Origin of the sequence: Hahella sp. NBU794 (assembly GCF_050749805.1) — a bacterium.
In the GTDB taxonomy this organism is placed as follows: domain Bacteria; phylum Pseudomonadota; class Gammaproteobacteria; order Pseudomonadales; family Oleiphilaceae; genus Hahella.
Map to the genome: position 1 here is coordinate 746,199 of NZ_CP192738.1, position 114,507 is coordinate 860,705.

Genomic DNA, 114,507 nt, shown 5'->3' on the forward strand with positions numbered 1-114,507 from the left:
CGCGTCAGTAAATTATTACAACTTGTTTAAGCCGGTTTTTGTAATTAGCAATAGCTGATTGATTTCCATAATATACCTTTACTTTTCTGCAGTCTTGGCACTGCCCAAAACCAATCACGGAAAGAATTCCAATGCGTCAAATAACTTGTATCTTTACTTGCTTAGCCTGTTTCTCTGCGCCAGTTCTGGCGGAAACTTGGTATGTGGGAGCGGATGGGGGCGTAGGAATGGTGAAAGCCTCCTCCGAAAAATTTTACATCCCTGCAGCCAATGTTCGTTTGGGCGGACGTCTTGAAAACGGCGTTGGTCTGGAAGCTTTATTCTCTACAGGCGTTACTGATTCCGAGGAAGCGAACGTCAATATGGAGCTGAACAGCATGGCGGGCGGTTATTTGACTTACACCGGCGTACTGAGCGACACCACGTTGCTGACATTGGGAGTCGGTTACGTCGCCACTGAGCTGGAAACCGAAGTGGGAGGCAAAACTTCCGATCTCTCATTCGATGGAACCAGTCTGGCGATCAGGTTGGAAGAGCCGCTCAGAGCCTATCCCAGCGTGAAACTGTCCGCTGGCTACTATCATGTGTTTGAAGATGATGGCGTGAAGATCAGAAACTTTGGTCTGGGATTGCAATATGATTTCTAACCTCAGAAAAACCCGTGTTGTAGCCGGTTTTGCCGCGCTGGCGTTGTGCTCTGCGTTGCTGTCCGCCTGCGGCGGAGGCTCTGGCGATACGGATGCGTTGAATGACGCGGTCGATGCAGGAAAACTGGACGCTAAGAGTCTGACCCTGACTTCTACCTCTGACAAAGTGCTGTTTGAGCCTAATGAGAGCTGGCAGATGAAGGTGGTGGCGGAGCTGAATAACGGCTCGACCCAGGACATCACCAGTAAAGTGAAATGGAGCACTGACGATGGCGCTCTGGCGACAGTCGACAATGCCGGCAAAATGACGACCGGAACCCCGGTTGGCAATCAGGATGTGGTGATTACCGCATCACTGGTGAACCTCAACGCGCAACTGACGGTTACGGTTTCTGACGCCACCTTATCCACTATTGAGGCGAGCGCGAGCGATTCCGAAGTAGATGAGTGCCGCAGCCTGACCCTGAGCGCAACGGGAACCTACACCGACGGCTCTCAGCGTCCAATTGTTTCAGGGTTATCCTGGACTAGCAGTGATAGCGCCGTGGCGACGATTAACAGCGACAGTAGCATGCTGGTGACCCATAACAGCGGCAACGTAAATGTGTCTGTCAGCCGGGGTACAGTAAAATCTACGGACGTGCCTATCACGGTCAACGATACACTGGCGTCTTTGAAGATAAACGAAGGCAGTACGGTTTCTGTCAGCAAGTCCGGCAGCACGACTCTGACGGTCAGTGGCGACTACAGCGATGGAACCAACAACGTCGGCATCACCTCCAACGCTATCTGGACCAGCGGCAACACGGGCGTGGCCACGGTTGATGGCGGCAAGGTCACAGGCGTATCTACGTCTTCCACGACTGTCAAAGCAGAATGTGGTGGACTTTCCGCCGAGACGACGGTGAAAGTATTGGAGATTTCCGGTTATGAGCTATCCGATGTCAAAGGCGACACGGCTCTGGAAGAAGGTGAGGTGCGGCAGTTGAGCTTCTATGAGGTCTACACTGACAGCACTAAAAACAATATCTCTTCTAAGGCGGACTGGGAAATTACCACCGGCGACGAAATCGCGGATATCAATGGCGATGGTAAACTCACCATGAAGAATGACTTCAGCGGATATAGCGGTACTTCTATTACCGTTAGAGCTGAATATGACGACAAATCAAAATCGTTGACCATTAATATTGAGAAATAGTTGGTGATTATTCTCTAACTCTATGTAAAAGGGGCGATTTATCGCCCCTTTCTCTTTTCGGGTAGGGCAAGGATGTGGATAATGAGCGCCGGCGTTGTTAAGGAGGCTGCCTTGAATTATCTGATTAATGTCCTTGTACTTGCTGTCTTGGCGGGTCTTTCCTATTTTGGTTATCAGCAGTATCGCAAAGCGGTGCGCAATAGACGCGTCCGATTTATCGATAACTACCGTTTCCCTCCCACCATTGATCGGCGTATCGCCAGGAAATATCCGCATTTGACCCCTGCGCAGGTCGAAAGAGTTCTCACTGGTCTGCGTGAATACTTTCATATCTGCCGCATGGCGAATGGACGAATGGTGTCCATGCCGTCACAGGTAGTGGATGTCGCCTGGCACGAATTTATTTTGTTCACCCGTCGTTATGAAAAATTCTGCGACGAAGCTTTTGGGCGCTTTTTACATCACACGCCAGCGGAAGGTATGGGCAAAGCTACAAATGTACAGGATGGGGTGAAACTGGCCTGGCGCTTGAGCTGCTTAAGGGAGAACATTGATCCTCTGCGGCCCAAGGCGTTGCCCATTCTATTCGCCCTGGATGCGGAATTGAAAATTCCCGATGGCTTTTACTATTCGCTGGATTGTACAGGGCGTAATGACCACTGCGCGTCTAATATAGGGTGCTCTAGTTCCAGCTCCAGTTGTTCTAGCGACTGCGGTGGCGATTGGGGGAGCGGCTCCGGCCGTCGCTACAATGATAATGACAACGACAGCAGCTCAGACAACAGCAGCAGTTGTGGAAGCAGCTGCGGCGGAGGCTGTGGCGGCGGCGACTGATACAACGCGTCATCCCTGCTAATATTTCCCTAATAATCCAGCGGACAATTAGCGTTTTCCTATATGTCCGCAAACGGCAGGAGCTGCTACTTATGTCAGCCCCTGTCTTCAGAGGCTTGTCGTCGCGAAGCGTACCGCCTCATTGAATACGGGATCAGGGTATGAAGCTGTTGTGTGGCCTGTGGCTGACGTTGATGGCGGTTTCCGCCTGCGCGGATCAGCGTCCTCTCCGTTATTATCAAAAAGACAGTCGTTACGAATATCGCATTCAGTTGCTGCAACTGGCGTTGTTAAAGGCGGGGGTTGGTAATGAATTCATGCTGCGTCCCCTGCAGGACAATGTCACTGCGGCAAGAGGCCTGGCTTTACTGGAGCGGGGGCAGCTGGATGTGGCGTTCCTGCCCACCACCGTTGATCTGGAGCGGCGCTTTCGGGCGGTGAAAATTCCCATTCTACGGGGAATACTGGGCTATCGTGTGTTTTTGACGCATAAACACAGTCTCCCCGCATTGAGCCTGGTGAAGAATCTGGATGATCTGCGCGAGCATTTTGTCGCTGGCTTTGGCGCGCAATGGAGTGACATTGATATTTTGCGCGGCAACCATCTCAAGGTGGAGGACTCCCCGCAATACGGACTTTTATTCGATATGCTGATGGAGATGCGCTTCGATTACTTTCCCAGGGGGTTAAACGAAGCCTGGAAAGAGCTGGAAGAGCGTCAGGCGCAATATCCCGATCTGGCGGTGGAGCCCACGCTGGCGTTGTATTACCCCTATCCGGTGTACTTCTTTGTGGGCAAAGGGGATGAAACCCTGGCGCGATTGATTGAAAAAGGGCTAAACGTAGCGCTGCAGGACGGTTCGTTCAAACAGCTGTTCCTTGCCCATCACCAGCCGTTTTTAGACCGCGCGCAGTTACCGCGTCGACGTGTATTTCTATTGCAGAATCCCACTCTTCCTGCTGAGACGGAGGCGCCTGATACGCACTGGTGGTTGCCGGAATCGCCCCTGAATGAAAGCGCGCCGTCAGTCGAATAGTTGCAGTCCTTCGTAAGGTTCCTCGCGCAGTGAACGCAGTCTGGATTGTAGAGAGCCGACATGGATTTCGAGCTTGTGGCCGTCGGGATCGAGAACATACAGCGAATCGCCTTCGCTGCGGTTTTGCTTCCATTGCTTCACACCTGCCTGGTTGAGCGTTTCTCTCATTAGAGGGAAGTCTTTCTCGGCGATATCGAAGGCGATGTGTGAGTAATCGCCGCTGGGTCGGCTGGCGTCCAGAGAAAGACATAACCAGAGTTCGCCCGCCGACAAATAAGCGCCTTGTTTCCACTTGGCGTGAGGCGTCATTCCCAACAGAGAAACGTAGAACTCGAACGCGACGTCCAGGTCGCTGACCGCAATGGTGATATGGTTGAGACCATTCAACAATCCGCGCGGAGCGCCTTCGTTTTTCAACATGGCTATCTGACGTCAGATTTTGCTGTGGTCGATGAACAGGGCTTCCAGGCCGGGTGTTTTACTGCCTTTATTCGCCTGATACAGATGACAGCTGATGCGGGCGTAGTTATCGAGATCGCTCTGCACCAGACACGTGCTCTCATAGGCGATGCTGTTTTCTTGAAAGCGCATGCGCAAGACCGTGGCTTCGCCATGCACGGCGTCTTCAATCGCCGCCTCGCCGAATATCACGGCGCCGCCGATTTCCCGTTTGATCTTGAGTTGGTGATTCTCGGAATAGATTTGCAACGCGCCTTGATAGGTACTGGTGGAGTCAGGCGCCTTACCGATGAGTTGGTAAGCGCCGATGATGAAATCTCCGAGGAAATCTTTGGCGGTCTCGCCGCCGAAAGCGGAGGGGGATAACAGGCAGCACAACAGCGCTGCAGGTTTGAGGTTCATCCTGAAAATCTCCTTAGGATACTGTGTAAGTCGCCGTGCCCAGCGCGATCGTCTGCTCTCTATCATTGACCAGTTCCATGCGCGTCACCGCTATCGACTGGCCGTGACGAATGACGCTGGCGGAGGCGACGAAAAACGCGCCGCGCCCGGGGCGCAGATAATCCACCCGCATATCTATCGTGCCGAGCCTGCGCAGTTTGCGCTGCACTTCTTTTGGATCAATTTCCGTAAGCCGCTCGATGATGCTGATCGTCGCCACCAAGCCGCCAGCCACATCAAGCAGCGTTGCGGTGACGCCGCCGTGCAGGATGTTCTGAAACGTATTGCCGACCAGCTCCGGCTTCATTTCCAGTCCCAGCACGACTTTCTCCTTGCTGACCTCGCGGACTTTGATGCCGACCAGCCGGTTAAAGGGGATATGCTCGTTAAAATAAGCGGTAATTGTTTCTATCAGCTGTGCTTTGTCCATGCAATGCGCCTTTCACCTTGTTGGGCGGAATGTCTCATTAAAGCAGAGGCTCCATTACGCAGCCTATGAGACATAAAGGTTTGTTGACATTACGCTTTTATAGCCTGTTTCCGCCTCCAGGCGTAGCCCTGATTTTCCTCCAGAAACTGGATGAAGTCGGCGCCGAAGTTTTTATACCCCTTTGCGGAGAGGTGAATTTCATCCGCCCAGAATTCTTTGCCGGTCAGATTCAGACGACGTGTCTGCGCGTCGTAGAACAGCGTATTGTCGTATTGGGAGAGCGTTTCAGCGAGGGCGTCGGACAGACGTCCATGTATGATGCGGATGATGTCATGACGCAAGGGCGATGCTTCTGCGGGCGGGTATCCATGCAGTTCGAATACTGATGAGATCCAGGGACCCGAGCGTAGAAGCAGAAACAGTTTCCATCCCCGTTCACGGCTCAGCGGCGCACTGTAGCCATGGCTCACGACGATGGCGTTGGGGTGATAACGGTCGCGCATTTCCAGGCTGCTTTTGTAGAAATCCGTGATATTGCTCAACACAGTATCAAGAATATCCTGCCGCAGGCATTGCTGCGCCGTTAGGTCCGGTTCGTAGGGCGCAAGGATCGGCGCCAGATTGGCGAATATGTCGTTGCCGCCTGCGCTGATGAAGATATAGTCAAGCCGGACGTGGGCGTGCTTCAGCCTGCGATAGTGCTGTAAATGCGGTTGCATCTGTAAGGTGGTGGCGCCGGAAATGGCGAGGTCCAGCCAGTTGGCGCCCTGCGGTTCCAACATGGCGATCGCTTCAAAGATATTATTGGGAGCGTTTAAGGCGCCCCAGCCGCGGCCTGGGTAATCAAACCAGGAATCGCCTTCCAGCAGGATATTTGGATACTCGCGCCGCACGCCCTGTCTGACGCCGTCAATAAACTCGTTTAAATTTCCGCTGATGTAGTGTTGTCCTATCTGTCTCGCCATGACCTGTATTGCCTGTCCTTATGTTCCTGATGATTCAGCGCTTGTGTTGAAAGCGTCCCTCCCGCAGGAAATGCAGGGTTTGTTCCAGCGCAGTCTGGTTGCGCATGATAAACGGATGCGTTGCAGGGAGCACCAGAAAGTCTCTCATGCCCGTCAGCTTTGCCCGCTCAACCGACACTTTACCGTCATTGGGACCTTTGATCATGAGGGAGAGCAGAGGATTTACGGAGCGGTCGCCGGTGATGACGCCGCATTCAAAGTCGGGTGAGCCCAGATTTTGCAGTAACTGGTTGTCGACGGCGCCCAGTTGCCCGCCAGCCGGACCGTTAATCAACTTGAATAACCTCAGCTTGCCTAATTTGTCGACCACTTCGCTACCCTGACTAGGCGGGCTGAGCATAACGACCCGACCTATGGAAATGTCAGGCTTCGATGCCCGCAAAACCCTGACCAGGATACCGCCCATGGAGTGTGTGACGAAATGCAGTGGCAAGCTGTCGGCGCCGAAGCGAGCGAGTAAGGCGGGATAGAGATGCTGCGTCGCCAGTGCTTCCAGGGAGAGTCGCGTGGAAGGATAGTTCAGGTTGACCGTATCGAAACCCTGTGCGTCGAGATAGCGTTGCATACGGTTCAGACTGCGGGACGTACGCGCCAATCCGTGCAATAGCACAACCGGCTGCCGCGTCAGGGAAAGGGGATGATGATTCATGATCGGGCTCCGTTGAGAGACAGGTCTGTAGAGTCTAGATGCGTGGATGTATATAGGGGCGCCGCAGAGGATAGGGTTGCGCCAGATAAACCTTTAAGTTGCGTTTTTCAATACCAAACAAGGCGCTGGCGTTAGGCGTTAATTGATAAAGGACAAGCTAAAACAATTGAAAACACACTCGGTGCGGGCAATCATCTATACTAGACCAATGGCTAAGGTTAGCTAACGCGTTGGATGCTATCCAGAAGGAATTTTCGCTTAATAATTAAACAAATAAAGCGAATGTATGAATGAACTATCTCGTATGCAAGGGGCTTTAAGCAGGGGGCTGAGATGGATATGCGATTTTATGGTGTGGACTGGATCGCCATGTTGTTGACGTTTGTCGCAGTGTGGCAGATCGGCAATAAGAACAAAGCTGGGTTTTGGCTGATGATGCTGGCCAATGTGGGATGGATGATGGTAGGAATCATGGGCCAGAGCACCGCCATTTTTCTGGCGAATGCAGTTTTTCTCTCAATGAACTGGCGCGCCGCCAGTAAATGGGCGAAACAGGAAACGACCGCTCATGCGGATACCGCTTGAGGCGGGGTCGTTTACAGTAACGGGGACTCCTGCAGGCTTTGCCGGTAAGTCTCCGGCGAGCAGGAAAACCAGCGTTTAAAGGCGCGGCTGAAATTGCCGGCGTCGTTGAATCCCAGACTGTATGCGATTTGGGAGATGCTCATGGAAGAGGACTTCAGATAACGCTCCGCTATTTCCTGCCGCACTTCATCAACCAGCTCACGGAAGTTGGTTCCCTCCTGACTAAGATGACGTTGTAGCGAACGTTCACTTAAATGCAGCGTATGCGCCACTTTCTGTAAAGACGTTTCCTCAGTCGCCATGGTCTGGCGCAGCAGCGAGCGTACTCGCTGAGTCAGCTTTCTGTTGAACAGGCGGCCGAAGTAGATTTCGCAAAGTCGCTCGTTTTCATTCGCCAACAACACATCGGCGTTAGGCAGGCGGCAGTGAAAATAATTACGGCTGAAAACCAGGCGGTAGCGACTGTCGCCCCAACTGACCGGACTGCGGAAATAGCGCTCGTAGTTTTCATAATCCGCGGGTCTATCGCGCCCCATGGAAACACGCAACAAGTCCGTTCCCTGCGGGGTCAGAAAGCGGCAGATGCGCACCATCATACAGGCTGCGGCGTCCAGAATGGCGTCGTGCAGCAGCGCCTCGCCTTCGCGCACCACGCCCAACTCCACTTCATCGCCATTGGTTTGCAGATACAGTCGGGTGACGTTGGAAATGCCGTAGTTATAACGAATCACGCGAGAAAATCCCTCCCACAAAGACTGACTGGCGATAACCGCGTAGCCCAGGGCGTGGAAGGTGGTCAGACTGATATTTTTGCCAGCGTCGATGCCGATGCTTTGGCATTGGGTCGTTGCAATGACGGCGTCGAATAAGGCGTTGATTTTATCGGTGTGCACGGGGGCGAGGGGAGACTGCAATTCGGAAGCGCAGAGTTGCGCAGACTGCATTAAATCATAAGCGTCCAGCCCTTGTTTCTCAAAGGCGTCCAGACACATTTTCACCCAGTTGGCGATGATGAAGGGTTCGTCCAGTTGTGGCGTCATAAGAGTAGTTTCTCTTCCATAGACTTGGCGAAATAACTAGCCTGCCGCAGGGTCGCCGCCCATGCGTATTCGAATATAGCAAATCAAGGGCCAGGGAAAACTCGGCCAAATAACCTAACGAAATAGGCGTACTTCACACTGTTAAAAAAATGGCAGCAAGTGACAGGTGAATAGCGCGCAATGACATGTCGAATGGATTCTCAATAGCTAGGATGTTCCGCTCCGATAAAACCAAAATGATAGAAACAAGAGAGGGGAACTACTCGTGAAATTAAAGCTTTTAGTAGCTGTCATGGCCGCCATGACAGGCAGCTACGCCTTATACCACCAGTTAGGCGATGGATCGTCGGACGCCACTTCGGCGTCGGTGGAAAACGCTCAATCATCCGCTCAGACTGTCGCAGCCGCGACGGCGATGACGCCTGGCGCCGCGCCAGCGGGTGCGCCCGCCTCTGCGAAATCGGCAGGCGATGCGCCCAGCATGGCGGATGTTGAGGACTTTGTAGCCAATCTAGATGATCAGGCGGATACGGGTTATCAGTCCCCCAATGCACAGTTTTCGCCCCCCGCGGCTGGCGCTGACCTATTTCAGGGCGAGCGCACCGCTGGGGTTGGCGCGCCTTTCCATCTAAAACCGAATGGCGATCAGCCGTTGGTGGCCAGCGACGCCAATATGGCCAAGCAGGCGATTATGATGGGCGGCAAGCAATTGCTGAATATCAGCGAAAACGACGACCTGGAGTTGAAAACCTCCAAGCGTGATGATGAAGGCAACGTCTATTACAAATTCGCCCAGGAATATAACGGCGTGCCTGTGCACGGCCGTGAAACGGTGGTGCAGGCGTCCGGCCAGGACGAAATCAGTCTGGTGACCGGCGAATTCGAGCCGGGCATCCAATTGGACGTTAATCCTGGTTTGAACGGTCAGGTGGCGTTCAACAAAGCGGTCGACAGTATGCGCGACACCCTCAAGGGCGAGCCAAGATTCCGCGAAGATCCCAGCCTGCAGATTTATGTGTCCGAAGCGGATGGTCCGGTCCTGACCTGGCGCTCCGTGGTGGAATACACCACCACCGACGAAGGCTATCGCGTAGATGAAATCTTCGTTGACGCCAACAGCGGCAAGATCGTGGATAAACTGCCGCGCTTCTACTCGGCGTTGTCGCGCAGCGTACACTCGATCGACCGTCAGTGTTTCGACCCTAACTGGGGCAGCAACATCCTGCCGGGCCGTGAAGTGTCGCCTAATGCAGATGAGCACGCCAAATCCGCTTACGACAACTCCGGTTACACCTACTGGTTCTACGACAACATGTTCAACCGCGACTCCTTTGACGGCCGCGGTAAGAAGATGGTCAGCACCGTACACGCCATGTTCTCTTCTCCGAATGGCGGCTGTTCCGGCGATAACGCTTACTTCAACGGCGAGCAGATGATCTATGGCGAAGGCGGCAGCATGTTGCAGAACCCCGCTGGCGCGCTGGATATCGTCGCTCACGAGCTGACTCACGGCGTGACGTTCTCTGAAAGTAACCTGACCTATCGCAATGAGTCCGGTGCGATCAACGAAGCGTTGTCTGATATCTTCGGCGCTGGCGCTGAAACTTACATGATGTCCGGCGGCAGCTCCAGCGGTAAGCCTTCTGGTGGCCTGAAACCTCAGCGCAGCAACTGGACGCTGGGTGAGAAGGCTTCTCCGAACGGCAGCATGATGCGCGATATGACCGACCCTGTGGCCGACGGGCAGAGCCGCGACAGCTACGACTCCCGTTACACTGGCTCGGAAGACAACGGCGGCGTTCACCTTAACAGCGGCATCATGAACCTGGCGTTCTATCTGCTGTCTGAAGGCGGCGTTCACCCTCGCGGTAAAACCACCAACCGGGTGACCGGCATCGGAATGGAAAAAGCGCTGGCGATCTACTATCACGCCAACACCAATCTGTTCACCGCCTCCACCAACTTTGCTTCCGCGCGGACGCGTCTGGCGCAATCAGCGGAAACGCTGTACGGCGAATGCTCCCAGGAATGGCACTCCATTCATGAGTCTTTCGACGCTGTAAAAGTGCAGGGCAGCTGGACGCCTTGTGACGATGGCGGCGATGACGGTGGAGACGACGGCGGCGACAATGGCGGAGATGACGGCGGTGATAACGGAGGGGACGACGGTGGAGATAACGGCGGCGATACTGGCTCCGTTTCAGTTTCCAGCGCGAAAGCCTCCAGCACCTACAGCAGCAGATATCAGGCTTCGAATCTGCATGACGGTTCTCTGTCTACGCCTTGGGTGTCTTCCACTATCTACAACAGCTATCAGCAACAGTGGGTGATGTTGGATCTGGGCAGCGCCAGAAGCATGTCCGGTATGACCATCAACTGGGATGGCGGCAACTTCGCTGGTTCTTATGACATCTATGTCTGGCAGAACGGCCAGTGGGTGCGTGCGCAACGCATCAGACAGTACCGCTCCGGCGCGGCGGATATCCCGCTGCAAGCCAACTCTCAGTACGTACTGGTCACCATGCGCTACGGCAACTACGGCCGTTGGTACGCTATTGACGAAATCACGCTGAGATAATCTGCGTTGAGGGGCGCTTGTCGCCCCTTTTGTTTCCGGCGCCGTTGGGACGTTGATGCGGCGTCGGGCCTTCAGCCCGGAGGAGACTGCCTCCCTCAAAAATAACAACGCGGCAGTAAGAGACAAAATCAAAATGAATATCAGAAATGAACTTGCTCCCATTCTTCTGCAAGCCGTATCGGATGCGATTCAATTCAATCGCGCGATTATGGACGGCGGCTTCTTAAACGATTCGGAAAGTCACTTCGAGTATTTGGTGAGTTTGAATCACCTTCTTCATTATCTGGAGGAGGAGTACAAAAAAATAGAAGCAGAGGTGGGCATGCCTCTGAATCTATTAGCGTTGGAGAGCGCCTGAGGCAGGCGCGTAATGAGTCAGTGGCCGCCCGGATTGCGTTATGGTCGCCGGCTCAATAAATGGACCAGTTCTCTCATGTCATGAAAGCATAAGGCCGCACCCGCGGCCTTTTGTTTTTCCGCATCCATGTCCGCACTATAGGCGTACACCGTCATACCTGCGGCCACAGCGGCGGTGATGCCCGCTGTGGAGTCTTCCACCACCACACAGTGTTCAGGCGCTACTTCCAGTGCGGAGGCGGCGTGCAGATAGATATCCGGCGCAGGCTTGGGGTTCTCAACATCTTCGACGCAGAAACAGTGATCGAAATACGCATGCAGGCCGGTCCGATTGAGTTTGAAGTCCATATCTTCACGCAGGGCGTTGGTCGCCATGGCCTTGGGTAGATGGATCGCCTGTAGTGTTTCTTCTACGTAAGGGACCGTTTTCAGACCAGTGTGCATGGCTTCCCAGAAGCCGGTGCGCAGGCGATGGTGGGTGTCCTCCGGTAACGCCCGCCCCAGTAGGCCGGCGGCGGTGATCAGGTTGGCTTCCGTGGTTTGTCCAGTGAAGTGGGTATGCATTTCCATATGGGACAAATGCAGTCCCTGTTCCGCCAGCAGGCTCATGAATACTTCATTGGTCAGGCGCTCGGTATCCACCAGCACGCCATCGCAGTCAAAAATAACAGCGTCGTACATATACTTCTGCATGCATTGATCCAGGGTGAGTGAGAGGTAGGGTGTTCGGACAGTATACCGGGCGGATGGCCCTAACGGCATTTATACGTGCGTATAGGCGCGCCCAAGAAAAGGTTTCTCCAGCGCGGAGAAACCTTTTGATCAAGAGATGTAGAAATCAGTAACTGGAAACGTCCGAGTGGTCCACCTTACAGCTGGCGGTATTCCAGGCTTCGCCTTTTTTCTCGGACTTGCCGTCGCCTTTGTTCACGCCTTTATATTCCACGCAGATTTTTGGCTTGCCGGATTTGTAGTTTTTGACTTTCAGGTTGCGAATGGTGGCGGTGTCCTTGTAATTGCTGTTGACGCCTGCGAGTCCACTGGACAGCGAGCCTTCAACGATGACGTTGTCCACGATCAAATGCCGGGGGCCGCCATTGTTTTTGCAGTCGCCGCAGGACCGCCATAACTTGCCGTTATCGCCTTTGATGGTGAAGCCGCCAGTGATAATGGTTGTGCTGTTCTTGGAGTTATGCTGGAAGATCTTGTCCGGCTTGCCGCCAGGACCGCCATTCCTGTTGTAAGCCCAGCCGCCAATGATGGTCATGGTCCCGCCTTCCGCCGAGTGAGTGGCGGCGTCTTCACAGATGTCTTCCCAGACTACATTTTCCAGCGTGCAATTGCCGCTGTCGCAGTGAATGCCGTCGGAACCGCCATCAGCGGCGATGCGCAGGTTCTTCACGCTGGCGTTGATCAGAGTAAGCACCGGCGGCTGGTGTTCATCATCGCTGTTGCAGGACAGTCCGATAGTCTTGCCGCCGCAATCCACGCTTTTGTTTTTAATCGTGGCGCCGGCGAAACATTCATCAGCATTGCCGGAACCGCCGGATGGCGTGGCGGACTGTGCGGCGGTGCTGGCGACGGCGCCGTTAGTGTCTGTGTACTTGATCCAGTACCAGTAGGTGGCGCCATTGTTGACCTTGGTGTCGGTGAATGTGCGGTCGGAGCGGGCCAGTCTGGCGATGCGCTGACGGCCAATAGGGTTAGCGTCGGTGTCGCGCATCACCTGCACATTACGCAGGGCGCCGCTGGCGCTCCACGACAACTTCACCCTGCCGTCGTCGCCGTTGGCTTGCAAGGTGACGGTGATTGCGGCTCCTGCGCCGTCACCGGGGCTGGCGACGTTTTCACGAATGGAGCACTCCTTCACCGACTTGGCCGGGTTTGGGTCGACTCCGAAAGTGGCGACGTCACAGGAGAATGCGCCGTTTAGCGATTTATAGACGAATTTACCGGCGGCTCCAAAAGCTACCTGAGTTTGACTGCTGACCATACAGGTTTGACCGCTTTTACAAAGCGTGGCGAAGCCGTCTGGTCTATTGGCGGCGGCCTGAAGACTTGTTGCTGAGGCAAGCAGAGTCAGGCCTAAAGCGAATTTACGAAACATCATGTTCTCCGAATTTATGGTTTTTGTTGACCCTGAAAACGAATGCGCTTGTGTTGTTATTGGCTTATTGGTTTTTATGTGCGGTGCTGGCCTTAACCAGTTCAACTTTGTTTGGCGTAGATTCCCTCCTGTGTAGACTGCCTTTATGAAGCCGACCCGCTCATTGCGTTTGCAGTGAGGCGAGCAGGCTGTCTTCCATTTCTTCAAAGCTCAGCGCTTCAAAATCCGTTAACGCCGCCATTTGCTCTTCGTCGAGATAGGCGGAAGCTTCCTGCAGATAGTCATCCCGATAACGGGTTAGCGCTTTGACTGCTTCATCCGCCATAGCGCGTTTATTGCTCTGGGCGACGGCGTAATCGCGCATGGCGATATTGAATGCTTCTTTGTGGCGGAGTTTGGCGAGGAGCAGCGTGCGCTCCTGCTCGTGACTAAGCGGATTGACTGAGCTTAGACTGTCAGTGACTTCTTTCAGTTGATGTTGTTCAAACTCTGAATTGCGGGTGAGTTCGAACAGGCGTGAACTGTTTGCATCCAGCAGATCGACAATGCGTTGGTCCACCTCGTCCAGCGCCTGGGTGCGCAGCTGGGCGTGCTCTTCAATACTTTCTGGGGCGGAGAAATAGTTCACTGTGGGCAGCGTGGCGAGGCGCTCTCGCTCCAGCAACAGACTTTGCAATTGTTTCTCTGTTGTGGCGTCGAGGGATATTTCGGAAAACAGGACGCGGTATTTTTCGCTGACCGCTTGTTGCAAGCTTGATTCTTCCGCCTCCAGTAGTGGTTGTGCGGCGCTGTGCGTTAGAGATGAGCGTGCGGTTATAGCTGACCCAGAGGTAATGCGTGACGCTGGGTTCTCCGGGGATGCTTGCTGGTTCCGCCGTTCTACGGGATGTTCCAGGTAGGCGTTGAACGCAGCTACGGCCTCCAGGTAGCGAGCGTCTTGCTGCTGTGTATGTTCTTGAAAACGTTTTCTTTCCTGGTCAAATTTTAATTCTAGATTTTTATTTTCAACCCACAGGTAAGTGGCTGCCGCAGCACAGGCGAGCGCGCATGCCGACATGCCTGCTGAGAACCTAGTCATATCCGTGACTCCTGTTTGTCTTGAGGTTGTCGTGATTGTTTATTAATCAGTGGGCGTTAAGCGCATTAAATGTTAGTTAATCTACCTGCGGCGTGAAAACCGGTTAAACGGCATAGACTGGTTGAGTGCTCAGCTGTCTAGCCATGGCAATTGCGAGGTTTTATCTTGAGGAATGGAGCGATTAATGCTCCAGGGACGTGCGAAGAAATCTGGTTACCCGCTCCTCGTACTCTTGTGCCGAGAAGTCATAGAAATCCTGATGATGGGCGCCCACCGCCAGCCAGAGAGATTTGGGCTCTGGGGCATTGGCGAAAAGGCGTTTTGATTCTGGCAATGTTGTGTGTTCATCCTCCGTACCGGCAATGATCAGGACGGGCGCCCGCACACGTTTGATGGCTTCTTCCGGCTTCAACTCATCCAGGCTGACGCCTAAACGCAAAGGAATTTGTGCGGTTAACAATGGCGTCAGCCATTCTCCCAGCACGCCGAGTCGCATAGACAAACGATTGCTGACGGCTTGTTCGATGTTTGGGTAAACGGCTTCCAGAACATAAGCGTCTACAGGCGCGGGCGACTGTCCCAGCAGGCTTGCGGCGCCGCCGAGAGAGACGCCAATAATCGCCACTTTGGCGCACTGGCGTTGCGTGCGCAAATAGGCGACAGCGGATCTGACGTTGTCCGACTCACGGTAGCCAAACGTGATGTGCTCCCCAGGCGTTTCACCATGGGCTTGAAGGTCTATCAGCAATGAGGAGTACCCTGACTTCTGCAGGAACAGGGCGCGCCTGATCATACTGGTGCGGTCTGAGCGTACGCCGTGTAGAAGCAATACGCATTGCTGGCCGATGGCGGGGGCATACCAACCGCTGACGCCGTCAAACTGCACTGCTTGCGCGTTTAGGGAGGCGGGCGGTGAGGGAAGGGGATGATTGACGGAGGCGGATAGCGCGCCACCAGCGGTCCATACCGCCGCGAGACCTAAAACCAGTGCGCCCGTGGCGAAAGCGATACGTTTTTTAAGTTTTTTCATGGGGTTGGAGGACTTCATCATCGCGATAGATATCTACATCGGCGCCGAAACACATATAGCGGGACGGGGACAAGTATGTCGATTTGCGGCCCTTTCGGAAACTGGTTATTTCAGAGTTAGACAATGAGGCGGGGTGAGACGACGCAGCATTGAGCTGCGCCGAGAGAAGGGACGAAGTAAGGAGTTAGCTTTGCAGATTCTCGTAAAGGCCCGTAATTCTCTCCATATTCTTCAGCATGCCTTCCGTCGTGGTGGCGATGATGAAAGGCACAAAGTTCTGGCCTTGCATCAACTGAAACCCTGAGCGAGAGAAGCTCCACTGGGAAATCACTTTGTCCAGGGCGGCGTTGATGTCCTGATTGTTGATTTTCGCCTGACGCAGCTCATGTAACGCCTGATCATATTCCTGCACGGCCTGGGTGAAACTGTCTTGTAGATCCGCCTGCTCCAGATTCCAGCTCAACGCGGAGTAATATAGCGCGATGCGCTGGGACAGCATCCGTTGTCGGCCGGAGAGGTTGATCATTTTGTTCTTGGGACTGCCCGACTGTTGCTCCAGTGACTGTACGATTTTATTGCTGAGCGCGAGAACACGCTCTCCAGCGTTGATCAGCTCAATGGCCTTGTCCTTCGCGGGCTTAGCCGTCGCCAATTGACGAAACCCAGTCCATTCCTTGCGCACGGACTTGAGCTGCCCCGAGATTTGCGGCGACTTGGAATAGGCTTCCAGTTCTCCCAATTGTTGTTCGAATAAGGCGACGCTCTCTGTGAGCTGGCTTGAAGACTTATCTGGTTGAATATCCTGACCCATCAGCAAATATGACTTCACAATTCGCTGACTCAACATACGTTGGCGCCCAGCCTTGTTGATGGCTTCGTCCAGGTCGGTAATGTCTGCGATAACAATGTGGCTCCAGGAGAGTGCAAGCAGGGAGAGAACAAGCAGACTAAAGTTCCTTATATGGCGCATATGCGTTTACCTCATGTGATTCAATCTGGTGCAGTCTAAGTTAAAGCCTATAAATATCAGATGCTTACAGCGCGATAACTGGGTAGGTAGTTAACGCATCGCTGATCTGGCGCAAGTTAGGCGCCAAATGAACCGGAAATTTGTGGGTATGGACAAAGAGCAGTTTTTGAGAATGGCGAAAAGGCTTTTAGAAACAACAAGAAAGAGAGGAGTGGTCGCGTATTTGGATGAGGCGGAAAACTTTTACGCGATGAGCGACGCCTGCTGAATGCGAGAGGGAAAAGAGGCTGGGTAAGTGGGAAAAAAAGAGTGCGGCTTGCGCCGCACTAAACGAAGAAGACGAATAAAACAGGAACTCGGTTTAATAGTTCAATCCTTGCGGATTAGCTTTTCAGACCTGCGTACATGTCGGAAATCTTGCGCATGCTTTTCAGCATGCTTTCAGTGGTCGTTGCGATGACGAAGGGGACGAAATCATGACCGTCCATTTTTTCGAAACCAGAGTGGGAGAATGACCACTGTGAAATAACTTTATCCAGCGCCTTGTTGATATCTTCGCTGTTGGCGTCCGCTTTACGCAGCTCGCTCAAGCCTGCATCGTACTTTTTGACCGCAGCTTTAAAATCGTTTTCCAGGTCGGAAACGCCCAGGTTCCAGCTCATGGCAGAGTAGTACATGGCGATTTTCTGGGACAACATGCCTTGTTCGTTGGAGATATTGATCAAGCGGCCTTTGGTGCTGGCGACTTGTTTTTCCAGATTGCTGGTGACGCCTTGAGTCAGGCTCAACAGTTCTTCACTTTGCTGGATCAGTTTCGTTGCGTTTTCCTGATTGGGCGCGGTGGTGGCCAGTTTACGGAAAGCGGTCCACTCTTTGCGGACGGATTTCAAATCGCGCGCCATTTCGCCTGCTTTCAAATAACCTTCCAAGTCGGACAGTTGAGATTCAAATTGCGCCACACTGTCATGTAATTGAATCGATGATTTGTCAGGAAGAATGTCCTGACCAATCAATAAATATGCTTTAACGATTCTTTGACTCAACATTCTTTGTTGACCCGCGATGTCCAGAGCCTGATCCATGCTCGATATTTCCGCGCGAGCCAGGCCGGCGCCGAATGCGGTAAGTGTGACAAGTAAGAAACAAATCTTTCTGAACGACTGCATTAAAGTTTACCTAGTGCTAAAAATGGCGTGCATATTGAAGGATTTAGATCAAAAATCAAGCGCCAAATGGCTTTTGACATATAAGTAATTTACGAAGTCAATAGATGTTGTTCGTTTCCTATCAAATATATGTGTCAATATGTTTTGTAACAGTGAGTTTAATGCACATTTATGTAACTAAAAGTTGCATTTCAATGAGGAAAAAGAGGCGGGTATATAATTCGTTATACTGTATTATTTTTAATAAATTTTACATTGTTTTTCTTTTACGAATTGTACGTCACGTTTTTATCGCCATGCGTATTCGTAGTTATGTTTGAAAAAACATCAATGGATGGCTGTTATTTTGATTAAAAAAGCGGCCGGACTTTCGCTGGCTTATTCCGCGTATTGGTCTTTAGATGAATAAAATTAGTCCTGATAACAAAACATTATAAAAAATATGAAGGGCGTTTGAGTCGGGTTGACGCTAGCTTCAGTATCCGGTCACGCGCGCGACGGGACGCCTTTTCCCAAAACGAGTAAGAACCAAGGCGAGGCTGCGGTGACTGTCGGCAATAACGAGTTTAAGGAGACGACAAGATGGCCCTGGCGGATATTTTTAAACAGAATGCGAACAAGTCAATTACCGTGACCGGCGCGGAATCCTCAAATATTTCTCACGCTACCTACAGCGTCAAATGCAACAACATCCAACGCAACTGCTATCTGGTGAACCAGCTTGAGCGGGCCAACCTGCAAGAAGGCGCACATGTGGCTGGCGGAAATACGGTCACAGTCGCCACTGCTCACAATGGTAACTGCTATTGGTTGCCATGGCGCGGGTGGCGGGCTGTAGCCGGACAGCTTCAGGGGGCGTGTAACTTCTTCGTCACCGCCAATCTGACCGGGTGCTGCTTTGTTGTATCTGGTAATCAGGTATCTCCCTTTGTCGTCCATATGAACTGCCAGCCAGCTAACGAAGGCTTGGTGAGCTTCCCCAACAGTGGAGATATCAAGGAATATAACTTTGATCTGCAAGCGGCGCAGGATCAGTTCTATGGGCAAGTCACCGAGCAATTGATCACTAACAATGTGATTGCACACGCTGGTCTGCAGATGTTGAAACCAAGTGATTACGGGGCCAAAGCGAGAGAAGGTTACGGGACGCCCACGAGCGTCTTTGGCGTCCGCACAGGGGGGCTGTGGACCTTCTATTACAACGTAGGTAAAGGCGGCGGACCTGGCATTACCCGTGAACTGTTCCCGAATTTCCAACCTCTCTGACAGCGCGCTTTCCTTTCACGTATTTGCACAGCCGGCGACTCAACGCCGGCCTGCCTCTGCGTTTTCCTTGATCCTTCATCTCAACCTATCTCCGCGCCTTACATTACAGTCATTGGCGTCCCGTTTATAAACCCATAGGTTAGTGGCATAATCCCGACGGCAATCAACAGGTTGCCGCCATGCAGGCATGGGAGCGCCATCTACGCGTTGCGCGATGAGATGGAAAATGGAAAACACGGAAAGCTTTTGTTATGAAGAATTTGCTGATTGTCGGTAATGGAGAGGCCTTCTCGGAAGAGTGCAACACCTCATTCCTGTTGCAGTCCGCCGATAGCTCCATTCTTATCGACTGCGGTTATCAGGTTCCACCCCGCTTATGGGCGGGCGATTTGCACCAGAATATTGATCTGGTTTTGCTGACCCACCACCATGCGGATCACTCCTTCGGAGTCGTACCTTTACTGGTCCGCTATCTGGAAGAAAAAAGAACCCGCCCCCTGAAGATCTGGGGACCGGCGGGCACGGAAAGTTTCATTAAAAGTCTCCTTGAGCACGGCTACCCTGGCGTGTCCAAGTATTTCAAGTACACGATTGAGTTCGCCGAGTTCGACACCCTGGACAGTAAAAAATACGGGGATGTTTCCATTCGCTGCGCGCCCACCGTACACTCTATCCCGAACTTATTGTATCGACTGGATTTTGACGGCCGCTCCTTCTCCATATCCGGAGATGGCAAGCTGACGCCGGAAGCCGTTGAGCTGATTCAAGGCGTCGAACTGCATTTGCAGGAAGTCTACGAGCTTAACAACAACATCCCCAGTCACTATTCATTCAGCGAAGTGCTGCAACTTGCTCAATCCGACGTGGCCGCCAGTGTTGGCGTTACCCATATGTGCCGGAATGAAATCAGCGTGATTACTGAGACCTACGATAAGTTAGTAAGGGAGAATGAGATTGAAAAGGACAGACTGTTTATCACCCGTTCGGGGCAAACTTTCGAATTTTAAAACCTGCGCGCTACTGACGGCCGGCGTTTGGGCGTTGTCGCTTAACGTCGCCGCCAAGGAAATCTTCGTCATCAATAAAAACGCCGCGGACTATCGCGTGGTGGAGACGAACAAAAGCGCCAAACGCATCGACGTATACTCCAATACGCCGCACCGATACCTGAACAGTGAGAAAAAGGAGCACGTTTTCACCGGGGTGCCGGTGAGCGAGCTGCCGCCCAAGGAGTGGCGTTACGATAACGTCTACTTCATTGGCGACGACGACTACATAACGTTCATGCCCGCGCAGATCGCCAACAATCCGCAAACCATCCTGGCGAGCGCCAAGGACGCCGCGCCGTTAAGCAAAAGAGACGGTGAGGTGCAGGTCATTCTTCCCACTCGCGCGGAGGCGAAGGTGGAAGATAAGTATCTGAAAAAGGCCGCTTTTTGGGCCTGGTATGTGAAGGCGGTGGTGTATGGCGAATTAGACAACCGGCTGCAATATGGCGGCGCTTCCATCGACATGACCAACGTTATTGGCGCGCCTGCGGAAGCCTATAAGGCCCCTTCCGTATTTTCCTATGATCCTATCGCTTGCCCGGATACCTATCAGGTGTCGGTAAAAGATCTGGACCCGGGATTTGATAAAGGCAAAGTCGAATTCCTGCAATTGAACGGCAATCAGCGGACGTATGGCGCGGGAGACGTCATGCTGATTTTCTCCAAGGAGGATACGGCGCTGCCTATTGAGTGCGGCGGCCCTTATGCGGTGCGCAAGGGCGAAGAGTATATCTACAGCGTATATTCTTTTAAGGGAATTTAATCAGCTAACAAAGTGCGTCTAACAATATGGATAGTTTTAGAAAGTACTCGTTTCAGCGTTGCATCAAGTTTACGGTTCTGGTCGCTTTGTTTGGATTTGCGGTGTCCTTTTTCGTACACCAGTATCAGGTGCTGGCGAACTCTATCAAGGTCTCCGATCAGACTTCCGGATTGATTAACCGACAGCATATTTCCGTGCTGCTTGGACGGGGCAACTTTGTCCATATTGAAGACGCCTTGGCGCAGCTGGTTAAGGAGAGCCCTCTGCTGTTTGCCTATGTGCTGGACGCCGACGGCAAGGTGGCGGCGACCAGTAACAAATCCGCAGCGGTGGACGTTCCCTGTTGTTATGACTGGGAGAACCCTGAGGATAGCGCGTTTAAGTTTGAGGGGACGCCTGCGGCGCCTTTCGAGGCGGTAGCGGATGGCGTTTCCTTCATTCGCAAAGTAACGCCAGTGCTTGAGCACTCCTCGGGGGAGGAAATCGGTTCACTGGTGACCTTCCTCGTACCGCGGATGATCAAGCGCGAGCATCTCGTGGATACTCTGATTATCAGCTCCATGGCGCTGATTTTTATCCTGTCGACCGGTGTGGCGCTTTCGCTGTTATTGTCGCGGGCGCTGACCGCCCCGGTGAGGGAGCTGACGCGCTTTGTCGACTCTGTGGACGACACTGACGCCAAAGAAGAATTAAACCGACTGGGATCGCATCAATTCGCCGGCAGCAACATTGTGGAGATACGGCAGTTGCTGCAGTCGTTTTTGGCCTACCGCGAAAAAATTCTTGATCACAAGAACATCCTCGAAGCGCAGGTGCGGGAGAGAACTCATGCGCTTGAAGTGGCGGTTGAGGAAAATCGCATGCTCGGTAAGACACTGCGCACTGCGTTGGAAGGCGAACGCAAACTGATCGCCCAGGAAATCCACGACAATTTCAACGCCACGCTGGTCGCTATCAAAATGTACTCCCAGAAAATTGAGCAGTTGGCTCGGGAGGGTGGCGAAGACGCGCAGATCGCCAGCATGGGAAGTAAAATTACGTCTATCGTCACGGATGCCTATAGCTCGGCCAGAAGTCTGGTTTCCCGGCTGCGACCCGAGATTATCGATACGCTGGGCTTGGGCGGCGCCCTGGAGGAACTGGTCAACAATTACAATCAGTCCTCAAATGGGTGTTCGTTTATGCTGTCGATTGGCGACCACTGCGACAATCTGGATGAAGAGCGCAATATCGGCATTTATCGCATTGTGCAGGAAGCCGTCACCAATGCGGTTAAGCATGCTTCGGCGAAAGAGGTGGCGATTTCCTTACATCGTCCCAAGGACTATGAATTGGTGATTCAGGACGATGGCGTGGGCTTCAAGCCCTCGCAGGATAAGGACGCAGGTATCGGCTTGATCTCCATGCGTGAACGCGCCATGAGCCTGGGCGGGCGCTTCGAGTCGGAAAACACCCAGGCGGGCGCCCGCATCAAAGTGTCTATTCCCGCCTAAATGCGTCCTTCCAGAGCAGGTATGCCGACTCGTGGCGGTGTTACATAACTGAAGCGTTTGCGGTATTGCTCCATCGTGCATCCGGTGGCTCGTTTAAAGAGTCGCCGGAACGAACTGATATCCTCGTACCCGACCTCCCAGATAATTTCATTCGATGACTTGAGCGTCGTCTCCAATTGGTGCTTCACCGCTTCCACCCTTAATTGTTGCAGGTAATTGATCGGATTCTCGCCGGTGGCTTCCTTGAAGCGGCGTTTGAATGTGCGTCCTCCCAGTCCGGCCAAGGCTGCTACATCGTCCACGGAAAAATGCTCGGCGTAGTGAGACTCCATCCATTCCTGCGCTTTTTTTACGGCGTTGTCTTTGTGGGACTTGTAGCCATAGAAGGTGATGTAAGGGGTTTGTTGTTGGCGTTTGCTGTCAAACAGGTGCAGTTTGGACACCGCTGACGCCAGCCCTTGGCCCGCGAAACGTTCGATCAGATGAAAGCTGAGATCGATATAGGCGGTGGCGCCGCCAGCGCAGATGATGTCGCCGCTATCGATGAGCAATCGATCTATGTCCAACCTGATTTCCGGGTAGCGCTGGCGGAAATGTTCTGCGGCGCGCCAGTGGGTGGTGACGGTTTTACCTTCCAGAAGTCCGGCTTCAGCCAGAACGAAACTGCCGGTGCAGGCGCTGGCGACGATGGCCCCGCGTTCGGTATGGCGGCGGAGCCATTCATAAGCGTCATGAAATTGCGCCAGATGTTCCGGCAGGGCGGCGCCGGCGGTGATGGCCTCAATTGCGGAGGCGACGATAATCAAATCCGGCTCTACTGACTCGAACGCCGCATTCGGCGCAATGGCCATGCCGTTGTAGGCAGTAACGGGCTGGTCATTCTGCGTCACGACTTTGATGTTGAAGTAGGGCTCCAAAGGGCGTTTGCCGGCGGCGCCGGACAGTCGGGCGTGACAGTAATTCGCTGTCGTGAATATATCCAGAATGCCATGCACAGAGGCGGCGGCGCAGTGGGGAAGGGCGAGTAAAACGATCTTCATGGGCGACTCCTTCATCCAATTCGGCAGTGAAAAAAGAAAAGATGAAATGTCATAAAAAGCAATTTAAGTGTCAAATATGACACTCCCGCTAATGCATTGCAAACCTTATCTTGTAGTCATAGCCGCTGCGACAAAGCCACGAAAAAAGGCGTGACGCAGGCGATTGTATCCAGCAAGTTGAGAGGAGAAGCCCCATGTCCGCGAACATTCCCCTGGTTGTCGCCCCATCCAAGCCTCTGCGGGAACCGCAGGTTCCCTTCGCCTTGAAAGCCATGCGCTGGGCGATTCGCGCCTATGCCCGTATTTCCTCTCAAGGCGCGGGCCGAATGCTGAATCGCCTGTGGTTCACACCGCAACGTTATGGTTTGGACTCGCGCTTTGACGCCCTGTTGGACAAGGCGGATGTGTTCATGAATCTGAAAGTGGGCGCGTTGACGATCCCTGTCTATAGCTGGGGAAGCGGCCCTGTGGTGTTGTGCGCCCATGGCTGGTCCGGGTCTGGCGTGCAGTTTGGCGCGATGGTGAAACCCCTGGTGGACAATGGGTATCGGGTTGTGGCGTTTGATGCGCCCGGTCATGGACGGGCGCAAGGCGTGCGCACTAATGTTCTGCAGATGCGGGATGCGATTCTGCAAGTGGCTGCGCAGACTCTGGGCGTGCACGCAGTGGTGGCTCACTCCCTGGGCTCTATCGCCGCCGCCATGGCGGTGCGGGAAGGGTTATTGACCAACAAAGTCATTATGCTGGCGCCGCCGGCGGACATGCAGGTGGTGCTGGATGTGTTTCAACAGCGTCTGCAGGTTCCGGACGCCGTCATGCTCGCTCATTGCAAACTGATGGAGCAGGAGTTTGGCGACGATATTTGGGACCGTTTGTCATTGATGAAAAATGTCCCACTCATCCAGGCGCAAGGGATGATCGTATCAGATACAGATGATGCGGAAGTTCCTGCTGCGTACGGTGAAGCCCTCGCCCTCAAATGGCGCGGCAGTCGTTTCTTGCAGACCGCGGGGCTGGGGCATTATCGGGTGCTTCGGGATGAACGCGTCATTGAGGAAGTAGTGAAGTTCATAAACCGACTCCCTGATTGACGCCGGTGAGGGGCATTGTGGTTAAGGGACGGTCTCCTCGGTCAGACCGGCGCAGCGACGATACGACGTAATCATGTTTTAGGTGAGTGCGTATCGTCGCCTTTTTTGCGGCGGCTGGGATTGCTGGTTAGACGTCAACGGCTTCCAGAGCAACCGGAACGTATTTGTGATAAGGCGTCTTGGCGATGGGATCGCAGTGTTGTGCGTCCGTCAGCAGGTTGATCGCCGGACCATTGCGCAACTGTCTTCCTTGATCATCCTGATAGAGCATGCCGAAACCGTGAGGCAACGTCAGTACTCCAGGCAAAACGCTCTCATCCGCTGAGGCGATGGCTTCTACTGCGCCACGTCGGGAACGGCAGCGCACTTTATCTCCGGAAACCAGTCCCAGCTTGGCCAGATCGGAAGGATGAATACGTAGCAGGCCCTCCTTGTCCGTCTTGCGCCACTCCGGTCCGCGGTAGATCTGGTTGGCGTTATAGGCGCGGCGTTCACCGGCAGCGAGGATGAACGGATAGTCCCTGTCTTCACTGAGAGCCTCTGTTTGCAAACGATCCAGCCACTCAGTCAGTTCGGGTATATACAGGTTTATTTTGCGATCCCTGGTTTTGATCAGGTTCCAGGTTTCCTCCACCTTGAAAGTGGCGATGGGCGCAGGTCTGGGACTCTCCAGAAAACGATTGAACAACGCCAGACCCAGTGTGTAGCCCTTGCCATGCAGCCCGGTGCGCCGAACCTGCGAGCCGAACTTGGCGGCGTACATCTGGCAGACGCCCCAGATCGCCGCAGCGGATTGCATGCCTTCCGGCAATGCCTTGCCAAGGGTGGCGTATAAAATGACTGGGACGTACTTGCGCCACTGCGGATGGCGTTTCAGCGCCGCCGCCAGCGCCAATGGAAAGGCGCGGCTGACCGGCAGGCGACGGTCCAGTTTGGCCGCTCTTTCCAGTAGTGGAAAACGGTCGGGAATCGCTCCCAGACCCACCAACAGGCGTCGGTAGATTTCCGGCTCGGGAAGCGTGTCGCCGCTGCGGGGCAGTGTGGGGCGACGCAGATGGTAATAGTTAGTGGGGAAACCGAATGTGAAATAGGTGGACTCCACTTTTTCAAACTGACTGTCCGCTGGCAATATGTAGTGCGCGTGGCGGGCGGTTTCCGTCATCGCCACATCAATCACCACCATCAGCTCCAGTTTGTCGAATGCTTTTCGATAGGCTTTCGTATCAGCGGCGGACAGGGCGGGATTGGCGCTGTCCACCACTAAGGCGCGGATGCGGTCAGGATGATCGCTATCGATTTCCTGAGGCAAAATGTTGGGCGGAAACAGCTTGGCGATGCCGTACATCCCAGTGACGGCGGTTTTCTTGTCATCGGTTTTGGAATGACCGATCAACGGGGCGAATTGCGCCATCAAATGATTGCCGCCCTGTTTATTGAAATTGCCGGTCACCAGAAACAGTAGCTTTTCCAGATAGGAATTCAGCGTGCTGTGTAAACTGTGTTGGATGCCAAGGTCGGCTCTGACTGTGGCGGATTTAGCGGTGGCGAAACCTCGGGCGACCTGCCGCGCTAACTCGGGATCGACGCCGGCGATGGTGGCGTACTGCTCCACTGGCAGATCGATGAAATGACGGCGCAATTCGTCATAGCCGTTAGTGTGTTGACGCAGGAATTCTGTATCTTCCAGCGCCTCCTGAAAAATGACGGCGATGATGGCGGCGAGCAGGTAAGCGTCCATACCGGGGCGCACCCGCAAATGAATGTCCGCGTCTTTGGCGGTTTCGCTGACGCGTGGGTCAACGACGACCAGGGTGCGGTTGGGATCTTTCTTGTAGGCTTTCAGCAGGTCCCGGGTTTTGCGCACGCCGTGGGCCATATAAGGGTTGGCGCCCAGCACGATGCAGTAATCAGAGTGTTCCATGCCTTCCAGCACAAAGCAGCTTTCGCGGCCGAACAGTTTTCCGTTTACCCAGAAATCCCCCGTCTTTTCCTGCGCCAGCGCGGTATATAAATAGGGCGTATCCAAAGCCGCCCGCAATGCGCCGGAATAACTGCCGCCCAGGTGATTGCCCTGGCCTCCGCCTCCATAGTAGGCGAATGCGCCGCCCCCATGTTGGGCCTTGATGTCGCGCATGCGCGCAGTGATCTCGGCGATGGCGGCGTCCCAGGAGACAGGCGCGTATTCGCCGTTTGGCTGACGTTTTAGAGGCTGCCGCAGACGGGCTGAGTGATTCTGGTAGTGATCAAGTTTGGCGGCTTTCTGGCAGATGTAGCCTTCTGAGTTCGGCGCCAGTTTATCCCCTCTGACCTTGACGATGCGTCCTTGGTCCACCTGCATCTCCAGGCCGCAATTGATGCTGCATAGAATGCATGCGGTAGGCCGCCACTTGTGCTGATCGGAGTGCTTTTCAGCCGTCTCGGTATCATGCATGATCACTCTCCTTTTCTTGTTAGTTCTATTTTGGAACTATCAAAATAGTAAATTCCAAACTGGAACCTGTAAAGCTATACTTCCCGTCATTCTCCATTCCTCTTCCGCTAACCCAGATAAGACGCTGTATTCGCCTATGCGCTGGAATGAAATCCAAGACATCCCTTGTTCAATCGCACGCACCCTATCGGTCATTGGCGACCGCTGGACTCTGTTGGTCATTCGCGAAGCGTTTCTGGGCGTGCGTCGTTTTGAGCAGTTTCAAAAGCGTCTGGAGATCACGCGTCATCGCCTGTCGGATCGTCTGAACAAGCTGGTGGAAAGCGGCGTGCTGCGCAAAGCGTTGTACCAGGAGAGTCCCGCCCGTTATGAGTATAGGCTTACCCGCAAAGGGATGGACTTATACCCCGTGATTCTCGCTATGGCGGGGTGGGGCGATAAATATATGGCTGGCGATGCGGGCCCACCGGTGGAGTATGTCCACCTGGGTTGCGGTAAGAAGATAACGGCCACGCTGGTTTGCTCTGAATGCGGCGAACCGATAGACGCCAAGTCTGTAAAACCCATGCTAGGTCCCGGGCTTAGTGGGCTAGCGACAAAGGCAGGCGAATAAAACCAGGGCGCGCCGCCTGACGCCTTTACCGCGCTGAGATAATTTCCGTTTCTCCGTTTCTCCTCTGTCGTGCACCCACTTCTTGTCAGCTTTTCTTTGAGAAATTGTTGCTACTCAAAGTAATTCCAGAAAATTCTTCTCCTTTCTAATTAGAGTGCTAAATATTGTGTGTTTACAAAAAATTACAATGAGCGAATGCTCTTCTTTTATGTGTGCTTAATTGTTTGTAATTAAAGTGATTTAATCTGTTTTTCGTTAGTCTTTCTGCTCGTCTCCTCTTGTTTTTCAAAATTGAAATATTGAGTTCAAACTATTAGGGTGTGTTTTTAATTGAACATTCAATCAATAAAAAATGCCCAAAATCGTCGTCGAAGCAGAGAAGAAAGAGCAGCTTATCGAAGCCACCCTGAAGTCGGTGGAAGCCTATGGCATTCAAGGCACGACTATTAATTCCATTAGCCGTTACGCGGGCGTTTCTACAGGAATTATCAGTCACTACTTCGGAGGCAAGCAGGCGCTGATGGAGGCGACTGTCCGCTACCTGCTGGAAGCCTTGAAAACCTCCCTGCTGAAAGAGCTGGCCAAATCCAAGGACGGTTCGCCCTACAGCCGCCTTCTTTCCATTGTCGAAGCCAACTTCAGCAAGCTGCAGGTGAGTGAACGGGCGGCGAAAACCTGGATGGCCTTTTGGGCTCAAGCGATGCATGACCCACAGCTGGCGCGATTGCAAAGGGTCAATGAACGGCGATTGTTCTCTAATTTGAAAGTAAGCCTGCGGGAAATTCTGCCGCCTTCCCAGGTAGAGGATCAGGCCCACGCGATCGCCGCTCTGATCGATGGCTTGTGGCTGCGCAGCGCGCTCAGCTCCGGCGGTTTGTCCGTGGTGCAGGCGGAACGTATTTGTAAGAACTACGTAAGTGAGTTGTTTGAAGGAAAACATAAAGCATGAGCATTCCTGTTTATCAGTCTTTTGTTGACGGCGCTTATCGGGCGTCCACATCGAACGAGACCTTCGATGTGGTGAATCCCGCTACAGGCGAACTGATCTATCGCGTTGAGCAGGCTTGTGAAAGTCTGGTGCAGGCGGCGGTGGAGTCCTCACAGCGCGGGTTCGCAGAGTGGTCTGCGATGACCGGCATGCAACGAGGGCGAGTGCTGCAGAAAGCCGTGGCATTGTTACGGGAAAGAAACGACGAGCTGGCGCGCATCGAAGTGCTGGATACCGGTAAGCCATGGCAGGAAGCAAGTGTCGTGGACGTAGTGACCGGCGCTGACAGTATTGAGTTTTTCGCTGGCCTGGCGGCGTCGATTGAAGGCAATCAGCAATCCCTGGGCGAAGATTTTTACTACACCCGTCGAGAACCTTTAGGCGTTTGCGCCGGCATTGGGGCCTGGAATTACCCCTTGCAGATCGCCTGCTGGAAATCCGCGCCAGCCTTGGCGGCGGGCAATGCGATGGTGTTCAAACCTTCTGAAGAAACCCCGTTGGGCGCTTTGAAGTTGGCGGAGATTTTCATTGATGCGGGCGTTCCCGCCGGCGTCTTCAATGTGGTGCAAGGCGATCATCGCGTCGGCCGCATGCTGACCGCCCATCCTGGCATCGCCAAAGTCTCCTTCACGGGGGAAGTGGGGACCGGCAAGAAAGTGATGGCGGACTCCGCCTCCACTCTGAAAGACGTGACCATGGAGCTGGGTGGTAAATCGCCGCTGGTGATCTTCAATGATTGCGATCTGGAAAACGCCGTCTCCGCCGCTTTGCTTGGAAACTTCTACACCCAGGGCGAAGTTTGCACCCACGGCACGCGGGTGTTTGTGCATAAAGAGATTTACGACCGTTTTCTGGCGCGAGTGAAAGAGCGCGTCGAAAGCAATGTGCGCATCGGCGATCCCATGCATCCCGACACCAATCTGGGGGCGCTGATCTCCGCTCCGCATCTGGAAAAAGTCATGGGCTACATCGAGTTGGGCAAGCAGGAAGGCGCAAGGCTGATCTGCGGTGGTGAACAGGTGCGCCCGCAAGGCGTGGAAAACGGCTACTTCGTCGCCCCCACGGTATTCGCCGACTGTCGCGATGACATGAGCATCGTGCGGGAAGAGATATTCGGGCCCGTCATGAGCGTACTCAGCTTTGAGGACGAAGAAGAGGTCATTACGCGCGCCAATGATACGGAATACGGATTGGCCGCTGCCGTGTTCACCAATGACATCCGTCGCGCCCATCGTGTGATCGGCAAGCTACAGGCGGGCATTTGCTGGATTAACAGCTTCGGCTATTCACCGGCGGAGATGCCGGTGGGCGGTTACAAGCAATCCGGCATCGGCCGCGAAAACGGCATGACCACCCTGAATCACTATACCCAAATCAAGGCCGTCTACGTCGGCATGACGGACCTGGAATCACCTTTTTGAGCGAGCGTTATGGCTGACAAGCAGTTTACCAATAGTTTTGATTACATCATCGTCGGGACCGGCTCCGCTGGATGCGTTCTGGCCAATCGCCTGTCCGAAAGCGGCAAGTTCAACGTGCTGGCGCTGGAAGCGGGTCGCAAAGACGATACCTGGAAGATTCACATGCCCGCCGCACTGACTTTCAATCTGGCGGACGACAAGTACAACTGGTACTACCACACCGAACCCCAGGCGTTCATGAATAACCGTCGCCTGTATTGGCCGCGGGGAAGAGTGTGGGGCGGCGGTTCCGCCCTCAACGCCATGGTGTATATCCGCGGTCACGCGCTGGATTATGACCGCTGGGAAGAAGAAGGCGCCAAGGGCTGGGCGTACAAAGACGTGTTGCCCTACTTTCGTAAGGCGGAGACCCGTGAACGCGGGGGCGACGCCTATCGCGGCAACGCCGGCCCCTTGAACGTGCATACCGGGGACGAAAAGAATCCGTTGTTCGACGCGTTCATCAAAGCGGGAATGGAAGCCGGCTATCCCTACACCGAGGACATGAACGGCTATCAGCAGGAAGGCGTGGGCGTGATGGACATGACTATCAAGCACGGCAAACGCTGGAGCGCCGCTCAGGCGTATCTGCGTCCGGCTTTGTCGCGTCCGAACCTGACGGCTGAGACCGGCGCCATGGTGACCCGTCTGTTATTCGACAAAGGTCGCTGCATTGGCGTTGAGTACGAACAAAACGGCGTGCTGATTAAGGTTAAAGCAGAGCGGGAAGTCATTTTATCCGGCGGCGCCATCAACTCGCCGCAGACCTTGATGCTCTCCGGCATTGGTGATGAAACGCAGTTGCAGTCTCTGGGTATTCCCGTTGTTGCGCATGTGCCCGGCGTAGGTCAGAACCTGCAGGATCACTTGGAGTTCTACGTTCAGCAAGCCTGTTCGCAGCCGCTGACCCTGTACACCTATACCAAGCAGCCCCGTAAGACGCTGGAAGGCGTGAAGTGGTTCCTTAATCACGACAGCGGCGCCTGCCGCACCGCGCACTTGGAAGCAGGCGGCTTTATCCGCACTGAAGCAGGCGTGAAGCACCCGGATATCCAATATCACTTCCTGCCGTCGCAGGTGATCGATCATGGTCGCGTGGACCCGCAGTTGCACGCCTATCAGGCGCATGTTGGTCCTATGCGGCCAACCTCCACTGGCTATCTCAAGATTCTGTCCCGCGACCCGCGTAAACATCCGCTGCTGGAGCCGAACTATCTGGCGACCGAGCGTGATCGCTGGGAAATGCGTCAGTGCGTGAAGCTGACCCGGGAAATATTCGAGCAACAAGCGTTTGACCCATTCCGTGGCGAAGAGCTGCGCCCTGGACCCGCGGTGACCAGCGACGAGCAAATAGACGCATTTATCCGTGACAAGGCGGATAGCGCTTACCACCCCTCCTGCACCTGCAAAATGGGTGCGGATGACGACCCGATGGCGGTGGTGAATTCCGAGGCGAAGGTCAGGGGCGTTGAAGGACTGAGGGTGGTGGACGCATCCATCATGCCCAGCATCGTTAGCGGCAACCTGAACGCGCCGACCATTATGATGGCCGAGAAGTGCGCAGATCACATTCTCGGCGTTTCGATGCTGCCGCCCAGCGACGCGCCAGTCTGGATTCATCCCGACTACGCGAACAAGCAGCGGTAGCCAAGGCCGTCCTGTTGACAGGGCGGACCCCAACCATTTCTGGAACGATTGAAGAGAGGAAAAATAATGAACCACTTCAAGCGACTGTTGATCAGCGGTCTGATGTTATTGACGAGTGTTAACGCCTATAGCGCGCAAAGCTGTAAAGAAGTCACTTTTGCGGATGTCGGCTGGACTGACATCACCGCCACGACTGCGTTGACCTCCGTCATTCTGCAGGGGCTGGGCTATTCCACGGAATCCCAGTTACTGTCTGTGCCGGTGACCTACAAGTCGCTGGAGAACGGCGACGTGGACGTGTTCCTGGGTAACTGGATGCCGACCATGGAAGCGGATATTCGCCCCTATGTGGAAAACAAGTCTGTGGAAGTCGTCGGCAAGAACCTGGAAGGCGCCAAGTATACGTTGGCGGTGCCTTCTTATGTGGCGGAAGCGGGCGTGAAAACATTCGCGGATATCGCCAAGCATGCGGATAAGTTCAAAGACCGTATTTACGGCATTGAGCCTGGCAACGACGGCAATCGTTTGATTCAGGATATGATCGATAAAGACGCCTTCGCTCTGAAAGATTTCAAAGTGGTGGAGTCTAGTGAAGCAGGCATGTTGTCGCAGCTGAAAAGAGCCGTTAAGCGTAAAGAGTGGATTGTGTTTCTGGCCTGGGAGCCGCATCCGATGAATGCTAATTTCGAGCTGACCTATCTCAGCGGCGGCGATGACTATTTCGGTCCTAACTTCGGTGGCGCGTCTGTATTCACTAACGTGCGTAAAGGCTTGATGAATGAGTGCGGCAACCTGGCGCAACTGCTGAACAACCTGGAGTTTTCCCTGCAAATGGAAAACGAAGTCATGGGCGCGATTCTGGATGACAAGAAAAAGCCTGAAGCGGCGGCCAAAGCCTGGCTGAAGGAAAACTTCGACAGCGTCGAAGCCTGGTTGCAGGGCGTGAAAACCATTGACGGCAAGCCAGCGGCGCCGGCAGTGAAAAAACACCTGGACCTGATGTAAGCAGGCGCAGGTATGGACTGGAGTAGTAATTTAAGCGCTCTCAGCAGCTACAAACTGCCAGTCGGCGATTGGATGGAAAGCCTGGTCGATGTGCTCATCGACCATGGCGGCGCCTTCTTCGACGGTGTCGCCGTTTGTCTGGAATACCTGATCCAGGGGCTCACCGAAGCGCTGCTGTTTGCGCCGCCCTGGTTATTTATCGCCGCCATCGTGGCCTTCGCTGCCTGGCGTCATCGCAACTGGTCATCGCCGTTATTCGCACTGTTCGCCCTGGGGCTCATTTGGAATATGGGGTACTGGGAGGAGACGATCGAAACACTGGCGCTGGTTCTGTTTGCGACCGGGTTCTGCGTGCTGTTCGGCGTTCCTATCGGCATCGCCGCCGCGCATCGTCCCTGGTTGTATCGTGGTATGCGGCCCTTGCTGGACCTGATGCAGACGATTCCGACCTTTGTTTATCTGATACCGACCCTGACCCTGTTTGGTCTGGGTGTCGTACCGGGCCTGATTTCAACCGTGATCTTCGCTATCGCCGCGCCGATCCGTTTGACCCATCTGGGCATCACGCAGGTGCCGGAAGAATTATTGGAGGCGGGCAAGGCGTTCGGCTGCAAACCCAGCGTATTGTTGCTCAAAGTCGAAATTCCCGCGGCGATGTCCAGCATTATGGCGGGCGTCACTCAGTGCATCATGTTGTCTCTGTCCATGGTGGTCATCGCGGCCCTGGTTGGCGCGGACGGACTGGGCAAGCCGGTGGTGCGCGCTTTGAATACCGTGGATATCGCCACCGGGTTTGAAGCTGGCCTGGCTATCGTACTGATCGCCATTTTATTGGACAGACTGTTTAAAAGAGCCTGAGCGCATTGCGCTTGGTCTCTGCTGAAAAAGTAGTGGGCAATTGCCATGATTGAGTTTAAAAACGTAGACGTGGTGTTCGGCGACCAGCCTCAGCAGGCCTTGGGCATGCTGGACGAAGGTCTGGACAGGGAAGCGATTCTCGACCGCACTGGACACACCGTCGCCGTCAATAACGCCAGCTTGCGAGTAGAAAAGGGCGAGATCTGTGTGCTGATGGGGCTGTCCGGCTCCGGTAAGTCCAGTTTGTTGCGCACAGCGAATGGCTTGAATGACGTGAGCCGGGGACAGGTCCTCATCACCACGGAAGAGGGCGAGCAGGACTTCTTTGCCTTGTCGGTGGAGCAGCAGCGCAAGCTGCGATTGGAGCGCATCACCATGGTGTTCCAGAAGTTTGCGCTGATGCCTTGGCTGACGGTGGGAGAGAATGTCGCTTTTGGTCTGGAAATGAAAGGCATGAGCCGCGCCCAGGTAAGAAAGCGTGTGGACGAGCAGTTGGAACTGGTGGGGTTAGCGCAATGGCGCGACACCAAACCCGGCGAACTGTCCGGCGGCATGCAGCAACGGGTCGGTCTGGCGCGGGCGCTGGCGATGGAGTCCGACATTATCCTGATGGACGAGCCGTTCTCGGCTTTGGACCCGCTGATCAGAAATCAGCTACAGGATGAATTGCTGCGCTTGCAGGAGAAACTGAACAAAACGGTGATCTTCGTCAGCCACGATCTGGATGAGGCGCTGAAGCTCGGCAACCATATCGCCATTATGAAAGACGGATGCATCGTGCAGCATGACACGCCGGAAAACATAGTGTTGAATCCCGCCAATGATTATGTGCGCAGTTTTGTATCGCACACCAATCCGGTTAATGTGCTGCTTGCGCAATCGCTGATGCGTCCGCTGACGATGGCGGAAAAGGTGGCGGATGAAATCTGCGTCAGCAAGCGCTACGACTACTGGCTGAAAACGGCGGACAAGCTGGAAGAGAGCCAGGTTCGGTACGCGGACGCCGTATTTCCTGTGCAACGCTGGAGTACGGAGCAAGACGTGGAAAGCCTGCAAAAGCTGCCCACGATTATCCCTGCAGATACGCTCATGCGAGACGTAGTGGCCATCCGCCACTTCACCGGCCACGCCATACTGGTTGGCGGAGAAAAGGAAATATCCGGCGTCATCAACGACCAGAACATCTACCACGCCCTCCTGGGCCGTCACCTCGACGACAACTGATCTCAACGGCTCGCAGAATGCGAGCCGTTTTCTTTCCTTCCATTAAGTTTTCGTCTGGCTGTTTGACGAGTTCCGTAGTTATGGCCAGGAAAGCTCGTATTCTTGGCACTGACCATCCGTCAATTTTTTACAGAGACTATGATCATTTATTAACGAGTCGATCGCCTCCGTCTGGCTAAAAAGAGGGGATGCGGAAACAACGAGAGGGGTTGAGCCATTGTCTGAGCTTACAAGGTATCCATACCACTTTCGCTCTAATGTTTGTGACTCAGAAAACGGAATTTCACTAACGATGAATCCGCTAATGCTGGTTGAAAACGAGTTAACTCTGTATGAAAGGGTAACCGTATAAGTGCTGACAACATATATAACTGCAGAAACTACTGCGCCTCCGAGCATTGCCTTTGTAGATTTTTTAGATAGAAAGTAAGCGTAGCTAATAAGGCAGGTTATAAAAGCAAGAACTGCTTGTAAGTAAATGGAGACAGAGTATATTTTTTCGAGGTCTGCGAAGCCGTCAAGAAATCGCCAACTATTTGTAACAATAAAAGAAAATAACAGCGTTAAAGTTATCGATAGACAGATGGTAATGCTTAAAGCTTTTTTCATTGGAGATCATTTTCGCTAGTACTTGCAGTCAACAACAGCGACCATGTGTCTTCCGCTAGTCTGATTGTCATATCAGATCAGAATGGCTCCTGGTTTGATATCACCGGTCTTATTCTTGAGCGCCCATTCTAGAGGCGCTTGTGGAAAAGGGATAGGCTTTGTGATCTGATTGGTAATTAGTTTGTTTCTTAAGGCCCTAAGCTTTCAACGATGCTGAACATCTCTACACCTGCACTACTGTTTCCCGCCATCTCCCTGCTATTGCTGGCTTACACCAATCGCTTTCTGGTGATTGCCCAGTTGATTCGCTCTTTGTACAAGCAGTTGAATGAGACGAAGGAACGTCATATGAAGCAGCAGATTCTGCATTTGCGAAAGCGGATTCATTTGATTCGCTGGATGCAGACTCTTGGAGTGATGGCTTTTATTTTATGCACGCTCTCCATGGGCAGTCTGATTTTGCAGTTGGAGTACGTGGGGGAAGGGCTGCTTGGAGGGAGTTTATTGTTTTTAATCGGATCTCTGATTATATGTTTGGTGGAGATACATATCTCTGGCGCTGCGTTGAGCATCCAGTTGAATAACCTGGAAGATCTCTGATATCTACATAAAAAAGCCAGCATTACGCTGGCTTTTTCGCACAAGAAGCCGCTTGGCGATTAACCCGCCATAGTTTCCTCTTCCACGCCGAAGATATTACGGTACAGTGCGCCGTAACAAATCATGGTCATGGGCAAGGTCCAAATCAAGCCAATGCCCAATGGGATCATTGCCACAAAGTTAATCAAGCCCAGCAGCAAGAACAAGCCAAAAACGGCGAACCAGCGCTTGGTGATGGCTTTACGAGAGGCTTCCAGAGCCTGCCACGGAGAAAGACCCTTTTCTGCAATTAAAGGCAACGCCAAATAATAACTAACAGCTAGATAGATGCCTGGAATGATCAGCAGTACAAATCCGAGGGCGATCAACAGGTACATCAGGATCACGCCAATAAGTAGCGGGACGACTTTGCTGAAGTAGTTGAAGATTTCTCCTACATTGATAGGCGCATCAACTGAACGCTTTAATCCTAGGATGAACATGCCCATTGCAATAGGGATGGTGACTGCGGAAATGACAATCTGGTTTACAAGACCGAGAATGAGGGCGATCACGGCGTTGTCTGGGGTGATAATGCCGAAAATGATGCTTGTGACGATTGTCACGCCGAACATTACCGCGATATAGACTATTCCCGCGAGGATGAGGGTCATTTTCGCACCATTGGTGCGCTCCCAAGCCTCGCTGATCAGTTCGCCCACCCGAAAGTGGTAGTTGCCGTTAACGCCGTCTTCCAGCGAGCCCCACCTGCGGTCTCCACTACGCTCCGGAGTGAGGTTGGATTGCGGAGTAGAATAAACGTCGCTCATAGTTATTCCTTAATGCCCGTTGTTTTATTAAAAATAATTAACAGACAAAATATAGCATATTATTCCTAACAGGTAGCCAGACTGGAAAATTTATTTTTTACAAAGAGTTACGTAGCCCTCGGTGTGAGGTGGGAAGTTGCTCAAAAAGGGAACTGTTTGTAGCGTTACTGAGCGGGGAAAGTATTGGAGCCTTTATCCAGACTCCAATATACGTAGCGCTTATTTTTTAAATGCCTGCAGCGCTTGCATCAGGCGATCGACGTCATCCCTTGAGATATCGAGGTGCGTAACAAACCTGATCATTGGTGACGGAGAAATTAAGATATTTTGTGACTTCAGATACTGCGCCAGCGCGTTGAGGTCGTCCCCCCGGTAGGCGGCGAACACCATGTTGGTCTGCACCAGACTTATATCTATGTCGAACAGGTTGGTCTCCGCCAGACGTTGCGCCAGATAAGCGGCGTTGTCGTGATCCTCTTGTAGACGTTCAACCCCTGATTGCAACGCAATGATGCCTGCTGCGGCCAGGACGCCAGCTTGCCGCATGCCGCCGCCACAGACTTTTCGCCAGCGCCGGGCGGTGTCGATAAAGGCCTTGTCGCCGCACAAGAGTGAGCCAACCGGCGCGCCGAGGCCTTTTGACAGGCAAATGGAGACGGAGTCGAAGTATTGCGTGACCTCTTTGGGTTCAATGCCTTGCTTGACGGTCGCATTGAACAGGCGGGCTCCGTCCAGGTGAGTGGCGAGGCCCCGGCGGCGGGCAAGGTCCGTTGCGTTTCGGATGTAATCTTGCGGAATCACCTTGCCGCCTATCGTGTTTTCCAGGCTTAGCAGACGGGTGCGTGCGAAATGAAAGTCGTCAGGCTTGATGGCCGCCTCGATTTTCGCCAGAGGGATAGTTCCGTCCGCATCGTGCTCGATAGGTTGAGGTTGTATGCCCCCCAACACCGCTGCGCCGCCGCCTTCATATTTATAGGTGTGCGCCTGTTGGCCGACCAGGTACTCGTCGCCGCGCTGGCAGTGGGTGAGCAACGCCAGTAGATTGGTCTGGGTGCCGCTGCAGGCGAACAAGGCGGCTTCATAGCCCAGCATCTCCGCCGCCATGTCCTGCAAGCGGTTAACCGTTGGGTCATCGCCGTAGACATCATCGCCGACTTCTGCGGCCGCCATGGCGGCTCTCATGGTCTGGCTGGGGCGGGTGACAGTGTCGCTGCGAAAATCAATCATAATTGGATCCCAATGCGATAGAATGTTCTGTTTTGACCGGGCTGCTCAAATCATTGACGCCGAATATCCTGTCCGTGAGGACAGGAACGAGTTGTCAAGCCAATACTAATTTGGTAATTCTGAGCGCCCCTGACTTTTTTTAAAGGACTAGACCAGAGCGAATATTACGGATTAATCGCGAAATTGCGGAGCCTGGCCCTCCCAATTGTGTTAAAGTTACGTGTTACTACGTATGCCTCTGTAGTCGACGGTTTATGCGGCTAAATAAACCGTATTGAGGGTAGTAAGGATTAACACGCCCAGATTCGGACGACAATGTGTTTCGAACCAAAAGACGTAGAGCCAAGCACTCGATCCAGTTCCATTTGGCGATGGCCTTTATTGCGCTGTTACTGACCTTCGGCGCGGTATTGGGCTGGTTTCATCACCAGAAAATGTCGGACATATTCATAACGTCCACCCATCACTTGTTCGATAGAGTGGCCACGGACGTTAGCGGCGCGTTTTACGCAGGCTACTCTCCCGTTTCCGCCACCGTCAAACTACTCTCACTATCGCCGTTGATGCAGGAAAGCGACCTCGAAGGCCGCTTACAGCACTTACCCAGCCTGGTCGCCGTTTTACGGGCGCAGCCGCAAGTCGCCGCGTTATCCGTAGGGTATGCGGACTCCGAATACTTCATCATTCGCAACCTGAACTCGGAATATCTGCTGAAACGTTTTGACGCGCCATTGGGCGCCCATTATGTGGTGGACAATATCGAGCGCAGCGACGGCGCCAACGCTTTCATGCGCTTTTACTACGATGAAGCGCTGAATCGAATTGGCGAGAAAGACCTCGGCTACTCCAATTACGATCCCACCGTGCGTCCCTGGTATCGTCTGGCGGCCTATACTCGCGACGTCACCACCACGCAGCCTTATTTGTATTATTTTATCGGTAAGGTCGGAGTGACGGCGGTAAAGCAGGACCCCGCCAGCGGCGCGGTGTTCGCGGCGGACATCACCCTGGAGTCGCTGTCGCAGACTTTGCAGGAGAATCGAGTCAGTCCTTCGTCGCAAATGCTGATCTATACCCATGACGGTAGTGTGATCGGTAGTCTGGACCCCGCCACCATAGTCGTGGATAACGACCCCGAGAAATTGCGCATCCTGCAACTGGCGGACCTGAAAAGTCCTGAGATTCGCGACTTCATCGCGCGGCAGAAGGAATCCGCTGGCTCCGACTTCTTCTTTGACTCCCACGGCGAACGTTGGTTGGGAGTGACCCGTCCCGTTAACCTGGTGGGCTTCACCGCTAACCTGATGATACTGGCGCCGGAGTCCGAGCTGTTGGCGGAGGCGTACGAAATCACTAATCAATCAGGCATTATCACTCTGGTTATCGTGATACTGGCCTTGCCGTTCGCCCTGTTTTTCGCCAATCAAATTGCGCGCCCGCTCAGAAATCTGGCGGAGGAAACCCGCCGTATCCAGCGCCTGGATTTTGTGTCGCCATTAACTGTGAAGTCATCTATTAGCGACATCGACTCCCTGGCGTCCGCGATAGAACTGATGAAGAACACCATCAGCCGCTTCACTGGGCTGACTCGTACTCTGGCGGAAGAGCAGGATTTCGAGCGCCTGCTGCATGAGGTGTCCCTGAATGCGATGCATATGAGTCAGGCGGAAGGGTCGCTGGTCTACCTGATCGACCCTGAAGAGGAGCATTTGTGGCCGGCGTGTTTCCAGACGCGTCATGGCGCTAAAACTCATCACGCAATGCCGTCGCTGCGTTTGTCTGATCAGAATATCGCCTTTGTGCAGGCGACTTATCAAGAGGACCTGAGCGTCATCGCCGTCACCTACGATTCCGCAGCCCGTTGCGGCACCCATGAGAGCCTGCTGAATCACGTCGGCAGCGAACGCCTCAGCGCTGTGGCGATGCCGCTCAAGAATCGCCAGGGGCGTCGCATTGGTCTGCTCTGTCTGCTGTTTCAACCCGATGAAGAAAATGGCCTGTCCGCGCCGGAGGAGAGGCTGGCGTTCGTGCGGGCGCTGGCGGGCCTGTGCGCCCTTTCCATCGACAGCGGATATCGCGCCAGTCCCCGCAAGCAGGCGGTCTGAGGCTAAGCGGCCCGCATAGCGGGCTATGCCATCTCTCAACTTGATTTATAATTCGATTCGTGGAAAGGTTGTGCCCACTCATGCGGATCAAATTAGCGAACAAATAATGCCGAAACGTCAACAGCCTCTTGGCGTCCGAACAGGCGACGAATATGCAGCGCGAGCGCGTCGCCGCAAGTCATGCGGCAAGCTCCAATAAGCCTGTATGCCAATTCATTTTGTTACCGGCTCGCATAATTTCAGGCGGCTTCTATCCTTACTCCTGTTGCTTCTCAGTTGCGCCTGGGCGTTAACGGCGCATGCGGACACCATGGAGGAGCGCCGCATCCGCACCGGCTTGAAGTTATTCCGCTCCCTGCTGGCGGCGGATCAGGATATCGAGTCCAAGAAGACCCACGACGATTATTTAAAAATAGTGCTTATATACGCCAACAACAGCGCCAAAGCGGAATTCTATGGCCGTGAGCTGTTGGAGCTGGGCGAGGGCGAGCTGCAGGCGCGGGTGCGAGGGCTGCCCATTCGGGTTGAGATCTCCAATGATTTCGCCTTGAGCAAATATCAGACAGCGCCGCCCGCCGGTATTTTCATCATTGAAAAACTGTTTGACGACGAACTTAAGCAACTGATCGAGTTCGGCGTCGACAAACAGGTGGTGCTTTTCTCACCGTTTGAAGGGGATGTGTCCAAAGGCGTTTTGGGCGGACTGGCGGTCGAGGCGCATATAAAGCCTTACATCAATTTGCAGACGTTGGCGGAATCGCAGATTCGTATCAAAGCGTTTTTTCTGAAGGTGGCGAAAACATATGGCCCGTGACATCCGTGCAGAGCGATCCCGCGTGCCTATCGCCGCCACGCTTGCGTTTTCATTGCTGGCGCTGGCGTTGGAAGGCGTATTGGCGGTTTATTGGTTTCTCGGTCTGGAGCCCCGTTTAAGCGAAGAAGCGCAGGCGAACGCCCAGATACTGGCCTACTCCCAGGGAGTGGCGTTGGCGGATGTGCTGACGGAGCATCCTGGTCAGCCGGTGGACCGGGAGCGGGTGGAGCGGGTGATTGATCAGATTCTGCTGCTGACCGACCCGGTATCGGAGACGCCTTTTTTCCAGAGCGTGACGCTGGAACTGGACTACACCACGTTGAATGCGCCATCAGGGATTCTCAATCGCACCTGGGGCGTGCGCAAATGCGCAGGTTGCTACGCCGCTCAAATTGAGCTGTATTCCAGGGTGACAGACGAACTTCTAGGCGTCGCGCGTTTTGAAGTCAGCCATCTTTTCTTCAGCAAGCTCAAGCGCAACATGCAGCATGCGTTTTTAATGGACGCCTTATTGACGCTATGTCTGTTGCTCATCGCCTGGGTGGCGATCAACATCCTGATACGGAAACTGCGTGGTGAGATAGACGCGCGTAAGCAGACGGAAAAAGAGCTGATTCTCGCCAAAGAGCAGGCTGAAACCGCCAGTGAAGCCAAGAGTTTCTTCGTCGCCAACGTCAGCCATGAGATTCGCACGCCCATGAATGCGATATTGGGGATGTGCTATCTGATGCAGCGTACGGACCTGGATGCAAGGCAGACAGATTTCCTCACCCGCATTAACGTCGCCGCCAAGTCGCTGCTGGCGCTGATCAATGACATTCTCGATTTCTCCAAGATCGAAGCGGGCAAGCTCAAGATTGAAAACAGGCCCTTTACCCTCGATGGCGTTCTACAGCAGTTGGCGCAAATGGAAGCGGCGAAGGCGGCGGAGAAGCAACTGGAGCTGATCTTTTCCGTTTCCCAGGACGTGCCGCAGCGACTGAAAGGGGACCCGGATCGTCTGGGACAGATCCTGCTCAATCTGGTGAATAACGCGATTAAGTTCACGGAGCGAGGCAAAATTGTGGTGACGGTGCGTCTGTACAAGAAAGAAGCCGGCGAGGAAGGACCGGTGATGCTGCGCTTTTCCATCCGTGACACCGGCGTGGGCATTGCGCCGAAAAATCTGTCGCGCCTGTTCGCTGCATTCAGTCAGGTGGATAGCCGTTTAAGTCGGCGTTATGAAGGCACTGGCCTGGGGCTCGCCATCTGTAAGCAACTGGTGCAGTTGATGGGGGGCAAGATCTGGGCGAAGAGCACGCCAGGAAAAGGCAGCACATTTGTATTCACGGCTGGTTTCCAAGTGGATACGGACGAGGCTCCGCCGCCACAGGAAGTGAAAGAAGTCGGTCCTGTGGCCCGTCCAAGGGTATCTGGCAAAGTGCTGGTGGTGGAGGATAATCCGGGTAACCAGGAAGTGGCTCGTCATCTGCTGGGGGATCTGGGGTTACATGTAGACATCTGCAACAACGGCTTGCAGGCCATTAACCGTATCAAAGACGCCTTGTATCGCAAAGAAGGACTCTGGGATCTGATATTCATGGATATTCAGATGCCCGAGATGGATGGCTTGCAGGCGACGCAATTGTTGCGCAAACTGCCGGGTCTGGATAAAACGCCGGTTGTCGCCATGACGGCGATGGCGATCGCCGGTGATAAAGAACGTTGCCTTAAGGCGGGTATGAATGATTATATTACCAAGCCTATCGACGTTAACCAGTTGTACCGGACGTTAAAGGCCTGGATGCGGGAAGCGCCTCCAAGCAGGCGAACAGAGGCTGCCGAGTCCACTGTGGACAAGCCCGCCCGTAAGATCACGGAGAACTCCATTGAACTGGATCTGCCGGGGATCGACTGGCAGCAAGCGCAAGCGCGCTTCCTGGGCAATATATCGCTGCTGCTGCATCTGGTCGTGGATTTTATTGAAAACAATTCTCACGCCTGCGCCCGTTTGCAGGACATGCTGGACCAGGGCGATGAGCAGGGGGCTGAACATTTGGCCCATAGCCTGAAAGGCGAAGCCGGTAATCTCGGCGCCGAGGGTGTGTATCAAGCCGCCATGACTCTGGAAAAGGAAATACGCCTGGGGCAGGTGAGAAACGAGTCCCTGGTGGTGCTGGCGGACGCACTGGACGAAATGTCCGGCTCTGCGCGTCAGGCGGAGCTGCTGTTGCTGGAACTGGAAAGCAACGGCGAACCCGAGCCGCAGCCTCAAAACGAGGATGGGCCGTTAGCCCGGGGGGCATTGCTTGAAATACTGGATGAGCTGGAAAAACTTATTTCCAGCAATAACTTACGCGCCAGGGACGTCGCTAAAGAAGTCAATGCGTACGTATTAAGTGACGCCGCAAAGAGAGAAAATCAGGATTTGCTATTAAACTTACAGAAGTTGAACTTTAAAGAGGCGCTGGAAGCGTTGAGACGTTTGCGAAACCTGATACGAACAGACGATTAGAGCGACGACCTATGGCTAAGCAACAACCGGCCGGGCGTATTTTGGTGGTGGATGATCAGGCCACCAATATTGAGCTTCTGCATAACATCTTCAAAGAAGTGCACGAAGTGGAGTTCGCCATGACTGGCGAAGAGGCGCTGGAAATGGCGATCCGGGACTTACCGGACATTATCTTGCTAGATATCCAGTTGCCCGGCATGGATGGCTTTGAAGTATGCCGCAGGCTTAAAAGCAACGCGAATACCCGGCATATTCCCGTCATTTTTCTGACTGCGAAAAATGACGTGGACGACATGGTCAACGGCTACAAACAAGGCGCCGTGGACTATGTCATCAAACCGTTTAATTGGTTCGAACTCATCGCCAAGGTCAACACGCAGTTGGTGTTGCGGGAAATGAAGTCGGAACTGCGCAACGCCCAGGAGCGGGAAGAGTTATTCCTGCGCCAGATTCAGCTGTCTTTGGAAGAAACTGAGCTGACTCTGGGAGGCGGCAGACCGCAGACCAAGCAGCGTGTTCTTATCGTGGACGATTCCGTCAGCAATATTGAGACTCTGGCGAGCATGCTGGGGGACGAGTATGAGCTGTTCTTTGCTGTCAATGGCGAGCAGGCCAAGCAGATCGCCCGTGAGGCGCATCCGCATCTGATCATGTTGGATGTGGTGCTGCCGGACACGGACGGCTATCAGGTCTGCAAACAGCTGAAGCGTGAACCGGAAACCCGCGATATCCCCATCGTGTTCGTCACCTCGCGGGACTCTGCGGAAGACGAGACGCGCGGCCTGGAAGCCGGCGCCATCGATTACATTATCAAACCTTACAGCCACTCTATCGTCAAAGCGCGAACGCGTAACTTGCTGGAACTGGTGCGCAATCGGGATTTGTTAAAGAAGCTAACCTTGACCGATGCGCTCACTGGCGTGCCGAACCGGCGCAATTTCCAGGAAGTCTATCGTCGCGAATGGTTCCGCGCCTGCCGGGCGCGAGAGCCGTTATCGTTGATTATGATCGATATTGATAACTTCAAGCGATTCAATGACTTCTATGGTCACCCCGCCGGCGACGCCTGCCTGCAGAAAGTGGCGAAGATGATTTACCAGGTGCGCAAGCGCAACACGGACTTTGTCGCCCGCCTGGGTGGGGAAGAGTTCGTGGTCATTCTGCCAGACACGGATGCGGAAGGCGGTCAGCGATTCGCTGACGCCATGTTGAACGCCGTGCACAAACTGGCGATCGCCCATGAACATAATGACGGCAAGAAGATCGTCACCATCAGCGCCGGGCTGGTGACATGCTATCCCGGCCCACACATCAGTCGCGAAAACCTGCTGTCCACCGCCGACGAATGCCTGTATCAGGCCAAGAAGGAAGGGCGTAACCGGGTATGCAGTCGCATGGAGCCGCCGGACGACCCGGCGTAAACTCCACGTCTTAGATTACTTTCAGGCGCATTTTCTAACGAGAGGCCCCGCGATCATTTGATGCGGATATTGCCTTGCTCTGATTGCTTGAAAATGGTGTAGGGCAGGGACAACGTATCGAGCACGCCTGATACGACCAAATCCACTACTAACATGTGCGCTTCTCCATCCGTCGCCTGCCAGGTGTGAATGGGGGCGGGTGCGCCATGCAGGCGGCACAGGTCATAGGCGACGCCGCTGTAGACCCGGGGAATGGACTCACAATGAGTGCCGATTTCGTTGAGGTTGCGCGCGGCGACGTCATCGCCGCGCATGACGGTGTTTACTGTGCCACAGCCGGTAAAAGCCGTGACGGAGACAGCCGCGAGGCTGCCCAGAATGGCGGTTTTTAATATATTCATTGTTGGCGGATTAACTGCTGTATTTGTTGTTTAGTTATTGTTTTTCTTTATCTATTTTTATGAGTCGGCGCGATGTCGACGAAGAAAAATTCTAGCCAAAAGATCAGCCTTTTGGCGTGAACTTCATCAACATTGTCAACCAGACTTGGTTATAGAAAAGTATTCTAATAAGCGAGTCTGGGATAGACTACCGTCTAATGACCCTATGAAAATCCGCCTATGCAGACGAACCAGAATTTACCTCCTTCCACCGCAAAAGAAGCCGCCGAGCTGCCTCTCTCCCGCGCCTTGATATTTTGTCTCGCCAATGAGTTGCAATGGGATCAGACGACTCTGGATCGCGCGTTGGACCATGCCGGTTATCAGACCTCTCGCCCGGATTGGCTCGCCAGATGCCGCCTGTTTTTTATGTTGTGCGGCGCGGCGTTGATATTAGCCGGCGTCGCCGCATTCTTTGCCTTCAACTGGCAGGATCTGCACAAATTCGCCAAATTCGCTTTGATCCAGGCGGGTGTCGTAGCAGGAGCCTGGGGCGCCTGGCGTAAAGGGCTGGATAGCATCGTCGGGCGTTGCTGCCTGTTCGCCGCCGCGTTTTTGACGGGCGTTCATTTGGCGGTGTATGGACAGATCTATCAGACTGGCGCGGATCCATACGGACTCTTTGTCGCCTGGGGCGTTCTCGTGGCGGCCTGGGTGGCGATTGGACGACAGCCAGGCTTATGGATGCTGGCGGCGGTGCTGGCCAATCTGGCCCTGATTCTCTATTGGACGCAGATGCTCTATCCCCACTCAAGCTGGAGCGAAGACTTTGGCGGGCCATTGCTGATGCTTGGGCAAATGGTGTGGGACCAAGGGCTGGCGCTGTCGCTCTTGTTGCTGAATGGCCTGGTGCTGGTCACATGGGAATATAGCGCCGAACGCGGCGTGTCCTGGATGCGGGGACGCTGGTTTCCTAGGGTTATCAGTACGGGCGTATTGGCGTTAATGGCCTGCGCCAGCTTGTCCGTCATTTTTGATGGGTGGGAGCATGGCGGACGCCTCGCTCCATTAACGCCTCTAGGTTTCATTGTGGTAGTGGGCGGTTGCCTTTGGTTTTATCAGCGCCGCAAGCCTGATTTGCTGATTCTGGCTGAATGCGCCTTAGCCATCATTTTGGTGTTGAACTCCCTGATAGCAAGACTTTGGGCGGATTCATTCGAGTTCGCGTTGTTCATGGCGTTGCTGGTGATCGGGCAAACCGCCTTCGCCGCACTCTGGTTGCGTGAGCTGGCGCGTAAGATTCGTAAGGGAGCTTCCCATGCGTAACGATAAATTAACGCTGGCGCAGCTCCTGGAGCGCATGCGGACGGAGAATTCCGCGATTACTGCAGCATCGGAATTACCCGCGTCGTTACAGCAACGGCTGTTGCAGTTTGAGGAGCAGCCCTGGTTCATCAAGGCGCTGGTGGGCTTCGGCGCCTGGTTGGGCAGTTGGCTGTTTATCGCCTTCGCATTAGGCGTTAGCTTGATGGCTTCTGATGGGGGCTATGTCGCCCTGGGGCTAATATTCATCGTTGGCGCGACTGTTCTGAGTCGTTTAGTGGATCACCTGTTCATTAACCAAGTGGCGTTGGCGACCAGCATGGCTGGCCAGTTGATGCTGGGCTTTGGTCTGGAAGAGATGGATCTGGTTGACGATGTGGAAGGCATACTGGCGACGCTGATCATGCTTAATCTGGCGTTGATTCCGCTGTTCGCAGACCGTGCGCATCGCTTTTTGTCCGTACTCTTTATCTGCATCGCGACAGCCATACTGCTGTATATCCACAAGCAACAGGCGCTGATACCCGTAGCGCCGCCTCTGTTGGCGGCGGGATTCGCCTGGCTGACCCTGAATGACTCGCAGAGTGGGTTACGCCGATACGAAGCTCTGACGTCCCCTCTCGCGGCGGGCATGATCGTCGCTGCGTTAGGATGGTTATTATTGTCGACGGTTTATGTGCTGCCGGATCTGCTGGATGATTTTGTGTTTTACCCCAACCCCTGGATTTCCACTTTGGGAATAGCGGCGGTTTTAATCTGGTCGATATGGCGAGTGTTGTTTCCTGTCTTTGGCGAAGACAAGCGTGCGCCAGCAATCCTGATCGCGACGGTGCTTATTACTGCGGTAACCGCGCATAACGCCCCGGGGTTGATGGTCGCTTCTCTGGCTCTGGTGGTGGGCGTCGCGCAATGTCGCACGTTTTATATCGGTCTGGGCGTCGTGTTTTTGTCCGTGTTTCTGACCACTTACTTCTACGGAATCGAAATCAGCCTGTTGGCGAAGTCAATCAGTCTGGTTGCGACAGGCGCGGTCCTGATTGGCGTGCGCAAATTGCTGGATCGCATTGTCGTTGAAGAGGGGGCCAGATCATGACTGAGATGATGCGCAGACGAATTCTCTGGGGCGGCCTGACGCTGGTCCTACTGGTATGCAACGGGCTGATCATCGCCAAAGAAAGACTGCTGGCTAGCGGTGAAACCGTGCTGTTGGAACTTGCTCCTCGCGATCCCCGCTCGATTATGCAGGGAGACTATATGCGCCTGCGTTATTCGCTGATCCGGCAAATCGACAATGCGCTGGGTGATCAGGAAGACGTTGTGACGGCGGACGGCTATGTGATTGCGACGCTGGATGAGGATAACGTCGCTCGCTTTCAACGCCTGGCGCAATCGGCGGATGAGGCGGGCTCATCCGAGGTGGCGCTGCTGTATCGGATCAGAGGCGGACGGATCAACATTGCTTCGGACGCGTTTTTCTTTCAGGAAGGGTTTGGCGAGTTTTATGAAGCCGCCCGCTATGGAGAAGTGAGAGTGAGCACAGGCGGCGACGTATTGCTGGTTGGGCTGCGGGACCGCGACAAGCGCCCCATGCAGCCGGCTTTGTCGGAAGCGGAGTAGGTTACGCCGCTTGTTCTTCTTCGCTGTTTTCCTCGTCCGTGATCTCTTCATGATCCGAACGCGGGTCGAATTCCGCCATCACCGGCGTATTCGGCGTAGTCAGCGTGTAAGCCTGGTGTTCTTCCAGGGGCACAGGCGTTCTGACTCTCCGACGCCATAACAGGAACCCAACCAGGGCGAGGGAAACGGCGGCGAAGTAAGTGAAGATGCCCTTTGGTCCCATCATAGAAACGAAGGCCGGCTCCACCAGTGGTCCGGTCATCGCGCCGATGCTGTAAGCAATCAGCAGCCCCTGATTGGCGCTGATCACCTGCTCCGGCTGCAACTCATCGCAGGCGTGGCTGAGACTGATAGGATAAATAGAGAACGCGACGCCCCCCAACAGGAAGATCATCAGCGCCATTGTGGCGTTGCTGCCGCCAGCGCCATAGCTCATCAGACTCATGATGCTGCTGAGAATAGCCAGCGCCGCCGCCAGCGCTGTCAGCGTCAGACGACGGTCATAGCGGTCTGACGCGCGGCCGACCGGATATTGCAGCGCCATGCCGCCGACGATCACCACCGCCATCAGGTTGGCGACCCAATCCAAGTCATAGCCGGACTGGGTGAAGAACAGCGGTAACAGCCCGTACACCACACCCAACACCATTCCCGACATGAAACTGCTCAGTACGCCAGCCGGTGTAAGGCGAATCAGCTCCACCATACTCAACGGATGCGGCTCGCCCATTTCCGGCATAGGCACGCGAGTAAGAGAAAGCGGCACCACGGACAGTGAGGCGGCGATAGCGGCTAACGCGAAAGGAATCAACGTTAAAGGATCGATGTACTTAAGCAACAGCTGTCCACTCGCCAGCGAGGCGTAGAAGAGAATCATGTAGACCGCCATCACCTTGCCGCGGTTTTCGGAAGAGCTGGACACCAGCATCCATGATTCAATGACGACTAACAGGCCGCCAGTGGCGAAACCGCCCAGCAGACGCAGAAAGGCCCAGGTGTAAGGCTCCACCACCAGTCCATACATGATGGCGACGCTGGCCAGCATAGATGCGTACGCCGCGTAGGCGCGGATATGGCCGACCCGGATAATGAGTTTGGCGTTGACGAATGAACCGATCACCAGACCCGCGAAATACGCGGTGGAAATCATACCGATGGCGAAGGTGGAAACATTCTCCGCGGACATGCGCAGGGTCAGTAACGTGGTTAACAGGCCATGGCCGACAACAAAGATCAGCATGCTGAAGAGAGGAGGTATGACGCCAAGGGCGCCTGAACGGGGGGCTGACATGGTCAGACTCATAGTGGAAACGAACTCACTTTGGTAAAACAAGAGACATGCGCATTTTTCTGGGGACTATAGTGTATGCAGTTATTTATTCAAGTGAGTGAGGGTACGTGAAGATACCTGTAACGGCGGTCTTATTCGGCGAGGAGTGGTGGCGGATCTAGTGTATCTATTTGTTTTGTATTGAAATATCTGTTTGATAAGTTTTGTGTGGAAATTGTAATTGGCGAATTGTTGGCCGATTAGGTTAATCGATATACGCAGTGGCGCGAGGGATTGGAGAAGGGATAACAGTGGTGGAAAAAAGGGCGCCGAAAGGCGCCCAAGGCAGGGACTATAAACCGTTGAGGAACGGCTTATGGTTCTTCAGATATTCGTTGTTGTTGACGCGATCCCAGTTGATGGACCAGGTCATCAGACCTTTGAAGCCAGGATAACCATCAGGATTCTGTAACTGGTAAGATCCGCCGAAAGATTGCCCTTTCACCAGATAATTCACCGCTTGATGTACGACCGAGGGCGAGGTGTAGCCGCTGCCTGCGGCTGAAGCTGAGGCGGGCAGGCCAATCGCCACTTTTTCCGCTGGCAGGGGCGGGAAGCGGTTGTTGGCATTGCCGCCTACAGGGAAACCAGCCAACAGCATTTCCGCCATGGCGACATGGAAGTCGGCAGTGCTGACGCTGTAGCACTTGCCGTCCAGCCCCAGCATGCAGCCGGAGTTATAGTGCTGCACATGAATGAAGCTGAGTTCATTGCGCAAGGCGTGAATGACCGGCAAGTAAGCGCCTGAGCCGCCGCCATAAGCGCTGAAGCCGCCCTGAACATAGTAGGTTTCCGGCGCCATGGTCAGCATCAGGTTGCCGCCGAAATTGCCGATGATGCGCTTGCTGGCGGAGATCAGATGCGTCAGTACCGGAGATTTCGGATTTTTGAAGTCGGTGTCGCCAGCATCCAGAGACAAAGAGCTGCCCTCCAGATCGATATCGAACCCGTCGAAGCCGTATTCGCGAATCAGCGCCGTCATACTGTCGACGAATTCCTGCTCTGCGTTGGCGTCCGTCAGCTTCACCACGGCTTCCGCGCCGCCGATGGAGATAATGACCTTTTGACCGCGGGCCTGTACAGCGGCGATATCCGCTTTCATCTGCGCCGGTGAAATCTGGAACGGAGAGAATTCCATGTCGGAATGGCTGCCCAGTTTGGGTGTGGCGAAGGCGACATCAATCACATCCCAGTCCGCTGAGACATCCGGCAGTCTGACGAAGCCGGAGCCATTGTCGAAGTTGTGCCAGTAACCGACGATAACGCGATCAGACGTCTTGCCGCCAAGCACAGTCACCAGGATGGGCGTGGACATGGCCTCGTATCCGTCTTTGTCCGTCGCAGTGACGGTAAGCTGGTATTGGCCTTCCGCAGCAGGCGTCCAGTTACTTTGATAGGGGGCGCTGGCGTCTGAGGAAATAGAGGTTCCGTTAACAAAGAACTCCACCTTGGCGATATCTCCGTTGATGGAGCTGGCGTTGGCGTTAATGTTGACGCTGGCGCCAAGCGTGACTCGCGCATTGTTTTGCGGTGAAGTGATGGCGGTGGCGACGGCTTCGTCGCTGACGGTGATGGTGACGCTGTCGGAGGTAGTGGACTTGCCCCCATCGTCTTTAGCCACGGCGGTCAACGTATGTTGTCCGACAGGCGCGTTCAGCCACTCATAGGCGTAAGGCGTGTTTACCGTGCTGCCCAGCAGGTTTGAACCGTCGTAGAAAGAGACTTCCGTGACCACGCCGTCGCTATCGGAGGCGCTCGCCTGCAGATTGATGGCTGTTCCAGAGAGGATGATTGCGCCGTCTGCAGGATTGCTCAGGGAAACCGTCGGAGCGGCGTTGCCGTCGCTGCATACGCCAAGATCGCCCCAGGCTTGTTCCCAGTAAAGCCCTTTACCTGGTTCGTACGCCCAGGCGGCGCTGGAGGAGCACCATCCGCCGACTTTACACTCGTAAACCCGACCCAGATTTTGCACCTGGTCGCCATTGGCGTATGCGGTTCCCGCGGCGTATTGCGGGGCGTCACAGTCCGAAGAGGGCGGTTGTGTGTCGTCATCAGAGACATTAATGGAAACGGTTGCGGATTCGCCCTGTGCGGAACGGTCATCGGTAGCGACGACTTTCAGGGTATGTGCGCCAGCGGTGGCGGTCCAGGTGGCCGCATATGGCGCGGTGGCGTCCTGGGAGATTTGCGCGCCGTCTACGAAGAAGGCGACGTTGGATACTGAGCCGTCTGCATCGGAGGCTTCCGCGTTAATCGCCACCGTTGCTCCAACTTTGAATGTTTGCCCTGCGCCGGGGGAGGTCAGTTTTGCGGTGGGACGTTGATTGCCGCCGGCGCCATCACAGGCGCCTTCCGCTTTCCACTCCTGCCATTGTCCGGAGTGGACTTCCGGGTCTGCGCCCTGGTTCCACCAGTTAGCGGTGTAGGCGTTTTGCTTGTGTTGGATTGTTTTGCCGCCGACATAGACGGCGGCGGCGTCCCAGCTGCTCAGTCCTGCGCAGTCATAGGCCATTGCCGGCCCGGCTGCGATAAGCGCGGCGATAGCCGTCGCTTTAAGTCCCTGCTTAATCATTGGCGATACCTTATGTAATTGTCAGGTTAAAAGGCCGACGCGCTCACTGCGCGCGTCGGAATCTCCCGAGGAAGCTTTACGCCGGAGGGGCTGGAGCCGAGTTCACAACTTCGACATAGCCAATGCGGTATTAGCGCGCCAGCAGCCATGACGGACGGAAGACGGCGCCTGTCATGTCGCCCCCGGTAATTCGTCGCGACGAGAGTGTTTGCTGGTGCTTAATTAAGTAACGCCTTTGTCCGTGGTCATTCAGACGGGGCAAGACGTTGAAGTGGAATCGTTTTCATTATGTGTGCGAAATACTCTAGCTTTCCTTCGAAATATTGCAAACCCCCATTTGGACTACATCTGGTGATTTGGGAGATAACTGAAACGCCTGATAACGATGCTTTGGCGGGGCTTATTCTTAAGAGGCCATTGCTTTCTCTGGAAAGCGTTTTCAACGATGGCTGTCGAATCTGGATGTCGAGAAGAGACTTAAAATGGAACTAATGCATCGGGGCGTCCAGGGAACTGATTGTCTTAAGCGGACTCTAAACCGTCAGACTTTGGTTTTATTCAATGACCAGAGGCTGTCGTCTTGATGTCTACAGCCTCTGAAGCGCGAGGAGTGAAAAGTGAAAGCTAACCTGTTTGCATGCATATTATTGGCGTGGCCATTACTGGCTTCTGCGCAGGAGTTTGTCAGCGCAAAACACGCCACGGATGTGGTTGAACTCTTTACTTCAGAAGGCTGTAGCAGTTGTCCTCGGGCGGATGAGTGGTTGTCGGAAATGAAAGGGGACAAGGGGCTGTTTAAAGATTTCATCCCTATGGCGTTTCATGTGGACTATTGGAATCAGCTGGGCTGGACCGATCGCTTTTCGCGGGAGGAATACAGTGAAAGACAGCGGGATTACGTACGCTCAGGTCTGGTCGCCCATGTTTACACGCCGGGCATTGTGGTGAACAGCAAGGAGTGGCGTCGCTGGTTTTCCGGGGCGAGACGGTGGCATGGCGGTGACGCCGAGCCTGGCGTACTGTCAGCACAGTTGCAGGACGGCCGTTTACATGCCTCGTTTGCGGCTTCCAGTAAAGCCGTTTTGAACGTTGCATACCTGGGCGTGGGGCTGACGTCCGAGATCAAGGCAGGGGAAAACCGCGGACGTATGCTGATGCATGACTTTGTCGTGCTGGACAGGATGCAGACGACGGGCGCAGGGGAGTGGGACATCGAACTTCCCCCGCCGCCGCAGATAGGTCAGGAGAAAACGGCGTTGGCGATATGGGTGTCGCCGCCGGATTCTCCCCGAATTATCCAGGCTGTCGGCGGATACCTTCAGCCCTAGTGCGCCCTGTATTGACCTCAGAGCGCTTGATGGCGAGCGTGCAGGACGCTTGCGCCTAGGTGCGGACTGCACGGCTTGGGCGTGCTCTGAGGCGTCTCCAGCTCCTGCCTGAGCGATTGCCGCATGTCCATCATGTTCAGCAGGATGGCGGCCATTTCGCTGTCGTCCAGGCTGAGCGCCTCGCGACTCATGCATAGCTCCACCGCACCCGAGTGTTCCGATAGCGCAAGCCATGCCCCCAGCATGGTTTCCGGTTGTGAGTTGATGTGCAGTAGTTTGGCGTAAAACGTCTCCCTGTTGGCGTTGGGGGGCTGGGTCAGAGGCATTCTGAATACCACCGTTTCTGAATCCCGGCCGACCTGCACGTGCAAACGGGACTCCTGATCAAAGGAGAGCGTGCAGTAGCCGTTCTTCAGCGTCAGATCAACGCCGCAACGGTTTCCTATCACCTGCAGCAATTGATGAATATGCGTTTGATATAGAGTCATATTGGAACTCGCTATACTCCTGTGGTTGATACTACCCGGTATAAATGCAGCGCCGACTCGTCCTGCTGGTCATAGCGCCTCAACTTGTAAGTAACAGGGAAAGCGAAAAAGTTCCTAGTCCAAAAAGATTATGTCCGCTATGGCGAATTGCAATGGCGGCGGATTTGATTGCTCCGGGCAACAAAAAAGCCGGCGTGAAAGCCGGCTTTTGGATAGCGAGTGAGGTGATCAGGATTTCTTGATCTTCGCCATGGGGTTAGGCAGGTCGGTAATGGTTCCCGCCGCCAATTCGCCAGCCAAACCAACGGTTTCGTGCAGCGTTGGGTGAGCGTGGATAGTCAGCGCCAGATCTTCCACATCCGCGCCGAACTCAATGGCCAGACTCAATTCGCCCAGCAGTTCGCCGGCGTTGATGCCCACGATGCCGCCGCCAATCAGCGTGCCGTCTTCTTTGTAGATCAGCTTGGTTTTACCTTCGCTGCGCGCGGCGCCTAAAGCGCGTCCGCTGGCTACCCAGGGGAATACAGCGGTTTTGTAGGGGATGCCGGCTGCTTTGGCTTCTTTCTCGGTCAAACCAGTCCAGGCGATTTCCGGGTTGGTGTAGGCGATGGAAGGAATGACTTTAGGATCGAATACGCACTTGTGGCCTGCGATCACTTCCGCCGCTACATGGCCCTGATGGGTGGCTTTATGCGCCAGCATCGGGTTGCCGGCGATATCGCCGATGGCGTAGATGTGCGGTACGTTGGTGCGCTGCTGGTTGTCAGTGTTGATGAAACCGCGCTCATCCACTTGGATGCCCGCTTTTTCAGCGCCGATCTTCTTACCATTGGGTGAGCGGCCTACCGCCACCAGAATGGCGTCATAAGACTGCTGGCCTTCTGGCGCATTCTTGCCTTCGAAAGTCACGTACAGACCGTCTTTCTTCGCTTCCACCGCCGTTACCTTGGTGGACAGCATGACGTTGAACTGGTCTTTGACGAATTTGCTGTAGACGGCGATCAGGTCTTTGTCCGCAGCCGGGACCAGTTGATCAGCGAATTCGACGATGCTGACTTCGCTGCCGAGGGCTTCATATACAGTGCCCATTTCCAGACCGATGATGCCGCCGCCAACGATCAGCAGGCGTTTGGGGATTTCCTTCAACTCCAGTGCGGAGGTGGAGTCCAGAACGCGGGGATCGTCGTGAGGAATAAAAGGCAGTTTAACGCTCTGAGAACCCGCCGCGATGATGCAGTGGTCAAAGGTAATTTCGGTTTTGACGCCTTCGTTGTCCACGGTAATCTGGTTGGGGCCGGCGAATTCGCCATAGCCGTGAACTACTTTCACTTTACGGCCCTTGGCCATGCCCTGGACGCCCTGGGTCAGCTTCTTGACCGTGTTGTCTTTGAACGCGCGCACTTTATCCAGGTCTACTTCCGGCTTGGCGTATGTGACGCCCACGGCGGAGGCGGAATGCGCTTCTTCCATAACGTAAGCAACGTGCAGGAGCGCTTTGGACGGAATACAGCCTACATTAAGACAAACGCCGCCCAAGGATGAATAGCGTTCAATCAAGGTTACTTCCAAGCCCATATCCGCGGCTCTGAACGCTGCGGAGTAGCCCCCCGGTCCGCTGCCCAACACTACAACCTGGGAATGAGTCGTTTGCCCGGCCATATAGTCTCCTTAGTTGTCTTCTAGGTTAGATTTTTTACCAGCTAGGCAAACTAAAGGCTTATTCTCACCGGGTCAATAAGATGTTTGTCGACGGGAACTGACGGTGGTTTGGGGCGTGTGGACGATGCGCCGCCAGCGCCTGGGGGAAACCCCAGGTTGTAGTGATTTTCAAGGCGTCAGAGTGAATGATTCGTTACAATGGCCGCAGCGTCTGACTTTAAATTCATTGATTCCCAAGGAGAAAAATGATGTTGAAATCTGTAGTCGCCTGCGTCATGACGGCGATTCTACTCAGCCCTTCCGCTTTCGCTGCGGATGATGGCGCCAAGAAAGCCGCAGCCAAGTTGCTGGATGTCATGAATATGGAAGTCATGATGGAACACTCCATCGAACAAATGATGACGATCCAGCTGCAACAAAATCCCAATCTGACGCCATTCCGGGATGTCATGATGAAGTATTTTAAAAAGCAGATGAGCTACGACACCCTGAAGGGAGAGTTCGTAAATATCTACGCGGACGCTTTCACTGAAAAAGAGCTCAATGAGATTATCGCTTTCTACCAGACTGAAACCGGACAGAAAGCTATCCAGAAGATGCCTGAGCTGATGAGCAAGGGCGCTCAATTGGGCGCTTCTCGCGTGCAGGCGAATATTCAGGAGCTGCAACAGATGATCAAGGCGGAAGCCGAGCGTCTGAAAACTGAGGGCGGTCCTACTCCTCAGTAAAAACGTTTCCGGCACAAGGATGTGTCGCGGCTTTCAACTATTTCTTCCGTGCTTATCATCACTATACTGCTCAAATATCGCTCTTCTTAACCGATCTGACGGCGCGTCAGAGTTCCGGGTTGTTTCCTGAATGTTCCTTCAATCCAGCTAAGTGGCGAGATTTCTGGAAAAATTTTGAACAATGTTCACTTATCGGGAGCCCAGGCCTGGTCTGGACTAGGACAAATATAGATCCTTTGGGTGATCGTCTGTAAACGGTTCCCGTCCTATACTCGGCGGTTTCGAGAAAAAAGATAGTTACTCATGTTTGGGTGTAGCTTGCGGAGGCGGATTTGGTAAGTGTTCCGGCAAGTCTATGGCGCGGTCCATGGGATCACAGCAAGTTTCGAAACGCTGCCGCCGATGTGGTGGAAACAACCCAAGCGAATCAGAATTTCTTAAACGATACAGGTAGTAATGCATATGGATAAGCAAAAGCAGCCCACGCCTCAGCAAATGGTTGAGGAGGCGATCAAACGCTACGCTCCGATATATGTTCCTGATGCGCCGCAATGGGCTGAGGAGCAGATCTGGGCGACTACGGATGAGCAACGGGACTGCCGATATCGCAGAAATATGGGACTGCGCCAGATCGCAGAAGTTATGAACGGCGGAGTCGCCGCTTCTCAGGTTAAAAGAAAGAAGAGCTGATCTTCATCAGAATGGCTGCAGGCGCTGGTTCCAGCGACCTGGCTGTCAGCCGCCGAATTTTTTTCTCAATCGTCACACGCCCTTGGCCCGCCACCGGCAAACTCAATTAACTCAACTCTCTCCGCATCCTCCGTCCCATTTGCAACCTTAACGTGCGTTATCCGCAGCGCAAAGAGCAAAAACGTACAATACAGCCGTTAATGAAGCCGCTAGACTGACTCTATATTGGGCCTTCCCATTTATCGTTAAGTGACCTTTACCATGAGTGTCGGTTTGTGATTGAGCATGCTAAGTACTGGCAGGACAAAGCGCTAGGCGGCGTCGAGATTCTGAAAGCCACCTTCGTCAAACAGCACTTTCCCCGGCATGTGCACGAGGGCTACTGCGTGGCGGTCATTGAAAAAGGGGCGCAGCATTTCCTTCGCGATGGCGCTGAGCATACTGCGCCTGTCGGCAGTATCGTATTGGTTAATTCCGATCAGGTGCACACGGGGCGCACCGCGACGGAAGAAGGGTGGTCCTATCGGGCGATTTATCCCACTCCGGCCGAACTGGCGCCGGTTATCGCGGATATATTCGGTCCTGGCGTTGAGCCCTGGTTCCCGGAGCCGGTGGTGCGCGATCCACAGTTGGCCAGAGGACTGCAGGTTCTGCACTGTCTTCTGGAGCAGGGCGATGAGCCGCTGCATTGTGAGACGCTTTATTACCAGATGATGGGGCAGCTGATGCAGCGGCACGCCCGTATGCGTCCCCGTCAGCTTCTGGAGAAGGGCGGCTCGCACTGGGCGGTGGCCAAGGTGAAGGAATATCTGCAGGCGCACTATGCCGACGCAGTTTCATTAAAGGATTTGACCGACTGTACCGGGTTGAGCCCCAGCTATCTGACGCGGTTGTTTACGCGCATGACGGGCATGCCTCCGCACGCATATTTGAATCAGGTGCGGGTAAGCCGCGCGCAGCATTTACTGCGGATGGGGCTGAGCCTGACGGATGTGGCGGCGGCCACAGGATTTTCCGATCAAAGCCACTTAAGCCGTCACTTCCAGCGAATTATGGGCGTCTCTCCAGGACGTTTTGCGAAAGTCTGTTAGTTTGACGACCCTGATGCGCTCATCTTCGATGCTTTCTATAAGCAAATAATTAATCTCTTAGAGCAGTTCTTTTATGACGACTCACGCATTTGAATCGCCCGGACAGGCGTTCCGAGCCGGCGCACAGAACACGATTCCTTTGATCGTCGGCGCTATTCCATTTGGCATTGTATTCGGCACCCTGGGGCCGGTGAATGGGCTGTCTTTTGAGGCGACGCTGGCGATGTCTTTGATCGTGTTCGCCGGCTCGGCTCAGTTTATTTCCCTGGGTTTACTGGCGGCGGGAGCGTCTCCCTGGTTGATCGTCCTGACTACCTTTGTGGTTAACCTGCGTCATCTTCTTTACGCCGTCACCTTGATTCCCATGGTGCGCACCTTGCCGCAGCGCTGGCGGGCGCCGATGGCGTTTTGGCTGACGGACGAAACCTTCGCTGTTGTCGCCGGCCGCCTGGGCGGCGAGCATACAGGGCAGTTTCATTGGTATTACCTGGGGTCTGCGCTGTCCATGTACCTCAATTGGCAGCTATGCACCCTGTTGGGACTGACCTTGGGCGAGTGGGTTCCTGATATCGAAAACTGGGGCCTGGATGTGGCCATGGCGGTGACCTTTATCGGTATTGTGGCGCCGCAGGTGGTTAACCGTCCTCGCCTGGCGGCGGTGTTGGCGGCTGGCGTCTGTTCGGTATGGTGGCGTGATTGGCCGCATCAGCTGGGGCTGTTTGCGGCGGCGCTGACGGGAATACTCTGCGGGTTGGGCGCGGAAGTGGCGTTGCAAGACCGCAAGTCTGAACTGGCCGAAGGAGGTTGCTGATGGAGTGGGCCATGTTATTGGGCATGATGGCGGTAACCTTCGGCATTCGCTATCTGCCGTTCGCCCTGGCGGATCGGCTGCGTCTTAATCCATGGGTGGAGAGAGCTTTGAGCTATGCGCCGATGGCGGTCCTGTCGGCGATTATTGCGCCTGCTGTGCTGGTTCCGAAAGGCGAGCTTTGGCTTGACTGGCGTAATCCTTATCTGGTCGCGGCGGTCGTGGCGATCATTGTTGCCGCGCTCACCCGAAATCTGCTGGCGACCATCGCCGCGGGCATGGGGCTTTTCGCACTATGGCGGTTTTGGTTGTAACGCGCTTTATCTTTGGGCGGGGACGGCGCTCAGAAGAGCGCCGTTAACCTGCCTCCCGCACAGTGATTACTATCCCTGCTTTTTGTAGATAGCGGTATTATTGCTTTCGTCGCACTCGTCCACTTTGTGGGAATAATCCACCATGAAGTGCAGTTCGGCGTCAGGGTCGAATACCCAATAGCCAAGCCGGAATGCCACGCCAGCGGAAGCTCCCGGCGCCAGTGCGGGGACGGGCTGTACGTTCGATGCGCCCGTACCGGGATCGTAGACGCGTGCGTCCGTTGCCGCAGACATGCTGACGCCCACATTCGTGACGACAATTTTTATGACGGACTCGCCGGTCGTAGAATCCCATACAGGGTCGTATACCGTACGAATTACCAAGTCCGGACCACTGCAATTGCTGACGCAGAGGCAGTAATAACGCTCGCTGACGATAGTCTTTTCACTGGGCGTTCCCATGAAGCAGGCTTTTTTATCACCAAACTGGTTTCCGTAGAGCCACATGTCTCTGTCAGTTGGTGAGGGGATGGTGTCGATGTTGTTCGACTTGCACACATAGGTGGCTTTATGCTCGTCATAGGGAGTCCGTTCACCTTCGGCGCGCCAACCTGTCCAGGCGCGGCAGGTTTTCGGGCAGGTTAAAGGACCCTCGTTTTCATAAACGTTCGGATACCAGCCGGCCTTGTAATGGTTGGAAACGCTGTCCTGAATCGGGTCAGCGAAGGCATTGGAAATCGCAAACAAAAGTGCGATAGAAATACAGCGAAGAAATGTCATGGCGTCCCTCCATCATAATCCTGAAGTGATAAAGGCATCCTGCCCGGGCGTTGAGAGTCCATGCCCGGTATGGGTAGTTTAGATTCGGCGGGATTTTATTGGAAATAACGAAAAGGAACTTATCGGTTTAAGGCGTGACGCTATTACTTCGTTGAGCAATATGCGCTGTTTTTTCTGTCTTTTACGCTTTGCAGCATATGCCAGACTAGGTATGCATGCATTGTTTCCTCGTTATGGAAATCGGCCAGTGATTGTTTGCTAAAGGTATTTATGGATTCTTTGCTGGCATTGTTAGTCAGCCACTTGGAGAAGGAATTAATTAATATCTTCTCCTGATCGGAGCCTTGTTTAACTCTTTGAGCCCGCCCCTCAAGCTGGCCTAGGATAAAGGTGCAAGGATGCTCTGACTCAAGCGCCTTGTCGAAAGTTACCCACATTTTTTCACCGTCGGTATCAATGCAATAGGCCATGCTTCCGCCATCTGAAGGCAGCGCGAGTTCACAAATATCAAAATCGCCATCGCTATCCTGGATATGACTTATAGCCGCCCCCGACGTGTCACAAGCTGAGAAAAAAGGAGTTGAGATAAGCGCCAGGGTAAAGTGCAAGTAACGGGATACTTTTCTCATGCCAGAAGTATCTTTCCTGAATTTTGGCTCATGAATGTATAGATCTGAGCATAGGAGCTCAAGCTTCAATGCCTGAGATCAAATATAAAGGCGCCGGATCTGAAGGCCCTAAACGATCTTAACCTTGCCCGGGTGGCGACGATGCATAATGCTTATTTTGTTGAGAAGTTGTTATTTTTTCTGGCGGACTGCCTATCTTTGCCTACACTTAGAAAGACACAGCGAATGCGCAGTCTGCCTCGTCAGACCAGCGGTTCGAACCTCTCGAATGATGTTTTCTTGAACGCTACTCGGCCCCTGCTTGGGGCCTTTTTTTATTCCTGGACCTGGAGCGTCGTATAGCTGCTCAATGGTCATCAGGGGCTGGGTCTTGCGACCAGAATTGAGTAAGACCGGATTGCAGATTTTGACTGCTTCTGACGAGCTGCGGACGCCAATGTTGTGGGGCCAAGGCAGGGTAAGGCGGTTTGGTGAAACGATCATCCACCAGGATCACAACGCCTTTGTCGGACTCGGTGCGGATTACCCGTCCTGCGGCTTGCACCACCTTTTGCCAGCCCGGCAATTGGTAAGCGTAGGCAAAGCCGTCCATTCCCTGGCGCTCAAAATAGGCGGAGATCTGCTCGTTGACCGAACTGATCTGCGGAAGACCTGGGCCAAGAATAATGCAGCCCACCAGACTATCTCCGACCATATCGATACTTTCCCCATAGACGCCGCCAATAACGGTGAAACCCAGCAGCTCGCGGGCCTTGCGGAAGCGGGTGAGAAAACGCTGCTGATCTTCCTGGCTGGCCTGTCGGGTCTGCTGCGCAAACTCTATCTCTGGATACAGCTTGGCGAAGCGCTCAGTGAGCTGCTCCATGTAACTGAACGCTGGCGTGAATACCCAATAGTTTCCAGGTCGGGAGGCGATGCTCTGCTGGATCAACGCGCACACTGCGTCCAATTGCGTGTCTCTGCTGCGCAGCCGGAAATTTAAATAGGGCGCAATGAACACTCCCAGATGCTCTGGCGGAAAAGGCGACAGGCTACGGAAAAGCTGGGGATTATCGTCCAGGCCTAATAAGCTCTGGTAGTAATACGGTGGCGTCAGTGTTGCGGAAAACAGGGTGACGCCATGACAGGCCTGCAGCATCGGCCGCAGTAAACGGGCGGGAGACAGGCAGCGAAGACTCAGGACGCGCTGTTGCTCCCAGTCGCGTTCGAAACAGGCGAAATCGTCGCCGATGCTGGGCGCCAGACGTATCCAGCCCTGTGCGGTGAAAATCGCCTCCTGCACCTGTCGATTCAGCTCCGTATCCGCTGACGCCAGCAAATCCTGGGGCGACATCAGCCAGTGCTCCGCCACGGCGCAAAAATCCTGCAGACGCGCCTCCAGCGCTTGCTGGCCTTTTCCTGGCGCCTGCTCGGGCGTGATATGCATTTGCCTGATGGCTTTGGCGACGGCGCTGGCGTCTTTCCTCAGCGCCTTGCATTGTCGGCCAATACGGTTGAAAGGAGCCTCGGACAGCTCTGCGGAGAACAGATCCCGCGCCCGGTCAGGCAGGTTGTGCGCTTCATCCGCCAGCAGGCCGATACGATTTCGAGTGAAAAGGCTGTCTGATCTGACCTGGGGAGAAAACGCATAGTTATAGTCGCCAATGAGGACATCCACCCAGGGCGCCAGCTCGCCCTGCAAACCGTGAGGGCAGAGATCGTATTTCAGCGCAATCTCGCGCAGGCGTTCGCCATCCAGCCATGCCGCTTCCAGCGCTTCCTCCCTTGCTTCCGGTAGACGTTGATAGAAGTCGCGTCGGCGTGGGCAGTCCAGCGGATCGCAAACGGAGTCACCCCCGCAAATACGGTCGCGGGCATGGAGCTGCAAGGTGCGCAGCGGCGCATTGTCCAGGCGCATATCCTGCGTGGCTTTTAGCGCGGCTTCTTGGGAAGAAGTCTTGGCGGTGATCAGCATCACTTGATCCAGGTGACCTTCCCCCATGGCCTTCAGCGCAGGGAACAGCGTCGCCAGTGATTTGCCGCTTCCAGTGGGCGCCTCTATCAGCGCCTGACTGGCGTCGCGCAGGCTAAGATAGGTTTGGCGCGCCAACTCCCGCTGACCCGGGCGAAATCCGCTATAAGGAAAGTTGAGATCGCGCAGCAGACCGTTACGTTGAAGTCGATGCTCGGTCAGACGCCGATACCACTCTTGCAGACGCTGAAACAGCGTGTCGCTCTCTTGTTCGGCTTCCTCACAGGACATTTCGCTATCAAACTGCGTTTGCTCCATGTCCGGAACGCGCACATAAGTCAGACGCAGCCTGATCGGCGTTAGTGGGGGCTCTGTTTGCTCCCGTCGCCACAGCAGGGCGTACAGCAACAGCTGCAGCCGGTGTCTTTCCGCCAGTCCAAGGGGGATATGCTGAGGGTCCTGGCGCAGCGTTTTGATTTCTTCGAACAACACATGGTCGTCAGCAATGCGGAGGCCGTCTATGCGCCCCTGCAGTTGTAGTTGAAAGTCCGTTTCGGAGAGGGTGATCTTTACCGGGGCTTCGCTGATGTAGTCCGCCGGCCAGCCTTCCTGAACCTGCTTGTGCGCAAGCTGCCCTTCGCGGGCGCTGGCGGTGTCCCGATCCTGATGGTCGAGATCGCCCAACAGCGCAAGAAAATGAGCGGCTTCCCGAACGCTGAGCTTGTAGGAGAGTTTGTCCGGAGGCGAAGTCTTTATAGCCAAGTGACTTGAACCAGTTGGTAAGGGATGCCATTTTGCTCGAACGTCGCCATCCAGCGCTTTTGATTAGGTTGCAGGCTGTCGGTGGGGCTTTTCACTTCCAGCAATTCATAGCCGCCCTGTTCAGGGAAGTGAATCAAGTCTGGAAAGCCGCTGCCGTTCTCCCGCAAGTCCCGCAGCATGCGTTGAAAGACTGCCCGCCAATGCTCGCGGGGAATACGCTGTAGCGCTATCTGCAGGTGGTCTTCTCCTGCTTCCGGCCAACCGACGAATGGATTGCTCAGGCCGAATTTGTCCCGCCATCGCGCCAGTATGACCTCCGGCCAGTCTTCTGCGTTTAATAAAGCGAAAGCGGCCTGGATCTGCGTATGACGCTTCTTGGTGAAGCTGGCGTCGTAAAGATCATGGGGGCGATGCTGATAGGGATGGCTGAAAGCGCCGGAAACCGGGGCGAAGACAGCCGGCCAGAAGGTCAGCCCGAATACCGCATTGAAGAGCCAGTTCTCTACGTAGACACAAACTCCGCCCGCCCCGGCGACCTCCAAGCGCACCAGTTCCTCCACCCGCAACTCGGGATTGGCGGCGATAGTGAGCAAGCGCTGTAGGGGACGGAAAGGCGAAGAACGGTCCTTTGGGCGGCCCAGTGCTTTGGCGCACTTGTCGGTGAACTGCTCAGCGAAAATCAACTCCGCTTCGGTGTAAGGCGAGTCAATGATGCTTGCGCAGATATCGTGCGCCGCCTCATATTTTTCCTGCTTGAACAGAATGCGGGCGCGGCGCTCCCGCGATGGTGGCGTCTCCGTACGCTGGTAAACCTGATACGCTAGATCCAGATCCTGCAGGCGCTCCAGATCACGAGCGACTTTATTGCAGAAGCGATCGTGGCGACGGCGTAGGACGGCGCTATCTCCCGGCGCCGGCGTTCTGGCGACAATATCGGCGCATACGTCGACGCTTAGAGTTTCTAGAGCGGAATATTCGTCCGCCAGCGCCACCAGTTGCTTGATGTGATCGATATCCTCACGTGCGGCGAACAGTCGGTGCTCGGGATCGAGCTGGTAGCTCTCGTAGCGAATGACGCCCAAATCAGAGGTGACGAAGGTGGTCAGGTCCTGATAGAGGTTGCCGAAAAACAGCAGCCGAAACAGCAATACTAAATCGGTATGGTTCAGCTGCAGAAAGCGGAAGTCGCCCTGTTGATAAATGTCCGCGCAGGTCAGCTCAAGTCCTTCCAGCAGTTTGTCGCGTTTGCTGCTGCGAGGGGCTTCCGCACGCCAGTTCTGGCGGATTTCCTCCTTGGTCAACAAGGCCAGTAACGCCGGGGCTTCTGCATCAGGATTGAATTCAATCCAGCCCTTGTCGGCAAGAATATCCAGGTCTTCGCCAAGTTGGGGAATCTCTGTATAAGCCAGTTTGTCGCTACGAAACAGCGGGCCTTTGCGCCCGTACAAGCGCACCAGCAATGCCTGTTGCGTGCGCGTCAGGGAGCGGAAATTCTGGATATAGGCGCTTTCTTCTGCGTTCAGCAGGTTGGCGTATTGAGCCTCCACGCAGCTCAACAGGGTAAGGAAGTTGTCCAGGTAATAAAACGGCTGAAGCGGCGGCGCAGTGACGGGAACATCCGCGTTGGAGAGGGTGGCGTTTGCTTCAGACATAGGGTTGGCTTCGGACATCAGGTTATGCTGCGCCGCTGGAACTTGTTTCGATACTCTTTCGGCGTCAGGCCGGTTTTTTGCCGGAACAGTTTGGTGAAAGAGCTGACGTCTTCATAACCCACCGCTAGCGTGATCTGACTGACGTTGTCGGAGGTTTCCTCCAGGAGCTTTTTGGCCTCTTCCAGACGCAATGTCTGCAGGTAGCCAAGCGGCGTATCGCCGGTGGCGGCCTTAAAGCGGCGCGCCAGAGTGCGTGGACTCATATTGAAGCGTCCCGCCAGGTCGTCGATGCGCACGTCCTGATCGCAGTGCGTTTCCAGCCAGTTTTGCACCCGCAGCACATCCTCATCGCGATGATATTTGCGCGCCCGCATGGAGGAATAGCTGGATTGATAGGTGCGTCCCATATCAATGACGAAGGTTTTGGCGGTCTGCACCGCCACTTCGTGGCCGCAGAAATGTTCGATCAGGTACAGACACAAATCCAGCCAGGCGATGCCGCCGCCGGAGCAGAACACGTTTTCCGAGGCGGTGAGCATTTGCTCCGGCCGCAGGTCCACGCTGGGGTATCGCTGGCGGAACATGTCCACAAAGGCCCAGTGGGTGGTCGCAGTGCGGTTGTCGAGAATGCCAGCTTCCGCCATGAAAAAGGCGCCGGTGCAGTTGCCCGCGATGATTGTTCCCTGACCATTCATGGTTTTCAGAACCTCAATCAGTTGAGGGTTCTGCGTCAGTGTTTTTTCGATATCGCCAGCGATGGAGGGAATAACCAGGATATCGCTCGGCTTAATATCGTCAAAGCAGGCGTCGGCCTGAATCAGCAGCCGGTTATGGCAGCGCACAGGCTGGGCGTCCCGGGTGGCTACGCGGATATTGAACTTGGGATGGGGCTGGCTGCGCTGAATGTGATTCCAGGTGACCCCGGCCATCGCCAGCAAATCCACCACGCCGGTAATGGCGGAAGATACCGCGTAGTCGAAACCGAGAATTGTGACTTGCTGCATGCTTTTACCCGTCATCGCTTGGATTGGCTATATTAGCCTAAAAAATGTCGAAACAGACAGTGTTGGAGCGAGGCGATGCATGACATTCTGCTTTGGCCAACCAGATAGCGGCCTAACAGCTATCCTTTCTGGTTTGATTTGTCTCATACGCACCGCGTCAGCGGTACTTATCAGCCCATGTTCGACGACTCCCATGAAGGCGTCGGGCGTGGGTTTTTTTATGGATAAACCCTCACTATACTCACTATAAGAACTCAGATACGTTGTCTCTTGGTTTTTGCGGAATAAATTATTAGAACAAGCTGTTATAGGAGATCGCCAATGAGTATGGCGGAAGAGAGCCGGCAGGCAAAAATGATTGCGGAGATGCGGGGCTTCATTAAGAAAGTGCTGATGGATCCCACCATTCCGGTTAAGTGCATGGAAATCGCACGCAGGTTGCAGCAGGAAAAAGACGCGGAACGTAAAATGGCTGATGAAATCAGCGCCAGCACCACCATCCGCATTCCAGAAAACATGAGTGATGCGGACAAGCTGTTCCTGGACGTACTCAACGAAGTCTTGGAGGATGAATCGGCGCTGTACTGATTCCCGCAGGCCGGCGTCGCCGGTCTGATCAACGGCGCGCCAGAGTATTAATGACTCTGGCGTCGCACGCTTCTTATTCGCTTATTACCACTTTATACACATACAACTCGGCGTCTTTATCGCTAATCACATAGAGCGTTTGGCTCGTCGGATCATAAGCAACTCCTTCCGCCTTTCGCACTGGCTTGAGCTTGCCGGGCTTTTTCCCAGGCTTGGTCAGCGCCGCAGAGCTTTTAACCCGTCCGCTTGTAAGATCATAGAAATAGATCCTCGCCGCTTTGTCGCTGACGATAGCCAGCAAGTTGTGCTCGGGGATCACGGTCAGGCCGGAGTAGTCGATGTCATCCAGGGCGATATCGTCGTCGCTGACGCCGGTTTCCGCGAGTTTGACGCTGCTTATCACCTTGCTTAGATCGCCGGATAAATGCAGAAGTACGCCGGGATCGCCTTCTTTTATAGCGTAAATGCTTGCGTCTGCGGGGTTCCAGGCGATTCCTTCCAGACCTTTATTCTCTTTGGTTTGAGAAAAAAAGGTCGCGCTTTGGGCGAAGTCCTCGAAGTCCGATAAGCGACGCTGCGCCACTGGTTCGCCAGACGCGAGGTCGAAAATGAAAAACGCGTTGCTTTCCTCTTTAACCGCGATCAAACGGCGGTGTTCAGGGTCATAGGCGACGCCTTCAAAACCGGATGCAGGCGCATCGATGCTCTTGAGCACCTGTCCCTGACGATCCAGCAGAAATAACTTGGCGGTGTCGTCGCTGACTGTCCAGAGTCCGCCGTTGGCGTCGAGCGTCAGCCCGGATGGCTCCGTTAGCCCTTGAGCCTTGTTTTTAACGGAATGGAGTTCGGTGAACTGCAGCGATATTTCCATGGGAGCCGCCTGTGCAGACAGATGGATACTGGCTGCCAGCAGCAATGTGAGCCCCTGTTTGTGCGTCATGAAATGACGGAATGGTCTGGCGAATATATGGGAACAGGAAAGCGAATAGCGACGCATAAGTTTGATGTCGAATATTTATTGGCAAGGTTGGAGCGCTATTGTAATGCAAAACCTGATTGAGACGCCGGTTAACTCCCTGAAAGCCTCTGTTTCAGGGGCTTGCGGAACTGTTGGTGAGGATGGCTAGGTTGCAAATATTATTAGAATTCAAAATATTTATTGAGAATTAACTTTCACCTACTTATGATTTTTAAGGATTTCGATAGACATTTTTGTTTAGTCATATAAGGAATTCGAGGGAAGTCATGAAAAGTATATTCGCGTTTATATTGTTCGCGCTCTCCACCGTCACAATGGCTGACACCTGGGATGAGATCAGCAAAGAAGGCAAGATCACCCTGGGCGTCGCCAACGAGCGTCCCTATGGATATCTCACTCCCATGGGTGAGCCCGCGGGAGAGGCTCCATCCATCGCCATGTACGTTTTGGACAAGCTTGGTGTGGATGATGTGGAAGTGGTCGTAACGGAATTCGGCTCCCTGATTCCCGGGTTGAAAGCAGGCCGGTTCGACGTCATTGCCGCCGGCATGTACGTTAACCCCAAAAGATGCAAACAGGTGTTGTTTTCCAACCCTACCTACACCATCGGCGAAGGCTTTCTGGTGCTTGACGGTAACCCCAAAGGGTTGCATGGCTATGGCGATGTGAAAAAAGCGGATGAAGTAAAAATGGGCGTGATGGCTGGCGCGGTTGAATTTGGCTACGCGAAGAAATTCGGCGTGCCGATGGACCGCATTGTGACGTTGCCGGACTATCCTGCTGGCGTAGCGGCGTTGAAAGCCGGGCGCATTGATGCGCTAGCGGGCACCAGTTTGACCATGGCGCAACTGGCGCAGAAAGATGAGCGCGTGGAGTTGGCGCAGCCGTTTGATGAGCTGAAGATTGATGGGGAGTCCGTCAAAGGCTACGGCGCATTTGGCTTCCGTAAGGGCGATGAAACCTTGCGCGACAACTTCAATCGAGTGCTGGATGGTTTCCTGGGAACGGAGCAGCACGTCAGCATGGTGCAGGAATACGGATTCGGTAAGCACACTTTGCCGGGCGACATCACTACCCAGGAGCTGTGTAACTAAGCCTTATCTCATGGAACTGAGCGAACTGACGCCTATTCTGCTCCAGGGCGCCTGGATCACCCTAAAAATTCTCTGCCTGTCTCTACCCGTAGCGGGGGCGCTGGCTTTTATCGCCGGCTTGACGCGGCTATTCGCGCCCACCCCGTTGCGGCAGATAGCGCGGGTATATATTGAGTTTTTTCGCGGCACTTCCGCCTTGATTCAGCTGTATTGGATTTATTTTGTGCTGCCGTTTTTCGGCTTGAATCTGGATGCGATGACGGCGAGCGTCATTGCGCTTGGATTGAATATCGGCGCTTATGGCGCGGAGGTGGTGAGAGGATCTGTGCTGGCTGTGCCCAAAGGGCAGTACGAGGCGGCGGTGGCGTTGAACTTTACGCCCTGGGGCCGGTTATGGCGCATTATTCTGCCGCAGTCGCTGATCAATATGATTCCGCCGTTCGGCAACCTCGCTATCGAATTGATGAAAGCGACCTCACTGGTATCTCTGATCACCATTGGCGACCTTACTTACAAAGCCAAAACCCTGGCGGACGCAACCTTGCAGGTGGGGGAGATTTTTGGTCTGGTATTGCTGATCTATTTCGTGATGGCGCAAGCGATGGCCTTTTTGTTCCGGTGGCTGGAAGCGCGTCTGGGCCGGGGCCTGGATAGAGGAGGTCTGCGCTCATGATAGAACTGGATTGGGACTGGGATTTCACCTGGGAAGTGTTGCCGGACTTATTGAACGCCGCGCAGATAACCTTATCCGCGACCCTGTTGGGCAGCCTGCTGGCGATTGGCGTAGGGCTGGCTTTGTCATTGTTGCGACGCAGCCCCTCACGTTGGATCAGTTGGCCGGTCTACTGGGTGGTTGAGTTTGTGCGCAGCACGCCGTTGCTGGTGCAGATCTTTTTCCTTTATTACGTCATGCCGGAGTTTGGCGTGAGTCTGTCGCCCATGACCACTGGCGTGCTGGCGCTGGGCGCGCATTATGGAGCGTATCTGTCTGAAGTGTTTCGCAGCGGCATCGATGGGGTGGAGAAGGGGCAGTGGGAAGCCGCCAGAGCGCTTAACCTGTCTCAGTTCATGACCTATCGCGATATCGTATTGCCGCAGGCGTTGCGGGCGATGATTCCGGCCACCGGCAACTATATCATCGCCATGTTTAAGGAAACCCCTCAGCTCTCCGCCATCACCTTGTTGGAAATGTTGCAGACCGCCAAAATCCTGGGTTCTGAAAATTTCCGCTACCTGGAGCCGTTCACGCTGGTCGGCTTGCTTTACCTGGCGTTCAGCATTGTCGCTGCGCTGGGCGTACATCAGATCGAGCGTCGTTTTCCCAAAGAAGGATTCAGCCTACGATGACCTCTCCCATTATTGAATTTCAGAATGTAAAAAAGCAGTTCGGCGAACTGGCGTTATTTGAAAACTTTAACTTCAGCGTCGAAGAAGGCGAGATTGTGTCTATCATTGGCTCCAGCGGTTCCGGCAAGAGCACGCTGTTACGCATCCTGATGACCCTTGAGGATATCGACGGCGGTGTGGTCAGGGTGAAAGGCGAGCCGTTATGGCATATGTCCAAAGGCGATCGGCTTGTTCCCGCTGATAAAAAACACCTGCGCAAGATGCGCAACCATATGGGCATGGTGTTTCAGCACTTTAATCTGTTTCCGCATATGACGGTGCGCCGTAACATCACCGAGGCCCCTATGCGAGTGAAGGGTAAATCCCGACAGGAAGCGGAACGGGAAGCAATGGATCTGCTGGCGCTGGTCGGGCTGCAAGATAAAGCGGACAGCTACCCCGCGCAGTTATCCGGCGGACAGAAACAGCGGGTTGGCATCGCCCGCGCTTTAGCCATGCGGCCGGAAATTCTGTTGCTGGACGAAATAACGTCGGCGCTTGACCCAGAGTTGGTGGATGAAGTGTTGGACGTGATTCGCAACCTCGCCAAAGAGCACAGCTTCACCATGCTACTGGTGACTCATGAAATGTATTTCGCCCGGGAGATAAGCGATCGCGTCTGCTTTTTCGACCAGGGCAGGATTCTCGAAGAAGGGCCGCCGGATAAAATTTTTGTGGCGCCGGAGAAAGAGCGTACGCAAGCGTTTCTGAATGCTTTTATAAGCGCCTGATATCCTTCAGAATGCCCATCTAAACAGGCGGTTTTTTTCTATATGACGGCTATATGAAGGGTCGCTTTTACAAATAACGCTTTGTGTTTCTTTTGCCTGAATTCATCGGAAGTAAACGAGGAGTAGGTATGTCTGATACTTTGATACCGGATGTGGTTTTTAATGATAACAACAGCCAGCGCACGCCCTGCGTATTGGTGCTGGACGGCTCCAGCTCCATGTTTGGCGAGCCGATCAGACAGCTCAATGAAGGCTTGAAGTTGCTGGAGCAGGCCCTGAAAGAAGACGCCAGCACAGCGATGCGTGTGCAGCTTTTGGTGATCCGCGCAGGCAACCATGATCAGGCGGAAATATTGACGGACTGGGTGGATGCGATGGACTTTAACGCCCCCGAAGTGTTCGCCAACGGCACGACGCCGCTGGGCGCCGCCATGAATCTGGCGCTGGATAAAATCGAAGATCAGAAAGCCGCGTATGACGCCAACGGCATTTCCTCCACGCGTCCCTGGATCATCCTCATCAGCGACGGGGCGCCTACAGACTTCGACTGGGAGACAGTCGCGGATCGTTGCCGCCATGCGGAGCAGAATCGTAAAGTCGTAATTTTTCCCATCGGCGTGGAAGGGGCGACCTTCGAGACGCTCAACCAGTTTTCCAACAAAGGCGCCAAGAAACTGAAGGGTCTGCAATTCCGTGAGCTGTTTGTCTGGCTGAGCCGGAGTATGGCCACTGTATCGGTGTCGTCTCCTGGCGAAAAAGTGCAGTTGCCTGCGACAGACTGGTCCGAAGTCGAAGTTTAATCCTCTATGACAAGCAGTTATCCAGAGCCGGCCTGGAAAGTGGTCGCGGCCAGCGTTGCTGGCCCGCACCATGTCCGGGACGGACTACCCTGTCAGGATGCGTTCAGTTGGCGCGTTATTGGTGAGCGGCTGGTTGCGGCGATAAGCGACGGCGCGGGTTCTGCGGCGCAGTCGGAGCAAGGAAGCCGCATGTTAAGCCAGTGTGTCGTGGACGCCTTCGCTGAGAACGTTTCCGCGCCGTTGCAAGAGTCCTACGTACGAAGGATTGCCGAGCAGGCCGTCGAAACTTGTCGCGGTCAACTACTGCAGGCTTATCCTGACGCCAATCTGGCGGACTTTCATGCGACGCTGGCGGCTGTTGTCATGGACGACAGCGGCGGATTTGTTCTGCAAATCGGCGATGGCATGGCGGCGGCGGTGCAGGAGCGTCAATGGGCGCCTTGTCTGCTGTGTTTGCCGGAAAACGGCGAATACGCGGAAGAAACTTTCTTTTTCACCCAGGATCGCTGGCGTGAGCATCTGCGCATAACCCCGGTGCCCTCTGAATATGATGAGCTGATACTGGTGACTGACGGCGCCTACAGCTTTACCGCCAAACCCGCGGCTAATGGATTGGACCGCGACTTTATCGCTCCGGTCTGCGCATTTCTGGAACAGAACGAAGAAGAGCGGGGCGTCGTTGCGCTCCAGCAGATTCTCGATCACGCCAACGCCCGCCGTATTTCTGGTGACGATAAGACGTTGTTATGGGCCAAACGCAAACGCTGATTGAGGTGGGCGGCGGGGCCGTCCGCCTGCTGGATAAACCTTTGGGGCAAGGCGCGGATGCGGCCATATACCGCGTCGAGGGACGCCCTGATCTGGTCGCTAAGATCTATCACAAGCCAGAGCAGGACCCCGGACGCCGCGCCAAGCTGGAAGCCATGTTGGCGAATTCGCCGGAGCTGTCCCACATTGAGCACGATGGACATCGCTTTGTGCAAATCGCCTGGCCGCAGTCCATTGTGACGAATAGGCGCGGCGAGTTGAGAGGCTATCTGATGCCTTTCGTCGATCTGTCCCGAGCCGTTTCACTGGAAATGATGCTGAACCGTAAGACACGGCAGTTCAGCAAGCTTCCTGAGCACTACGGATACCGCCTTTCCGCCGCCAAGAATCTGGCTGCGCTGATCGCAGCGCTGCATCGCAAGCGCCATCATGTCATCGACATGAAGCCGGTAAACATCAATGTTTATCGGGAAACCTTCTTCACTGCATTGCTGGACTGTGACGGTTTCAGTATTCAAGGCGCTGGCAAGCGCTTCACTGCGCACCAGTACACGCCTGACTATATCGCTCCGGAAGCCATTAAGGGACGTCAGGGGCCGGATCAGCTTGGTGAAGAGCAGGACCGTTTTGCGCTGGCCGTCATCCTGTTTCAATTGCTCAATCAAGGCGTGCATCCGTTTCAGGGAACCCCCAAAGGCGGCGCCAATTTACCTACGACTAACCACGAACGTATTGGCGCGGGTCTATATGCTTATGGCTTAAAGGAGCACCCCCGGATTGCCCCATCCCCCTGGAGCATTCACCAGTCTCTGGATACGCGCACGCGCCAGCTATTTGAAAACGCCTTCACTCAGTCACCCTACGCCAGGCCGACAGCGCAGGAATGGAGCGATCACCTGCATTGGTTATTGGCGGCGGATGATTCGCCGTTGCAACCCTGCCCGAATAACAAGGAGCACTTGAGCTTCGGTAATGGGTGTCCGTTCTGTTCCGTCGAACAAAAAGCGGCGAACAGCGTAAAACGTAAAGCCAAGCGGCCCGCCAAGGCGCAACCGCCCAAAGGGAGAAGGGCGCATCGCGCTACGGCGCAGACGCAACCCCAACCTCAATATAGGCCCCAACCTCAGCCTGCTGCGCCGCCTATTGTTATGCCGCGCAAAGTTAAGTGGGGGCTCATCGCGGGCTTATCTGCTGTGGTTATGCCATTTCTATTGTCAGCGATATTAAACCCAGTGATTGCGTCCTGGCGTTGGCCAGGAATTACGGAGGCGGCACTTAATATGGGGTGGCCGGTCTGTGATCAAGACAGGGATTTCAACCTGCTGTATCAGGCTTTATTGACCAATAACCAGGCGCACATCAAGCTGGCGTTGGATAACGTCAGTGGCCTCGGTTGTTTGGGAGACATAACCGTTGACTACGCTAATGGAGGCATTGGCGAGAACCGTGTATTTGATGACGAAACATTCTGGCTGCTGCTGCAAAAGCTGTCCTCCGCACCACAGTCGTATCAACGATGGCTAAGCCAGGAGTCGATCTCTCAGAGCTATAACGGTTCCTATATGGGCTATTACAGCGAACCTCTAGAGTATATTGGTAAGGCGGTTACAAGATATCTGGGGACCCAGTTATATAGCCGCGACTTGCGGAATACCTGGCGGCGGCGCTTGGCTGTTTTAAATGAAGATCACAGTCGCCGGGCGTTGGATGGCAAAGCGCTTGGTGATGAACTGGCGCCTGAGTATGAGCAGAACAAGAGGTTAGTGAACGCCATAGAAGAATCTATATTTGAGCCCCTTTGGGAATGGACCGCCAAGCATAATGTTAATGACTTTTTGAAGATACTGCCCCCACGGCCGGTGGTGGATTTGGATAAAGTCGGCTGGATCGTCGCTACGGTGGCGGAAGATAAACAGGAACGCGTGGAGACGCTGCTCAAGCACCCGGCGATAGCTTTTAACGACGATAAGCTTTCCAAAAGCCAGCGAGCAGAGCGGGATCAGGTTATCGCCGCCAACCTACTCAAGGCGAAGGACATTTCTCTACTTCCGAAAGCTATTAGAGAGTTGCCCTTGAATTGCGACGAGCTGTCCAGCGCTTTTCATTATGTGGGTGTCGACAATCGCAACATAATAAAAGTCCCTAATGATTCCGCCTCGTACTATAGCTCTTGGCGAAGCTCTGGACGTTCGTCATCACAGGTGCAGATGAAAAAAGGGGGGATAGAGTATTTGGTTCGTCAACCGCAATTGGCTTGTACGCTGGCGGGGATGACCGGGATGAAGCGTGATGGAGGAGAACACCTGCAAAGCGTTGCTGACTTTTTGAACAAAATTGAGGCTGAGACTCCGGGCGTTAAGCAGAAAGTGCTCTGGGATATCGCACGGGACTTCCCACATTGGGAAGGCAAGATTCGCTTGATTCTCAAAGGGACTCGCAGCAATACGGAGAGACTGGTGATCTGGTTGTTGAAAGATCAGTCCGCTGCGGAATGGGTGGATAAAGACGGGAATACTCTGGCGCACTATCTGGTGAGCTGGGCGTCGCCGGAACTGGTGCAGAGTCTGCCCAGCCTGGGCGCTTCGACCCTGCGAGCCAATAACGGCAATTTGACGGCCAAGGATATTTACCTGCAACGCCTGGCGTCGAAAGATTTTGTATCGGAGGAGGAAAAAGCGGCTTTGGCGGCATTGGAGAAACGAAGCCCTGCGGAAATGCTGGATGAATACTTTTTCGGGGGCGATAGCGAATCATGAAGGCGTTTTTCACTCTGGGCGCCTGGCTGTTCAAGAGGCCTGGATTGCAGGGGGCGCGCATCAGTGGCGCTATCATGCTTCTGTCGCTTGCGTGCGCGGCCCACGGGCAATCGGAAGAAGCGAGAGCCAGCGCGCTGTATGCAGCGGATAAGCTGCAGTGGGACTCGGTAGTGGACACGGCATGGCCCGAACTGATGAAAAACGCCAAGGACTCCCGCTATCCGGCGCAGGGCTTCAACCTGGACGCATTCTCGCTTGAAGATACGCAAGGGGCTCCTGGTGTGTCTTATCTCAATTTTCTGGCTCGAGATGGGATGTATGAAGCGCTCTTGGACGCGCTTCGCGCTGGCGTGAAGTTTCCCCGTAGCGATAACTATGACGCTATGTATACCGCCGTGATTGAGTCGAAAAAGCACGAAAATCCTTTTTTCACCATGGCGTTGGTGTCTTCCATCGACCAGTGGAATATCGCCCATCGTTTGGCGGCTCGCAACAAAATCAAAGAACTACGCGGGCTGGATAAAAAAGTACTGATGGCGCGGACGGAATTTGGCCGCAACGCGCTGATGCTGGCGATTCTTTACCAGAATGAAGAGGCGGTGAAGTATTTAAGCTCCTATCAGGCGCTTCTGAACCAGAAGGATGACTTTGGCTGGAGCGTTATGATGTATGCGGTTTATGTGGAAAACCCATCGATTCTGGACGTGTTGTTCAGCCTGCCAAAACCGCCAAATGTAAACCTGCAGTCTTATGCATGCGTGGACGCCCCTAAACTGCGTATCGCCATGATTGGCAGTCGTATGCTCAGACAGGCGATGTCGGGAAGAGGAGGTCAGACGGACACCAGGGAGCTGGTGCAGCGGGATGATATCTACACTCGACTACAGGCGCTATCAGGCAAACAGCGCAGAGACTCCTGTAAGTATTATTTGATGGACAGGCCTTACCATAACTGGCTGTTATAACTGGTGAACAGTAAGTCCACACTTTACTCAGGACGGGTCACCCTAATAAAAAAGGCCGAACATCCCTATGGATATTCGGCCTGTCTTGCGGCTGGCAGTCAGCCGATCATTACACTCTTATCAATAACATCAGTTACAGGGAACTGCGCCGATGTCAGAACCGTCACTGGCCGCGCCGCAGACCGGGGAGTTGGGGAGCGGGGTGTAGTCACGGAAGGCTGGGCCTATGAGCATAGGGCTTCCTACAATGCTATTAATATCTTGACCAAATGAGTTCCATGTAGACATTGTGAAGCGATTGCTTCCCCACATACCTGCGATGATGGAGCTAGATGTGGAATATAGATTGTAGTCTCTCTCGGAAATCTCAGAGGCCCATGCTCCACCATCTCCAGTGTTACAGCAGAAAATAGCAGGTCTCGACGATCCGATGCTGTCAATAATATTGTCACGAATTTGTATGCTATTTGCTCCACCCACTGGAGAAGTACCGTTTTTGTGCTCCATTCCACCATACACTGTGTTGTGATGGGCAAGAATATTGCCTATAACACCAACGTTCTGATGGCCAATTCGAAGCCCGACAAACTTACCAGTAAGCTTATTGTTAAGAATATCTACTCCAAAAGAATAGTATTGATTAGAAATAGATAAACCAGCTTGACTGACGTTATAGGCTAGATTTCCTCTAAACGTGTTCTTGAATGAGTTGTCTTTGTCGTGGTAACCATTACCGTCAATGTTGTATGCGACATTATCTTCAATTAGAGACTCTCTCACATCGTACATAACCATTGAAGAGCCATGATGGTTGGACGTGTTGTCTCCATGGATGCCTGAGCCGCGATCAAATAAATCATGGAAAGTGTTGTTTTGTATTACGAAGCGGGCAGTGTTATATCTGCCTCCATCATTGAAGAAAATAAAAGATGGATTTCCAGAAGTGGAAGTGTCATATAAATGATGCATATGATTTCTTCTAAATATCCAGTCTGTTTCAGCTCCGCTGACATAGAAGCACCAGCGAGCACAGTTTTTAATCTCTAGTCCATCAATGACGCCAAATTCGCCTTTGGTGTCCATTACCCCTGCATAGTTTACATCGACAACTGGGGTTTCACTTGGGAACGCAAGAACTTTATTGGTTTTGTTCGCGGAGAAATTAATAAGCTCATAATAGTCGCCACCGCGAACATACAGAATATCATCTGTAGTTCCTTGATCAACGCCATGTGAAATGGTCTTCCATGGACTGTTGATTGTTCCGTCTCCGCTTTCGTCAGATCCATAGGGAGATACGAAATGGAAGCCTGTGGATGTTACTTGGAGCGTATACTCCTGTGAGGTCATTTGCTGAAGGCTGTCATATACATCCACTTTTACTTGGTAGCTTTGCCCTTCTAAAGAGGCGGAAGGCTTCCAAGATATTTCACCTGTTTTGGGGTGGATAGACATGCCTGAAGGCGCTTGCGTTAAGCCAAAGGAATAAGGAAACTTACCGCCAATTACGCCTAGTCGAATGTTGTACTCAACTCCAGGGTAAGCCTTTGTTAGTGGCCAGGAAACGATTTCTGGCGTTAAGCTCACCATTGAGTAAATATTTGCAGGTTTCCCTTGTGGGCTAGAGGTAGCAGTTAAAGAGCTTTCACTAATCCAGCCATCAACACCTGAATCAAAATCCACATGCCACCAGTTAGAGCCGCTTAATGTTGCTGGCCCTTCGATGACAAGCCCAGTCGCGTCGGTTGACTGAGAGCCAATAGGAGTGATGCTGGAAAACTTTGGTGGTTGAGCATAAATGCTGCTGTCGGAATTATTTTTCACCAGAACGTTAAGTGCCAGAGAAAAGTCTTCAGCACTTGCTGAGCCTGTTGATGCAATAAGACCAAGCGGTGCAAGTAATACAAGACTACGCGCTAGCTTGGATTGAAAGAGATGAGTAGGTTGTTTCTTTAACATGACCGAATTAACTCCATGGCCGGTTGTTTAAGAGCTTTATCGTTTTATGAGCGTCACGGAAGGGGAAAATTTGTTCGGCCATCCGTGTCCGCATCGCAAATCTATACTACAAGTTATAACGACATAACTAGGGTGTGCACTAGGTAAGTTTTTGACTTCAAATGTGATAGCTGGTTTTGATCTGTGTCGAGTGGACAAATTTTCTGCTATGTGTGCTCTGTTAACTCTGGACGGAGTTTTCACGTTATCCCCTTCATCTATAGCCTTTACCCGCCAAGCTTCGTAAACTTTGCCGAAATTTGGATTCGGCTGACTTTTTCTAATGACCTTTCGTATTCTTCATACCTCGGACTGGCACCTTGGCCAGCATTTTTTCGGTAAAACGCGGGCGGATGAGCATGCCATGTTTTTCAACTGGCTGTTGGAGCAAGTCCAGGTGCATGAGGTGGATGCTTTAATCGTCGCGGGCGATATATTCGACACGGGAGCGCCGCCCAGTTATGCGAGGGAGCTGTACAACCGCTTTGTTGTGGAGTTACAGCGGACGGACTGCCAGTTGGTGCTGTTGGCAGGGAATCATGACTCCGTCGCCACCCTGAATGAATCCAAAGATCTGCTGGCCTGTCTGAATGTGCATGTTGTGGCGGGTATGCCGGAAACGCCGGAGAACAACGTGCTGTTGTTGAATGATCGCAATGAAGAGCCAGGCGCTATTCTGTGTGCGGTTCCCTTCCTGCGGCAACGTGACCTTACCACCAGCAAGGCGGGACAGGACGGTGTTGAGAAACAGCAGGCGCTGCAGCAAGCGATTGCCGATTACTATGCGCGCCTGTTTCAGTTGGCGCAGGCGCGTCGCGAGGAATTCGGCGAGGCGCTGCCCATTATCGCCACGGGTCATCTAACGACGGTGGGTGCGGAACTCTCGGAGTCCGTGCGGGATATCTATATTGGCGCGTTGGACGCGTTTCCTTCCGGCGCCTTTCCTCCGGTGGACTACCTCGCTTTAGGCCACATTCATCGCTCACAGAAGGTGGGCGGTCAGGAGCATATTCGCTATAGCGGTTCGCCCATTCCTCTGAGTTTTGATGAGGCGGAGCAAACCAAATCGGTGTTGATGGCGGACTTTGAAGATGGGCGTTTGCAACAAGTGACGCCACTGGAGACGCCCTGTTTTCAGCCGATGCAAGTGATTCGCGGCGATCTGAAATCCATAGAGAAACAGCTGGGCTCCATTGTCGCGCCCAACTCTCAATTGTCGCTATTCAGCAATGCGGATAAGGTCTGGGTCGATATCGAGGTGGCGGCGACTCAGGACTATCTCGATGATTTGCAGCGCCGCATCCAGGACATGGTTGGCGCTCTGCCGGTGGAAGTGCTTTTGGTGCGTCGCGAACGCAAGAATAAGGGGCTCAGACTGGAGCGGCTGGAGAAAGAAACCCTGGCGGAGCTGACGGTGGAAGAGGTTTTTGAACGCCGCCTCGCTCAGGAAGTCTGGGAAGGAGAAGATGCGGAGGCGCGGAGGCAGCGCCTGATGGGGATGTTTCGTCTGGTGGAGAGTGATGTGCTTGCGGACGGCGTGGAAGCGGAAGTTGTCGCTGAAGCCAGTGTTGCAGCCTCTGTGACGGGGGACGATGCATGAGAATTTTGAGTCTTCGCCTCAAGAACCTGAACTCCCTCAAAGGCGAGTGGAAAATAGACTTCAGAGCAGACCCTTTTCATAGCAATGGGCTGTTCGCCATTACCGGACCGACCGGCGCCGGTAAAACAACATTGCTGGATGCGATCTGTCTTGCGTTGTATCACCAGACGCCACGCATCAATGTCTCACCCATGAACAATGAGATCATGACCCGGCACACTGCGGAGTGTCTCGCCGAAGTCGAGTTTGAAGTGAAAGGCGAGGCCTATCGCGCTTTTTGGAGCCAGCGACGTGCGCGCAATCTGGCGGAAGGTCGGTTTCAGCCGCCTCAGGTCGAATTGGCGACAGCGGACGGCAAGATCATGGCGGATAAAGTGAAGGATAAGCTGATCCTGATTGCGGAATTAACGGGTCTGGACTTCGCCCGGTTTACCAAGTCCATGTTACTGGCGCAGGGCGGCTTTGCGGCGTTTTTGAACGCCCCTGCGAATGAACGCGCCGAGTTGCTGGAAGAGCTGACCGGCACAGAGATCTACGGCAAGATTTCCGCCCGGGTCTTTGAGCGCCAGCGTGACGCAAAAGGCGAGTTGGAACGACTGCGGGCGAAGGCGGAAGGGCAGGACCTGCTCAGCGACGATGAGCTGACAGCCTACTATGAAGAAGCGGCGGCCCTCGACACTCAGGAAAAAACAGATACCCAACGCCTTGAGACTTTGCGGGCGCAGAAGCAGTGGCTGGACCGATTGACCCAGGCGCAGCAGTCCTTCAATGAAGCTGAACGGGGTCTTACCGAGGCGACGGCGCGACTGGAGCAGGAGAAAGCTGACCTGGGGCGTCTGGCGCTCAGTGAGCCGGCGGAGAAGCTGCGTCCTTTCTATAAAGACTTCCAGCAGGCCCATGACGCTTATGCGCAGACAGAAAGGCATATCAAGTCTCTGACGGAAAGCCTGGAATTAGCTCGTGAAGAGCTGGAGCGTAAATCCTCTGAACTTGCGTCGGCGAAACAAGCGTTGATGCAATTGCAGACGCAACGGGAAGAGTTGGAAAGCCTGGTGGCGGAAAAGGTCATGCCTCTGGATCAGGCGATCGAACAACTCAGTTCTCTGATGCGGCAGCAACAAGAAACTGTCACTGAGGCCCTGCGACGCCAAGAGGAATCTGGAGAGCAGGAAAAAGCCCTATCCCTTCAGTTGAAGACGTTACGGGAGGAGATCCAAGAGGCGAACGAATACCTCGAAAGCAGGCGCTCCCATAAGCTATTGCCGGAGAATCTGCCTCTATGGCGGGAGCGTCTGGCGCAGCGAACAAAAGCGAAGATTGAGCTGACCAAGTTGCAAGAGGCTGTCAGCACGCGTCAGGTGGAGCATCGCCAGCAGGAGGCGGAGTCTGTTCGTTTGCAGGAGGCGCAGGCTACGGCGCACAGCGTTCTGGAAGAGCGTAGTCAGACCGTCGCCGCGACTCAGCAAGCCATACTCGATGCATTGTCGGGAGAGACCGAGGCAGATCTGCGTGAACGCCTGGCGTCAATGCAAAAAAGCCGCACGGATCGTTTCCGGCTGGGACGTTTGGCGGATGATCATGGCAAACGTAATCAGGAATTGACGGCGCTGAATGCGCAACTCAGTCAGCGCGAGAATGAGTTAGAGCAAGGAAAGCAGTCTCTGGCGTTGATGCGTAAGCAGTATAAAGCGGAGAAGACGCATCTGGATGACCTGGATCGTCTGCTACAGCAAGAGCGTCAGATTGCTTCGCTCAGCGAGCATCGCGCCCGCCTGAGCCCTGGAGAGCCTTGCCCTTTGTGCGGCTCTCACGAGCATCCCGGCATCGCGGCTTATGAAGCGCAGCGGGAGTCCGACACGGAAAAACGTCTGCAAGAGAAGCGCAAGCAATTGCAGGAATTGGAGGACAAGGGCAAGAAGCTGAACGAAGCGGCGGCCCGACTGTCCAGTGAGTTGGAGTTGGGAGGGGCGACCCGCGGCAAGCTGAATCAGGAAATGGCTGCTCTGAAGGATGAGTGGACGCAGTTGTGTCAGGAGTTCGGCGTCAATCTGGCGATTGATGCGCCTGCGGGCGCCCAAAACGGCGTTGATGTTTATTTACAGAAAGAAGAAGCCAAAGAAAATGCTCTGGCGGAGCGTGTGCGGTCGTTGGAGCAAACGGAAAAACAACTGCAGCAAGCTAAAGAGTCCGCGACTGCTGCGGAGCAGGAGCTTGGCGAGATTCGCAGAAAGCTGGAACTGCAGCAGCGCGACCTACTGAATCTCGGCAAAGAGATTGATGCGCATCTTGCGCAGCAGACCGAGCAACGCTCTGTGCTGAGCGCCCTTGAACAGGGGCTGACGGAAGCGTTTTCCAGTATGGGCTATGGGATGCCCCAGGAGGATGAGCAGGACGCCTGGCTGGAGACGCGTAATGCCGAAGCGCGAGAGTATCAGGCCCGCCAGGAGAAGCTGGAGCAGGGCGTGAAACAAGCCGGGGATCTGGAGCGTCAGCGGGAGCATGTAGCGGAGAAAACCGCGGATATCGCACAAACCTTAAAAGGATTGCAGGAAAACTTGGCGCAGACGGAAATGGCGTTGGCGGAGAAAAAGACGCAGCGTCAGGCGTTATTTGGCGACAAGTCGCCGACGGAAGAGCGTAAGCGTATGCAGGAGCAATTGGCGGCGGCGGAGAAGCGTTGGGCCACATTGCAGGAAGCCAAAGAAATGGCCGACACTGCGCTGCAGCAGCACTTGGGACGTGAGGAAGTGTTGAAGACGCAGCTGGGCTCACAGCGTGCTCTATTGTCCGATGCGGAACGCTTATGGAGCGAAGCGCTCGCCGCCAGCCGCTTTGCGGATCAAGCTGCTTTTGAACAGGCGTTGATTAATGAAGACGAGCGACAGGCGCTGGCGGTATTGAAGCAGGAGCTGGATCAACAGAAGGATCGAGCGGCCACCCTGAAGCAGCGTGCGGAAGCAGAATTGAATGCGTTGTTGGCGGCGCCAGCAACTCAGTTAAAAGACGCTGAATTGACGGAGCAGCTGCAAGCCCTCACGGATGGGCTGAAAGCCATCAGTCAAAAACAGGGTGAAATCAAACAGTTATTACAAAGCGATCAGTCCAGGCGGATGAGTCGGCAAAAGCTGCTGGTCGATATTGAGTCGCAACAGCAGCGCTACGACGACTGGGCGTATTTGAGTAGCCTCATAGGGGCGGCGGACGGCGCCAAGTTCCGCCGTTATGCGCAAGGTCTGACTCTGGACCATCTGGTCTATCTCGCCAATCAGCATTTAAGTCGCTTACACGGTCGTTATGAGCTGGAGCGTCGTGAAGGAGAAGCTCTTGAGCTGCAAGTGGTGGATACCTGGCAGGCGGATACCGTCAGAGACACCAAGACCCTGTCTGGCGGGGAGAGTTTCCTGGTGAGCCTGGCCTTGGCGTTGGCCTTGTCTGATTTGGTCAGCCATAAAACCAGCATTGACTCGCTGTTTCTGGACGAAGGCTTCGGCACTCTGGACAGCGAGACCTTGGAGGTGGCGCTGGATGCCTTGGACTGTCTGAACGCCAGCGGCAAGATGATCGGCGTCATCAGTCATGTAGAGGCGATGAAAGAGCGTATTTCCGTGCAGATCAAAGTGAAGAAGATGAGCGGGTTAGGCGTTAGCCGGTTGGATAACCGGTACTGTCTGGAGGGCGCTATGTAGGGCGCGATTCGGAAGAAATTGAAGGCAATAAAAAACCGAGGCGTTTGCCTCGGTTTTTTTGTCCGCTTAGAGCAGGATATGCACTTTGCGGGGGTCGCTCTCAAGTCCGAAGAAGTTGGTGATTTTCTTCTCACCATCTTGCACTAATTCACGGACTTCTGAGGCTGATAATTCTTCCGGGATATTACGGGGCATCAGTTCCCGTAACTCGCCGCCGAATGCGTAAAAAAACAGCTCGAGTCCGCTTGGATGAATGGCGTTTCTTTGGCTGCTATTGATTATCCAGTCCACAACACTAACCGTATATGTTTCTATGTATTCGAGAGTAGTCTAAAGAATCAGTTGGTTAGCGGTCTGTAGTGGATTCTCTGTAAGCATTATTGCTTAAGGCTGGAAACGCAGATATAAGCCTGGGCGAACCAGCGGCTCGCCCTTGAAAAACAAGGCTTTTAGCCATTGCAGCGTTTGAGGGCGGGGATAGCTTTGCGCATATCCTGCAAACTGAATTCCTGGTGAGCAAGCGACGACTTTTGCTCGCCTAATACCAAGTAAACGTGCAGCATTTTGCTCTTTTCGAGTTGCTCGCTCAGGTCCGACAAGACAAGCGTGCGGGTAGGGTAATCCTGTTGTGAGAAAGTCATCAGCTTGGACTGGTCCAGGCGCAGGCCTACGCCGCGCTTTTTCAGGAAAATGTCTGATGAGGCGTAAACGACAAAGCGGCCCGGCTCCAAGGATAACCATATTTGAGAGGTGTGGTCGCCGATTTCCACCTGGCGGGTTGGCGTGCTGAGTCGGCAGCTGTCCGGGTGTTCTCCATCCCAGTTGCGCTCCAGGGTCCAAATGCCGAATGAAGCGACGCTCTGACTCAGCGCGGCTGTCGTGGAGGAACGTTCGATAGAGGTAGGCTGAGCTTTGACTTCCACGACCTTCAGTGACCCGGCTTCTTTATCTATAACATCTTCACTTTGCCCTACCGCCTTAGCGTTGGCTTGCTCTGGCGAAGGCTTTGAATCTTGCGCTATCGCCAGCATGGGCTGTGAAGTCGCCTGTTGATCATGGGAGGCTTCCGCCGTCGGTGGCGTAAGTGCGGAGGCTGCTGTCGTCTTTGTGACGATAGTGGGCTCTTTACTGGTTTGCGTTGCAGGTTGGAGTGAATCCTCGTGCGCTAACGCCGCAGTGTCATGTCCAGCAGATGGCGGTTCGCTACTGATGATTTCTACTGAAACCATAGACTGTTCGAACTCGTCGCCTTGAAGGGCTTCTTCAGATGTGGAGACAGCTGCAGTCTGAGTCTGAGAGATGGACTCATTGGGGACGACAATCTCTTCCGCTTGGCTGATCTCCTCTTGTGGCGCGGAGGGCTCCGCGTCTTGCCACCAGGAAGTCGCACACCCGTGCAGGCTGACGACCAGACTGACGAAAAGGCTGAAACGAATTGTGTTGTGGAGACGACGGGAGAACTGCGACTTTATTATTGTTAGTGGCATGGCTGTTACCCTGAAATAGGCGTTGCTGAATCGATATGACAGCTGTTGACTGTGCAGGCTAGCACTTAATTTCAGGGCAAACTGATAAGCAGTCCTCGAAAAAAATGGGTTATTCACATGGCGGCGACAAGCCCGCCGCTTCTGTTATCGCAGGCGAGACAAATAAAAAGCCGCTACTTGTCCGCCGGCTGAATAACGCCTCTATGGCAGAATCCCCTCCGATGTCATGATGCGTCGGGGAATGCTTTTTCTGAACGCCAGCTTTTCATTCTTGTCGATATCGAAATTGGCGGCGAAGAAATACAGATCAGCGCCTTTTTCCACCCATCCGACCCACCAGGCCAAACCAGGTTTGGTTGCATCGTTGTATCCTGGCATGCCCAGGCTATAGCCGGTTTTACTCCTTAATACAAAGGTGTTGGCGGCTTCGGTCAGCAGCGCCTCTTGTACGATCAGTTGATTGCGTTCAGAAAATGGCAGTCCGGCGTAATAAAGGCGGGACAGGAATTCAATTTGCTCCGCCGCGGATATTCGCAGCGCGCCATCAAGCCAGAAGTGGTCCGCGCCGCCGCTGATATCGGCGTTACCATAGTTCACTTGAGCGACATGATGGCGCATGCGTTCTTCGCCAATCTTTATCGCGAGTTCCTGAAAAACCGGCTCGACGGAGTTTTGCATGGCTCCACGTAAGCTGAAGTCGTCTTCCCATATTTTGAACGGGCGTTTTTGCCCATCCCAGTGAAACACTTCCCGGCCGTCTTTCAAAACGCCGGTCTCCAACGCAATCAGCGCCTCCAGGATTTTGAATGTGGAGGCGGGGACGAAGCCCTCTGAGGCGCGTTGCAGATCGCTGGTTTGACAGTTGCCCGCATTTTGTTTGCAAAGCACGAAGACGCCCTGAACCTGGGCGTTGCGGAAATACTCGCGCCAGTCGCTGCGCTCCGTTAGCTCGCGGGCGTAAAGAGAGGAGCAGAAACATAAAAAGTAAAGGGTAGTCAGAAAGCGCCGTAACATGGTGCACTCCGAGTCTTGGGGCGGGGAGCGCATACTATTACGGCGGCGCAGGCCGCGCAATCAGGAAGCGCCGACATGGAAGGAAATATTTTACGTCAGTGGGCGCCGGGCGGATTCTTTGCAAACTAGCGGTTATGGTCCACTCTTAATGGAGGTGCCTTATCTATAAATAACTATGAATCTCGCAACTGTAATGAAGTTCTTGCGCGGCTTCATTGTCGTCTGGGTTATCGCTTCGTCCGGTCTGTGTCATGCTGGCGCTCCGTCTGTCGGACGCTTGTCCGATACGGATTATTTCCTGTTTATATCACCGTCTCCCGCTGAAAATATCTTCTGGGGGAAGACCGGCGCCTTCGCCAAAGACGTGGCGAAGGACCTGGGCGTCAAACTGGAAGTCATGTACGGGAACGATCAACGCTTCAATGTGCTGAAAATGGGCATGGAGGCGCTGCAGCGTCCCAATCCGCCGAAGGTGATTATTGTTGGATACTTTTTTTCCATTACGGAAAAGCTCCTGCAGGAAGCTAATGCCCGAGACGTAGGCGTATTTCTTGTCAATACCAGTGTGCCGGAACGCGATCGGGTTCTGGTGGGACAGCCGCGTTCGGAGAAGTTTCCCAATTGGCTGGGACATATGTACCCCGACGATGAGGAGGTCGGCTATCTGGTCGCGGCGGAGTTACTGCGACAGGCTCAGGCAAAGTGGCCGCGAAAGGGCAGCTTTGACATGCTGGCGTTCAGTGGAGGCATGGATTCCACTGCGGCTTTGGACCGTAACGCCGGTTTGCGGCGGTTTCTGTCAGAGCACACTGATAAGGTAAGCCTGAAACAACTGGTTTACGCCAACTGGTATTGGGATGAAGTGACGGCCCGCGCTCCGAAAATGTTGGAACGCTATCCCTCGGTGGACCTGATTTGGGCCGCCAGTGACTTGATGGCCCTGGCGGCGCGCTCAGTCGCGCGGGAGCCGGAGCGTCTGATTGGCGGTGTAGACTGGTCGAATGAGGGGTTAGAGGGGGTAAAGGACGGGCGTCTGTCCCATAGTGTGGGCGGGCACTTTGTCGAAGCCGGCTGGGCGGTCGTGCTTCTGTATGATTATTTCAACGGCGTTGATTTTGCGGATTATCTGGGCGTCACCATTCGCACGCATCTGGCTGTGGCGACGGCGGCCAACGTAGATAAGGCTATCGATGTCGTCACGGAAGCCCACTGGGCTAAAGAGGATTTTCGCCGTTTCTCTTTATCGTTGCGCCCGGAAAATAAGGGCTACCACTTCCACGACTTTTTTACTGAATAGCTAATTCCCCAGTAACTCAACTTTGATGAGAACGCTTTGTTCATCCGCGCTCTGTCTGCGTGTGGAATAGGTTATGCCGCTGTCTGAGCGGCTGCTGGTTAACGACGCGCCTCCCAGTTCCACCCACTCGCCGAGCTGGACGACGCGAATGGTGTCCAGGGAAGACGTATTGATGCGTTGCTGTTGAATGTCGTCGCGCTCGTTGCTTTGTGAGCGGACTTTCAATTCAACCCGGTTCTGTCCGGTCAGACGGGGCTCTACGTAGACGCCGCTGCTCAAATCCAGATATTCCACGCTGTCCACCAGTCGGCCATTGATCCGTTGCGTCGTTCTGACTGGTTGCTTCTGGCCGGTATTGATAAAGGCGGAAGAGCCTTCCACGACGGTGAGCGTTTGCTGCCCGCCGCCCTGGGTGGAGTAGACTTTCTTGCCTGCTTCGACCCGCGCCGATCCGCCTTCATTGCTGATGATGCCTGAGACGCCCCAGCCGCTGTTTTCTCCTAACCGGTTGCGGTCACGGCTGACCGTAATGAGAAACTGCCGTTGCGGAGTATCCAGTTGCATCACCAGGTCATGGATTTCCGCAATAACCGAGTCGTCTGCCCGAATCAGCAACTGGTTGCGATGTCCGCTGATATGGGCCTGATCCTCGGGGTACAGTTCCCGAACCTGGCGCGCCATGTCCTCTGCTGTTCGGTGTTGCAGTGTGATCGTTTCCAGACGCTGGGCCTGTGTCATGAGACTCAGGCCCAAAGCCAACAGCAATGTTATGGCGCGTAGCATGTCCACTCCCTCAATCGATTCTGGCCTGACCACGAAAAGTGGGAGGCGTGCTACCTGAGAATAATGGACGTCGCCGAGGAGTTAAAGAGCGGGTGCTGCGTTTGAGCGGGTTTCTTGTTTGAGTCGCTCGCCGAAATTTTTCAACGCGTTCAGACGGGCGAGGCGTCGGGTTTCATACCTTTCTGAGTACATGAATGGTCGGGTTTGAGACGCTTTGCCGAAGGCGCGGGCGAAAGCGTAGAGATAGCCGTTGCGAACATCCACCAGAGAGCCTTCCAGGCGCACGTCCGACGACGTGTGATGCGCCGGGACCACCCACATGCCGACCAGTGTGATGTTGAGAATGCTCAAAGGGTTGGCGTATTCCTCTTCACTGCTGTTGATGTCGAAAGCCAGCCAGGCGTCCGCCTGAAAGCGCGCTGCCTCCATGCGCTGTTCTTCAAGTTGGCAGTTGTCATACTGATAGCAGTTTCTGCGCGACGACTCCGGCGCGACAAATAATTCAGACACCAGGCCGTTTTTTTTCAAGAAGGGCTTCCATGACTCGATTTCCTCAATCTCCTCCTGGCTCCACGGGTTGTCATTGGCGGGTTGTGGTACGTACAACCGCAATGGAAGCTCGGCTTGCGGTTTCAGTGCGTCGATTTCTTTGACCGAGTCAGCCCGTGCGTACTCTTTGGGCTGTCCAGACTCGGCGGATATTCCTTCCATCGCGGCGCGATTGAAGTGAGAAGAGGTGGCGCAGCCACTGAGGTAAAGAAGAGTGATAGCGGCTAAAGCAAGTTTTTTCATGATCGGTTCCTAGTGCTGATTGCGGCGGTAGCGGCGCTTGACGCAGCCTTTGATTCCCGGTCAGCATAGCGATCTGGAAAGAGGCCTAAAAAACCAGTTTCATAGCAAAAACTGGTCTTGACATTTTGCAGAACATAAATGACTACAACTTTTAACAAAATTCATCGCTTAAAACGTCTTTGGACATGGGAAGCGTTTGTGGCCCAGTATGAGGCTGGCCCGGATATCAAAACGCTGAAGGCGAACTATCACCATCCCCACCATAAACCCAATAAAAATACGGTGGACATTATCAATGCTTTGCATGAAAGGGAGTTTCCCAATCCGTTTCCTGCGGCATTGGAAGGCATGTTCGATCTGTACGAGGACTTGCTTCGTCGTAATGGCGACCTGTCGCAGGAGGAGAATATCGGGCGTCTGGAGTTTTTCCTGCGTCATGAGTTGAGGATTGCAGGGCGCGAGCCTGTGGGGGGCGCGCGTTTGTGGTGGTTGCTGGGAGATATATTGTTTGACCGTTGCCTTGGCGCGCGTAAACGCAATCAGGGCCAGCGTATGCTGGCGTATCGCGGAGAAGCGATTCAGGCATACCAGTCCGCACTGGATATTCTTGAGCAGGCGCAACTGGCTAATTTAGTCATCCGTTATAAGTTGCGGCAGAATATCCTCGCCTGCTATCTCAATGCGTCGAAACGCCAGGGCGTGTGGACGAAAGATCCAGAAACCCTGAGTTATTTCCATGAATCCTGTTTTCTGGCGCGTACTAAAGAGCTGCTGGCTGAAGAGCCCTTCCAGTGGAGTATCGCCAGAAACGGACTGCGTTTTGCGTCGCTGTTGGAGAATGCGGAAGAAGTCACTTATTTTTTCGCTTGTCTGCTCAAGGTCAGCGTCCAATTCGCCGACTTTGATTACCAACCCTATCAAGCCCCTGCGATAGGACGCAGTAAAGACTTTGCATGGGCGCGAGAAAATGTATTGACGGATGAGCGTGTGCGCAGCCTGATTGACGAGTGCAAATTAAAAGGAAAGTTCAAGTGAAAAAGCTGTTTAGACTGAAGTTGCGTTGGCTACGGCCTGCGTTGGTCGCTTTATTAGCGCTAGTGTTGTTGTCCTGCGCGTCGCATCATCGGCCTGACCCGCAAACTCAGCATCCGGTTTGCGACGAAACGCAAACGGACAAAGAATGCCGCAAAGCGGAGGAGTTATCCGAAGACGATGACATGGGGCGTTTGCGTTGAGCGTCTTTAGTCACTCAAGCGTCCGTCCGCCTCGATGAATCCGTCGCTGAAACGCTCGGAAACCATCACTGCCTGTATGGCTTGCGCCAGCGCTGCGAGCCGCTTGCGGATTGGCGCTGACGGCGGATAGCTCAAGTAAAACTCCGTCAGTAGCGGCGAGCTATAGGACGGAAACAGCTCAATGACCTTGCCTTCCGCGATATCCCGCCCCACAGCGAAGCTGGGCAATATCGCCACCCCCAGATTATTGCGAACGCCTTCCGCCAGTGCGAAGGTATTGCCCAGGCGCATGCGCTCCGGCATCGCATCCAGATTGAGATCATTCTGCTTTAATAACTGTCCCCAACTGGCGGCTTTGCCGTTGGCGCGTGTTAGCAGGCGGTGATGTCTTAGATCTGCTAGGGCTGCCGGAATACCCCGTCGCTGCAGATACTCTTTGCCGGCCACCACCTGTTTTTTGGAGGTCGTCAGCAGGTGATGCGTCAACCCGACGCCAGTCGCAGGAGAGCGAATTGCGACGTCAAACTGCTGCGCGACAAGATCGATAAGGTCGTCACTGACGTGTAACTCTATTTGCAGCGCAGGCGCCAGACGCTCCAATTCCGCAATGGCGGCAGGCATAACCAGACTGCCGAAGTCGACGGGGGCGGTGACCTTTAATCTGCCGCTGAGGCTTTCACCACTCAGACTGTCGAGAGTCGCCTGCAGGCGCTGCTCGCTGACCAAGTACTCATCCACCAGATTCTGTCCGGCATGGGTCAGATGGATGCGGCTACCGGATTGGCGCACGACCAGACAAACCCCGATCTTTTGCTCCAACTGCCGAATCTGGTAGCTCACCGCCGCCTGGGATACGTGCATTTCCTCCGCCGCGCGGGTAAAGCTGCGCGCGCGATAGACCGCGGCGAGAAAGGGAAGATGGGCGATGATGTGATGAGATAAATTCATAAAATAATTTTATTAATTAATAAAAATAAACTCGTTTCACAAATGTTAGACGCTGTCGCAAGCTATCCCAAGTGAAATTTTCCGCCTCGCACTGCTGATCTGAGGGATTGGCGTGTGCGATGTGTTGTAGGACTGATTTTAGGGGGCGACTATGAGAGCGGCGCTGATGGCCCTGTGCGGCTTTTTCTTTTTTACCTGGATGGACTTAAGCATCAAACATTTGTTGGCGAATTACCCGTTGCCACAGGTCATTTTCTTCAACTGCCTGTTTGCTCTGCTGGCGTTATCGGTATGGGTGGCTCCACGCTGGACGCTATTGAAGACATCGCGGCCGGGCCTGCATTTAGTTCGGGCCGTCATGCTGTTGCTGGTCGACGCCCTGGCGTTTTACAGCTATGGCGCTGCGCCCTTAACGGAGGCGTACAGTCTGATTCTGACCATGCCTGTGTTTGTCGCGGTATTCGCGATGGCGATGAATATGGAGCGCTTCGATACGGGACGCTTCATGTTGGCGCTGATGGGCTTTGTTGGCGCGTTGATTGTGCTCTCGCCAAGTTTTGGTGTGGTGAATATGGCTTTATTGCCCGCCTTGGCGAGCGCCATGATTGAAGCGGCAGCGTTCATAATGGTCGCAAAATACAAAGACCAGGAGCATCCTCTGGCGTTCGCCGTTTATGGGCTGAGCCTGATCGTTGTCGTGACGGGATGCTGGCCCGGATGGTCTCTGTTCTCCTTTGATATGACCGCGCTGGCGATCAGTGCGGCGGGCGGAGTGTGCTACGCCTTGGCGACTTTGTTGGTGCTGTCTGCATTTCAGAGTGGATCACCCAGTACGGTCAGTGCGATGCAGTACTCTCAGTTGGTATGGGGGATGGCGTTGGCTTATGCGTTCTGGGAGGAAACGCCTGCGTCGTTGGCGTTAATCGGCGCTCTGCTGATCGCGGCGAGCGGTTTGTTGTTGATGCGGCGGGAAATGAGCGCACGGCGCGCCAGAAAGCGCGCGCCGCTCGCAGCGTAAGCGAAGCCTTATGCGGGAAACAGGCTGACGGGTTCGATGGCGACGCTGTTGGAGGCGTCGCTCAGCCAGACCTGTCCATCCTGAATGGTGCATTGCAGATCCATGGCGCGTTGCGCCAAATCCGCCAGTTGTTTGGTCGTCTCTGCGCTGACTTCCATGATGCGCAGGTTATCAAAGCGGGCGAGTTCGTCCTGATTTTTCCGCCACCATAACGGAACGGCTCGACCACCATAGGCGTAAATGATGACTTGCCTGGCGCGACCGCAGGCTTTGCGAATGCGGCTTTCTTCCGGTAGTCCGAGATCAATCCACAGGTCGATTTCATCACTCAGGCTTTTTTCCCAGATATCCGGCTCATCCTGCGTGCTGATGCCTTTGGTGAACTGCAGGCGATCTGATGCGTGCAGCGCGAAAGCGACCAGACGCAGCATCATGCGTTCGTCGGTTTCTGAAGGGTGTCTGGCGACGGTGAGTGTCAGGTCCTCGTAATAGTTCCGGTCCATATCTGCAACATGCAGTACGGCTTTATAGATGGTTGCTTTTAACGCCATGGGGGTTGCTCCGCTGATTCCGGCGGGGATTATACATCTGCGGCGATCACAGTGAGAGGCTCGATTACTCGGGGGTGAGGTATTTCTGATGGATCGCCTGGATTTCTCCCTTATCCCATAGCGTCTGCAGCGCGAGCCTGAGACTGTCTACGGTTGCGTCCGGCGTCTCCAGGCTGCAAGCCATATAGAGGTTGTAGGAAATGTCGTCCAACGTCAGCACATTCTCTACCTCCGCAGGGGAAAAACCTTCTTGTTTCAACATGATGGGGAGGCTGAACTCACTGAATGGAATCAGGTCGATGCGCTTGGCGAACAGCATGCGAATGTTGAGCTCGTCTTCCGGCATCAGCACAATATTCTTACCCACCTCGAAGCCCTGCTTAACCAGATAATCCTGCTTGATATCCTGATACTCACCGCCGACGACATAGCGTTTGGCGTCTTCCAGGCTGCTGATAGTGATGTTTGACCGGCTTCTCAGCTTGTAGAGGTTGACCCGAAACGGCGCAATCTCTCCGACCCACTTGAACATCGGCTCTCGTTCGGAGGAACGGGCGATGGAGTAGATCAGCGTGTTGGGCTCGGTCTGAGCAAGTTTATAAGCCCGCGCCCATGGGTAAACGCGGAACGAAGACACACCGACGCCAGATTTCGCTAACACAGCTTTCACCACTTCCGTCGCCATACCGCGGATTTCGCCGCTCTCTTCAAAGGAATAGGGGGGGAAGTCGGTGGTGACTACTTTTATTTCTGCTGCGGGAAGTCTGAAGGAACATAGCGCGATCGCTATTATGACCAGCAGTACGCCAAGCTTTCCTCTTTTGCTAAATAATGAGTTTTCCATAACGGTGCTGCTAAGAGACATAGTTTGTCCTTTTCATGTGGCGTATCAGGAATAAGTTTAATGCATAACTGAAAGCTTTCACCCCGGAATCTAAATGAGCTTTCCGTGAATTTTGCTTCGTGAAATAACTCTTATATTTCATGCAATTATTTTTTATACGTGAGGCGTTTTCATCTTTTTTGGCGCTAATGCTATGTTTTAGTAGCCCAAGGAAATGAAACGATGGATTTCGCAATTAATCCGGATGATTTGAAAAGGACTCAGGCCGTTCTCGCAACCAACGGCTTCGGAGAAGTTCTTCACACTGCTGCATGGCTGGTTGCGATGTGTTACGTCGGGAAGGCGTCGGATGTGGAGTTAATTATTGATTCCCTGGAGCCGCCAGGCGATATTGTTTCCGACGCGCAGATACTACACTTTTTACATAGATTTCATCCAATAAACTCTAAGCTTAAGCGACAGAATAAAGACGATCCTCTCACGACAAACCGCACCACTCTTACTGCCTATAGTCACCTCGATGAGCTTGGACCTCCGTTAATTCGTGAAGAAATCAGAAAGGCGTTTGTATTCGCCTGTAGCCCGGTTAATCCAAGCATTGAAGGTCAGCTGCACCGTCTTTTGGGCAATATACAGCGAAACAAAGTATTGGTGTGGGTCCGGCGCGGTAGCAAGGACCGGCGAGGTACATCAGAGGCGTCTTTGCAGCAGGTTGTGGAAGCGCTAGATGCGCGAGGTCTTGTGGCGGTGCTTGTTGGCGACCTCCGGGATATCAAGAAGGTTCCTGCAAAGGCGATTGATTTGACTCCTGTGCAAAACACGCTTTACACATTGAAAGCTTCTTATGTCAGCCAGGGTGGCATGTTACTTTGCGCGCACGGTATGGGGGTTTTTGCGTCGATAGGCATGATGAGTGGGGGAATGGATTTTGGCGCGTTTCTGGGGATACCTACGGTCAATATAACCAAGTATACGCCCAGCCCAACTGTGTCCCAGCGGATGCGGGCGATGGCTAAAATAGCGTACATGAAAAACGTGGGCTACGATGAAGCCTGCTACGACTCACAAAGTAATACGCCTTTGCCTCAGCGCGTTATTGATGAGGCGATGAGCTACATTAGCGCGTGGCACAAGAAGTCCACGTATCTGGCTTCTTGGTGGGACCCCGTCAACAATAGTCTGTTCCGTTAATCGCTTCCGTTATTAACTAAACAAAGCCCCCACACTCTCCCCGGAATGGATTCGGCTGATCGCCTCCGCCATTAGGGAGGCGACGGAGAGTTGGGTGATTTTCTCCAGTTGTTTCTGTTCCGGTAGATAAACCGTATTAGTGACGACCAAAGATGAAATGCTCGCTTCACGCAGATTGGTGATGGCGGGACCGCAAAGCACTGGATGCACGGCGCCGACATGAATGCTGCGTACGCCTGCCTGCTGCAGGGTTTTGACGGTGGACATCAGCGTGCCGCCGGTAGAAATTTCATCTTCGAAAATCACGGCGTCCATATCCTTTACGTCGCCCACGACATGTCCTTGTTTGACCTGAGTGTCGCTGACCCGTCGCTTATCGATGATCGCCAGAGGAATATTCAGGCGTTCGGAAAAGCGTCCCGCCCGCTTGGCGCCGCCAGCGTCTGTTGCAACCGCTACCATCCGGCTCAGGTCGTAGTTCGCTTTGAAGTAGTCGGCGATCAGCGGGACGGCGGTCAGGTGATCGACGGGAATATTAAAAAAGCCATGCACCTGGTCTGCGTGTAAATCCATGGTCAGCACCCGATTGGCGCCGGCGGTTTGCAGCAAGTCGGCCATCAGCTTTCCGGCGATGGAAATGCGGGGGGCGTCCTTCTTGTCGGAACGGGCGTAGGAGTAATAGGGAATGACTGCGGTGATACGGCGGGCGGAAGCGCTGCGTAAGGCGTCCAGCGTAATCAGCAGCTCCATGATGTGTTCGCTGACCGGCTCAGTGAAAGGCTGCACCACAAATACGTCCCGCTCGCGCACGTTTTCCTGGATCTGCACAAACAGGTTGTCGTTGGAGAAGCGTGAGATTTGCAGGGGGCTTAGATCTATCCCCAAATGCCCGCATATTTCGTAGGCCAGGGCTGGGTTGGAGTTGCCGGTGAACACTTTCAGGGGATGTTTCATTGCGCCTCTCTCGTTGGGTTCCGCGCTGCATTGATAACCCGTATTACACATCAATTCAAGGGATTGCGCTATTTTATTAGCGCTAACGCCTCCTGCTTATTTTGAGTGGGAGGTCTTTATTCCTTATGGACGTCGCGGTACATCAACATATCCCATAGGCGCTGTTCTTTGGCGTCGTCGAAACCGCAGGTTTTATTCCAGGTTTTGGGATTCTCATAAGTGCCAAAAAGCATGTCCCACCAGGTAATATCGCCATAGTTATTCTTGTGGCGACCGTATTCATGATGAATACGATGCATTTCCGGGCGTTGGAAAAAGTAACCCACCCAGCGCGGCGTCTTGATATTGGTGTGGTAAAAGAACTCACCAATCGCCGTGCAGAAGGTATATACCGCGCCTGCGGCGGGGTTCAGGCCGAGCAGCGCATAGACCAGTAGACCGCCCAGGATTGAGTTGAAGATCATTTCACCCGGGTGTTTATAAAAGGACGTGATGACTTCAAGGCGCTGGGGACTGTGGTGTATTTGATGGAAGATGCGCCATAAAAAGTCGCTTTCATGGCGCCAGCGATGCCACCAATAAAAAACGAAGGTGGCGATGAAGTACGCGAAAAAGCCGCCGGCGATAGGGTTCAGATGATTCGAAAGATGGAAAACAGAGTAAGCGGACAGCCAGATTTCCCAGGTGACGCCTGCCAGCAGGACCACCGCCAGTTGGAATGCATTCACCAGTAATACGCGAAACCACCAGGTCTTTACCTGTGGCAGACGCCAACCGGTGTGCACACGTTCCAGAATAAAACAGCCGATAAAAATCAAGAAGAGACAAAGCAGCATGATGCGGTCCTGGCAAGAGTGGTGGGTATCGTTTGAAGAACGGCCACCTTGCCTGATTGATCCGCTTTAGCGCTAACGTGGGAGGACAGGTTGCGCTTTGTAATACGCAGGGTTCTGGCATAAGCTACGGGCAGGATTACCGGTGTTGGATCGATTGCTCTATGTTCGCCCGCAATATTGTTTTGTCGTTATTATTGCTAGCTCCCGCCTTATGCGTCGGAGAGGAACTCAAGCCTTTCGTCAGCGATGGCTGCAGTTTGTTTCCCGATGGCTCCTTCAGTGAAGAAAATCTTTGGTTTGACTGCTGCTATCAGCATGACCTCGCCTACTGGAGAGGTGGAACATACGAAGAGCGCGTACAGGCGGATAAAGCCTTGCAGCAATGCGTCGCCGGCGTAGGAGAGGAAAGCCTGTCATTTGTGATGGAAGCCGGTGTGCGCGTCGGTGGGTCGCCATACTGGCCGACTGGCTTTCGCTGGGGATATGGCTGGCCCTATCTAAGAGGCTACAAAGCGCTCACTGACGAAGAGACGCGTCAAGTTGAAGAGGTGTTGGAGAAGTTGACCACACCCTAGCGCTGCGTCAGTCGGCCACCACAAATAACAGAGCCTCTATATCCTCAATAATTTCTTCCTGACGCAGCATATTGGTTTGTAGCGTTAGCGCATTCATACGCTCCTGCAAGTGGCGTGTTGCGTATTCCAGGTGACTGAGTCGTTTCCTGTTTTCCCCCAGCAACGCATCCTTGAGACAGGATTGTAGAGAGGCGAATAGATACATGGGGATCAGTTCCAGCAACAACTCCGGCGCAGGACGGTACATCATGGGAGTTATGGCCGCGGCGGCGCCTCCATGATTCCGCTTGGGGAAAAGTGGAAATCGGCGGGGATGTCCATCCTGCTCCCGATAGTAGAGAATCTCCGCCTCGGTTAATGGGTAGCGTTCGCTGTGTTGGGACAGAAGAGTGACCAGCTCATCGGTGACCGATTCAACGTCTTCCGCCACGGAAGGTCCCGAGACTTGCGCCAGCACTTCAAAGTTTGCGTGGGCATGGCGATATAACCGGTCGCCCACCAAAATGACGCCACATGGCGCTGCCCTCATCATCTCAGTGGTTGCGTCGAGCAGACGACGGTTGATATCGCCACAAAAACCTCGCTCTGTTCCCATCACAATGACCAGCTTGTTGAGCGGCCTGTCCTCACTAGAATGTTGCTGCAGTTTTGCTATGGCGGCGCGCATGCGCTCGGCGATCGCCAATTGCGGCGGAATCTGTCGCTGTAACTTGCGGGTTTCCGCATAGGCGAGGGCTTTTAGCGCCGCCATGATTTTATTCAATGTGGCGTACAGCTCTTTCTTACTCTGCAACTGGCGTCTGCTTGGCACGGTTCAGTCGTCCGCGTGCGTCAGCATTTCCTGGAGCGCCGCCGTCCAGTCTTCACGGGGCGTTTCCAGACCCAGGCGAGAATTGAGCCCGGACTGTATCTTTAGCAACACTGAAGGGATGTCTGTGAGGCTATGGTCGTCCAGAAGCCCTTCGTTGTAGGCAATCATCCAGGCCAGTTCCTGTTCCGGCGAAAAGCGTTCGAATCGGTCCTGTTTGAGGAGTTCGCGGAGCAATTGGCCGCGTTTGATAATGGTCTGCATGCCTGGGTCCAGTTTGGCTCCGAAACGGGTAAAGATTTCCAGTTCCAAAAAACGGGAATAGTCCAGCTTCATGCGGCCGGCTTCATGTTTGATGGCGGGGTGCTGGGCTTTGCCGCCGATGCGCGATACGGAGCGCCCCACGTCAATGGCGGGGCGTACGCCGGCGGCGAACAGGCTGCGCTCCAGATAGATCTGGCCGTCCGTGATGGATATCAGGTTAGTGGGGATGTAAGCGGCGATTTCTCCCTGTTGGGTTTCCGCAATGGGCAATGCAGTGAGGCTGCCCCCGCCTTGCTCGGGCGAAAGGCAGGTCGCCTGCTCCAGTAGACGTGCGTGTACAGAGAACACATCCCCAGGATAGGCCTCGCGCCCAGGAGGCCTGCGCAGCAACAGAGACAGCTCCCGATAGCTGCGCGCATGGCTGGAGAGATCGTCATACACCACCAATACATGGCGTCCTTGGCGCATCCAGTGCGACGCCAGCGCTGATCCGGCGAACGGCGCCAGATACTGCAAGCCGGGGGGCGAGCCGGCGTCAGCCACCACCAGTGTGGTGTAGGCGTCCGCGCCATGACGCTGCAGCGTCTGCATGACATTGACCGCCGCGCCTCGTTTTTGGCCGATCAGCACGTAGACACAGCGAACGTCCTTATCTTTCTGATGTAACACCGCATTCAGCGCGATGGAAGTGCGTCCCAGACCTTCGTCGCCAATGATTAATTGCCGCTGTCCTCTGCCGATAGGAATCATTGCGTCGATCATGCGGATGCCGGTATAAAGCGGTTCGTGCACGAAGTCCCGTTCAACGATGGCTGGAGTGGGGGCGTTAAGGTTAACCCAGGCGCCTTCATGCAAGGGCGGTTGACCGTCCAGAGGTCGGCCGGTGGGATCAATGACACGACCAAGCAGGTTGTCATGGGCCATTAATCCCAAGGGACGACGGGTGCGATGCACCTCTTGTCCGGCGGTCAGGGAGCCGGTTTGTTGCAGAATGACGGCGCCGACCAGCTCTTCGCAAAGATCGAACACCATGCCCTGGCTGCCGTCTTCAAAATCCAGCAATTCTTCCATGCGCGCCGACGGCAGGCCCTTGATCCAGGCGACGCCATCGCCGACGGACACCAGCACGCCGCGCTCCTGTATGCGAACGTCAGGGGAGTAGTCGGATATCCAGTCACGGGTGCGCCGCAGCGCGCGGTCATCTTTGTTTGGATCGTGATCTTGCATGGGATCAGAGAGATTATTCATGGTGTGACTCGGCGAAACCTCTTAATTCATCCGCCAGATTCAGACCGAGCGTCCAGCCTCCAGAAGCGATTCTGACGCCGGCCAGAAGACTTGCGTCCTGTTGAAAGAGTATGGAGCGATGGTCCGTCGCCAACGTTTGCAGCGTCTCCTGCAGACGCTGTTGGGTGTTTTCCTGCAATGGATAGGCGGTGCTGATTTCGATGTCGCCGCCATTGCGCAGGCCAGTGAGTCGCTCCGGGGGCCATGCGCTGACCCGCTCACAGAACAGATTGACCAAGCGTTCTTCCAGGTGAGGATCGGCCAGTGGCTGCAGCAATGCGGAAGCGAAACCTGCGCCCATCTGCAACGCCTGCTCGGTGGTCTCTCTGCGCCACTGCTGGTTCTGGCTTTCGCGAGCTGCGCGGGCTTTGTCCACCTCTTGATCCAGACGCACTCGCAATGACTCCAGCTTGCCTGCTTTTTCGCGGGCGAGTTCTTCCTGCAGTTTATGACGGGCTTCCTGCTTCTCCTGTTCCCAGGTCTGCAGACGCTCGCTGTACTGGCGCTTGAGAGCGTCGGCCTGCTCTTGGGCGTCGCGAGCCTGATCGAGAGAGGCTTTGATGTTGGCTTGCCGCTGCTCGACGATGTTCAGCACGGGGCGGTACAGAAAGCGTTTCAGTAACCACACCAGAATTATGAAATTGATAATTTCCAGTGCGACGGTGGTCCAATCCAGTTCCACGGTATTTTCCTTCTAGGCCGGTCGGAATTATTGCGCTGGCAGCAGGTACTCCAGTAGCGGATTGCGGAACAAGACGATCAGTACGATGACCAGCACATAGATCGCCAGGGATTCAATCATCGCCAAGCCGATGAACAGCGTGCGGGTAATCGACTTTTCCGCTTCGGGCTGACGCGCCAAGGCGTCGAGCGCGCTACTGATGGCTTTACCCATGGCCAGGGCGGGTAACATGGCGCCCAGCGCAATGCCGATAATCGCGGCGACGGTCGAGAAAGATACAAAGCTGTTCATGGTCTCCATTAAGGGGCTCCTGAGTTTGAACGTGACGAGGTCGTTACGGGGGATTCCGTTGTTTGTTGCATGGCGCCGGCGACATAGATCAACGCCAGCATGCCGAAGATGTACGCCTGCACCAGCGCTTCAATGATGTGCAGCATGAGAATCGGAACGGGCGCCAGAAAACCCGCCACCAGCAGAATCAGCAGCGCCGCCATTTCCAGGCTCATGATGTTGCCGAACAGGCGAATCGCCAGCGCTACGGTGCGGGTGATTTCGCTGATAATGTGAAACGGCAGCAGGATCGGACTGGGAGACAGGTAGTGCCTAAAGTAGCCCAGGCCCGATTGGCGGACGCCATAGGCGTGCACCGCAAAAAACACGACCAGCGCCAGGGCGGCGGTGACTGACAGGTCGCGAGTGGGCGAATGCATGCCGGGAATGACGCCAAGCAGATTGGCCACGGGAAGGAATATCCAGAAGGTTCCTATCAACGGCAACAAGCGCCGCGCATTGCGGCTGTCGGCGTTGGCGATGGCGTTTTCCAGCGTCAGAACGACGCCTTCCAGCATGGCTTGTACGCGACCCGGCTGAAGAGAAAGTCTGCGCGTCATCAGAATGCTGGCGACGACCAGCGCAAGCATGATCAGCCAGGTTGTGACCACGGTTTCATGGATCGCCAGCGGGCCGATATGCAGCCATACCGGAGTCGATACGCCGTCATTCATAGGTGTGTCCTTTGCGATGCCCTGTGTAGTTAAAAGAAAATCCGGGTCGGCTGACGCGCATGATTTATTCCCGTAACGCCAGATAGGCGTTGACGCCGCCAACGACGATTCCCAGCAAGATAAAGCCGACTGTCCAGCGTACGGAGTAACCTTCTCCAAGCCCGTCCAGCCAATGCCCCAGGTAAGCGCCCCCGATGACAGGCAATACAAACAGAAAACCCAGCACACCAAGGATGCGAGTGGCCTGCATCAGCGTAGAGCGTTCCCGGCCAGCCTTGTCGAGTCGGGCTTTGTCCCGTTCCAGATTATCCCGCAAGCGTTTGTATTCCATGGCTCACTGGTTTCCTCGTCAGTTATTTCAGGCGCGACTCAGGCGACGCATCAGCTCGTGCTCCAGCTGTTGCAAATGGACGTGAGAACTGGCGCGGCGCTCTTTCTCATTGGTCAGCCATTCCATTAAGCGCTGCTGGATAATGTCTGCGTCGGCGTCAATAAAAAAACGTCGCGTACTGAAGTAAAGCACGCCTTTCTCAAACTCCAACAAGCCGCCAGTGGCCGCCAGAAATTGCGCTCCCTGGCTGCGCGTCAATTGACTGAGCCCGGACTCGGTCAAGGTGAGGAAGTCGGCATGACGCGCCTGCAGGCTGAAAGCGCCGCTGGCGTCACGGCTACGAAAGGAAACCAGATCGTCAATGCGTAACTCTTGGTCGCTGTCCCTTAGAATGGCGGTGAATGGTGTCACGACGTCAATCCTTCCAATCCGCCGCGCATGTAAAACTGGTCTTCGCTGAAGTCGTCATAGCGACCCGCCAGGATGCCGTCGCAGTCGGAAATGGTCTGTTTCAACTCTACGGAGGCCCCGGTCATGCCGGTATGGGCGGCGGTGACGACAAAGGGCTGGGTGAGATAACGTTGCAGTTTTCTGGCTCTGGCCACGACCTGTTGATCCTCGGCGGACAACTCCTCCACGCCCAGCATGGCGATGATGTCTTCCAGTTCTTTGTAGCGGGCGAGATGTCCGCGCACCGCTTCAGCGACAGTGTAGTGGGCGGCGCCAAGGGTATGGCGGTCCAAAGCCTTGCTCCCGGATAGCAGTGGGTCCACGGCGGGATACAGCCCTTTCGCCGCCTGGGTGCGGGATAGAATCACGCTGGTGTCCAGATGGCTTAAAATGGTGGTCACCGCCGGGTCGGTCATGTCGTCGGCGGGAACGTAGACCGCCTGCACGGAGGTGATGGCTCCGTGCAGAGAAGAGGTGATGCGGTCTTCCAGTTCGGCGACTTCACTGCCCAAAGTCGGTTGATAGCCCACCGTGGCGGGCATACGGCCCAGCAGACTGGAGACTTCAGCGCCGGCTTGCACGAATCTGAATACGTTATCCATTACCAGCAGCACGTCCCGACGCAGGCTGTCGCGAAAATATTCTGCATACGCCAGGGCGGATAAACTGACTCGAAAACGCACGCCAGGAGATTCATCCATCTGCCCGAACACCAACAGCGCGCGATCCATGACGCCGGCGTCCTGCATATCACGCCAAAGTTCGTGCGCCTCGCGAATGCGCTCGCCGATCCCGGAGAATACGGAAACGCCCTGATGAAGGTGCGCGATGGCGTGCATGAACTCCATGATCAGCACGGTTTTTCCCACGCCGGCGCCGCCGAACAGGCCCGCCTTGCCGCCGCGTATAAACGGACAGAGAAGGTCGACCACTTTGATGCCGGTCGGCAGGAGGTCGCCCTGGGCCGTCAGTTCGTTAAGCGGAGCAGGTGAGTGATGGATATTGCGGTAGTGATCGGTTTCAATGACGGGACCGCCATCAAGCGGCTCGCCGAAGATATTCAGCAGACGTCCCAGACAGTATTCCGCTACGGGAACATGCAGGGGCGAACCGCTGTCATACACCGGCATGCCGCGCCACAAGCCTTGAGTGCTGTGCAGCGTCACCGCCTGGAGTTCATTGGGGCTGATATGACGGTGCACTTCAAAAATGCAGGTGTCGCCATCGAGACGGGTATAGACCGCGCGTCGCAGAGGCGGCAGCTGAGGGCAGCGAATAATCGCCACGGGGCCGTGAACTTCGACAATTTCTCCAATAGGCGCAGTGTCTGCGGTCATGTGGCGAGATCCTTGTCGTGCATAATTGTTTGTTTCCTATGGAATAAAAATAATCCAGTTACAATCGGCGAGTCAAAAAAGAGTTTTTCGAGTGTAGGCGGCGGGAACGGAGCCCTGGTTGATTTGGCGCATTTTTTGGCAAACCTGACAGGATGGTAAGGTTGAGACCTTGATTCCCACAGGTACGGAATGTCGTTAAGATGAACGCCAATAAAAACAAGTGTAGTTGACCATGCTCCCGGCTGATTCGTCCCGTCCGTCCCATCGCAAGGCGCGCCAGATCGCGCTGGCTTTTTTGCTGCTGGCGACGGTGTCTTTGAGTTTTTTCCTCTCCCGCAACCTGCTTATCAAGCATAACGGCGTTGAGTCGGAGCAACTGTTGCAGGCGTTTGAAAGCGCTTTGCTGACGGCGATTGATAAATATGTCTATTTTCCCGCTATCCTGACTGCGGACCCGCGTTTTCAGCGGATGCTGCGCCGCAATGAGCGTGACGACGACATTTCCGAACTGCTGAATCGCTTCAATCAAGCGGCGGGCTCTGATGAGATATTCATCATGAACGCAGAGGGGCTGACCCTGGCTTCCAGTAACTATCGCGACGTCACCAGCTTTGTCGGTCACTCCTATGCGTTTCGACCTTATTACGCGGACGCCGTAGCGGGACGCACCGGGTTTTACTATGCGGTTGGCGTCACCACCGGCAAGGCGGGATTGTTTATTTCCGCGCCGATACGCGATAACACAGGACGCATCCTCGGCGTCACGGTCGTCAAACTGGACCTGACGCCGCAACAGGCGAGTTGGGCCGCGACCGGCAACCGGATATTCCTGAGCGGACCCAACGACATTATCTTCCTGGCGTCTGATCCGGCGGCGCTGTATCGCGCATTGAGGCCGTTAGAGCAGAGGGTGACGGCGGAACTCAAGGTCACCAAACAATACGGCTCTGCGGAATCGAAGCCATTGCCGACGCAAACGGACGCCTGGTCTGACGCGCCGATTGTGGAAGTGGAGGGCGCCCGGTTGCTGCTGTATTCGCGTCAGGTCGTCGGTCAGCCCTGGCGGATGCACCGGGCGTTGCCGGTAGCCGATGTGAACACCATGGCTGCTCTGATCGCCACTGCGTGCGGCGGCGCCGTGTTGCTGCTGATCGTGCTCGCCTTGTATTACCGCGAAGCGCGCCAGAAACGCCGTACGGAACTCCGGCTCTTGAAAGTGATCGAAGAGAGCGACGCTCATCAACGCGCCATCATCCAGAACACGGACGCAGGGTTGATGACCCTCAACGAACGCTTTGAAATACGCGAGGTAAACCAGAAAGCGGCGGAGCTTTTCGGCGTGGCGGCGCAGGAACAAGGCGTATCCCTGGACCCGACGCGCTTGCTGTCGCCTTGGATCAACGCGCCCGACGGAGAGGTCAGGGAAGCGGAAGGCTACCGTTCAGATGGCGCTTCATTCCCCATCCTGTATTGCGTCAGCCTTATTCGCACTGGGCCCGATCGGGAGTATTTGCTGACGGTTCACGACGTCAGTGAATTGAAAGCGGCGCAGGCGTCTTTGCTGCAAGCCAATGAAGAGCTTGAGGCGAGAGTGGAGGAGCGCACCCAGGCGCTGCGGGCGACGCAGGAAGCATTGATGCAGGAGCGCAAACTCGCGGCGATGGGGCGCATGTCCGCCGCCATCGCCCATGAGTTGAACCAGCCGCTGACGGCGCTGGTCAGTTATGTCGCCATGGGACGTCTGTATCTGGCGCAGGAACAAAAAGACAAAAGCGCCGCTACCTTGGATAAAATGGATGCGCTGGTGCAACGCATCGCCAGAATTTCCTCACAGCTCAAGTCGTTTGCCGGCATTCGCTCCGTCGACATACGGCCAACTGCTTTGCAGGCGGTCATGCGTTATGTGGGGGAGGTGCTGGAGCATAAGCTCAGCCAGCAGCGGTCTGTCATTCGTACTCAGATTCCTGAAGGACTTCAGGTCATTGCAGATCAGCATATGCTGGAGCAAGTGATGATCAACTTGCTTGATAACGCCATTGCGGCGGTGAAGTCCGCGGTACAGCCTGATATTTTTGTTATGGCGGAGCTCCGCGGCGATAAGATCATGATATCCGTTCGCGACAATGGCGAAGGGATGGACGAAGAGCGCATGCGACACCTGTTCGATCCGTTCTTCACCACCAAGACAGGAAGTGAGGGGTTGGGCCTGGGATTGGCGATCAGTTATAACCTGCTGCAGGACATGCATGGGGAGATAACCGTTACCAGTACACCGGGTGAAGGCAGCGAATTCACCCTTAGCTTACCGGCAGTAAAACAACATGACTAAATTGGTTTATATCATCGACGACGACAGCTCCGTCAGGGAGGCCTTGGAAGAGTGGCTGGCGCTGGCGGGTCTGGAAGCCAAGGGGTGGGCGTCCGCTGAAGCGGCCTTGCAGACCATTGATGAGCACTTCGTCGGCGTGGTGGTGTCAGACGTCAAGATGCCCGGATTGGACGGCATGGCGCTGTTGCAGAAGATGCCGAAAAATATTCCTGTGCTGCTGATCACGGGCCATGGCGACATCGCCATGGCGGTGGAGGCGATGAAACAGGGCGCCTATGACTTTATTGAGAAGCCGTTTCAGCCCACGCATCTGGTGGACGCGATCAAGCGCGCCTGCCGGCAGCGTTCTTTGCTATTGGAAAATCAGCGCCTACGCAAGGCGTTAGAGTCGCAGCAGGGGCTGGAATCGATTCTTATCGGGGACTCGCCGGGCATCAAACGACTGCGTCGACATGTGCATGAATTGGCGCAGTTGGATGTGGACGTGTTGATCCATGGTGAAACCGGCGTAGGCAAAGAGCTGGTGGCTCGATGCTTACATGACTTCGGTAAGCGCGCGAAACATCCTTTTGTCGCCCTGAACGTGGCGGCGATTCCGGAAAATCTGTTTGAAAGTGAACTGTTTGGGCATGCCGCCGGCGCCTTCACCGGCGCGCAGAAAGCCCAGGCGGGTAAGTTTGAATACGCCAACAAGGGCACGCTGTTTCTGGATGAAGTGGAAAGCATGCCGCTGCATTTTCAGGTGAAGGTGCTGCGCGCCTTGCAGGAGCGGGAAGTGGTCAGGCTTGGCTCGCATCAGGCGGTAGCGCTGGATGTGCGTGTGGTGGCGGCGACAAAAGAGGACCTGAAAAAAGCCGGGGATGAAGGTCGCTTCCGCAGTGATCTTTATTACCGCTTGATGGTGGCGGAGTTGCGCATTCCTCCGTTACGGGAGCGACGCGAAGACATTGCGCTGCTGTTCGCGCACTTCCTCAAGCTGGCGGCGCAGAAACACGATAAAGAAGCGCCCGAGCTGCGCGGCGATGACTGGATCGCCCTTGAAGGTCATAACTGGCCGGGCAACGTGCGGGAACTCAAGAATCTTGCAGAGCGCTATCTTTTACGCAGCCAGTTCAGCGACGAATCCATCCGGGAAGTGCTCTCCGGTGAAAAACTGGACATGTCCAGCCCGTCAGATCAGTCCCTGGCGTCCCGTGTCGCGGAATATGAAAAAGCGGTTATCAGCGCGGAACTGACCGCCAAGAAAGGCAATATCAATCAGGTGATGGAAGAACTGGACCTGCCCCGCCGCACACTGAATCAGAAGATGCAGCGTTATGGATTGCGGCGGGAGGATTTTTTGGGGTGAAATTCATTTCAGGCGAAAAGCTGCTTCAGCAGAAAGAGAAGCTTCGGGATAGATAAAATCAATAGGGAAACGGAGCCAATAAATACATAACAGTCGAGCCAGTTCTTGGCTCGAACACGTCCTTTCTCTATTTCAACGCCATCAATTGATATGCTATATCGCGTCAGTAAAGCTGACGCAGGAACTAGTGAAGTGAGTAATCCCTTATACTCCACATCGTCCGATCGAAATGAAAAGGGTATAGTTTCAGATAAGCCCTCAAGTCTATCTGGCGATTTACCCTTTAGTTCGCCATCGACATAAACTTCTATGGTCAGGCTAAGCCATAGGTGTTTTGGTTCTGACTTTGACGTAACTTCAATACGATGGTTTTTCCAAACATGCACTGGCATTATTAACTCTCCTCCACCCACTCTTTACGCCACTCCTGCGGCGCAAAGTCATCTGGCCAGTACTCAACCTGTTTGATGATCAAACCGTCCCTGACCGTACTGAAGGTGAGGGCGCGTCCTTTAATCACACCATCCGTGACAGACACATCCGTCACCACCTGCTCGCCTTCGCACAGGATGTGATTAAGCGTAAAACGCCACTCGCCCTGTGCGGGATAATTGGCGTTGATCAGAACAAAATTCTCACGCCCTCGAATGACTTCACCAGACTGCGGCCAATGGCAGACATAATCCTCCGACAACATCTCGCTGGCCTTGTGGAAGTCATTGGTTTGCATGAGTTCCCAGTACCTTTCAATAGTAGCCTTTGGGTTCATATTACTCACTGGTTATATTTGCTCTATATAGCTATATGACTAAGAACTTGTATAAGTAAATTCAACTCCCCCGCTTACTACGCCAAGCACAATACTGCCTAACATTAAGTAAAGAGGGGTTCTCATTTCAGATTCATAAATAGCGAATATGCCTTGCGCTATAGGCGGGAAAAAGAAGTTTAGCAAAAAACATACGAATGATACTTGAAACCCTTTTATTAACGACATTATGTAGCCAATAATGAAAATGATTGCTGCGATAGTTTCCATAGTGTTTACTGCGACTCATGTGGTTTAGATGATACTGGTTTTTTCTCAAATTTTCTGGAATGAGGGAGAATAAAAATATATCCCGCCACTACTTAGGAGGGACTATGCAGTCCATCATTCTCATTCCATTCTCGTGAAATTCATCCTTGCTGCCAATCATGTCCGGCATATCCTTTCCGACGCGGCTTCTACACATACTTTTAAAGCTCTTTGCCCGCTTCATACAGCTTGCGTAATTTGGTGAGTGCTCATCCATGTTGTTGACTTCTAGACAAAGTCCTTCTTTTTGTGCGGACATGAAGTCAAGTAGTTCTTAGTTACGGGGTTCTCATCAAGCTTGCTGAAGGAGGCTGCGTAGAGGCCTGATTGTTATGCCAATAATAATATCCTGCCGCTATGGCTAGAAGGTACTTCATATATGCATCCTGGTACTACAATGCTATAAAAATAAAAGACTTAGCGAACACGGAACGTGCTGTCAAAGATGGTAGTGGAGCGAGAAGGGAGAAGTATGAGGGCTAACTCATAGAGTCCTGCATGCCAACGCATCCGTGCCAAGTTGTCAGCATTATAAGTATCAGAACCAGGAAGGCAATATTCTGTCTAGATAATGACCGAAGTGGGTTGCAGTGTAGGGGGGAACTGTGCGCTTGTTCTCAACATGGCGCTACTTACAGGGGCGCCTCGTTATCTATGTTCTGTTGAGGTTGATGGCTATTAGAAACGGCTATCAGACCAATGCGCGTTGAAATGATTATCAGAGTGTGGAGACGCTGATTCAGATCAGTCCTTTCTGAGAACTGGGCTCCTAGTTTCACGCTTTTTCCTAATAAACATAACCAAGAAACAAGCCGTGACCACTAACAGTCCAACCTTCAGGTTAAACAAAATAAACACGCTTACTCCAAAAACAAGGGCTGCCCCTCCATAAACCGGGCTTTCCTTTCTCCGTCTCGCCAGGAGCGCAAAGAATATGGCGGCGAGGGCGCATGAAAATGCTATGCCGTGATTGATCTGCACGGCTAACTCTTCGGTAAGCGAAAAGCCGCCAGTGATAAAAGCAGGCTCCGCGACAGGGGGAGCGATAGAGAATGCCGACAATATATGGGCGTAGAATTGTGCGAAGAAAGTCACGTACTGATCGTTGATAGACCAATAATATTGGGTGACTCCCAGTAGAAGTACGCCTAGCGCGGCGAGAATAACGCCTGCTCCGGCTATCTTGCTGTGCCTCTTTGGCGGCATAAGTTATCAAATCTCAATCGTTCATCATGGCCACTGCGTATTGCGTGGAGCTGTCTTCCCTGATTGTCTTTGGGGAGTGAAGAAGGCGCTCAGTGTAGTCTAGCGACGGACGGACGCCAACATTGTGAGCGTCAGATAACGATCTGTATAACAGAACCGATCTAGTCAGGCTTAGCGAGTCGATTTTTTAACGATTTGATATATCTGAACAAGGCTGATCCCGTTTTAACTAGCGCGAGAGCGGCAAGGAGGTTGCCCACCAGAGAAAGAGGACTGACCAGCGTTGTGTGATCTTTTCAATCTCGCCAATGGGGATAAGATACCAGTCAATGTCCTCATGGGATGGAAATCCCAACGGGAAAGGAAGACCGTAAGCGGTTCCGCCCATGCAGAATTCCCATGGAATGGCTGACAAAAGGAGCGTCACTGCAAGCGTCATTTGTAATGGCCGGGATATGCGCACTGGCGATGTGTCCTGATGTGAAGATACAAGGCCGGCATTATCGGTGCGGTCAAGCCGGTGTGCAACTAAGCGTGCGGCGCAATCCACGCCATAAATTGAATGGGATGGATTGCGTGGCGATAAAGTCGCTTAGAACGTGACGGCGCGCTCGTTCATGGGATATAGCGCGCCTTTATCGATGATGGCGACGCGGGTGGGACTAACGGAGAAAGCGCCTTGATAGCCGGTCACCTTAACCTTGGGAAAGCTCTGCTTCATCGCGTCTTTCAAGCGGCTGGCCCAGGGCGCCATTTTCCCTTCGTAACCGCCGCCGCAGGCGCAAACGTGCAGGTTGACAAAGGTGCTGGGCAGCCCTTCTTTGGTCAGCGTGGAGGTGAGCTGATCCGGCGTATAACTTTTCCACTCGCCGCCTTCCCAGGTGTCGTTACCGTTAACGTTGACTCTTTTCTGTTTGTTTTTCCCCATGCTGCGCTCCGAGCCGATGGTCAGGGCGTCAGCGGCACCAGTGCCGTGGGTGACGACATAGAGCGTGTCGTCCTTGGTGAGTTTACTGAGACACTTGTCAATCCAGCGATACATCGCTTTGCCTTTGCCTGAAACGCACTTGTTGGCCAGTATCTGATTGACTGGAATCCCCTTCGCTTTCGCGAATCTCTCCGCGAACTCGCTCATTTCATCACTGTTTACAGGGATATAGATGTATTCATTTGCCATGGTGTTAGCCTTCTTGTTGATGATAGCGTCGCCGCTCAGAGTTATTGATAGATGTTGATAACTCTGAAAGCGCTCACCCACGAGGAAGGCCGTCGGCTGAAATAAGGAAAGAATGTGCAAATTCAAAAGACGCTTACGGCTTCTGTTTCGCCAGCTCTTTTCGGCGCCTTTCGTAATCGTCGTAACTTTCATTCGCCTGTCTCATGCAGGCCTCGTACTGTGATTGTTCAATATATTTTTCGCACTGTTGTCTTTGGTTTTCCCGTACGGCGTAGTAAGCCTGCTTTGTCGAGCAGGCCTGGATAAGCAGTGCGCCGCCGACGAGTAGAAGCAGCTGGGTGGCTCTATGCATGTTCATCTCCCTTTAATTTCTGCTTTGCGACTCCGGTTGAGCGCATTGAATGATGACGCTGGGTCCCGCTAGTTTTTCGGTCTGTATTTATCCATCACCTGATCAAGTCTGTCGTTGGTGATCTCTGGGTTGGCTTGTTGCAGACAGGGTAAGAGCACGGATTTATTCATGCGTTCTCTGGCTTTTGTGGGCGTTTGACCTTGTGGAACCGGATGGACGTCGTTGAAGCAAGTGACGAATTGGTCCGGCGTTACCCCTAACTCCCGGCTGATATCAGCGACAGGGCGCTTGGGATCGTTTTTCAGCATGGGCGCTTCCGCGGCCAGGGCCGGCAATGCGAAAAGGCAGAGTGTGAGCGCCAGGATGCGTTGGTTCGACATAGGAAAGGTCTCCTCATTCAACGTTTTATTACGGCTTGCTTGCATTGATGGTGTCGTCACGGTTTTCAAGCATAAAGCCACATTCATTGGTCGATAAGCAAAATTTTGCCTATAAAGTTTTAGCGATAAGCCAAAATTAGCTTATGGCGCTTTTTGTATTTTAGTTGGCTTCTTTATAAATCAGTAAGTTGTGTGAAGGTGGTAAGCGGCATGACCTTTGCGAAGCATTTGAACGCCTGTGACTTAAAAAAATAAAACTTTGAGGTAATTCAGTATGAATCGGTATATCCGACTAATCTCTCTCACCCTTTCCGTTCTGTCCTTTTCTGTGTTCTCTTCCGGCCTGCGCGCCGAGGAAGAGAAGAATTACATCATGGCGACCGCCAGCACAGGAGGTACTTACTATCCCGTTGGCGTCGCAATCGCCACGTTGACGAAAGTAAAGCTGCAGCCGACGCATAAAATCGGCATATCCGCCATCAGTTCCGCAGGGTCTGCGGAAAACATCAAATTGATGCGGGATAACGAAGCGCAGTTCTCCATCCTGCAGGGGCTTTTCGGCAAATATGCGTGGGAAGGCTCTGGTGTATTCGCCAATGAAGGCAAGCAACGCAACATCCGCTCCATCACCATGTTGTGGCAGAACGTCGAGCATTTCGTATTGGACAACAAATACGTCAAAACCGGCACCATCAGCGATCTGGTCAACGCCAAGGGCGAACGTCTGGCTCTGGGCTCCAAGAACTCCGGCACTATTGAGTCCAACCGCACCATCCTCGCCAACTTCGGTCTGGATCTGGATAAAGACTTTGATCTCTTGTACGCCGGCTACGGTCCCAGCAGCCAGGCGCTGCAAGACGGCAAAGTCGTGGGCATGGGGACGCCGGCCGGCGTTCCAGTGGGGGCTGTGATTAACGCCTTCGCGCAACGCTCCGATATCACCCTGCTGTCTTTCACGCCGGAGCAAATCCAGCGGGCGGACAATGGCTTTGATCTGTGGACGCCTTTCACGGTGAAAGCTGGCGTATATCCAGGCGTGAACAAAGATATCGTTACTATCGCCCAGCCTAACTTCCTGGCGGTGCGCGACGACATCGACGAGGAAACCGTCTATCTCCTGACCAAGGCGATTTATGAAAACCTGCCTTTCCTGAACAGCATCCACAAGGCCACCAGCGACATGGCGCTGGAAAAGGCGATCGCCGGTCTGCCGATTCCATTGCACCCTGGCGCAATTCGCTACTACAAAGAACAAGGACTGAATATTCCTGACCGGCTGATGAAGTAACAGCCTCCATCACTGAGTCACAACGGGGGCCGCGTCCCCCGCTTACTTTGGAGATTTGTAATGAGTCAGTCTGCGACGGAGTGGAGTCAGCTCCGTGACAGCCGCATGTTTTTTTATGTGGCTGTCGTAGTATCCCTGATCCATCTCGTTATCAATATGACCGGCTGGATCAGCGGTTTTTGGCCTAACGTCATTCATTTCATTGGATTCGCCTGGCTATGCGTGGGCTGGTATGTCTCCAAAGACGCCAGCAAAACGTTGAAAGCGTTCAACTATGCCTTGGCCGCGGCCGCAACGGCGGCGACGCTTTGGCTGTTTTTCAGCGAGGACATTATTTATGAGCGCGGTCTTCATTTAAGCTGGGCGGACTGGCTGGCCGGCTGTGTGGTGGTGCTGTCTTCGCTGGAGTTGACCCGGCGCATGGCGGGCTGGCTGATACCCACGCTGATTATTATCGCGTTGGGCTACGTCGCATGGTGGGGACAGTACCTTCCCGGTGTGTTCCGTTTCAGTGGTCTGAGTTTGGAAACCATCATGTTTCGCAGTCTTTTCGGCGATGACGGCATGTTTGGAAGCATTGCGACCATTTCCTCCAGCTTCGTGATGATGTTCATTCTGTTCGGCGCTTTTCTGGTGCGCTCGGGCGCTGGAGATTTCATTATCGATCTGGCCAAACGCTCCGCAGGCAAGATGCACGGCGGCCCCGGTCTCATCGCAGTTATCGCTTCCGGTCTCACGGGCACCATTTCCGGCTCAGCGGTGGCCAATACCGCCTCAACCGGCGTCATCACCATTCCTTTGATGAAAAAGGCGGGGTATTCGCCGCGCTTTTCCGCTGGCGTTGAAGCCGCCGCCTCTACCGGAGGGCAACTCATGCCGCCGATCATGGGCGCTGGAGCCTTTGTCATGGCCAACTACACCCAGATTCCTTACACGGACATCGTGGTCGTGTCGTTTCTGCCAGCGTTGCTGTACTTCCTGACAATCGCGGCTTTTGTGCGGCTCCAGGCTAAGAAAGAAGGGCTGAAACCTATCGGGGACGATAACCCGGAACCGTTGTCAGTGTTGATGAAGCGGGGCGGTTACTCCTTTCTGGTTCCGATTGTCCTTTTAATCGGGCTGCTCATATGGGGATTGAGTCCCACCTACGCGGCGGGTTTTGCGATCCTGGCGGTGATTGGCTCTTCCTGGCTGACGCCTAACCGCATGGGGCCGTCGGCGATCTGCGACGCGCTGGCGTTGGGCGCCAAGAATATGGTGATGACTGCGCTGTTACTGATCTGCGTGGGACTGATTGTCAACGTGGTGGCCACGACCGGCATTGGCAATACTTTCTCGTTCATGATCGTGCAATGGGCGGGGGGGCAATTGTGGATCGCCATCGTGCTGATCGCCCTGGCTTCACTGGTGTTGGGCATGGGGTTGCCGGTGACGGCGGCGTACATCATGGTGGCGACGATCGCTGCGCCGGCGTTGCAGCAACTGATTCTGCAAAACCAGTTGGTGGATTTGCTGGTAGCCGGACAATTGCCGGAGACTGCGCGTGTGACGCTGCAGTTTATGGCGGGCGTGACGGATGTGGATCTCAGTCAGCCGATTCCTTACGATCAAGCCGCCGCGCTGGTGGGGGGCATCAGCCGGGATATCCTGCCGACGCTGCTGGATGTGGCGATTGCGCCGGAAATGATTACTCTGGCGCTGTTGTCCGCGCACATGATTATCTTCTGGTTGTCTCAGGACAGTAACGTTACGCCGCCAGTCTGCTTGACCGCCTTTACTGCTGCGGCCATCGCTAAGACCTCGCCGATGTCAGCCGGGCTGTCCGCGTGGAGCCTGGCGAAAGCCTTGTATATCGTTCCGTTCCTGTTCGCCTACACGCCGTTTTTGAGCGGCGACTGGGGCGAGGCGCTGCAGATCTTCGTGTTCTCCGCGTTTGGTCTGTACGCCTTCGCCGCCGTGTTTGTGGGCTGGCTGGGACAGGCGTTGAATCCAGTCATGCGATTGCTGGTTTGCGCTGCTGCGCTGTTGTTGCTCTGGCCGCTGTCGCTTTGGTGGCATCTTGGCGGCCTTGGTATGTTGATCGCACTGCGTTTACTGAACCGCTCGCACGCGTCATCAGACGACTCGACGCCACTGCAGACACCCTAGCTCCCAGGGCTTCTAAGCCGTAAAGGAAGGCATTCGCCACTTTCACACCAAGCCATGGACGGCTTCATTTCTCCGGCGCCGGAGAGTCTCCTGTTTCAACGCTTTTACTCTTTTTCACGACGCTGTATTCTCGACCGATTCAATTTGTATGACAGCGGCCGCTTGGCGCGGCTGCTTTGCATAAAATATGGCGTCTACACTCTCCTCCAATGTGAGGCGCGACAACCTCAAGGGAAGCTCATATGTCCAGAACAACCATCAGCACGGGCGAAATTCAGTTTAAAACCAAAGATGCCGGCGACAAGAAAGCGACGCCAGCCAATCAACCCTGTCACATCGTGGTGTTGGGGGATTTCAGCGGCCGTGGACATCGTGGCGCGCATGAACCGGAGACGCTGGCGAAACGCAAACTGAT

Annotated in this window: 108 protein-coding genes (1 of these 108 cut by a window edge); 55 read left to right on the forward strand and 53 right to left on the reverse strand. The window is 54.2% G+C overall.

Going from position 1 to position 114,507, the window contains the following annotated elements:
* The first annotated feature begins 131 nt into the window (after positions 1-131).
* From ACQYWX_RS03350 to ACQYWX_RS03365, 4 genes are all read left to right on the forward strand, one after another.
* Positions 132-647 (forward strand): outer membrane beta-barrel protein, encoded by a 516-nt coding sequence (locus ACQYWX_RS03350; RefSeq protein WP_279504086.1) that lies wholly within the window; start codon positions 132-134, stop codon positions 645-647.
* The gene (locus tag ACQYWX_RS03355; protein WP_431687881.1) at positions 637-1,848 is read left to right on the forward strand and encodes a hypothetical protein; all 1,212 of its coding nucleotides are present in this window, start codon (positions 637-639) and stop codon (positions 1,846-1,848) included. Before ACQYWX_RS03350 ends, ACQYWX_RS03355 begins: the two co-directional genes overlap by 11 nt.
* 111 nt (positions 1,849-1,959) lie before the next feature.
* Positions 1,960-2,682: a glycine-rich domain-containing protein gene (locus ACQYWX_RS03360; protein ID WP_431687882.1), complete on the forward strand. Its 723-nt coding sequence runs from the start codon at positions 1,960-1,962 to the stop codon at positions 2,680-2,682.
* A gap of 161 nt (positions 2,683-2,843) precedes the next feature.
* Positions 2,844-3,719, forward strand: coding sequence for a hypothetical protein (locus tag ACQYWX_RS03365; RefSeq protein ID WP_431687883.1), 876 nt, complete (start codon positions 2,844-2,846; stop codon positions 3,717-3,719).
* On the opposite strand, the gene fos is transcribed toward ACQYWX_RS03365, so the two are convergent.
* The 5 genes from fos to ACQYWX_RS03390 form a co-directional block, all read right to left on the reverse strand.
* Positions 3,708-4,109, reverse strand: coding sequence for a fosfomycin resistance glutathione transferase (gene fos / locus ACQYWX_RS03370; protein WP_431689495.1), 402 nt, complete (start codon positions 4,107-4,109; stop codon positions 3,708-3,710). The two genes, ACQYWX_RS03365 and fos, sit on opposite strands and share 12 nt — an antisense overlap.
* Before the next feature lie 42 nt (positions 4,110-4,151).
* Positions 4,152-4,580 carry a hypothetical protein gene (locus tag ACQYWX_RS03375; protein ID WP_431687884.1) on the reverse strand — a complete coding sequence of 143 codons (429 nt, stop codon included), beginning with the start codon at positions 4,578-4,580 and terminating at the stop codon, positions 4,152-4,154.
* A 13-nt stretch (positions 4,581-4,593) separates the two neighbouring features.
* Entirely contained in the window at positions 4,594-5,049 is a 456-nt protein-coding gene (locus ACQYWX_RS03380) for a thioesterase family protein (RefSeq protein WP_127968402.1), read from the reverse strand.
* Positions 5,050-5,138: 89 nt separating this feature from the next.
* Entirely contained in the window at positions 5,139-6,014 is an 876-nt protein-coding gene (locus ACQYWX_RS03385) for an SGNH/GDSL hydrolase family protein (protein WP_431687885.1), read from the reverse strand.
* Between the two features lie 34 nt (positions 6,015-6,048).
* On the reverse strand, positions 6,049-6,723 hold the full coding sequence (locus ACQYWX_RS03390) for an esterase/lipase family protein (protein ID WP_431687886.1): 675 nt from the start codon (positions 6,721-6,723) through the stop codon (positions 6,049-6,051).
* A gap of 333 nt (positions 6,724-7,056) precedes the next feature.
* Between ACQYWX_RS03390 and ACQYWX_RS03395 the strand changes: the two genes are divergently transcribed.
* Positions 7,057-7,308, forward strand: coding sequence for a hypothetical protein (locus tag ACQYWX_RS03395; RefSeq protein ID WP_011394796.1), 252 nt, complete (start codon positions 7,057-7,059; stop codon positions 7,306-7,308).
* An 11-nt stretch (positions 7,309-7,319) separates the two neighbouring features.
* On the opposite strand, the gene ACQYWX_RS03400 is transcribed toward ACQYWX_RS03395, so the two are convergent.
* Positions 7,320-8,348: an AraC family transcriptional regulator gene (locus tag ACQYWX_RS03400; protein ID WP_431687887.1), complete on the reverse strand. Its 1,029-nt coding sequence runs from the start codon at positions 8,346-8,348 to the stop codon at positions 7,320-7,322.
* A gap of 265 nt (positions 8,349-8,613) precedes the next feature.
* On the opposite strand from ACQYWX_RS03400, the gene ACQYWX_RS03405 reads away from it, so the two are divergent.
* On the forward strand, positions 8,614-10,926 hold the full coding sequence (locus tag ACQYWX_RS03405) for a M4 family metallopeptidase (protein WP_279504105.1): 2,313 nt from the start codon (positions 8,614-8,616) through the stop codon (positions 10,924-10,926).
* 133 nt (positions 10,927-11,059) lie between these two features.
* The gene (locus tag ACQYWX_RS03410; RefSeq protein WP_127968414.1) at positions 11,060-11,284 is read left to right on the forward strand and encodes a hypothetical protein; all 225 of its coding nucleotides are present in this window, start codon (positions 11,060-11,062) and stop codon (positions 11,282-11,284) included.
* Positions 11,285-11,322: 38 nt separating this feature from the next.
* On the opposite strand, the gene ACQYWX_RS03415 is transcribed toward ACQYWX_RS03410, so the two are convergent.
* From ACQYWX_RS03415 to ACQYWX_RS03440, 6 genes are all read right to left on the reverse strand, one after another.
* Entirely contained in the window at positions 11,323-11,976 is a 654-nt protein-coding gene (locus tag ACQYWX_RS03415) for an HAD family hydrolase (RefSeq protein ID WP_431687888.1), read from the reverse strand.
* Between the two features lie 145 nt (positions 11,977-12,121).
* Complete coding sequence (locus ACQYWX_RS03420) at positions 12,122-13,393, reverse strand: pectate lyase (RefSeq protein ID WP_431687889.1); 1,272 nt, start codon at positions 13,391-13,393, stop codon at positions 12,122-12,124.
* Between the two features lie 157 nt (positions 13,394-13,550).
* The gene (locus ACQYWX_RS03425; protein WP_431687890.1) at positions 13,551-14,468 is read right to left on the reverse strand and encodes a hypothetical protein; all 918 of its coding nucleotides are present in this window, start codon (positions 14,466-14,468) and stop codon (positions 13,551-13,553) included.
* Positions 14,469-14,649: 181 nt separating this feature from the next.
* Positions 14,650-15,498 carry an alpha/beta hydrolase gene (locus ACQYWX_RS03430; protein ID WP_431687891.1) on the reverse strand — a complete coding sequence of 283 codons (849 nt, stop codon included), beginning with the start codon at positions 15,496-15,498 and terminating at the stop codon, positions 14,650-14,652.
* A 184-nt stretch (positions 15,499-15,682) separates the two neighbouring features.
* Complete coding sequence (locus ACQYWX_RS03435; RefSeq protein ID WP_279504116.1) at positions 15,683-16,468, reverse strand: type IV pili methyl-accepting chemotaxis transducer N-terminal domain-containing protein; 786 nt, start codon at positions 16,466-16,468, stop codon at positions 15,683-15,685.
* Positions 16,469-16,851: 383 nt separating this feature from the next.
* The gene (locus ACQYWX_RS03440) at positions 16,852-17,550 is read right to left on the reverse strand and encodes a type IV pili methyl-accepting chemotaxis transducer N-terminal domain-containing protein (protein ID WP_431687892.1); all 699 of its coding nucleotides are present in this window, start codon (positions 17,548-17,550) and stop codon (positions 16,852-16,854) included.
* 666 nt (positions 17,551-18,216) lie between these two features.
* Between ACQYWX_RS03440 and ACQYWX_RS03445 the strand changes: the two genes are divergently transcribed.
* The 4 genes from ACQYWX_RS03445 to ACQYWX_RS03460 all read left to right on the forward strand — a co-directional run bounded on the left by ACQYWX_RS03445 (position 18,217) and on the right by ACQYWX_RS03460 (position 22,205).
* Complete coding sequence (locus ACQYWX_RS03445; protein WP_216736382.1) at positions 18,217-18,900, forward strand: hypothetical protein; 684 nt, start codon at positions 18,217-18,219, stop codon at positions 18,898-18,900.
* Between the two features lie 251 nt (positions 18,901-19,151).
* Positions 19,152-19,907, forward strand: coding sequence for an MBL fold metallo-hydrolase (locus tag ACQYWX_RS03450; protein ID WP_216736383.1), 756 nt, complete (start codon positions 19,152-19,154; stop codon positions 19,905-19,907).
* A 34-nt stretch (positions 19,908-19,941) separates the two neighbouring features.
* Positions 19,942-20,712: a hypothetical protein gene (locus ACQYWX_RS03455; protein ID WP_431687893.1), complete on the forward strand. Its 771-nt coding sequence runs from the start codon at positions 19,942-19,944 to the stop codon at positions 20,710-20,712.
* 26 nt (positions 20,713-20,738) lie between these two features.
* Positions 20,739-22,205, forward strand: a complete 1,467-nt coding sequence (locus tag ACQYWX_RS03460) for a sensor histidine kinase (protein WP_431687894.1) — start codon at positions 20,739-20,741, stop codon at positions 22,203-22,205.
* On the opposite strand, the gene ACQYWX_RS03465 is transcribed toward ACQYWX_RS03460, so the two are convergent.
* Complete coding sequence (locus ACQYWX_RS03465; RefSeq protein WP_431687895.1) at positions 22,202-23,245, reverse strand: GlxA family transcriptional regulator; 1,044 nt, start codon at positions 23,243-23,245, stop codon at positions 22,202-22,204. The genes ACQYWX_RS03460 and ACQYWX_RS03465 overlap by 4 nt on opposite strands.
* A 194-nt stretch (positions 23,246-23,439) precedes the next feature.
* Between ACQYWX_RS03465 and ACQYWX_RS03470 the strand changes: the two genes are divergently transcribed.
* Entirely contained in the window at positions 23,440-24,336 is an 897-nt protein-coding gene (locus tag ACQYWX_RS03470; protein ID WP_216736387.1) for an alpha/beta fold hydrolase, read from the forward strand.
* 127 nt (positions 24,337-24,463) lie between these two features.
* Here ACQYWX_RS03470 and ACQYWX_RS03475 read toward each other — a convergent pair whose 3' ends face one another.
* Positions 24,464-26,767 (reverse strand): molybdopterin-dependent oxidoreductase, encoded by a 2,304-nt coding sequence (locus ACQYWX_RS03475; protein ID WP_431687896.1) that lies wholly within the window; start codon positions 26,765-26,767, stop codon positions 24,464-24,466.
* 136 nt (positions 26,768-26,903) lie between these two features.
* Between ACQYWX_RS03475 and ACQYWX_RS03480 the strand changes: the two genes are divergently transcribed.
* The 7 genes from ACQYWX_RS03480 (at position 26,904) to choV (ending at position 34,562) form a co-directional block, all read left to right on the forward strand.
* The gene (locus ACQYWX_RS03480; protein WP_431687897.1) at positions 26,904-27,380 is read left to right on the forward strand and encodes a winged helix-turn-helix transcriptional regulator; all 477 of its coding nucleotides are present in this window, start codon (positions 26,904-26,906) and stop codon (positions 27,378-27,380) included.
* Positions 27,381-27,732: 352 nt separating this feature from the next.
* The gene (gene betI, locus ACQYWX_RS03485; RefSeq protein ID WP_216736390.1) at positions 27,733-28,329 is read left to right on the forward strand and encodes a choline-binding transcriptional repressor BetI; all 597 of its coding nucleotides are present in this window, start codon (positions 27,733-27,735) and stop codon (positions 28,327-28,329) included.
* On the forward strand, positions 28,326-29,789 hold the full coding sequence (gene betB, locus ACQYWX_RS03490; RefSeq protein ID WP_431687898.1) for a betaine-aldehyde dehydrogenase: 1,464 nt from the start codon (positions 28,326-28,328) through the stop codon (positions 29,787-29,789). Before betI ends, betB begins: the two co-directional genes overlap by 4 nt.
* A 9-nt stretch (positions 29,790-29,798) precedes the next feature.
* Entirely contained in the window at positions 29,799-31,475 is a 1,677-nt protein-coding gene (gene betA, locus ACQYWX_RS03495) for a choline dehydrogenase (RefSeq protein ID WP_279504137.1), read from the forward strand.
* Positions 31,476-31,541: 66 nt separating this feature from the next.
* Complete coding sequence (locus ACQYWX_RS03500) at positions 31,542-32,480, forward strand: choline ABC transporter substrate-binding protein (protein ID WP_431687899.1); 939 nt, start codon at positions 31,542-31,544, stop codon at positions 32,478-32,480.
* A 12-nt stretch (positions 32,481-32,492) separates the two neighbouring features.
* Entirely contained in the window at positions 32,493-33,338 is an 846-nt protein-coding gene (gene choW / locus ACQYWX_RS03505) for a choline ABC transporter permease subunit (protein WP_216736394.1), read from the forward strand.
* A gap of 45 nt (positions 33,339-33,383) precedes the next feature.
* Positions 33,384-34,562, forward strand: coding sequence for a choline ABC transporter ATP-binding protein (choV, locus tag ACQYWX_RS03510; RefSeq protein WP_431687900.1), 1,179 nt, complete (start codon positions 33,384-33,386; stop codon positions 34,560-34,562).
* A 78-nt stretch (positions 34,563-34,640) separates the two neighbouring features.
* On the opposite strand, the gene ACQYWX_RS03515 is transcribed toward choV, so the two are convergent.
* Positions 34,641-35,171 carry a hypothetical protein gene (locus ACQYWX_RS03515; protein WP_431687901.1) on the reverse strand — a complete coding sequence of 177 codons (531 nt, stop codon included), beginning with the start codon at positions 35,169-35,171 and terminating at the stop codon, positions 34,641-34,643.
* Positions 35,172-35,381: 210 nt separating this feature from the next.
* Here ACQYWX_RS03515 and ACQYWX_RS03520 point away from each other — a divergent pair, with 210 nt between their 5' ends.
* Positions 35,382-35,771: a DUF2721 domain-containing protein gene (locus ACQYWX_RS03520; protein WP_216736396.1), complete on the forward strand. Its 390-nt coding sequence runs from the start codon at positions 35,382-35,384 to the stop codon at positions 35,769-35,771.
* Positions 35,772-35,830: 59 nt separating this feature from the next.
* On the opposite strand, the gene ACQYWX_RS03525 is transcribed toward ACQYWX_RS03520, so the two are convergent.
* Positions 35,831-36,580 carry a hypothetical protein gene (locus ACQYWX_RS03525; RefSeq protein WP_216736397.1) on the reverse strand — a complete coding sequence of 250 codons (750 nt, stop codon included), beginning with the start codon at positions 36,578-36,580 and terminating at the stop codon, positions 35,831-35,833.
* A gap of 219 nt (positions 36,581-36,799) precedes the next feature.
* A complete protein-coding gene (gene ltaE, locus ACQYWX_RS03530; RefSeq protein ID WP_216736398.1) occupies positions 36,800-37,807 on the reverse strand; it encodes a low-specificity L-threonine aldolase in 1,008 nt (335 codons plus the stop codon).
* A 317-nt stretch (positions 37,808-38,124) separates the two neighbouring features.
* On the opposite strand from ltaE, the gene ACQYWX_RS03535 reads away from it, so the two are divergent.
* The 4 genes from ACQYWX_RS03535 to ACQYWX_RS03550 all read left to right on the forward strand — a co-directional run bounded on the left by ACQYWX_RS03535 (position 38,125) and on the right by ACQYWX_RS03550 (position 44,641).
* Entirely contained in the window at positions 38,125-39,912 is a 1,788-nt protein-coding gene (locus ACQYWX_RS03535) for a GAF domain-containing protein (RefSeq protein ID WP_279504153.1), read from the forward strand.
* Positions 39,913-40,117: 205 nt separating this feature from the next.
* A complete protein-coding gene (locus tag ACQYWX_RS03540; RefSeq protein WP_431687902.1) occupies positions 40,118-40,726 on the forward strand; it encodes a hypothetical protein in 609 nt (202 codons plus the stop codon).
* On the forward strand, positions 40,716-43,220 hold the full coding sequence (locus ACQYWX_RS03545; RefSeq protein WP_431687903.1) for an ATP-binding protein: 2,505 nt from the start codon (positions 40,716-40,718) through the stop codon (positions 43,218-43,220). Before ACQYWX_RS03540 ends, ACQYWX_RS03545 begins: the two co-directional genes overlap by 11 nt.
* An 11-nt stretch (positions 43,221-43,231) precedes the next feature.
* Complete coding sequence (locus tag ACQYWX_RS03550) at positions 43,232-44,641, forward strand: response regulator (RefSeq protein WP_127968454.1); 1,410 nt, start codon at positions 43,232-43,234, stop codon at positions 44,639-44,641.
* Positions 44,642-44,694: 53 nt separating this feature from the next.
* Here ACQYWX_RS03550 and ACQYWX_RS03555 read toward each other — a convergent pair whose 3' ends face one another.
* Positions 44,695-45,042 (reverse strand): YceK/YidQ family lipoprotein, encoded by a 348-nt coding sequence (locus ACQYWX_RS03555; protein ID WP_127968455.1) that lies wholly within the window; start codon positions 45,040-45,042, stop codon positions 44,695-44,697.
* A gap of 219 nt (positions 45,043-45,261) precedes the next feature.
* Here ACQYWX_RS03555 and ACQYWX_RS03560 point away from each other — a divergent pair, with 219 nt between their 5' ends.
* From ACQYWX_RS03560 to ACQYWX_RS03570, 3 genes are read left to right on the forward strand one after another with little or no spacing between them, the layout of a single operon-like run.
* Positions 45,262-46,347 carry a DUF2157 domain-containing protein gene (locus ACQYWX_RS03560; RefSeq protein ID WP_431687904.1) on the forward strand — a complete coding sequence of 362 codons (1,086 nt, stop codon included), beginning with the start codon at positions 45,262-45,264 and terminating at the stop codon, positions 46,345-46,347.
* A complete protein-coding gene (locus ACQYWX_RS03565; protein WP_431687905.1) occupies positions 46,340-47,437 on the forward strand; it encodes a DUF4401 domain-containing protein in 1,098 nt (365 codons plus the stop codon). Before ACQYWX_RS03560 ends, ACQYWX_RS03565 begins: the two co-directional genes overlap by 8 nt.
* Positions 47,434-47,961 (forward strand): GDYXXLXY domain-containing protein, encoded by a 528-nt coding sequence (locus ACQYWX_RS03570; protein WP_431687906.1) that lies wholly within the window; start codon positions 47,434-47,436, stop codon positions 47,959-47,961. The genes ACQYWX_RS03565 and ACQYWX_RS03570 overlap by 4 nt, the downstream gene beginning before the upstream one ends.
* A gap of 1 nt (position 47,962) precedes the next feature.
* Here ACQYWX_RS03570 and ACQYWX_RS03575 read toward each other — a convergent pair whose 3' ends face one another.
* On the reverse strand, positions 47,963-49,252 hold the full coding sequence (locus tag ACQYWX_RS03575; RefSeq protein ID WP_253938260.1) for an MFS transporter: 1,290 nt from the start codon (positions 49,250-49,252) through the stop codon (positions 47,963-47,965).
* Positions 49,253-49,583: 331 nt separating this feature from the next.
* Positions 49,584-51,863, reverse strand: coding sequence for an Ig-like domain-containing protein (locus ACQYWX_RS03580; protein WP_431687907.1), 2,280 nt, complete (start codon positions 51,861-51,863; stop codon positions 49,584-49,586).
* Between the two features lie 617 nt (positions 51,864-52,480).
* On the opposite strand from ACQYWX_RS03580, the gene ACQYWX_RS03585 reads away from it, so the two are divergent.
* The gene (locus tag ACQYWX_RS03585) at positions 52,481-53,191 is read left to right on the forward strand and encodes a DUF1223 domain-containing protein (RefSeq protein WP_431687908.1); all 711 of its coding nucleotides are present in this window, start codon (positions 52,481-52,483) and stop codon (positions 53,189-53,191) included.
* Between the two features lie 17 nt (positions 53,192-53,208).
* On the opposite strand, the gene ACQYWX_RS03590 is transcribed toward ACQYWX_RS03585, so the two are convergent.
* Together ACQYWX_RS03590 and lpdA are read right to left on the reverse strand one after the other, a co-directional pair.
* On the reverse strand, positions 53,209-53,679 hold the full coding sequence (locus ACQYWX_RS03590) for a type III secretion system chaperone (RefSeq protein WP_216736407.1): 471 nt from the start codon (positions 53,677-53,679) through the stop codon (positions 53,209-53,211).
* 228 nt (positions 53,680-53,907) lie between these two features.
* A complete protein-coding gene (gene lpdA, locus ACQYWX_RS03595; protein WP_431687909.1) occupies positions 53,908-55,338 on the reverse strand; it encodes a dihydrolipoyl dehydrogenase in 1,431 nt (476 codons plus the stop codon).
* A 245-nt stretch (positions 55,339-55,583) separates the two neighbouring features.
* Here lpdA and ACQYWX_RS03600 point away from each other — a divergent pair, with 245 nt between their 5' ends.
* The 5 genes from ACQYWX_RS03600 to ACQYWX_RS03620 all read left to right on the forward strand — a co-directional run bounded on the left by ACQYWX_RS03600 (position 55,584) and on the right by ACQYWX_RS03620 (position 58,969).
* Positions 55,584-56,066: a DUF2059 domain-containing protein gene (locus ACQYWX_RS03600; protein ID WP_431687910.1), complete on the forward strand. Its 483-nt coding sequence runs from the start codon at positions 55,584-55,586 to the stop codon at positions 56,064-56,066.
* 462 nt (positions 56,067-56,528) lie between these two features.
* Positions 56,529-56,756 carry a hypothetical protein gene (locus ACQYWX_RS03605; protein WP_216736410.1) on the forward strand — a complete coding sequence of 76 codons (228 nt, stop codon included), beginning with the start codon at positions 56,529-56,531 and terminating at the stop codon, positions 56,754-56,756.
* Between the two features lie 275 nt (positions 56,757-57,031).
* Positions 57,032-57,847 carry an AraC family transcriptional regulator gene (locus ACQYWX_RS03610; protein WP_216736411.1) on the forward strand — a complete coding sequence of 272 codons (816 nt, stop codon included), beginning with the start codon at positions 57,032-57,034 and terminating at the stop codon, positions 57,845-57,847.
* Between the two features lie 73 nt (positions 57,848-57,920).
* Positions 57,921-58,658 carry an AzlC family ABC transporter permease gene (locus ACQYWX_RS03615; protein ID WP_216736412.1) on the forward strand — a complete coding sequence of 246 codons (738 nt, stop codon included), beginning with the start codon at positions 57,921-57,923 and terminating at the stop codon, positions 58,656-58,658.
* Complete coding sequence (locus ACQYWX_RS03620; RefSeq protein WP_216736413.1) at positions 58,658-58,969, forward strand: AzlD domain-containing protein; 312 nt, start codon at positions 58,658-58,660, stop codon at positions 58,967-58,969. The genes ACQYWX_RS03615 and ACQYWX_RS03620 overlap by 1 nt, the downstream gene beginning before the upstream one ends.
* A gap of 69 nt (positions 58,970-59,038) precedes the next feature.
* Here the strand turns inward: ACQYWX_RS03620 and ACQYWX_RS03625 are convergent, their stop codons facing one another.
* The 5 genes from ACQYWX_RS03625 to ACQYWX_RS03645 form a co-directional block, all read right to left on the reverse strand.
* Positions 59,039-59,749, reverse strand: coding sequence for a CARDB domain-containing protein (locus tag ACQYWX_RS03625; protein WP_216736414.1), 711 nt, complete (start codon positions 59,747-59,749; stop codon positions 59,039-59,041).
* Between the two features lie 143 nt (positions 59,750-59,892).
* Positions 59,893-60,378, reverse strand: a complete 486-nt coding sequence (locus tag ACQYWX_RS03630; protein ID WP_216736415.1) for a hypothetical protein — start codon at positions 60,376-60,378, stop codon at positions 59,893-59,895.
* Between the two features lie 346 nt (positions 60,379-60,724).
* Positions 60,725-63,091 (reverse strand): ATP-dependent DNA helicase, encoded by a 2,367-nt coding sequence (locus ACQYWX_RS03635; protein ID WP_431687911.1) that lies wholly within the window; start codon positions 63,089-63,091, stop codon positions 60,725-60,727.
* Positions 63,082-64,743 carry a VRR-NUC domain-containing protein gene (locus ACQYWX_RS03640; RefSeq protein WP_216736417.1) on the reverse strand — a complete coding sequence of 554 codons (1,662 nt, stop codon included), beginning with the start codon at positions 64,741-64,743 and terminating at the stop codon, positions 63,082-63,084. The genes ACQYWX_RS03635 and ACQYWX_RS03640 overlap by 10 nt, the downstream gene beginning before the upstream one ends.
* Positions 64,744-64,760: 17 nt before the next feature.
* Positions 64,761-65,747, reverse strand: a complete 987-nt coding sequence (locus ACQYWX_RS03645) for a GlxA family transcriptional regulator (protein WP_253938261.1) — start codon at positions 65,745-65,747, stop codon at positions 64,761-64,763.
* 321 nt (positions 65,748-66,068) lie between these two features.
* Here ACQYWX_RS03645 and ACQYWX_RS03650 point away from each other — a divergent pair, with 321 nt between their 5' ends.
* A complete protein-coding gene (locus ACQYWX_RS03650; protein WP_127968473.1) occupies positions 66,069-66,335 on the forward strand; it encodes a hypothetical protein in 267 nt (88 codons plus the stop codon).
* 73 nt (positions 66,336-66,408) lie between these two features.
* Here ACQYWX_RS03650 and ACQYWX_RS03655 read toward each other — a convergent pair whose 3' ends face one another.
* A complete protein-coding gene (locus ACQYWX_RS03655; protein ID WP_431687912.1) occupies positions 66,409-67,206 on the reverse strand; it encodes an SdiA-regulated domain-containing protein in 798 nt (265 codons plus the stop codon).
* A gap of 374 nt (positions 67,207-67,580) precedes the next feature.
* Between ACQYWX_RS03655 and ehuB the strand changes: the two genes are divergently transcribed.
* From ehuB to ACQYWX_RS03695, 8 genes are all read left to right on the forward strand, one after another.
* On the forward strand, positions 67,581-68,408 hold the full coding sequence (gene ehuB, locus ACQYWX_RS03660; protein WP_216736420.1) for an ectoine/hydroxyectoine ABC transporter substrate-binding protein EhuB: 828 nt from the start codon (positions 67,581-67,583) through the stop codon (positions 68,406-68,408).
* Between the two features lie 10 nt (positions 68,409-68,418).
* Entirely contained in the window at positions 68,419-69,081 is a 663-nt protein-coding gene (ehuC, locus tag ACQYWX_RS03665) for an ectoine/hydroxyectoine ABC transporter permease subunit EhuC (protein WP_431687913.1), read from the forward strand.
* Entirely contained in the window at positions 69,078-69,755 is a 678-nt protein-coding gene (gene ehuD / locus ACQYWX_RS03670; RefSeq protein ID WP_431687914.1) for an ectoine/hydroxyectoine ABC transporter permease subunit EhuD, read from the forward strand. The genes ehuC and ehuD overlap by 4 nt, the downstream gene beginning before the upstream one ends.
* The gene (gene ehuA / locus ACQYWX_RS03675; RefSeq protein ID WP_431687915.1) at positions 69,752-70,525 is read left to right on the forward strand and encodes an ectoine/hydroxyectoine ABC transporter ATP-binding protein EhuA; all 774 of its coding nucleotides are present in this window, start codon (positions 69,752-69,754) and stop codon (positions 70,523-70,525) included. Before ehuD ends, ehuA begins: the two co-directional genes overlap by 4 nt.
* Positions 70,526-70,653: 128 nt before the next feature.
* Positions 70,654-71,325 (forward strand): vWA domain-containing protein, encoded by a 672-nt coding sequence (locus ACQYWX_RS03680; RefSeq protein ID WP_431687916.1) that lies wholly within the window; start codon positions 70,654-70,656, stop codon positions 71,323-71,325.
* Between the two features lie 6 nt (positions 71,326-71,331).
* Complete coding sequence (locus ACQYWX_RS03685) at positions 71,332-72,093, forward strand: PP2C family serine/threonine-protein phosphatase (RefSeq protein WP_431687917.1); 762 nt, start codon at positions 71,332-71,334, stop codon at positions 72,091-72,093.
* Positions 72,072-74,849, forward strand: coding sequence for a protein kinase domain-containing protein (locus ACQYWX_RS03690; protein ID WP_431687918.1), 2,778 nt, complete (start codon positions 72,072-72,074; stop codon positions 74,847-74,849). Before ACQYWX_RS03685 ends, ACQYWX_RS03690 begins: the two co-directional genes overlap by 22 nt.
* Entirely contained in the window at positions 74,846-75,814 is a 969-nt protein-coding gene (locus ACQYWX_RS03695) for an ankyrin repeat domain-containing protein (RefSeq protein WP_431687919.1), read from the forward strand. Before ACQYWX_RS03690 ends, ACQYWX_RS03695 begins: the two co-directional genes overlap by 4 nt.
* 129 nt (positions 75,815-75,943) lie before the next feature.
* Here ACQYWX_RS03695 and ACQYWX_RS03700 read toward each other — a convergent pair whose 3' ends face one another.
* Entirely contained in the window at positions 75,944-77,773 is a 1,830-nt protein-coding gene (locus tag ACQYWX_RS03700; RefSeq protein WP_431687920.1) for a putative Ig domain-containing protein, read from the reverse strand.
* A 322-nt stretch (positions 77,774-78,095) separates the two neighbouring features.
* Here ACQYWX_RS03700 and sbcD point away from each other — a divergent pair, with 322 nt between their 5' ends.
* Both sbcD and ACQYWX_RS03710 read left to right on the forward strand, forming a co-directional pair.
* Positions 78,096-79,412: an exonuclease subunit SbcD gene (gene sbcD / locus ACQYWX_RS03705; protein WP_431687921.1), complete on the forward strand. Its 1,317-nt coding sequence runs from the start codon at positions 78,096-78,098 to the stop codon at positions 79,410-79,412.
* Entirely contained in the window at positions 79,409-83,098 is a 3,690-nt protein-coding gene (locus ACQYWX_RS03710) for an AAA family ATPase (protein ID WP_431687922.1), read from the forward strand. The genes sbcD and ACQYWX_RS03710 overlap by 4 nt, the downstream gene beginning before the upstream one ends.
* Positions 83,099-83,164: 66 nt before the next feature.
* Here the strand turns inward: ACQYWX_RS03710 and ACQYWX_RS03715 are convergent, their stop codons facing one another.
* The 3 genes from ACQYWX_RS03715 to blaOXA all read right to left on the reverse strand — a co-directional run bounded on the left by ACQYWX_RS03715 (position 83,165) and on the right by blaOXA (position 85,599).
* Positions 83,165-83,389, reverse strand: a complete 225-nt coding sequence (locus ACQYWX_RS03715; protein ID WP_127968486.1) for a hypothetical protein — start codon at positions 83,387-83,389, stop codon at positions 83,165-83,167.
* A gap of 158 nt (positions 83,390-83,547) precedes the next feature.
* Complete coding sequence (locus ACQYWX_RS03720) at positions 83,548-84,585, reverse strand: hypothetical protein (RefSeq protein ID WP_431687923.1); 1,038 nt, start codon at positions 84,583-84,585, stop codon at positions 83,548-83,550.
* Positions 84,586-84,786: 201 nt separating this feature from the next.
* Entirely contained in the window at positions 84,787-85,599 is an 813-nt protein-coding gene (gene blaOXA / locus ACQYWX_RS03725; RefSeq protein WP_431687924.1) for a class D beta-lactamase, read from the reverse strand.
* A 193-nt stretch (positions 85,600-85,792) separates the two neighbouring features.
* Between blaOXA and ACQYWX_RS03730 the strand changes: the two genes are divergently transcribed.
* Positions 85,793-86,896 (forward strand): ABC transporter substrate-binding protein, encoded by a 1,104-nt coding sequence (locus ACQYWX_RS03730; protein WP_279504207.1) that lies wholly within the window; start codon positions 85,793-85,795, stop codon positions 86,894-86,896.
* On the opposite strand, the gene ACQYWX_RS03735 is transcribed toward ACQYWX_RS03730, so the two are convergent.
* Positions 86,897-87,679, reverse strand: coding sequence for a secretin N-terminal domain-containing protein (locus ACQYWX_RS03735; protein WP_431687925.1), 783 nt, complete (start codon positions 87,677-87,679; stop codon positions 86,897-86,899). It lies immediately after the preceding gene.
* Positions 87,680-87,760: 81 nt separating this feature from the next.
* Positions 87,761-88,471, reverse strand: a complete 711-nt coding sequence (locus ACQYWX_RS03740; protein WP_431687926.1) for a hypothetical protein — start codon at positions 88,469-88,471, stop codon at positions 87,761-87,763.
* 198 nt (positions 88,472-88,669) lie between these two features.
* On the opposite strand from ACQYWX_RS03740, the gene ACQYWX_RS03745 reads away from it, so the two are divergent.
* Both ACQYWX_RS03745 and ACQYWX_RS03750 read left to right on the forward strand, forming a co-directional pair.
* Positions 88,670-89,506 carry a hypothetical protein gene (locus tag ACQYWX_RS03745; protein ID WP_431687927.1) on the forward strand — a complete coding sequence of 279 codons (837 nt, stop codon included), beginning with the start codon at positions 88,670-88,672 and terminating at the stop codon, positions 89,504-89,506.
* Positions 89,503-89,706 (forward strand): hypothetical protein, encoded by a 204-nt coding sequence (locus ACQYWX_RS03750; RefSeq protein WP_431687928.1) that lies wholly within the window; start codon positions 89,503-89,505, stop codon positions 89,704-89,706. Before ACQYWX_RS03745 ends, ACQYWX_RS03750 begins: the two co-directional genes overlap by 4 nt.
* 6 nt (positions 89,707-89,712) lie before the next feature.
* On the opposite strand, the gene ACQYWX_RS03755 is transcribed toward ACQYWX_RS03750, so the two are convergent.
* A complete protein-coding gene (locus ACQYWX_RS03755) occupies positions 89,713-90,654 on the reverse strand; it encodes a LysR family transcriptional regulator (RefSeq protein ID WP_431687929.1) in 942 nt (313 codons plus the stop codon).
* 151 nt (positions 90,655-90,805) lie between these two features.
* Here ACQYWX_RS03755 and ACQYWX_RS03760 point away from each other — a divergent pair, with 151 nt between their 5' ends.
* Positions 90,806-91,672 (forward strand): DMT family transporter, encoded by an 867-nt coding sequence (locus tag ACQYWX_RS03760; protein ID WP_431687930.1) that lies wholly within the window; start codon positions 90,806-90,808, stop codon positions 91,670-91,672.
* An 8-nt stretch (positions 91,673-91,680) separates the two neighbouring features.
* Here the strand turns inward: ACQYWX_RS03760 and ACQYWX_RS03765 are convergent, their stop codons facing one another.
* Both ACQYWX_RS03765 and ACQYWX_RS03770 read right to left on the reverse strand, forming a co-directional pair.
* The gene (locus ACQYWX_RS03765) at positions 91,681-92,223 is read right to left on the reverse strand and encodes a YaeQ family protein (protein WP_279504218.1); all 543 of its coding nucleotides are present in this window, start codon (positions 92,221-92,223) and stop codon (positions 91,681-91,683) included.
* A gap of 64 nt (positions 92,224-92,287) precedes the next feature.
* The gene (locus ACQYWX_RS03770) at positions 92,288-93,088 is read right to left on the reverse strand and encodes a substrate-binding periplasmic protein (protein WP_431687931.1); all 801 of its coding nucleotides are present in this window, start codon (positions 93,086-93,088) and stop codon (positions 92,288-92,290) included.
* Between the two features lie 201 nt (positions 93,089-93,289).
* Here ACQYWX_RS03770 and ACQYWX_RS03775 point away from each other — a divergent pair, with 201 nt between their 5' ends.
* Positions 93,290-94,258, forward strand: a complete 969-nt coding sequence (locus ACQYWX_RS03775; protein ID WP_431687932.1) for a hypothetical protein — start codon at positions 93,290-93,292, stop codon at positions 94,256-94,258.
* A gap of 12 nt (positions 94,259-94,270) precedes the next feature.
* Here ACQYWX_RS03775 and ACQYWX_RS03780 read toward each other — a convergent pair whose 3' ends face one another.
* Both ACQYWX_RS03780 and ACQYWX_RS03785 read right to left on the reverse strand, forming a co-directional pair.
* Entirely contained in the window at positions 94,271-95,212 is a 942-nt protein-coding gene (locus ACQYWX_RS03780) for a ribose-phosphate diphosphokinase (protein ID WP_431687933.1), read from the reverse strand.
* A 116-nt stretch (positions 95,213-95,328) separates the two neighbouring features.
* Positions 95,329-96,048 (reverse strand): sterol desaturase family protein, encoded by a 720-nt coding sequence (locus tag ACQYWX_RS03785; protein WP_431687934.1) that lies wholly within the window; start codon positions 96,046-96,048, stop codon positions 95,329-95,331.
* A 161-nt stretch (positions 96,049-96,209) separates the two neighbouring features.
* Here ACQYWX_RS03785 and ACQYWX_RS03790 point away from each other — a divergent pair, with 161 nt between their 5' ends.
* The gene (locus tag ACQYWX_RS03790) at positions 96,210-96,623 is read left to right on the forward strand and encodes an FAD-binding oxidoreductase (protein WP_431687935.1); all 414 of its coding nucleotides are present in this window, start codon (positions 96,210-96,212) and stop codon (positions 96,621-96,623) included.
* A gap of 7 nt (positions 96,624-96,630) precedes the next feature.
* Here ACQYWX_RS03790 and ACQYWX_RS03795 read toward each other — a convergent pair whose 3' ends face one another.
* The 8 genes from ACQYWX_RS03795 to atpD form a co-directional block, all read right to left on the reverse strand.
* The gene (locus ACQYWX_RS03795; protein WP_431687936.1) at positions 96,631-97,434 is read right to left on the reverse strand and encodes a F0F1 ATP synthase subunit gamma; all 804 of its coding nucleotides are present in this window, start codon (positions 97,432-97,434) and stop codon (positions 96,631-96,633) included.
* A 3-nt stretch (positions 97,435-97,437) separates the two neighbouring features.
* Positions 97,438-98,943 (reverse strand): F0F1 ATP synthase subunit alpha, encoded by a 1,506-nt coding sequence (locus ACQYWX_RS03800; RefSeq protein WP_431687937.1) that lies wholly within the window; start codon positions 98,941-98,943, stop codon positions 97,438-97,440.
* Positions 98,936-99,664 (reverse strand): F0F1 ATP synthase subunit delta, encoded by a 729-nt coding sequence (locus ACQYWX_RS03805; RefSeq protein WP_431687938.1) that lies wholly within the window; start codon positions 99,662-99,664, stop codon positions 98,936-98,938. Before ACQYWX_RS03805 ends, ACQYWX_RS03800 begins: the two co-directional genes overlap by 8 nt.
* Positions 99,665-99,691: 27 nt before the next feature.
* Entirely contained in the window at positions 99,692-99,964 is a 273-nt protein-coding gene (locus ACQYWX_RS03810) for an ATP F0F1 synthase subunit C (protein ID WP_127968503.1), read from the reverse strand.
* A complete protein-coding gene (locus ACQYWX_RS03815) occupies positions 99,964-100,668 on the reverse strand; it encodes a F0F1 ATP synthase subunit A (RefSeq protein ID WP_216736446.1) in 705 nt (234 codons plus the stop codon). Before ACQYWX_RS03815 ends, ACQYWX_RS03810 begins: the two co-directional genes overlap by 1 nt.
* Before the next feature lie 64 nt (positions 100,669-100,732).
* Positions 100,733-100,999, reverse strand: a complete 267-nt coding sequence (locus ACQYWX_RS03820) for an AtpZ/AtpI family protein (RefSeq protein ID WP_216736447.1) — start codon at positions 100,997-100,999, stop codon at positions 100,733-100,735.
* Between the two features lie 27 nt (positions 101,000-101,026).
* Positions 101,027-101,410, reverse strand: a complete 384-nt coding sequence (locus ACQYWX_RS03825) for a hypothetical protein (protein WP_431687939.1) — start codon at positions 101,408-101,410, stop codon at positions 101,027-101,029.
* Positions 101,407-102,786, reverse strand: a complete 1,380-nt coding sequence (gene atpD, locus ACQYWX_RS03830) for a F0F1 ATP synthase subunit beta (protein WP_431687940.1) — start codon at positions 102,784-102,786, stop codon at positions 101,407-101,409. The genes ACQYWX_RS03825 and atpD overlap by 4 nt, the downstream gene beginning before the upstream one ends.
* A gap of 232 nt (positions 102,787-103,018) precedes the next feature.
* Between atpD and ACQYWX_RS03835 the strand changes: the two genes are divergently transcribed.
* Together ACQYWX_RS03835 and ACQYWX_RS03840 are read left to right on the forward strand one after the other, a co-directional pair.
* The gene (locus tag ACQYWX_RS03835; RefSeq protein WP_431687941.1) at positions 103,019-105,115 is read left to right on the forward strand and encodes an ATP-binding protein; all 2,097 of its coding nucleotides are present in this window, start codon (positions 103,019-103,021) and stop codon (positions 105,113-105,115) included.
* On the forward strand, positions 105,108-106,463 hold the full coding sequence (locus ACQYWX_RS03840) for a sigma-54-dependent transcriptional regulator (RefSeq protein ID WP_431687942.1): 1,356 nt from the start codon (positions 105,108-105,110) through the stop codon (positions 106,461-106,463). The genes ACQYWX_RS03835 and ACQYWX_RS03840 overlap by 8 nt, the downstream gene beginning before the upstream one ends.
* Positions 106,464-106,471: 8 nt before the next feature.
* Here ACQYWX_RS03840 and ACQYWX_RS03845 read toward each other — a convergent pair whose 3' ends face one another.
* From ACQYWX_RS03845 to ACQYWX_RS03870, 6 genes are all read right to left on the reverse strand, one after another.
* Positions 106,472-106,855 (reverse strand): hypothetical protein, encoded by a 384-nt coding sequence (locus ACQYWX_RS03845; protein WP_431687943.1) that lies wholly within the window; start codon positions 106,853-106,855, stop codon positions 106,472-106,474.
* 2 nt (positions 106,856-106,857) lie between these two features.
* On the reverse strand, positions 106,858-107,193 hold the full coding sequence (locus ACQYWX_RS03850) for a nuclear transport factor 2 family protein (protein ID WP_431687944.1): 336 nt from the start codon (positions 107,191-107,193) through the stop codon (positions 106,858-106,860).
* Positions 107,194-108,285: 1,092 nt separating this feature from the next.
* Complete coding sequence (locus ACQYWX_RS03855) at positions 108,286-108,747, reverse strand: hypothetical protein (RefSeq protein WP_431687945.1); 462 nt, start codon at positions 108,745-108,747, stop codon at positions 108,286-108,288.
* A gap of 592 nt (positions 108,748-109,339) precedes the next feature.
* A complete protein-coding gene (locus ACQYWX_RS03860) occupies positions 109,340-109,924 on the reverse strand; it encodes a hypothetical protein (protein ID WP_431687946.1) in 585 nt (194 codons plus the stop codon).
* Between the two features lie 133 nt (positions 109,925-110,057).
* The gene (locus tag ACQYWX_RS03865) at positions 110,058-110,276 is read right to left on the reverse strand and encodes a hypothetical protein (RefSeq protein ID WP_216736456.1); all 219 of its coding nucleotides are present in this window, start codon (positions 110,274-110,276) and stop codon (positions 110,058-110,060) included.
* Between the two features lie 68 nt (positions 110,277-110,344).
* Positions 110,345-110,656, reverse strand: coding sequence for a hypothetical protein (locus tag ACQYWX_RS03870; RefSeq protein ID WP_431687947.1), 312 nt, complete (start codon positions 110,654-110,656; stop codon positions 110,345-110,347).
* 274 nt (positions 110,657-110,930) lie between these two features.
* Here ACQYWX_RS03870 and ACQYWX_RS03875 point away from each other — a divergent pair, with 274 nt between their 5' ends.
* The 3 genes from ACQYWX_RS03875 to ACQYWX_RS03885 all read left to right on the forward strand — a co-directional run.
* Positions 110,931-111,944, forward strand: coding sequence for a TAXI family TRAP transporter solute-binding subunit (locus ACQYWX_RS03875; protein ID WP_431687948.1), 1,014 nt, complete (start codon positions 110,931-110,933; stop codon positions 111,942-111,944).
* A gap of 60 nt (positions 111,945-112,004) precedes the next feature.
* Positions 112,005-114,092, forward strand: coding sequence for a TRAP transporter permease (locus ACQYWX_RS03880; protein ID WP_431687949.1), 2,088 nt, complete (start codon positions 112,005-112,007; stop codon positions 114,090-114,092).
* 242 nt (positions 114,093-114,334) lie between these two features.
* Positions 114,335-114,507: the 5' end (the start) of a type VI secretion system contractile sheath domain-containing protein gene (locus tag ACQYWX_RS03885; RefSeq protein ID WP_431687950.1), read on the forward strand. The gene runs 1,354 nt beyond the window's last position; 173 of the gene's 1,527 nt are visible here — the first part of the coding sequence; the start codon lies at positions 114,335-114,337; the stop codon falls past the right edge of the window.

Coding starts and splice junctions, on each gene's coding strand:
- ACQYWX_RS03475 (WP_431687896.1), bottom strand. CDS start 26,767: ATGCATGATACCGAGACGGCTGAAAAGCACTCCGATCAGCACAAGTGG.
- ACQYWX_RS03425 (WP_431687890.1), bottom strand. CDS start 14,468: ATGACTAGGTTCTCAGCAGGCATGTCGGCATGCGCGCTCGCCTGTGCT.
- ACQYWX_RS03565 (WP_431687905.1), top strand. CDS start 46,340: ATGCGTAACGATAAATTAACGCTGGCGCAGCTCCTGGAGCGCATGCGG.
- ACQYWX_RS03450 (WP_216736383.1), top strand. CDS start 19,152: ATGAAGAATTTGCTGATTGTCGGTAATGGAGAGGCCTTCTCGGAAGAG.
- ACQYWX_RS03650 (WP_127968473.1), top strand. CDS start 66,069: ATGAGTATGGCGGAAGAGAGCCGGCAGGCAAAAATGATTGCGGAGATG.
- ACQYWX_RS03760 (WP_431687930.1), top strand. CDS start 90,806: ATGAGAGCGGCGCTGATGGCCCTGTGCGGCTTTTTCTTTTTTACCTGG.
- ACQYWX_RS03655 (WP_431687912.1), bottom strand. CDS start 67,206: ATGGAAATATCGCTGCAGTTCACCGAACTCCATTCCGTTAAAAACAAG.
- ACQYWX_RS03415 (WP_431687888.1), bottom strand. CDS start 11,976: ATGCAGAAGTATATGTACGACGCTGTTATTTTTGACTGCGATGGCGTG.
- ACQYWX_RS03515 (WP_431687901.1), bottom strand. CDS start 35,171: ATGAAAAAAGCTTTAAGCATTACCATCTGTCTATCGATAACTTTAACG.
- ACQYWX_RS03380 (WP_127968402.1), bottom strand. CDS start 5,049: ATGGACAAAGCACAGCTGATAGAAACAATTACCGCTTATTTTAACGAG.
- betI (WP_216736390.1), top strand. CDS start 27,733: ATGCCCAAAATCGTCGTCGAAGCAGAGAAGAAAGAGCAGCTTATCGAA.
- ACQYWX_RS03550 (WP_127968454.1), top strand. CDS start 43,232: ATGGCTAAGCAACAACCGGCCGGGCGTATTTTGGTGGTGGATGATCAG.
- ACQYWX_RS03540 (WP_431687902.1), top strand. CDS start 40,118: ATGCCAATTCATTTTGTTACCGGCTCGCATAATTTCAGGCGGCTTCTA.
- ACQYWX_RS03385 (WP_431687885.1), bottom strand. CDS start 6,014: ATGGCGAGACAGATAGGACAACACTACATCAGCGGAAATTTAAACGAG.
- betA (WP_279504137.1), top strand. CDS start 29,799: ATGGCTGACAAGCAGTTTACCAATAGTTTTGATTACATCATCGTCGGG.
- ACQYWX_RS03685 (WP_431687917.1), top strand. CDS start 71,332: ATGACAAGCAGTTATCCAGAGCCGGCCTGGAAAGTGGTCGCGGCCAGC.
- ACQYWX_RS03730 (WP_279504207.1), top strand. CDS start 85,793: ATGAAGTTCTTGCGCGGCTTCATTGTCGTCTGGGTTATCGCTTCGTCC.
- ACQYWX_RS03365 (WP_431687883.1), top strand. CDS start 2,844: ATGAAGCTGTTGTGTGGCCTGTGGCTGACGTTGATGGCGGTTTCCGCC.
- ACQYWX_RS03525 (WP_216736397.1), bottom strand. CDS start 36,580: ATGAGCGACGTTTATTCTACTCCGCAATCCAACCTCACTCCGGAGCGT.
- ACQYWX_RS03625 (WP_216736414.1), bottom strand. CDS start 59,749: ATGACATTTCTTCGCTGTATTTCTATCGCACTTTTGTTTGCGATTTCC.
- ACQYWX_RS03590 (WP_216736407.1), bottom strand. CDS start 53,679: ATGACTCTATATCAAACGCATATTCATCAATTGCTGCAGGTGATAGGA.
- ACQYWX_RS03440 (WP_431687892.1), bottom strand. CDS start 17,550: ATGGATCAGGCTCTGGACATCGCGGGTCAACAAAGAATGTTGAGTCAA.
- ACQYWX_RS03710 (WP_431687922.1), top strand. CDS start 79,409: ATGAGAATTTTGAGTCTTCGCCTCAAGAACCTGAACTCCCTCAAAGGC.
- ACQYWX_RS03465 (WP_431687895.1), bottom strand. CDS start 23,245: ATGAAGATCGTTTTACTCGCCCTTCCCCACTGCGCCGCCGCCTCTGTG.
- ACQYWX_RS03835 (WP_431687941.1), top strand. CDS start 103,019: ATGCTCCCGGCTGATTCGTCCCGTCCGTCCCATCGCAAGGCGCGCCAG.
- ACQYWX_RS03645 (WP_253938261.1), bottom strand. CDS start 65,747: ATGCAGCAAGTCACAATTCTCGGTTTCGACTACGCGGTATCTTCCGCC.
- ACQYWX_RS03785 (WP_431687934.1), bottom strand. CDS start 96,048: ATGCTGCTTTGTCTCTTCTTGATTTTTATCGGCTGTTTTATTCTGGAA.
- ACQYWX_RS03410 (WP_127968414.1), top strand. CDS start 11,060: ATGAATATCAGAAATGAACTTGCTCCCATTCTTCTGCAAGCCGTATCG.
- ACQYWX_RS03735 (WP_431687925.1), bottom strand. CDS start 87,679: ATGCTACGCGCCATAACATTGCTGTTGGCTTTGGGCCTGAGTCTCATG.
- ACQYWX_RS03780 (WP_431687933.1), bottom strand. CDS start 95,212: ATGAAACATCCCCTGAAAGTGTTCACCGGCAACTCCAACCCAGCCCTG.
- choW (WP_216736394.1), top strand. CDS start 32,493: ATGGACTGGAGTAGTAATTTAAGCGCTCTCAGCAGCTACAAACTGCCA.
- ACQYWX_RS03875 (WP_431687948.1), top strand. CDS start 110,931: ATGAATCGGTATATCCGACTAATCTCTCTCACCCTTTCCGTTCTGTCC.
- ACQYWX_RS03775 (WP_431687932.1), top strand. CDS start 93,290: ATGGATTTCGCAATTAATCCGGATGATTTGAAAAGGACTCAGGCCGTT.
- ACQYWX_RS03630 (WP_216736415.1), bottom strand. CDS start 60,378: ATGAGAAAAGTATCCCGTTACTTGCACTTTACCCTGGCGCTTATCTCA.
- ACQYWX_RS03845 (WP_431687943.1), bottom strand. CDS start 106,855: ATGCCAGTGCATGTTTGGAAAAACCATCGTATTGAAGTTACGTCAAAG.
- ACQYWX_RS03840 (WP_431687942.1), top strand. CDS start 105,108: ATGACTAAATTGGTTTATATCATCGACGACGACAGCTCCGTCAGGGAG.
- ACQYWX_RS03690 (WP_431687918.1), top strand. CDS start 72,072: ATGGGCCAAACGCAAACGCTGATTGAGGTGGGCGGCGGGGCCGTCCGC.
- ACQYWX_RS03600 (WP_431687910.1), top strand. CDS start 55,584: ATGATGTTGAAATCTGTAGTCGCCTGCGTCATGACGGCGATTCTACTC.
- ACQYWX_RS03680 (WP_431687916.1), top strand. CDS start 70,654: ATGTCTGATACTTTGATACCGGATGTGGTTTTTAATGATAACAACAGC.
- ACQYWX_RS03815 (WP_216736446.1), bottom strand. CDS start 100,668: ATGAATGACGGCGTATCGACTCCGGTATGGCTGCATATCGGCCCGCTG.
- ACQYWX_RS03740 (WP_431687926.1), bottom strand. CDS start 88,471: ATGAAAAAACTTGCTTTAGCCGCTATCACTCTTCTTTACCTCAGTGGC.
- ACQYWX_RS03480 (WP_431687897.1), top strand. CDS start 26,904: ATGCGCTGGAATGAAATCCAAGACATCCCTTGTTCAATCGCACGCACC.
- ACQYWX_RS03720 (WP_431687923.1), bottom strand. CDS start 84,585: ATGCCACTAACAATAATAAAGTCGCAGTTCTCCCGTCGTCTCCACAAC.
- choV (WP_431687900.1), top strand. CDS start 33,384: ATGATTGAGTTTAAAAACGTAGACGTGGTGTTCGGCGACCAGCCTCAG.
- ACQYWX_RS03615 (WP_216736412.1), top strand. CDS start 57,921: ATGACGACTCACGCATTTGAATCGCCCGGACAGGCGTTCCGAGCCGGC.
- ACQYWX_RS03640 (WP_216736417.1), bottom strand. CDS start 64,743: ATGTCTGAAGCAAACGCCACCCTCTCCAACGCGGATGTTCCCGTCACT.
- ACQYWX_RS03755 (WP_431687929.1), bottom strand. CDS start 90,654: ATGAATTTATCTCATCACATCATCGCCCATCTTCCCTTTCTCGCCGCG.
- atpD (WP_431687940.1), bottom strand. CDS start 102,786: ATGACCGCAGACACTGCGCCTATTGGAGAAATTGTCGAAGTTCACGGC.
- ACQYWX_RS03620 (WP_216736413.1), top strand. CDS start 58,658: ATGGAGTGGGCCATGTTATTGGGCATGATGGCGGTAACCTTCGGCATT.
- ACQYWX_RS03560 (WP_431687904.1), top strand. CDS start 45,262: ATGCAGACGAACCAGAATTTACCTCCTTCCACCGCAAAAGAAGCCGCC.
- ACQYWX_RS03820 (WP_216736447.1), bottom strand. CDS start 100,999: ATGGAATACAAACGCTTGCGGGATAATCTGGAACGGGACAAAGCCCGA.
- ehuB (WP_216736420.1), top strand. CDS start 67,581: ATGAAAAGTATATTCGCGTTTATATTGTTCGCGCTCTCCACCGTCACA.
- sbcD (WP_431687921.1), top strand. CDS start 78,096: ATGACCTTTCGTATTCTTCATACCTCGGACTGGCACCTTGGCCAGCAT.
- ltaE (WP_216736398.1), bottom strand. CDS start 37,807: ATGATTGATTTTCGCAGCGACACTGTCACCCGCCCCAGCCAGACCATG.
- ACQYWX_RS03420 (WP_431687889.1), bottom strand. CDS start 13,393: ATGATGTTTCGTAAATTCGCTTTAGGCCTGACTCTGCTTGCCTCAGCA.
- ACQYWX_RS03700 (WP_431687920.1), bottom strand. CDS start 77,773: ATGTTAAAGAAACAACCTACTCATCTCTTTCAATCCAAGCTAGCGCGT.
- ACQYWX_RS03860 (WP_431687946.1), bottom strand. CDS start 109,924: ATGGCAAATGAATACATCTATATCCCTGTAAACAGTGATGAAATGAGC.
- ACQYWX_RS03865 (WP_216736456.1), bottom strand. CDS start 110,276: ATGCATAGAGCCACCCAGCTGCTTCTACTCGTCGGCGGCGCACTGCTT.
- ACQYWX_RS03445 (WP_216736382.1), top strand. CDS start 18,217: ATGGCCCTGGCGGATATTTTTAAACAGAATGCGAACAAGTCAATTACC.
- ACQYWX_RS03555 (WP_127968455.1), bottom strand. CDS start 45,042: ATGAATATATTAAAAACCGCCATTCTGGGCAGCCTCGCGGCTGTCTCC.
- ACQYWX_RS03435 (WP_279504116.1), bottom strand. CDS start 16,468: ATGCGCCATATAAGGAACTTTAGTCTGCTTGTTCTCTCCCTGCTTGCA.
- ACQYWX_RS03500 (WP_431687899.1), top strand. CDS start 31,542: ATGAACCACTTCAAGCGACTGTTGATCAGCGGTCTGATGTTATTGACG.
- lpdA (WP_431687909.1), bottom strand. CDS start 55,338: ATGGCCGGGCAAACGACTCATTCCCAGGTTGTAGTGTTGGGCAGCGGA.
- ehuD (WP_431687914.1), top strand. CDS start 69,078: ATGATAGAACTGGATTGGGACTGGGATTTCACCTGGGAAGTGTTGCCG.
- ACQYWX_RS03350 (WP_279504086.1), top strand. CDS start 132: ATGCGTCAAATAACTTGTATCTTTACTTGCTTAGCCTGTTTCTCTGCG.
- ACQYWX_RS03850 (WP_431687944.1), bottom strand. CDS start 107,193: ATGCAAACCAATGACTTCCACAAGGCCAGCGAGATGTTGTCGGAGGAT.
- blaOXA (WP_431687924.1), bottom strand. CDS start 85,599: ATGTTACGGCGCTTTCTGACTACCCTTTACTTTTTATGTTTCTGCTCC.
- ACQYWX_RS03575 (WP_253938260.1), bottom strand. CDS start 49,252: ATGTCAGCCCCCCGTTCAGGCGCCCTTGGCGTCATACCTCCTCTCTTC.
- ACQYWX_RS03430 (WP_431687891.1), bottom strand. CDS start 15,498: ATGAAAAAACTTAAAAAACGTATCGCTTTCGCCACGGGCGCACTGGTT.
- ACQYWX_RS03790 (WP_431687935.1), top strand. CDS start 96,210: ATGTTCGCCCGCAATATTGTTTTGTCGTTATTATTGCTAGCTCCCGCC.
- ACQYWX_RS03695 (WP_431687919.1), top strand. CDS start 74,846: ATGAAGGCGTTTTTCACTCTGGGCGCCTGGCTGTTCAAGAGGCCTGGA.
- ACQYWX_RS03395 (WP_011394796.1), top strand. CDS start 7,057: ATGGATATGCGATTTTATGGTGTGGACTGGATCGCCATGTTGTTGACG.
- ACQYWX_RS03570 (WP_431687906.1), top strand. CDS start 47,434: ATGACTGAGATGATGCGCAGACGAATTCTCTGGGGCGGCCTGACGCTG.
- ACQYWX_RS03390 (WP_431687886.1), bottom strand. CDS start 6,723: ATGAATCATCATCCCCTTTCCCTGACGCGGCAGCCGGTTGTGCTATTG.
- ACQYWX_RS03545 (WP_431687903.1), top strand. CDS start 40,716: ATGGCCCGTGACATCCGTGCAGAGCGATCCCGCGTGCCTATCGCCGCC.
- ehuC (WP_431687913.1), top strand. CDS start 68,419: ATGGAACTGAGCGAACTGACGCCTATTCTGCTCCAGGGCGCCTGGATC.
- ehuA (WP_431687915.1), top strand. CDS start 69,752: ATGACCTCTCCCATTATTGAATTTCAGAATGTAAAAAAGCAGTTCGGC.
- ACQYWX_RS03580 (WP_431687907.1), bottom strand. CDS start 51,863: ATGATTAAGCAGGGACTTAAAGCGACGGCTATCGCCGCGCTTATCGCA.
- ACQYWX_RS03520 (WP_216736396.1), top strand. CDS start 35,382: ATGCTGAACATCTCTACACCTGCACTACTGTTTCCCGCCATCTCCCTG.
- ACQYWX_RS03375 (WP_431687884.1), bottom strand. CDS start 4,580: ATGAACCTCAAACCTGCAGCGCTGTTGTGCTGCCTGTTATCCCCCTCC.
- betB (WP_431687898.1), top strand. CDS start 28,326: ATGAGCATTCCTGTTTATCAGTCTTTTGTTGACGGCGCTTATCGGGCG.
- ACQYWX_RS03470 (WP_216736387.1), top strand. CDS start 23,440: ATGTCCGCGAACATTCCCCTGGTTGTCGCCCCATCCAAGCCTCTGCGG.
- ACQYWX_RS03765 (WP_279504218.1), bottom strand. CDS start 92,223: ATGGCGTTAAAAGCAACCATCTATAAAGCCGTACTGCATGTTGCAGAT.
- ACQYWX_RS03870 (WP_431687947.1), bottom strand. CDS start 110,656: ATGTCGAACCAACGCATCCTGGCGCTCACACTCTGCCTTTTCGCATTG.
- ACQYWX_RS03880 (WP_431687949.1), top strand. CDS start 112,005: ATGAGTCAGTCTGCGACGGAGTGGAGTCAGCTCCGTGACAGCCGCATG.
- ACQYWX_RS03855 (WP_431687945.1), bottom strand. CDS start 108,747: ATGCCGCCAAAGAGGCACAGCAAGATAGCCGGAGCAGGCGTTATTCTC.
- ACQYWX_RS03460 (WP_431687894.1), top strand. CDS start 20,739: ATGGATAGTTTTAGAAAGTACTCGTTTCAGCGTTGCATCAAGTTTACG.
- ACQYWX_RS03605 (WP_216736410.1), top strand. CDS start 56,529: ATGGATAAGCAAAAGCAGCCCACGCCTCAGCAAATGGTTGAGGAGGCG.
- ACQYWX_RS03400 (WP_431687887.1), bottom strand. CDS start 8,348: ATGACGCCACAACTGGACGAACCCTTCATCATCGCCAACTGGGTGAAA.
- ACQYWX_RS03355 (WP_431687881.1), top strand. CDS start 637: ATGATTTCTAACCTCAGAAAAACCCGTGTTGTAGCCGGTTTTGCCGCG.
- ACQYWX_RS03800 (WP_431687937.1), bottom strand. CDS start 98,943: ATGAATAATCTCTCTGATCCCATGCAAGATCACGATCCAAACAAAGAT.
- ACQYWX_RS03770 (WP_431687931.1), bottom strand. CDS start 93,088: ATGTCTCTTAGCAGCACCGTTATGGAAAACTCATTATTTAGCAAAAGA.
- ACQYWX_RS03810 (WP_127968503.1), bottom strand. CDS start 99,964: ATGGAGACCATGAACAGCTTTGTATCTTTCTCGACCGTCGCCGCGATT.